This window comes from uncultured Roseibium sp. (genome assembly GCF_947494555.1).
In the GTDB taxonomy this organism is placed as follows: Bacteria; Pseudomonadota; Alphaproteobacteria; order Rhizobiales; family Stappiaceae; genus Roseibium.
Map to the genome: position 1 here is coordinate 287,328 of NZ_CANLVF010000003.1, position 115,343 is coordinate 402,670.

The window sequence follows — 115,343 nt, forward strand, 5'->3', positions numbered from 1 at the left end:
GTCCTTGACGACCTTAAGCTGGCGCGGATTGTTGACCGGACCCATGGTGGTTTCGGGTAAGAGCCCATCGCCAACGACAGCCCGCTCGCAGGCCGCAGTAAAGCCGTCAACGACCTCGTCGTAGCGGCTCTCATGAATATACATCCGTTTCAGCGCCATGCAGATCTGGCCGGACGAGCCAAAGGCGCCCCAGTACATCTTGTTGAACGCCTCGTCGTTCAACTCGGCATCTTCCAGGATCAACGCCGCATCATTGCCGCCGAGTTCGAGGGTGACCGGCGTGATGTTCTCTGCGGCGATCTTCATGACATGCCGTCCGACAGCGACCGAGCCGGTGAAATTGACCATACGCACGAGAGGATGTCCCGTCAGCGTGTCGCCAATCTGCTTAGCGTCCCCAGTGATGATGTTGACGACGCCCGGCGGCAGCATTTTTGCAATGATCTGAAGCGTGAGCACCGGTGCCATCGCGGAGTCCTCGGAAGGCTTCACAACGACGGTGTTGCCGGTCACCAGCGCCTGGGGCAACTTCGCGCCCAGGATCGAGAGAGGCCAGTTCCAGGGAACGATCAGTGCCGTGACGCCGCGTGGCTGGCGGGTGACGATGGTATCGAATTTCGGACCGACATCGGCCGGACCGAGTTCCTCGTCAATCGCCATGCGTACTCCGTATGCCGCCGCCTGCAGAAACCGGTCACCCAGACGGCTCATTTCCAGCAACGTTTCGCGGGCGATCTTGCCGTGTTCGCGGGTGAACAGACGCGAGCGGTACTTGACGTCGTCCTCATCAGCCACAAGTGCCGTGGCGATGTCACGAAGCCGGCGCGCCCGCTCCTCAAAGCCGAGCGCAGCCCAGGCCGGAAAAGCGGCATGCGCAGCCTCGACGGCGGCGTTCATGTCCTCCCGGTTCGCCGCTGCGGCATGGCCGACGAGTTCCGTCGGTCTTGCGGGGTTGTAGAGATCATAGACAGCTCCGCCGGACGCTGGGCGCCCCCTTCCGTTGATGAAAATATCTGTCGTGATGACTTGGTCCATGTTGGTCATAGTCTTGTCCTCAGAACTTGCCCTGGTTGTTCCAGTCCTCTGGTGCAAGGATTTTTTCAGTGACGTCCCAGTGCTCGACGATCCTGCCCTCCTTCAGCCGGAAGATGTCGAAGACGCAGTAGTGGCTTTGGCCCATCTGGACTTGGCTGAGCGTGACAACGAAATTGCCCTGCCCGATCAGCTTGTGAACCTTCCAGTAGCGCATCGCTTCGCCGCGCGTGGCAAGCTCGGAAGCAAAAGCTGCGAACCCATCCAGACCGTCAGCTGCATTCGGATTGTGCTGCAGATATTCGTTCGCGGAAATGAATTCCGCTGCCCGGGAAAAGTCGCCGCCAGTCAGGCACACCTCACAAAAACCCTTCACAAGAGCTTTGTTGGAGTCGGTCTTCTCCAGATCTTCAATGTCCGTCGCGCCGTCCACCATCGTCCGGCCGGATTTCGTTTCGGTTTCGAAGGCCTGGATCACATCCCAGTGCTCGATCACCCTGTCGTTCTTGTCCGTGTCGAACAGATCCCCGGTGACCCACTGGCTCTCGCCATTGTTCAGGCTCTGATAGACATGAAGGAAGACATAGGGGCCGTCCTCAATCGCACGGACAACCTCGATATGACGTATCGGATTGCGCTCAAGGAAAGGACCGAAGAAGTCGGCAAACCCCTGCTGCCCGTCACCGACGCCTGTCGAATGTTGCGTATAGCGCTCACCTGTGTGGGCGTTCAGTGCTTCCCAGACGTTTCCATCCCTTATGCCTTCCATGTAAAGACCTGTCGCGTGATGGATTTTCTGCGTGCCTGTAATCGACTTCATGACGGCTGCCTCAAAGCTGGTGGACTTTGCTCAGGATGTGACCGGACATACCGCCATCGACCGTCAGATTGGATCCACGGAACCATTTTGCGTGATCGCTGAGCGCGAATGCGACGACCGGCGCAACGTCCTTTGGTGTTCCCGGGCGGTCCATATGTTTGCGGTCCTCTTCAGCGCGCTCGCCGAGTGTCTTGAGGAAGTCACCAAGAATCGGCGTATCGACGGGTCCCGGGCTGATGCAGTTCATGGTGATGCCCCGCTCCCGCCACGTCCAGCGGTTCTGCAGCGTCCAAACAATCAACGCCTCCTTTGACAGGAAATAGGACCGCCCCCCTTCTACCTCGTTCAAGCCTTCGGCCTCGCAAAAGCCCTCGACATCGTCTTCAAGCGAGAGTTCCAGTGTGCGCTTGACCTGATCGACGGCGTTGGGCCAGCCGAAGCCTGCCAACGAAGCCAAATTGGCAATGGAAGCTCCATCGGCGAGCTTTGGAACAAGACCGAGCGTCAGGCGCTGCAAACCATAGAGATTGACTTTCAGGACGGTCTCAGCGTTGAGCGTGGGCGGAACGCCCGCAATATTGGCAAGACCATCCGCGCCATCGGGCAAATCCGCAACAAGTGCGTCAATCGACGCCGGGTCACTCAGGTCCGCCTGGAAAAAACGGTCTGCATTTTCCGTTTCATTGAGGTCGACACCGATGACGGTCGCACCCTGTTCTTTGAGCAGCCGGCAGGTTTCGGCTCCGATCCCGGATGCCGCTCCGGTCACGATGATTGTTTTGCCATTGTTCATGAGAACCTCCCAAGGTCAGCCCACCATCGTTTGAGGCAGGAAAATCGCGATTTGCGGAAAGAATGCGAGCAGCAACAGCATGAAGGCCATCGCGAACCAGAACGGCCAGATGCCTCGAAAGATCTGCCCCATCGGAACGCCCGGTGCGATCGATTTGACGACGAAGACATTGAGCCCGACGGGTGGTGAGATCATGCCCATTTCAAGAACAATCACGACAACGATCCCGAACCAGATCATCTTCATGTCCGCCATGGCCGGATCAAAGCCGAATTCAAGGGCCGCGATGATCGGAAGAACGACGGGGATGGTCAAAACAAGCATGGCAATCCCCTCAAGGAACATGCCCAGGAACATGTAGATCAGGATGATGATCAACAGGATGCCGTAGTCGCCGATCGGCAGCGAGGTCATCAGGCTGACCAGCTGACCGGGCAGTTCAGTGATCGACATGAAGGGAATGAAGATAAACGCACCGATGATTATGAGGAACACGGTTGCCGACGCCTTGACCGTTTGAAGGATGACTTCGCGCAAAGCGCGCGTATTGAGGGATCGCCGCCAAAGTGCCACCAGAAGCGTCAGGAACGCCCCGACGGACGAGGCTTCCACCGGAGTGAAAAAGCCGGTGTACATGCCTCCGATCGTCAACCCGACGACAGCGACGAAGGGGAATGCCGCAACCGTCGCAGACCTGCGCTCGGGCCAGCTGGCACGCTGTCCAGGCGGTCCCGTGTCAGGCCGGCGCCAAACCGTGATGTAAATTGCACCGATGAAAAGCAGCGTCATCAGGATACCGGGAATAACGCCGGCCATGAACAAGCGGCCGATGCTCTGTTCGGTCAGGACCGCGTAGATGATCATGCCGCCCGAAGGCGGGATCAGGAACCCGAGAGTCCCGCCCGCAGCAACCGATCCCGTCGCAAGACTGTCCGAATAGCGGAATTTTTTCATTTCCGGCAGCGCGACCCGGCCCATCGTGATCGCAGCCGCGAGCGATGAGCCTGAAAGCGCTGCGAACCCTGCGCACGCTGCAATCGTCGCAGACGCAAGGCCGCCCTTCATGTGACCCATCCAGCGGTATGCTGCGGCGAACAGATCCGCCGACATCCCGGACACGCCGGCCAGGTTGCCCATCAGGACGAACATCGGAATGACGAGAAGATTGTAGTTGGAGGCAGCCTCGAATGTTTCGCCTGAAAGGTTCGACATCGCGGTCTTGAAGCCTCGCGCCCAGGCCTGGTCCGAACTCATCCCAAGCAGCAGAAATCTGTTTGCGGTCGCAACAACGGTCCCGATGACACCGACAAGGATCATGGCAAGCGCCACGGGGAAGCGCAGTGCAAGCAGCACGAACAGGATCAAGAGGCCGATCACGCCGAGCGCGGTCATGCCGATCACAGTTCTTCTCCCAGCCGGATCTGGCGAATTTTCCCGCGAAGAACCAATTGAACGGCGTCGCTTGCGAGCACAAGAGCATAGACCGCGACGCAGGCAGCGAGCAGGTAATAAAAAGGCTCATAGGAAATAAGCAGTTGCTGGGTCGTTTCGCCGAATTTCGTCGCCTTCTGACCGGCCTCGACCAGTTCAAGGGCCATCACCAGCATCAGAGCACCACCCACCAGACGCAGGACGAATAAAGACCAGCGCGCGAAAGCCTTCGACATGCGGCTTTCCAGGACTTCGATTTCGATATGTGCGCCGCAGCGTCCCCCGAAGGGAATTGCAATTGCAACAAGGATCACAAGGGAAAGGATCATCAGGTCCTCGGCACCGCGTACCGGCGCATTCATCCCCTTGCGCATGATAAGCACATTCCAGGTCCCGAACAGCGTCATGAAGGCCAGCATCGCACCCCCCACTCCAAGCGCCACCCAGACCAGCAGCTTGTCCAGCACCTTGATCCAAACCAGATCGGACACGGCGAACCTCCCAGAGAAACGGGCGGTCAGAGACCGCCCGCGCCATCACTTGTTGATTGCGTTGTAGATTTCCTCAGCATTGCCGATGCCGCGGTCCGCGTAGTCCGCAAAGATCGCCTTCATGCCTTCGGCGACTGCGGCATCCATCTTGGCTCGCTCTTCGCCGGAAACCTTTACCCAGCTAACTTTTTCCATTTGCGTTGCCGTTTGCATTGCCTTGAGCGAGCGTTCATCCGCGCCATGGAAGCTTTGTGCCCCCATCATGGAGAATGTCTCGCCGGCAAGGTCATCGATGATGGCCCTGTGTTCATCGGAGAGCTCCAGATACCGCTCCTTGTTCATCGCGACGAAGAACACGGCGAACTGGACCGGCACATTCTCGATGAAGTGGCTCGAGACGTCCCAGAAGTTCCAGGGCGGGGTCATGTTGTTATAGGTGGCGGTGGTGCTGTCGATGGTTCCGGTGCTCAGTCCGGTATACATCTCCGTGACAGGCATCTGGACCGGTACAGCGCCCAATGCCTCGACCAGCGGCGTGGTCATCGCCGCATAGGGGACCATCTTCGTACCGGCCAGGGATTCGAGGGTCGAATAGTCTCCAGTCGCAGCCCAGGCATTGCCCGCGACGGTGAAGACGCCGAGCAGCTTCACATCCTCGTATTCGTCTGCAAGGTGTTCATCGTAAACCGACAGCAAGCGCTCCGTTGCTTCCAGCGCGGTCGTCGCCTTGCCCGGCGGGATGATCAGCATCGTTTTGGGAAAGATCGCCGGCGTATAGGCCTGCAGTCCGAAAGTAATGTCGGCGACACCTTCGACAGCGCGCTTGTATTGCTGGACAGGGCCTGCGCCGAGCTGACCGGCCGGAAAGACCTTGATGGTCAGGGTTCCGTTCGACCGTTTGGCAACTTCCTCACCGAACCATTTGAACAGAACGGAATTGGTGTGATGTTGCGGTGGAACGAAGTTCGCAACGGAAAGTTCTTCCGCCGAAACGGCGAGCGTCATCATTGACGCGAACGCAAACGCGGCCGCGCCAAGCAGCGATTTCGATTTCATGGCTTCCTCCCAAATTCGGCTTCACCCTAGGGGAGATTGGACATCGAAACCATTCATGACTATTCATAATGGATATGAGCAAAATCGATTTTCATAATCTGGATGGCCAGATACTGCGCACATTCCTCGTCATCCTGGAGGAATCCTCCGTGTCGCGTGCAGCGGAGCGTCTTGAAGTGACTCAGTCTGCTGTGAGCCACACGCTTGCAAAGCTCCGGCAGATCCTGGGAGACCCGCTTTTCGTGAGGTCAGGGCAGGGCCTGACGCCAACAGAAACTGCGCTTTCGCTGAAGGGACCGGTACTTGACGTTCTGGATGGTCTCAAGTCCCTGACGGAACAGCGTCCGTTCGACCCGAAATCTGAAAAGATGTATTTTGTCGTAGCGGCAAACGACATGCAGCGCGACCTCATCTTTCCGCCATTGGTTCGAAGGTTTCAGGAAAATGGGGTCTCGCTCTCGCTGGAGTTCAAGCCGTCAGGCGTGCCGAGCGTCTCGCTGCTGCGTGACGCGCGCTGCGACATGATCCTGACACCGATCCCGCCGGATGCGCCCGACATGATCCAGCACAAGCTCTTTTCGGGCGAGATGAAGTGTTTTTTCGACGGCGCGTGTAGGGAGGCACCAATTTCTATTGAAGACTATCTGGCGGCACAGCATGTCACCGTCCAGTTCGTCCTGGGCGGCGGATCGAACGATGTGCTGAGGGCCCCGGATCTGCCCTACGTTCCCAAACCGACCATTACGGTCTCGAATTTTTCGGGTATCACGCCCTTTGTCCGCGGAACATCCATGCTGGCAACCGAACTGGAATTCATGCATCTCGCCTCGCTCAAGGAGCTGGACATGGCACCGCTGCCCTTTTCCGCCGAGCCCTTGAACATCTACATGGTCTGGCACGAGCGCTCGACAAACGACCCGGCTCACAAGTGGCTGCGCAGCGCGGTGATCGACAGCGCCAGCGAGCTGGTGCTCTGAGTAAGCTGAACGATGCTAGGCCCATTTCCCTGCGATTTTTTTCTCGTGCCGTAAGGAAATTCCCCAATATTCTTGGGCCGCAAAGAACTAATGCATGCGTTGATTGCGTGCACTCAAAAGCTACGCTTCTTTTGCGCGAAACAACGTTAAGGCAAGTGTTAATTTTCGGTTAAAAAACATTGCGGTAGCCTGTCCAATGTGTATTGTCCGGCCGTCATGATTTTATGGCAGATGAAGCTTTATCTGATTTGGAATTTTGAATTTGAAATCTGGCCTTTTCGGGTAAAGTTTTAACAAGGGGTTAATACATGAAACGATTGATTAAGTCGGTCGCGTTCGCATGCGGTCTTTTCGCCGCTGCGACAACCGGATCGAATGCGGGTGTATATCTGGTTGGTGACTCGAATGTTATCGACACACGGGCGAACAACGCCGCTGACAATGAAATCTTCTTCCAGAACCTGTTCAACGGCACGTCCATCCTGAACAACTCCAGCGTCAATCTTGGCATTACGGGAACGACGGCAACCGTGACAACGAATATAGGCACGGTCACTGCTGGCGGACTGGCTGGGAAGGACTTCCTGGTTACAGGCTTCCGCCAAACAAGTTACTCAGGCTCTGAGCTTGCCGACATCACAAACTTTGTAAACGGTGGTGGTTCGCTCTTTCTGATCGGTGAAGGAAACACCGCGTTTGATGACACAAACATCGCTGTCAATTCCATTCTGGCCGCCATCGGCAGCACGATGCGTTTGAGCACCACGGAAAATTTTGACCGCTCCAATTTCACAAATATCAGCTCTCTGACAACTTCTGGTCCGCTGACGGCAGGGGTGAACAGCTGGTCAACCGCATTTGCATCAGAAATCAGTCTCGGTGCAAACGGCGAGTCGATCATCGCGGGCATTGCAGATCTGAACAAGTTTGGAACTGCGGTTGGTTTTGATGGTCTCGGCAACAGCGCAGTGGTTCCGCTGCCGGCAGCTCTGCCGCTGCTGGCTGGCGGCCTCGGCTTCCTTGCCATGGTTCGCGTCCGCAGACGCAACCACGCCTGATAGCGACGTTACTATCACTAAACAAACAGTTGAGCGGCCCCACGGGCCGCTTTTTCGTGGCCAAATGGCTGGTGTGTGCACAGCACGCAGCTTTGAAATCACGTGCCGCCACGCCTCGCAGCGTGCGTCAGGCAGCGTCCGTTGCCTCTTCAAGATCGACAATCGCCGCGCGGTTGCCTTCCTCAATGTTCTGCAGAACGATTTCCATGGCAGTTTCAGGCGACATGCGCGTTTCATCCTGAAGCGCTATCAGATTGCCGACGAGCTGACTTGATACCGCCAGCAATTCCGCCGGACAAAGGGTATCCTGGTATCGACCAAGGACACCGACCAACTCCTGACGCAGAGTAAAATGAGTGTTCGACGGAGCAGTGTATCTCACGGCCTAACCTCCTCTAAACGAACTATAAAAACTTGCACAACCAACAAACTCCAGATGAGGTCGCAGGCGAACGATGTTGCAAACAATTGAAAGAAAACAGAGCTTCGAGTCGCTTCTACCTTCCGCTATCAGTCACCTTTCAACAAATACTAAGCACGATTAAATTATTTTGCACCGAGCGAAAAAATCACCTCAATCAACGGAAACGACATACTTTTCCTCAATGCCTATCAAGGTAGTTTACTTAAAAATATACTTGATTTCAATTTGGCTATATTACGGACCAATCCAGCCTGAATACGTCCTCGCACAAACGCGGGTGCAAGGTGGCATCAACCTGCAAATTCAGTCGTGCCAGCGCGCCTTAGAATAATGATCTTGCGTGTCGCTCGGGGCCCGGTCATGTCCTTGGCCGGAGACCGGTAAGAGGAACTCACTTTCATGACGCATACCGGCAAGACCGCGGCTGCCTGGGCCTTGCCGGTTTTGCGTCCCTGGAGGCGGAAGACCGCCTCCAGGGACAGAGGTTAACTAGCGTCCGCCGACGACGATCCGGTCGAGTATGAGCGCACAGAACAGGATCGCGAGGCCAGCCAGGATACCCTGACCCGCAGCTGCATATTGCAAGGCCTCAAGGACGTCTTCGCCCAACCCCTTTGCACCGATCAGCGAGGCTACGACAACCATCGCGAGGGACAAGAGGATGGTCTGGTTGACGCCCGCCATTATGGTTCTTCGGGCAAGCGGAAGGTCGACGCGCCACAGCAGATACCGGGGTGTCGCACCGAACGCGAGCGCAGCTTCACGCACGGTCTCCGGCACTTGCTGCAGCCCGAGAACCGTGAAGCGGATAACGGGTGGGCTCCCGAAGATCATCGTTGCGACCACACCTGCCGGTTTACCGGATCCAATGAAGGCGACAACCGGGATGAGGTAGACGAAGGACGGCATCGACTGCATGAAGTCGAGGATCGGACGAACCACCGCAAAGACCCTCGGCCGGCGCGCGCAATAGATCCCGAGCGGAATGCCGAGGCTGATTGAGATGAGCGCAGCAGCGCCCAGGAGGGCAATGGTCGTCATTGCCTTTTCCCAGAAATCAAGCAGACCCAGATAAGCCAGTGCCGCCCCGGTGAAAATCGCAACACGAGGTCCCGCCGACAGGTACCCCAGCATGATGATCACCAGCGCAACCACCGGCCACGGCGTTCCAACCAGAACGACCTCAATGCCATCAAGAAGCGTCCTCATGCCGAAAGTCAAACTGTCGAAAAACCCCCGTCCGACCGTCTTCGTCCAGTCGAAGACCGCCTGAACGCCATCGCCGACCACCAGACGCCAGTTTCGATCTGTTGGAAAGTTGGCAAGGGCCGCAATGGCATCGGGCCGTGCGAAGCGTATCGTCGACAGCACGACTACCGCCACCGTCAACGCTGCGGCGACAGCAAGACGTTGTTGCGACCATCCACTCGCAACACTCTGGTCGGAGCGCCAACGCGTGAATTGCTCCTCAAGTGTCCAGTTCGCGACCGAGGCTATCAGGAATTTGATCGCCAACAGAACAATCAGGCCGAAGCCGAGATAAATGAGGCCGCTGGAGTCAGCTGCAGCGGCCGCTGCCTGCGCGTCCGCATACGCCGTTTCCAGGGAACTCGCGGCGCGTTTGAGACTGTCCAGAGATGAGGCTCCGGACTGCTCGGCGGCCGTGATTTGCTGTCGGCGCAGCTCCAGCGTTTGCGCGATCTGATCCGCCCGTTCCCGCAAAGATCTGCCCAGATCGCCGAAAAGGCCAAGGCCTATCTGGATGTAGGCGAAGGTTTCGAGAACCAGAAACCCAAGGAACCACGACCAGAGTCCCCGTGCCCCGAACCAGATGGGACCGAGAAGACCCGCCGAAAGGTTCAGCGTGAAACAATAGCCGGGCGCCTTCATCATGACGGCGAAAGTGCGCTGATAATATTCCTGCTGGGTGCCGACGAAAGAGGCGATCAGCGTGTTCAGCCGGTCCGCGGTTTCGGGCTTAATGTCGTTTTCATCAACAGTGCTCATGACCGTATCCCTCATGCCTGGCTGCTCTGGATGGCGCGCAGAAGCCCTGCCTGATCAATCACGCCCACATCATGTCCGTTTTCCCGAACACGAACGACGCCGTTGCCCTCCGTGCAAATCGAGATCAGGTCATTCAGATCCATGTCCGGATGGGCCGAGGCCGCCTCATCGGGGATAGGACCATGCTTTGCTTCAAACTCCGCCACAGGCTTCATGACTGAGTGCGCGAAAATCATATTGAGCTTGGAAATGCCGGCCACGAAATCCGCGACATAGTCGTCGGCGGGATTGAGTATGATGTCTTCCGGCGTCCCGATCTGAACGATCTGACCATCCTTCATGATCGCAATCCTGTTGCCGATGCGGATCGCCTCATCAAGGTCGTGCGTGATGAACATGGTCGTTTTGTTCAGCTTGGCACTCAATTCCATGAACTGATCCTGAAGCTGCTTGCGAATAAGCGGATCCAGGGCTGAGAACGGTTCATCCATCAGGAGGATGTCCGGATCGGATGCGATCGCACGTGCCAGTCCGACGCGCTGCTGCATGCCGCCGGACAGCTCATGAGCATATTTGTCTTCCCAACCGCTCAATTCGACGAGTTCAAGAACCCGGTCGGCTTCTTCCCAGCGGCGGGCCTTGCCGGTACCGCGTATCTCAAGTGGCATCGCCACATTGTCGCGCACGGTCCGGTGCGGCATCAGACCGAAGTTCTGGAACACCATTGCAACCCGGTGATTGCGCAAGCGGCGCAATTCGGTGGCGTTCATCTGAACGACATCCTGATCGTTCACCAGGATATGTCCTGCGGTCGGCTCCAGGAGACGGTTGACGTGACGGACGAGAGTCGATTTTCCAGACCCCGAAAGGCCCATGATGCAAAAGAGCTCTCCACGATTGATCTGGAATGTCGCGTCGGCAACGCCCACGACACAGTTATATTTTTCAAGGACTTCAGCTTTTGAAAGACCTTCGGCGTGAATGGCGTTCAGTGCTTCTTCGGAGCGGGCTCCAAACACCTTCCAGACAGACCGGGCATCGATTGCGATATCAGCAGACACACCTATCCCCTTTGCTGAAAAGGAGGTACAGCCCCAGGCCGGGCGGCCTGGGGCATGACCTGCTGGAGTGTTAGTTCAGGCCGAGCCAGCCATCGACAACTTCCCCGTTTCCTTCGATCCAGGCCGCGACGACTTCGTCGATCTCGCCGCCTTTGACCACCACTTCATAGGTCAGCTGGGACAGGTGATCGGCATCCATGCTGATATTGGCAAGGAACTGCGCCGCTGCCGGATTTCTCTCATCGAGGGACTTGGAATAGGCAACCTTCACGGTCTTGACGAGATCACCGGTCGTGATCTTGGACTTGTTGTACCAGTCGGCATCCTGGTCCGGCTGGATGATCTTGAATTGTGCCGGATCGTGCTCAGGCTCCTCAAGCATGACGACGTCATAGAGCGCGTGCACGTAATGCGGCTTGTAGCAGTAGAACACCACGCCCTTCTTCTGGTCCACGGCATCCTTCAGCCGTGCATAGAAAACGGTTTCGTCTTCAGTTGTCGGCGCCAGGAATGTTTCAATTCCATAATCGCGCACCTTGACCTTGTGAACATTCGTAGAGGCCCATCCGGAGGCACCAACCCAGATTTCGCCCGTGCCGTCCCCATCGCCATCGTAGAGACCCTGTGCGTCAGGTGTGGCAAGATCGAATACGGATTTGATGTTGTGCTCTTCGGCCATGTAAGTCGGAGTGCAGAAACCGGTTTGACCCGAGTAGCTGCCGGCAGAAAGTGCAACTGTGCCTTTCTGATCGACATACTCATCGGTAAACGACGACTGGTTCGGCAACCAGACATCCGGATGAACGTCGATATCGCCGCGCCCGCCGTCCATGGCTGCGAAAATGACCGCGTTGGCGCCCGGAGCATATCCGACTTCGCCTCCAAGACGGCTTTCAATGACCTGGCCGATCAGGTTGGCCATGATTTTCGCCCCGGGCCAGCTCGGTTCACCGACCATAACTTTTTCCTGTGCAATGGCACCGGTCGTACCCAGACCCAGGACCAGGGCGGCAGCTATCAGGGGTTGCTTTGCATATTTCATTTTTTCGTTCCTCTGGCAGGTTGTGTGAACGCTCTCAGGCGCGCGCCCGCTTTCGTTGCGGGTCTATGAAAGGAGTGTTGGAAACCGTCGAACCGAGGCGCTTCATGCGTCCGTCAAGCTGACCGATTTCAAGTCTTGTTCCGTTTTCGGCGTGTTCGACCGCGATGCGCGCCATTGCAATCGCATGCTCCAGTGTCGGCGAGCGCGTTGCAGACGTCACAGTCCCGATCTGCCGCTCGCCGGCATAAACCGGTGCGCCATGCGCTGGCACATCGTCGCTGTCGACGAGCAAGCCCTTCAACAGACGGCGCGGTTCACGCGCGTTTCTTTCCAAAGCCGCCTTGCCGACGAAATCCTCTTTGCCGAGATCGACGGCAAATCCCAGACCCGCCTCAAAGGCATCGACATCCGGTGCGAACTCGGCGTTCCGCGCTGCAAGACCCGCTTCTATACGTATGATCTCCAGCGCGGCGGTCCCCATCGGAGTAACGCCGAATTCGGTTCCGGCGGACATGATCGCGTCCCAGATCTCGATCGCGTCAGACGCGGTGCAGAAGATCTCGTAACCCAGCTCGCCCGTGTACCCGGTTCTGGACAACAGGAATGGAGCGCCTTCGCGGTCCTTGAGCCGGGCAACCGTCACGCCGAACCACTTCAACTGGTCCAGCGCGGGAACATGTGGTTGCGTGAACACGATCTTCCGCAAAAGATCCCGGGATTTCGGCCCCTGAAGCGCAAGGTTCGGCAGCGCGTCGCGATTGTCCTGAATACGCACCTGAAGGTTCCGTTCACGCGCCAGCGTTTCAAGAGAACGGGCGCTTTCCTCCGAGCCGCAGCACCAGCGGAACAGTTCGGGGCCCAATCGCAGCAACGTGCCATCGTCGATGACGGTGCCGCTCTCGTCGCACATCAGTGTGTAGGACGCTCGCCAGACGGCGAGCTTTTCGACATTGCGCGTTGTGGCCAGCTGCATCAGTTTCGAAGCGTCCGGGCCGATAATGTCGTATTTACGCAGCCCGCTCATGTCCTGGATCGTGACAGCTTCGCGGCAGGCCCAATATTCGCCTAACGTTCCGTAGGATGGAAAACTGACCGGCGCCCAAAGATTTCGGGCGGGTGCAAACTGCTGTGTCAGACGCGTCAAACGTTCGTGGAACGCGGAGTTCTGACTGATTGTCATCGGGGCATCTTCCTTTTCGCGATAGGCTACAGCCCGTCGAACCGGTTGATCGGCCCGATAAATGCGCACGTGAATATCCGTCGGATTCCAGCCGTTGATCGGATCGATATCGTCCGGGCACGCCGTGGACACGCACACCGTGTCGGTCATGGCCCGCATGGCCACATAGTCGCCGGGACGCGAATAAGATTCCTCGGTCTGGATCGTGTGGTGATGGGGATCGATCCAGGTGTTCCAGAAGAAATTGATCGCCGGCCAGGCAGACCTTCGGCCAACGCCATAAGGATCAAGCGCACGGGACATGTTGTCAGAGCAGTTTACGTGCCCCGGAAAGCCGCGTTCCTCATAGCCTCTTGCCGTGCAGGCCAGGCCAAATGTGTCGTGACGGCCGCAAGTGTCCTGCACCACGTTCAGCATGGGGCGCATCTCACGATCGTAAAACTTGTCGAACAGACCCGGCTCCGGGTAGGCGCGCCGCACCATGGACCGCGTCGCGGTGCTGTCGATCATCCATTCCTGTCCGGCGTCGAGGCCATCTGAACGAAACGCCATGAAGTCCGAACACTGTTGTCCTTCGACATCAATAATCTGGACGATTTCACCTTGCTTAAGCTCGTAGGCAACGCCGGTCCCGGCCCGTACCGTGAATTCCTCGCGCATGTCCGCCAAGGGGGCCGGGAGCAATGGAGACATAGCGGAGGACGGCGCGTGGCTGACCGCCACCGTACCGCCGGCAGTGCCGGAAATGAGTTCCTGAGCACCTGCCGGCCGGACCAGCCACGCATCTGTGTCACGGCGGGCCTTCAGGACCAGCGTCTCGCCGGGCTCTGCCATGAGGTGGCTTTTGAAGGTCCACTGGTCGTCAGCGCCTCGGGTGCGCGTCCAACCGATGAATTCTGCACTATCGAAGCTTGCCGGATCCAGCTCTGATCCGGCAGTCAGGCCGAGCGCATCCAGATCATCTTGACCATCTGCCGAGAGAGCGACCAGTTCCAACTGTCCTGGCCCACTGAGCCCGTCCACTGACAGAAGATCTCCTGCTTTCAACTTCAGATGCAGGGCCTGCCGAGGGGAGAGCAGATAGGTCAGGGCCTGCGAGGGTTTCCTGAATCCGGGGAACTTTCGGGCCAGCGTTTCATGGCCGACATTGTTAAACGCATAAAGAACTGTCTGGCTGCGCATTTCTAGCATTTCCGCCAAATGTAACTAGTTACATAGGTTGTTAAAACCAGTTACATATGTCAAGTCTCATCGACGATCGATTTTTGAATTCGTGCGATTTTGGAGGCGTATGACCAGCACCAGATACCGCAAACGTGCCAATCTCAGGGATGTTGCGAAACTGGCGAATGTTTCGGTAGCGACCGTTTCGCGTGTTTTGAATTCACCGGACAGCGTGGCCAAAAACACAAAGGCGGTTGTCGATGCTGCGATCGCCGAATTGCGCTTTGTCCCAAGCGCTGCCGCCCGCGCCATAAACTCCGGGCGATCCCGCTTTGTCGGGGCGCTGGTTCCGACCCTGGACCATGCGATTTTTGCGCGTTATCTGGCAGCACTTGAACAGACGCTGTCCGACTATCGCCTGTCCCTCGTCGTTGCCACGACAAATGGCGATGCTGCGGTTGAAGCACAAAAGGCGCAGACGCTGGTCGACATCGGCGCAGAAGGGCTCGTCATTTCGGGAATCACGCACGAACGCGAGCTTTACGAGTTGATCGAACGGTGCCAGTTGCCGTCTGTGGCGACCTCTTACTACGATCCGGACTTCCTGCTGCCTACGATCGGCTATGACAACGTCGATGCCGGGCGGATCGCGCTTGAGCATCTTTTGTCGCTCGGTCACAGCGCGATCGCAGTGGTGCATGGCTCGCTGACCAGCAACGACCGTACGCTGGCCCGTATCAAGGGTCTGGAAGGCCATGACGATGCGCAAATGAGCTTTCTGGAAGCGGATCTTTCAGTCGAGGCAGGTTGTGCAGCCGCGCGTCAGATCCTATCCGGGAAACAACGCGCCACTGCGGTCTTGTGCCTGTCCGACGTGCTCGCGACCGGCGTGCTTTATGAATTGAACCGGCAGGGCGTTTCGGTTCCGCAGGACATTTCCATCGTCGGGATTGATGACCTGCCTGGGTCTGCACATACAACACCCGGACTGACGACCGTTCACTTGCCTGTTGTGCGGATGGGACATGCTACAGCGGTGGCGATTTCCGAGTGGATCGAAAATGGCGTCGTACCCGCTGAAAAACTATTCGATACCGATCTGATCATTCGAGGATCAACCAGTCCGCTACACGCGGACTGAAGGTTTTTCGGGCGCGGTCTTGCCGCGCCCGAGATTGGCTGTATTCGCGGAAATCAGGCCCGCCCTTTCCAGGGGACCAGTATCCGTTCTGCCATCCGCATGAGAATATCGATGCTGTAGCCGACTATACCGATGAGGATGATCCCCATGATCACGATATCGGTAAGCTGGAACTTGGAAGCAGCGATAATCATCATCCCGGCGCCCTTTTGGGCAGCAACCAGTTCGGCGGCAACAACCGTTCCCCAGCACACACCCATGGCAACACGAGCGCCAGTGAAGATTTCAGGCAGTGAATTGGGAACGATGACATAACGCAGGATCTGGCGCTTGTTTGCCCCCAGCGAGAAGGCCGCGTGCACCTTGGAGATGTTCACGCCGGACACACCGGCTCTTGCGGCGATCGTCATGATCCAGAGCGCTGCCAGGAACAGGAGCACGATCTTTCCTGTCTCCCAAATGCCGAACCAGATGATCACGAGCGGAATGAGCGCAAGTGGGGGAACCGGACGCATGAATTCCACGATCGGATCGAACCAGCCCCGGACCCAACTGGACAGGCCCATTGCATAGCCAAGCGGTATGCCGATCAGCGCGCCTGCGACGAACCCACCGACCACACGCATCAGGGACCAGCCCAAATGCTCCCAAAGGGTGAAGTTCTGGTAACCCTGCGAGGCGATTTCCGTGAAACGGCTGGCAACGGCTTCCGGAGACGGCATCCAGATGGGTTCCATCTGCAAACCCTTGCTGGGTTCGAAATTCAACGACCCTTTCGGCGTCATGCTGATGGTCCCGTTGGAAACGTTCACTGTTTCTCCCGGTGCAATAGGCTGCCCATCGACCTCCGTGACCTTAGCGCCGTCACCGTCGTTTCGCGTGACACGCAGCAGCACGGAACGCCATGCGCCCACGGTGCCTGAGTCATTTTGTGCAAATCCGTCGTTCGGAGCGACTTCAGGTGCATCAATCTTCTTGCCGGGCTCATGCACGATCACATCAACCGTGGCGTTGCTTGTCTCCCCCGCATCGTTGGTCACGGTATAGGTGAAGTTCGTTTCGCCGACGAAGGGCCCGGGAACGTGAAACGGAACCAGTTTGGATCCGGTGAAGGCGCCCCAGATGAAGAAGATCACAACAACGGAAATCACCGACGCAGCCCTGTTGGGCCTAATGGCGCTTTCATCACCGAATGTCACGGTCTTCAGGCTGGTGAAATCCTGCCCACTCTGCATCATCCTGCTGAGATAGGTGACCAGAAAATAGCTGGCGAGAAACAGCGCTGCATAAACGAGAAAGACGACAGATCCGGTCATGCGGCAGTCTCCGATCGGCCCATGATTTCTTCTTCCATTTCCCAGATCATCGAGAGGATTTCTTCACGCGTCTCCGCAAATCCCTCGCTTTTCTTGACGTCGCGCAGGTCTGCCTGCACGCCTCGTTCGGCAAATGGCAGCCGGTATTCCTTGTGAATGCGTCCGGGTCTTGGTGCCATGACCAACAGGCGCTCACCAAGAAGCAGGGCTTCTTCCACCGAGTGCGTGATCAGGATGACGGTCTTGCCCGTTTCCTTCCAGAGTTTGAGAACCAGCCCCTGCATCTTTTCACGGGTCAGCGCATCCAGGGCGCCCAACGGCTCATCCATCAGGATCACATCGGGATCGTTTGCAAGACAGCGTGCCAGAGCGACACGTTGCTGCATCCCGCCGGAAAGTTCGTAGACCGCCTTTTCCTTGAAATCTCCCAAACCCACCGTGTCCAGCAGATGGTCGACGATCTGGTCGCGTTCGTTTTTCGGCATCGATTTCATGCGCGGACCGAACTCAACGTTCTTGCGCACATTCATCCATTCAAACAGCGCGCCCTTCTGAAACACCATGCCACGCTCTGCGTTGGGTCCGGTCACCACATGACCGTTCATACGGACCTGACCGCCTGTGGGCGCCAGGAAGCCTGCTACGATATTCAAAAGGGTGGTTTTTCCGCAGCCTGATGGGCCCAGGACCGACATGATTTCGCCGGTCTTCAGCTCAATGGACACGTCCTTGAGCGCTTGCACGTGCGACCCGTTGGGCAGATCGAAACGCATTGAAACATCTTCGATATGGAGGCCGTCCATAGTCAGTCATCTCCTGCAGTCATAGGAAAAGGAAAATGGGGCGGCGCGAGTTGCCGCCCCATGTCGTGCAGGGATGCGGTCTTATTCGGTACCGGTAGCCGCCAGGTAGCTGGAATCTACAGTGTCGACATAGCTGTCGAGCGCCTGCGGAATGGACCCGGCACCCTGGAAGACATCCGCAACACCAAGCATGAAGGTCTGAACGTTTCCGCCCATCCACTTGTCGCTCAGCTTGTCTTCAACATTCGGGAACGTGAAGGTTGCGAGCGTGGCTTCCGTGGCATCCACATCCATACCGGCGTCCTTGGCGATGACCTCGATCATTTCCGCCTTGTTCTCACCGGAGTTCCACATGGCATTCGCTTCTGCGGTAACCTTCAGGAACTTTGTCAGCATTTCGGACTCTTCAGCAGCAAAATCAGCCGGAACGCTGATGCCGTCAAAGACGAGAATGCCGAGTTCTTCCTTCTCTGCACCCGTCAGAAGCACGTTACCGTGTTCCAGCATACGCCGCAGGGCACCGCCCCAACCGCAGACCATGTCAAGGCTTCCCTGCGCGAATGCGGCCGCGCCGTCAGCTGGCGCCATGTCGACGATTTCCATCGTGGAGATATCGACATCAAAATGCTTCATCTGCGACAGGAAGCCATAGTGAGCCGCCGTTCCGATCGGCACACCCACCTGCTTGCCTTCCAGTTCCTTGGCATTGTTCTTGTCGATTTCCAGCGTTTCCGCGACCACGCAGTTGTCGTTTTCAGAGTAGCTGACGGCAATATCGGTCAGGATCAGGTCCTGGCCTGCGGATGCTGCCACGACGAAAGGCGGTACGCCCTGGCTGACGGCAATCTGAACGTCGCCTGACGCCATCGCGGCGGACATCGCTGTGCCGGTATCAAACGAAACCCAGTTGATCGGCACACCAAGCGCTTCATCGTAAAGGCCTTTTTCCTTCGCATACTGGAAGGGCATCGGCCACTCCAGGAAGTAAGCAACCGTCAATTCCTGAGCCGCGGAAGTTGCCGGCATACCGGCCACCATACCCAGTGCTGCAAGAGTGCCGAATAGTTTAGATCTGTAGGTCATTGAATTTTTCTCACTGTTCCCTCGGTGCTGTACAGACGCGCAGATTTTCCTGTCTCGTGCCGCTCTCCTCGAACATCGGCTTGCCTGCATATGAAAATGGTTACGGCAGAATGCCGCGGTTACAACAGAAACACTCAACTGGATCTAATCTATCTCTAAATCTGGCCCTATATGTCACCGCCGGGCCGTGTTGACTGAGAACAATTGGTGCAACGGACTGCTTGATTTGTGAGCAAGCGCACAAATTTCCGCTCACACAGTCCCGTTTTGAATTCACCGAGAACTCGTCCAAGACCCCGAGACATGAGAGGACATTGCCATGAACGTTGCCGCCTCCCCGAATGATCTGAGCGAAATCATTGAAGCAGACCGCAACCATGTCTGGCATCATCTGCTGCAGCACAAGGCTCTGGAGACGATCGATCCGAAGATCATGGTCGAAGGCAAGGGCATGCGCCTCTGGGATGCGACCGGCAAGGAACATCTCGACGCTGTGTCCGGAGGCGTCTGGACCGTGAATGTCGGTTATGGCCGCGAGTCTATCGCCGACGCGATCCGCGACCAGCTCGTCAAACTGAATTATTTCGCGCATTCTGCCGGCTCTATCCCCGGTTCGCTCTTCTCGGAAAAGCTGATCTCGAAAATGCCGGGCATGAGCAGGGTATATTTCACCAACTCGGGAACTGAGGCGAACGAGAAGGCGTTCAAGATGGTCCGCCAGATCGCGCACAAGCGCTATGGTGGCAAAAAGCACAAAATCCTCTACCGCGAGCGCGATTACCACGGTTCTTCCATCACGGCGATTTCCGCCGGTGGACAGCAGGAGCGCAACGCGCAGTACGGCCCCTATACGCCGGGCTTCGTCGAGGTTCCGCATTGCTGCGAGTACCGGGCTCAGTGGGACGTCGAGAACTATGGCGAGCGCGCCGCCGACGCGATTGAGGAAGTTATCCTGCGCGAAGGACCCGAGACGGTCGGCGCCCTGTGCCTTGAACCGGTAACAGCCGGTGGCGGCGTGATCACACCGCCAAAAGGATACTGGGAACGCGTCCAGGAGATTTGCAAAAAGTACGATGTCCTTTTGCATATCGACGAAGTTGTCTGCGGTGTCGGACGTACAGGCACCTGGTTCGGGTACCAGCACTTCGGCATCAAGCCGGACTTCGTCACCATGGCGAAAGGCGTTGCGTCGGGCTATGCCGCAATCGCCTGCCTGGTTACGACCGAAGAAGTGTTCGACATGTTCAAGGACGATGCCAGCGACCCGATGAGCTTCTTCCGTGACATATCCACGTTCGGCGGATGCACCGCCGGTCCTGCCGCCGCGCTCGAAAACATGCGGATCATTGAGGACGAGGGTCTGCTCGACAACACGACAAAAATGGGTGACCGGCTGATTGCAAATCTCAACGGTCTCATGGAAAAACATCGTGTCGTTGGCGACGTCCGCGGCAAGGGCCTTTTCTGCGGCGCCGAACTGGTGGCGGATCGTGCAACACGCGAGCCCGTTGCCGAAAAGCAAATGCAAGCTGTCGCAGCCGACTGCATGTCTCAAGGCGTCATCATTGGCGTCAGCAACAGGGCAGTCCCTGGCCTCAACAACGTCATTTGCCTGTCTCCTGCCCTGATCGCCTCCAGTGACGACATCGATCACATTACGGATGCGATCGACGGAGCCCTGACGCGGGTGTTTGGCTGAGACATCTGACAATTGGAAGCCAAATCTGACAGGGGCACGGCGCTGTTGCATCGCCGTGCCCCTGTCAGAGAGACCTTGCCTACTTTCGTTTCCAAAGAATTTGCCAAATCGGCGCGACGTCTATTTAATAAGTCCAGTCAGATACTGAATTAGGGCCAGATATGGCGATTCCGGCCGAGACTTTCTTTCTCCGCCCCAACAATGAGGCGTCGCTGCAGCAACAGATCCAAGGGCTGGTTGTTGAATCCATCCTGTCCGGCCGCTGCCTGCCCGGTGAAAAGATGCCATCCAGCCGAAAGCTGGCCGAACATCTCGGCGTGGCCAGGATCACGGTGACGATTGCCTATACGGAACTTGTATCCAACGAATATCTCGTATCGAAGGGGCGCTCCGGCTATTTCGTCGCTCACACGGCGCCAAGCAGACCCAAGTTCAATCTTCCCGATCAGTCCGAAAAGATGCAGGTCGACTGGAACCGGACAATCGGGCAACGATTTTCAGAACACGTCCCCCTCGTACGGCCTGATAACTGGCGCGACTACACCTATCCCTTTATCTACGGACAGTCGGATTCCAGACTGTTCGACCATCACAATTGGCGGAATTGCGCCTTGAAGGCGGTCGGCCGCAAGGATTTCGACACGCTGGCAACAGACTACTATGAGCGCGACGATCCCATGCTCGTGGAGTTCATACTCAAGCATATCCTGCCACGTCGCGGGATTAAGGCGCGACCTGAAGAAATCCTCATCACGATGGGGGCACAGCACGCGCTTTGGATTACGGCGCAGATCCTTTTAACCCAGCGGCGCACCGCCGCGATTGAGAATCCCTGTTATCCGGGACTGCGCCAGATCCTCAGCCAAACGCGCTGCAATACCATCTCCATCGATGTCGACGCCGCGGGGCTGCCCCCGGAGGACCTGCCGGAAACGCTCGATGTGGTCTTCACGACACCAAGCCACCATTGCCCGACAAATGCGACCATGCCGGTAGCACGCCGCCAGCGCCTTCTGGACCTTGCGGCCGATCGCGGCTTCATCATCGTCGAGGATGATTATGAATTCGAGATCTCGTTCCTGAAGTCTCCTTCACCGGCCCTGAAGTCACTCGACCCTGCCGGGTCGGTGATCTATGTCGGATCGTTTTCGAAGTCGCTCTTTCCGGGATTGCGGCTCGGCTATCTGGTCGCGTCCGAACCCTTCATTCGAGAAGCACGCGCGTTGCGCTCTCTCGTCCTGCGCCACCCGCCGGGTCTGATCCAACGCACTGCGGCCTATTTTCTGTCGCTGGGGTACTACGACTCGCAAATCGCGCGCATGGGACGCATCTACCGAAAGCGCAGGTCGATCATGGAACAGAGCCTGAAGGAGAACGGACTGACGCAAAACGGCCAGGGAACGTTCGGCGGGTCGTCCTTCTGGATGCGGGCGCAGGAAGGCATCGACAGTTCCAGCCTCGCGATGAAACTCCGCCAGGACGGCGTGCTGATCGAAGCCGGCCGCGCTTTCTTCAAGAGCGGTGAAGAACAGCCCGGGTACTACAGACTGGCCTATTCGTCCATCGCGTCTGCGCGGATCCCCGACGGCATAGCGCACATCGCCCAGAGGATTGAGGAAGCAAGCCGTTAGGGCGATTTCCGGCCTCAAACCAAGCCAGGAAAAGGCGGTCACGAAAACGCGACAGAAAAAGTTCATCTGCGCGTGAAAATTTTGTTGATTTTTTCATTTTTGCGCGTGAAATTATGCGTGAAATTTTCACGCATGGATTATCGGAATGGAAATGAGCAGCCTGGGTGAAGACCTCAGGGCCCTTCGCAGTACCAGAAAAATGACGCTTGAAGAGCTCGCTCAGAAACTTGGGCGTTCGGTTGGCTGGCTGTCTCAAATTGAACGCGATATTTCCACGCCACGCCTGTCCGATCTGAGGCAGATCGCCGATATCTTCGATGTACCGCTGTCGATTTTTTTTGGAAGCGCCGACGCTCCCGAAATCGAAAAGGGCCGCATCGTACGCTCGCCTGCCCGGCGCATCATCGGCGAGCGCGATGCCGGTCTTGTCGAAACGCTCGTATCGCCGGACCTAACCGACAATTTCGAAATGATCCACTCGACTTTCCAGCCCGGGTCGCGGCGCACATCGCCCATTTCGCGGCCAACGCAGGAAGTTGCCTACATGATCTCCGGCAAACTGGACATCTGGCTGGATGAGGACGCCTTCACCGTTGAAACCGGTGACAGCTTCCGGATCCGCGATGCCTCCTACCGCTGGGCCAACCCCTATTCAGAACCCGCAGTTGCCGTCTGGGTGATTTCCCCACCGGTCTACTGAACCTTTTCGAGAAGGAAAGCCGAACCATGTCCGTTCCCTCAACAGCCCGCGTCGTCATCATCGGTGGTGGCGTTGTCGGCGTGTCCACCCTCTATCACCTTGCCAAGAATGGCTGGTCAGACTGCGTCCTCCTGGAAAAGAACGAACTGACCGCCGGATCGACCTGGCACGCCGCCGGCAACTGCCCGAATTTTGCCGGCAGCTACGGCATCATGAACATGCAGCGGTATGCCCTGGAACTCTACAGAGGCCTCGCGGATGAGGTCGATTACCCGCTGAACTATCACGTAAGCGGCGCGGTGCGTCTCGCCCACAGCCATGAACGGATGATGGAATTCGAGTATGTCGCCGGTATGGCCCGTCACATGGCTCTGGAGATGGAGATGTGCACGCCGCAGCAGCTGCAGGAGCACCATCCCTTCATGGAACTGCACGACCTGGAAGGCGGCCTTTGGGATCCGCTGGACGGGGACATCGATCCGGCCCAGGTCACGCAGGCGCTCGCGAAGGGTGCACGTACACACGGTGGCAAGATTTTACGGTTCACACCGGCGACCGGCGTCAGCCGCCAGAACGGCGAGTGGATCGTGCACACGGAACAGGGCGACATTCGCTGCGAATATGTCGTGAACGCTGCCGGCTACTATGCCGAGCGTGTGGGTGAGTGGTTCATTCCGTTTGGCGGCCGACAGGTTCCCATGGCTGTCATGAGCCACCAGTATTTCCTGACAGAACCGGTGCCGGAAGTTGCCGAATGGTCCGAGAAAAATGGCCGTAAACTGCCGCTGATACGCGATGTCGACACGTCCTATTACCTGCGCCAGGAAACCACCGGTTTCAATCTCGGCCCTTACGAGCGGAACTGCCAGACCGCCTGGACGCGGCCCGACGATCCGATGCCTGACGATTTCAGCTTCCAGCTCTATCCCGATGATCTCGACCGGCTGGAATGGTACATCGAGGACGCCATGGCGCGCGTTCCACTGCTGGGCACACAAGGGGTGAGCCGGAACATAAACGGGCCGATCCCGTACGCGCCGGACGGATTGCCGATGATCGGCCCGATGCCCGGCGTTCCGAACGCCTTTGAAGCACACACATTCACCTTCGGCATTGCGCAGGGCGGCGGCGCCGGCAAGGTCGCGGCCGAGTGGATCATGCACGGTGCGACCGAGTGGGATATGTGGTGTGTCGACCCGCGCCGCTACACCGACTACACGGACAAACAGTACTGCATCGACAAGGCCAAGGAAGTTTATGGCTACGAATATGCAATGCACTTTCCGCATCACGCATGGCCTACAGGCCGTGACCGGAAAAAGTCGCCCAACCATGAGAAAATTCTGGAACTTGGCGGCCAGATGGGATCGTTCAACGGTTGGGAGCGTGCCAACTGGTTTGCGAAACCGGGTGATGACACCTCCGAAGACGCGACGCAGACGTGGTCGAGATCAGGCCCGTGGGAACCGCGGGTGCGTGAAGAATGTGAATCGGTCCGTGATGCCGTCGGCGTGCTCGACCTGTGCGGCTTCTCGCGCTTCAGCCTCCGCGGCGAAGGCGCTGCGGAATGGCTGCGCGGCAAAATCGCCGGCGGGTTGCCAAAGGCCGGCCGCCTGAATCTCGGATACTTCCCCGACCATCGTGGCCGGGTGCTGACCGAAATGTCGCTTGTCCGTCATGGCGAGGATGACTTCACACTGATCACGGCCGCGGTTGCGCAATGGCACGACTTCGAGGTTCTCAAGTCGGATCTGCCGGAAGGTGTGACGCTCACCGATCGCACCAGGGAGATGACAACGCTGATTGTGGCGGGTCCGAAATCCCGCGACCTCTTTGAAAAGATCACGGATGCCGACCTTTCCATCGGCTGGCTGACGCACCAGCAGACAACCGTTGCCGGCAAGCCTGCGATGCTCGTTCGTGTGTCCTTTGCAGGTGAACTCGGCTGGGAAGTCCATGCTGCCATGGACGACATGTCGGCGATCTACGACGCCATCCTGGAGTGTGGTGCAAAACCGTTCGGCATGTTTGCCCTGAACGCCTTGCGCATCGAGAAAGGCTACCGCACCTGGAAGACCGATCTATCCACCGACTATTCCCTTTTCGAAAGCGGTCTGGGCCGTTTCGTGAAACTCGACAAGCCGCAGGACTTCCCCGGCAAGCAGGCACTTCAGATCGAAAAGCAGCACGGTTCGGCCAAGGGTTTCGTTACGCTGACGATCGAGGCAGGTGACTACGACGCGCCTTACATGTCGAACATCTGGCAAGGCGACGAGATGGTCGGAGAAGTCACCTCGTCCGCGTGGGGTTACCGCGTCAATTCCTGCATTGCTCTCGGCGTTGTCCGCAAAGGACTCGATGCCGCGGGCACTGAGCTTGAGGTCGAAATCTACGGACGCAGATACAAGGCAACCGTTCAGCCGGATCAACCATTGTGGGATCCGGAAAACGAACGCCTGCGAGCCTGATCCTAAACAGAAAACGCAGCCTTTGCGCATGATTTTGGAGGAGTGTGCATGACCGGGAGTGAAGTGAAACAACGCCGCCGTTCCGGTGGCCGCTCGGCCCGAACGGCTGCGCGCGCCCGCCCTCTGGACGATGCAGTCCGCCCGGTCTGGCCGGGCATGCCCGGGGGGCGCTACCGGCCACTGAAGGAAGCAGACGTCAAGCGCATCCACGAGGCTGCTCTACAGGCGCTGGAGGTCATTGGCTTCGGATCAGCCCCGGCCTCCGGACGGGCCTATCTCAAGGCTGCCGGAGCGATCGAGGGAGAGGACGGTCGCATCCGGTTTCCGCGCGCGCTTGTGGAGGACATGCTCGCCAAGGCTGCCCGCGACATCACGCTGAATGGCAGAGACCCGAAATTCGATCTGCATCTGACAGGGACGAACGTTCACTTTGGAACGGCCGGTGCGGCCGTTCACATCGTCGACCCGACAACGGGGGATTATCGCAACCCCAACGTCCAGGATCTCTACAACACGGCTCGGCTTGTTCAACAACTCGACAACGTGCATTTCTTTCAACGGCCGCTCGTCTGCCGTGAATTCGAGTCCCCGCGAGACCTCGACATCAACACAGCCTATGCGGCCTGTGCCGGCACCACCAAACACATCGGCCTCTCGTTCACCGAAGCTGCGAACGTCGCACCGGCGTTGGAGTTGCTGCACCTGATGGTGGGCGGCGAAGACGCCTGGCGGCAACGGCCTTTCGTTTCCAACACCAATTGTTTCGTGGTGCCGCCCCTCACCTTCGCTGAAGAAAGCTGCGAAGTGATGGAAGCATGCATTCTGGCCGGAATGCCGGTTCTTCTGCTATCGGCTGGACAGGCCGGAGCCACCGCCCCAGCACCCATCGCGACCGCCGTCGTGCAGGCGGTCGCCGAGTGCCTTGCCGGCGTCGTTTATGTCAATGCCGTGAAACCCGGACACCCGGCCGTGTTCGGCACCTGGCCGTTTGTGAGCGATCTGCGCACAGGCGCCATGTCGGGTGGCAGTGGTGAGCAGGCACTGTTGAGTGCGGCCTGCGCGCAGATGCACCAGTTCTATGGCTTGCCAGGTGGGGCTGCGGCCGGTATCGCCGACAGCAAGCTCCCTGACATGCAGGCTGGCTGGGAACAGGGGATCAGCAACGTCATGGCGGGCCTTTCTGGCCTCAACATGGTGTATGAGGCCGCCGGTATGCACGCCTCTCTGCTCGGCTTCTGCCTGGAGTCGCTCGTTCTTGGAAACGACATGCTGGGTCAGGTTCTGCGCTGCGTGCGCGGCGTCGAGGTCAAAGACGAATTTGTCGACATCGAGGTCATTCGCTCGGTCGTACTCGACGGTCCCGGCCACTATCTCGGTCACGACCAGACGCTGAAGCTGATGCAGAGCGAGTACATCTATCCGGACCTTGCCGACCGGACCAGCCCGAAGGAATGGGAAGAACGCGGCAGGCCAAGATTGCTCGACAGTGCGCAAGAAAAAATGCGCAGCATCCTGTCCCAGGACGGGCACACATTCGATCAAGCAACTGAGGACGCCCTGCGCGCAGCCCAGCCGCTCGCTGAGCTGGTCAGGCCCTGACGTCCTCCATTTTCAGTCAATCACCAACGGAAAGAGTTTAACGTGACACCTCCATCCAAAGCCCGCGTCGTCATTATTGGCGGTGGTGTTGTCGGTTGTTCGGTCGCCTATCACCTGACCAAAAAAGGTTGGACCGATGTCGTGCTATTGGAACGCAAACAGCTGACGTCAGGAACAACCTGGCATGCCGCGGGCCTGATTGCGCAATTGCGCGCAACAGAAAACATGACGCGGCTGGCAAAATACAGCCAGGAGCTTTATGGCAATCTCGAAGCGGAAACGGAAGTTGCCACCGGTTTCCGGCGCTGCGGCTCCATTACGGTTGCATTGACGGAAGAACGTAAGGAAGAGATTTTCCGCCAGGCGTCCATGGCGCGTTCCTTCGGGGTGCAAGTCGAAGAAATCACCCCTCAGGAAGTGAAAGCGCGCTACGAGCACCTGAATACGGATGGCGTTGTTGCCGGCGTTTATCTGCCGCTTGACGGTCAGGGCGACCCGGCCAACATCGCGCTCGCACTCGCCAAGGGTGCGCGTATGGGTGGTGCAAAGGTGATGGAACGGGTCAAGGTCACCAACCTGCAGAAGACAGGCCGGCGCATCACCGGTGTCGAATGGAGTTCCGCAGAAGGCACCGGCGTTATTGAATGCGACCACGTGGTCAATTGCGGCGGCATGTGGGGCCACGAACTCGGACGTATGGCCGGTGTCAATGTTCCCCTGCATGCCTGCGAACATTTTTACATCGTCACGGACAGCGTTCCAGGTCTCACACATATGCCGGTCCTGCGCGTTCCCGACGAATGCGCCTACTACAAGGAAGATGCCGGCAAGATGCTGTTGGGGGCCTTCGAGCCTAACGCGAAGCCCTGGGGCATGAACGGAATTCCGGATGATTTCGAATTCGACCAGTTGCCGGAAGATTTCGATCACTTCGAACCGATCCTGGAAGCCGCGGTCAACAGGCTGCCTCTTCTCGCGGAAGTCGGCATTCACACCTTCTTCAACGGGCCGGAGAGCTTCACGCCCGACGATGCCTACCATCTTGGCCTCGCTCCGGAAATGGACAATGTCTGGGTTGCGGCGGGCTTCAATTCCATCGGCATTCAGTCCGCCGGCGGTGCCGGCATGGCACTTTCGGAGTGGATGGACACGGGCGAAAAGCCATTCGATCTCGGCGATGTCGACATTTCCCGCATGCAGCCCTTCCAGGGCAATCGCCAATACCTGTTCGAACGTTCGAAAGAAACGCTCGGACTGCTTTATGCCGATCACTTTCCCTATCGCCAGAAGGCGACGGCAAGAGGTATTCGAAGAACGCCGCTGCATGAGCATCTGAAGTCGCATGGAGCCGTCTTTGGAGAATTCGCCGGTTGGGAACGTGCGAACTGGTTTGCGGATGAAGGTCAGGAACGCGAATACCGCTATACCTGGAAACGGCAGAACTGGTTCGAAAACGCGGCGCGCGAACATGCGGCAATTCGCGAAAATGTCGGCATTTACGACATGTCGTCTTTCGGCAAGATCCGCATTGAAGGGCCCGATGCCGAAGCCTTCCTGAACTATGTCGCAGGCGGTGACTACTCCGTACCGACGGGCAAGATCGTCTATACGCAGCTCTTGAACAATCGCGGCGGCATTGAAGCCGATGTCACCGTTACCCGGCTGTCGGAAACCGCCTATCTGGTGGTCACGCCGGCCGCGACCCGTCTCGCCGATGAAACGTGGCTGCGCCGCCATGTCGGCGACTATCGGGTCGTGATTACGGATGTCACGGCGGGCGAAGCCGTCCTGGCCGTGATGGGTCCGAATTCTCGCGCACTGCTGCAGAAAGTGTCGCCGAACGACTTTACCAACGCAACAAATCCGTTCGGAACCGCACAGGACATCGAAATCGGCATGGGCCTCGCGCGCGCGCACCGTGTCACCTATGTCGGTGAACTCGGATGGGAGCTCTACGTGTCCTCGGACATGGCCGGTCATGTGTTTGAAACGCTTCATGAAGCGGGACAGCAAATGGGAGCAAAACTGTGCGGCATGCACATGATGGATTCCTGCCGTATCGAAAAAGGCTTCCGCCACTTCGGACACGACATCACCTGTGAGGACCATGTTCTGGAGGCGGGCCTCGGATTTGCAGTCAAACGCGACAAGCCGGACTTCATCGGACGCGAGGCTGTCTTGAAGAAGCGAGAAGCCGGGCTCGACAGGAGGCTGGTGCAGTTTCGCCTGAAAGATCCGGAGCCGCTGCTCTACCACGCCGAGCCGATCATTCGAGATGGCGAGGTCGTCGGGTTCCTGAGCAGCGGCAACTATGGCCACACCCTGGGTGGTGCGATGGGCCTTGGATACGTCCCGTGCAAAGGCGAAAAGGCAGATGAGGTTCTGGGCTCGTCCTATGAAATCGAAGTTGCCGGTGTTCGTGTGTCTGCGGAAGCCTCGCTCAAGCCTCTTTACGACCCGAAATCTGAAAGAGTGAAGGTCTGATCGCGCCGGTTTATCTGTCTACGCCGATTAGACAAGGCAAAAAAACGGACGCAAGATGCATCAGGATTTTATTTTTTGAGACCTATTGTCTCAATTTTTTAAATCCTTTAACACTAGTGCCGTGGTGATGTTGAACCGGAAACGACCCGATCTGGCTTTATGCTGCACCATAAACTGGCCCTAAGAGCGCGGTGGCAAGTCGAGTTAAATCTCGCCTCAACGCAGCATTTGCGGGAAGAGATTTCCTTGAATTCACGGGAGTATTCGCTATGAAAATGACGACCGAGGAAGCCTTTGTAAAAGTGCTTCAGGCGCACGGAATTGAACACGCATTTGGTATTATCGGCTCTGCCTTCATGCCAATTTCTGATCTGTTCCCGCGTGCAGGCATTAAGTTCTGGGACTGTGCGCATGAGGGCTCCGGCGGCATGATGGCGGACGGGTACACCCGTGCGACCGGAAAAGTCAGCATGATGATCGCGCAGAACGGACCGGGTATCACCAACTTCGTGACTGCCGTCAAAACCGCTTACTGGAACCATACGCCGCTTCTTCTGGTCACTCCTCAGGCTGCGAACAAGACCTTGGGCCAGGGCGGCTTCCAGGAAGTCGAACAGATGGCTCTGTTCGAGGATATGGTCGCTTACCAGGAAGAAGTCCGCGATCCGTCACGCGTCGCTGAAGTTCTGAACCGGGTCATCCTGCAGGCAAAACGCGCCAGCGCTCCGGCACAGATCAACATGCCGCGCGATTTCTGGACCCAGGTCATCGACATCAATCTGCCGCCGATCGTCGACTTCGAACGTCCGGGCGGCGGCGATGCCGCGCTTCAAGAAGCTGCGGAACTCCTGAGCACTGCCAAGTTCCCGGTTATTCTGAACGGCGCAGGTGTGGTTATCGGCGGCGCGATCGAATCTTCCATGGCACTTGCCGAACGTCTCGATGCACCGGTTTGCTGCGGCTATCAGCACAACGACGCCTTTCCGGGATCGCACCGCCTGTTTGCCGGTCCGCTCGGCTATAACGGCTCCAAGGCCGGGATGGAACTGATCTCGAAAGCCGATGTGGTGCTTGCGCTCGGAACACGGCTCAACCCGTTCTCGACCCTGCCGGGCTACGGCATCGATTACTGGCCGAAGGATGCCAAGATAATCCAGGTAGATATCAATCCGGACCGCATCGGCCTCACCAAGCCCGTCTCAGTCGGAATTGTCGGCGATGCCCGCAAGGTGGCCGATTCTCTCCTTGAAAAGCTGTCGCCGACCGCTGGCAACACAGGCCGCGACGACCGGACCCACACGATTGCGCAGACCAAATCACGTTGGGCTCAGCAGCTGTCCTCCATGGATCACGAAAACGACGATCCAGGCACGACCTGGAACGAGCGTGCACGTGCTGCCAAGCCGGACTGGCTCAGCCCGCGCATGGCATGGCGCGCCATTCAGGCCGCGCTGCCGAAAGAAGCAATCATCAGCTCGGACATCGGCAACAACTGCGCCATCGGCAACGCCTATCCGAGTTTCGAAACCGGGCGGAAGTATCTCGCCCCCGGCCTGTTCGGACCTTGCGGATACGGTCTGCCTGCAATTATCGGCGCGAAGATCGGCTGCCCGGACACACCGGTCGTCGGCTTTGCAGGTGACGGTGCCTTCGGCATCGCTGTGACCGAACTGACCGCCATCGGACGCAAAGAATGGCCGGCAATCACGATGATCGTCTTCCGCAACTATCAGTGGGGCGCTGAGAAGCGCAATTCCACTCTCTGGTATGAAGACAACTTCGTCGGCACGGAGCTGGACGAGCAGGTGAGCTATGCGGGTATCGCGAAGGCCTGCGGATTGGAAGGCGTTCAGGCTCGGACAATGGACGAACTGACCCAGGCTCTCGACAAGGCCATCGACGACCAGATGAAGCATGGCAAAACGACCCTGATCGAAGCCTTGCTCAATCAGGAGCTCGGGGACCCGTTCAGACGTGATGCGATGAAGAAGCCTGTCGAAGTTGCCGGCATTTCCGTATCCGACATGCGTCCGCAGGCAGGCGTCTAAGACCCTGCGCTGATGCGCCATTTGCCTCCAAAGACGTCTTCTCCAGGGTGAACAGTTCTCTCCGGGGAAGACGATCAGTAGACGGGATAACGGCGCACTTCAAATACCGGCACCGCCGCTGACAAGGTCAACCGTGATCCTCCAGCGGCGGCGCCAGCCCACCGGTTCGCTGCCATGCCCGAATGCCGGCACAAAGGGAACAACCAGCGGTCAGACCGGTCAGCCAATGCCAGGAGAGCAAGGTCGCATGAAACCTTTGGAAAACATCCTGCAGAATGCCGCCAGCGCGCAAAAGACAATCGTGCTGAGCGAAGGTACGGACCCAAGGGTAATCCAGGCGGCAATCGATGCGCGCAAACTGGATGTCGCCAGGATCATTCTCGTTCTGGACAAGGGATCTGAAGGCACGCGGCCTGCCGCTCTCGACGAAGAGATTGAAGGCCTGGAGGTACACGATCCCTCCAGCTCGCCTGTGACCCAGGAACTTGCCGACCTTTACTATTCCATGCGCAAGCACAAAGGCATTTCGCCTGAGCAGGCTCTGGAGCAGGCAAAAATTGCGCATGTCTACGCAGCGCTGCTCGTCAAGGCAGGGCACGCGGACGGCTGCATCGGCGGCGCGGTGCTGTCCTCTGCCGAAGTCATCAAGACGGCGATACAGGTGATCGGAGTTGCAGAAGGCACAAAGCTCGTTTCGAGTTTCTTCCTGTTTCTCTTTTGTGAAGACCACCACACGCGCAAAGGCGCCTGCATATTTTCAGACGCGGGCCTTGTCGTTGATCCCTCAGCGGAAGAGCTGTGTGAAATCGCGATAGCATCGGCGCACTCGTTTCAGGACCTCACGAACGAGACGGCCCGCATCGCGATGCTGTCATTTTCAACGCGGGGCAGCGCGAAACACCACGCCGTTTCGAAAGTTCAAAAGGCGACAGATCTCGCGCGTGAGGCAGCGCCCGATCTCCTGATCGACGGTGAGTTGCAATTCGATGCGGCATTCGTACCTGAAGTTGCTCAATCGAAGGCGGCGGATTCGCCGATCGCAGGCAACGCGAACGTTTTCATATTTCCAAATCTTGACGCAGGGAATATCGGTTACAAGATCGCACAAAGAATCGGCGGCGCAACAGCGATCGGTCCGATCCTGCAAGGTCTATCGCATCCGGCAAACGACTTGTCGCGCGGGTGCAGCTCGGAGGATATTCTTCACATGATCGCAGTCACTACCGCGCAGTCGCTTCACAAGGACAAGACGACCTCCAGCGTGGAGCAGCAGGTATGACCGATCCCGTCCTCGATACCTCGCCGAAAGTGTCGGACGAAGTCCGTAAAACCACCTGCTACATGTGCGCTTGCCGGTGCGGCATCAACGTCCATATGAAGGATGGAAAGGTCGCCTATATCGAAGGCAATCGCGATCATCCCGTGAACAAGGGTGTGCTGTGTGCCAAGGGATCGTCCGGCATCATGCAGGTCAACGCTCCGTCTCGTCTGAGGGCGCCGCTCAAGCGCACCGGGCCGCGCGGATCGGGCGAGTTTGAAGAAATCTCCTGGGACGAAGCCCTGGAACTCGCCCGCTCGTGGCTGGATCCGATCCGCAAGTCCAGTCCCGAAAAATTGGCCTTCTTTACCGGACGCGATCAATCCCAGAGCTTCACGAGCTTCTGGGCCCAGAATTTCGGAACACCGAACTACGCCGCTCATGGCGGGTTCTGTTCCGTCAACATGGCAACCGCCGGTATCTACACGATGGGCGGCGCTTTCTGGGAATTCGGTCAGCCGGACTGGGACCATACCAAACTCTTCATGATCTTCGGCGTTGCGGAAGATCACGATTCCAACCCTATCAAAATGGGGCTTGGCAAGCTGAAGGCGCGCGGAGGCAAGGTGATCGGCGTCAATCCGATCCGTTCCGGCTACAACGCCATTGCCGACGAATGGGTCGGCATCACGCCGGGCACGGATGGGTTGTTTATTTCCGCCTTGATCCACGTTCTGCTGAAAGCGGGCAGGATCGACCTCTCCTACCTCTCCCAGTTCACCAACGCGCCCTGCCTTTTGAACGCAACATCGGGTTCGCCGGAAGAAGGCCTTCTTCTGCGCGACGGCGACGGCAAGCCGCTCGTCGTTGACCGGGCCAACGGTACGCTTCAACCCTTCGACAAACAAGGGGTAAACCCGGATCTGGCTGCCAGTGTCGACATGGACGGCGTAACCCACAAGACCGTGTTCCAACATCTGGCGGATCGTTTTCTGTCAAACGAATACAGCCCGGAAGCCGTATCGGAGCGCTGCGGTGTCAGTGCGGGACGGATCAAGGCTATTGCCGGCGAACTTGCGCGCGTTGCTTTTGAAGAAGCCTTTGAACTCGACCAGCCCTGGACGGATTTTCGCGGCAACAAGCACGAAAAGATGCTCGGCCGGCCGGTCAGCTTCCATGCCATGCGCGGCATCTCGGCCCATTCCAACGGGTTCCAGACGTGCCGCACGCTCCATATCCTTCAGATCCTGCTCGGAACAGTGGAGGTCCCCGGCGGTTTCCGCTTCAAGCCGCCCTATCCGAAACCGGTCGAGGCCCACCCGACGCCGCACTGCCACTCCAAGCCGGATTGTCCGCTCGACGGCCCCCATCTCGGGTTCGTGCGCGGACCGGACGATCTCGCCCTGAAGGAAGACGGCACGCCGGCGCGCATCGACAAGGCGTTTACCTGGGAAAATCCGCTGTCGGCCCACGGGTTGATGCACATGGTCATTTCCAATGCCCATGCCGGTGATCCCTACAAGATCGACACGTTGTTCTTCTACATGGCCAACATGGCCTGGAACTCGTCCATGAACACGCGCGGCGTCATGGACATGCTCACCGACAAGGACGAGAACGGCGATTATGTCATTCCGCGCATCATCTATTCCGATGCATATTCCTCGGAAATGGTTGCCTATGCCGACCTGATCCTTCCCGATGCGACCTATCTGGAACGGCATGACTGTATTTCACTGCTTGACCGGCCGATCTGTGAGGCCGATGCAGCCGCCGATGCCATCCGCTGGCCGGTGATTGAACCGGATCGAGACGTTCGTGGTTTTCAATCGGTCCTGATCGACCTCGGCGCGCGTCTCAAACTGCCCGGCTTTGTCGACGAAAACGGCGAGGCGCTTTATGCCGACTATGCCGACTACATGGTCAACCACCAGCGGCGGCCCGGTATCGGCCCGCTCGCAGGCTTCCGTGGAAACGGCACCGAGACCGGCCGGGGCGGCGTGAACCCGAACCAGCTCGAGCGTTACATCGAAAACGGCAGCTTCTTCGTCGAGCACGTTCCAGCGGAAGCGTCCTACTACAAGCCCTGGAACACCGCCTACCAGGACTGGGCGGTCAAGCTCGGGTTCTACGACAAACCGCAGCCCTACCTGTTTCAGCTCTATGCCGAACCGCTGCGCCGGATGCAGCTTGCCGCAGAGGGTCACGGAGATCGTCAGCCGCCGGATCATCTCAGGCAACAGATCATCGATCACCTTGATCCGATACCGGCCTGGTATGCACCTCTTGAGGAGGCATCCGTCGATACGGACAGCTACCCGATCCACGCGCTTACCCAGCGGCCAATGGCCATGTACCACTCCTGGGGCAGCCAAAATGCCTGGCTCCGGCAGATACACGGACACAACCCGCTCTACGTGCCGACAAAACTCTGGAAGGAACACGGGTTCAAGGACGGCGACTGGGCGAAGGTCACGTCGGTTCATGGCGAGATTACCGTTCCGGTCGCGCACATGGCGGGTCTCAACGAGAACACTGTCTGGACCTGGAATGCGATCGGTAAGCGCAAGGGTGCCTGGGCACTGGACGAGGATGCACCCGAAGCAACGCGCGGGTTCCTTTTGAACCACCTCATTCACGAGCTCCTGCCACCAAAGGGCGACGGGCTCAGGTGGTCGAATTCAGATCCGGTAACCGGTCAGGCGGCCTGGTTCGATCTGAGGGTGCGCATTGAAAAAGCTGCTCCCGTTGAAGAAAGCCTGCCTGTTTTCGGCGCATTGAAATCGCCGGTCGGCAAGGGCCCAGCCATCGTTCGACAGAAAGTGACGTCATGACCCTGTTGCCGGAAACGACTGAAAAGAAGCTTGGCCTGGTCATTGACCTGGATACCTGCGTCGGTTGCCATGCATGTGTAACCGCTTGCAAGGGCTGGAACACCGAAAACTACGGCGCTCCGCTCAGTGATACGGACGCTTACGGTGGCGATCCTGTCGGAACCTTCCTGAACCGGATCCACAGCTACGAAGTCGAGCCGAAAGGCGGCGGCTGTAGCCAGACCGTGCACTTCCCGAAATCATGCCTGCATTGTGAAGATGCGCCCTGCGTGACCGTATGCCCGACCGGCGCCAGCTACAAACGGACCGAAGACGGCATTGTGCTTGTCAACGAGGACGCCTGTATCGGCTGCGGATTGTGCGCCTGGGCCTGCCCTTATGGCGCGCGCGAAATGGATCCGACGGCCGGCGTCATGAAGAAATGTACGCTGTGCGTTGACCGGATCTACAATGACAATCTTCCGGAAGAGGATCGCGTACCTGCATGCGTCCGGACCTGCCCGGCGGGTGCACGCCATTTCGGGGACTTCGCCGACCCGGACAGCAATGTTTCCAAGCTGGTCGCAGAGCGCGGCGGCATCGACCTGATGCCGGAACAGGGAACCAAGCCGGTCAACAAGTATTTGCCTCCCCGGCCCAAGGACCAGTTGCAGGACATGGACGTCCTCACGCCTCTCCTTGAGCCCGTTGCCGAAGAACCGAAGGGTTTTCTCGCCTGGCTCGACAAAAGACTGGAGGCGCTCTGATGCATCCGGCTCCCTCAGTCATCATCTTTACCGTTCTGTCCGGCCTCGGCTTCGGGCTTCTGACGTTTCTCGGCCTTGGCATGCCGAAGGTCACCGGCTGGGAAGCGTTCTTCTATTTTGCGATTGCCTACGCGCTGGCTGTCGGCGGACTGGTGTCCTCCACATTCCACCTCGGTAATCCGCAAAGGGCGCTCAAGGCTTTTACCCAGTGGAGGTCCAGCTGGCTGTCCAGAGAAGCCTGGCTTTCAACCTTTGCGCTTATCGTTCTTGCGGTTTTCGGTGCTGCGGCCGTATTTGTCGGGGTCACGATTGCACCGCTCGGTCTGCTCGGAACGCTTCTGTCTCTTGCCACCGTGCTGGCAACGGCGATGATCTATGCCCAGTTGAAGACAGTTCCGCGCTGGAACCACTGGCTGACGCCCCTGCATATGCTGACCGTCTCCCTTGCGGGCGGTGCCATTATTGCTCAGCAGACCACTGCTGCAATCGTGCTGCTCCTCGCCGCAGGCGGTGTACAGATACTGCACTGGGTCCTTGGCGATCGGCGCTTTGGCGAACGCGGTCACACAATCGAAACGGCGACAGGTCTCGGCGATCGCGGCAAGGCCCGGCTGTTCGAACCTCCGCATACCGGATCGAACTATCTCCTGAAGGAAATGGCGCATGTCGTGGGCCGCAAGCACGCGCAGAAACTCAGGATCATTTCATTCGTCGCAATGATTTTGATCCCGCTGATCATTGTCGCGCTCCTGCCGGTCAACCCGTTCACCGCTGCACTTGCCACCCTGTTCTACCTCGTCGGTGCATTTGCATCCCGGTGGCTGTTTTTTGCCGAAGCCGAACATGTTGTCAGGCTTTACTATGGAGCTTCCGGCTCAGAGCCGCCCTATCAGCCTAGCTTCTCAAGCTGAGTTTGCTTCGAGCTTGAGACGAGCAATCCGGTCAAAAGGTTCATGTTGCACGCATCATGCTCTAAGGTATTGGAATGAAAAGCGAGACCAGACGCCGCAAAATAGGATTTCTGTTAATCGACGGATACGCATTGATGTCGGTCGCCTCCGCGATCGAACCGCTGCGTGCGGCCAATCTGCTGGGTGAATCGAAACATTTCACCCTGTCTTACTATTCGCAAAATGCCGGCAAGGTGCGTGCTTCGTGCGGCGCATATTTCGAAACGGAACCTCTCGGGATCCTGAGCAACCAGGTCGATCTTCTTTTTGTCGTCGCGGGAAGCAATCTCGGCGACGCCGAAAATGCCGCCTTCTACGCCCAACTGCGGCGACTGGCAGCCCATGGCGTAGAGCTTGGCGGGATTTCGGGGGGCGGATCGCTGCTGGCAAAAGCCGGTCTCATGGACGACCGCAGGCTCACCGTCCACTGGGAGCATTTTGAAGAGCTGAACGCCCTCTCAGATGCCTATTTTCTGGAACGCCGCATCTTCGTGATCGACCGCAACCGCTACACCTGCGCCGGCGGTGTCGCTTCGCTCGACATGATGCTCGCGCTGGTAAAGTCGGAGCTTGGCGCCGAGCTTGCGACAACGGTCAGCGACTGGCTCGTGCACAGCGGCATGCGCAGCGCGGACGAACCGCTGCGCTCGCGCTATCTTGGCAGCAACACCAGTTTGAACAGCTGTGTCACTGCGGCGGTGGAACTCATGGAAAGCCATGTCACGGATCTATTGACACTCGACCAGATCGCGATGCTGGCCGGTGTAAGTTCGCGCAAGCTGCAACGAAACTTCAAATCCGATCTCGGTATCAGCGTCATGCGCTGCTACATGGATATCCGCCTTCACAAGGCTGACGAACTGCTGCGCAAGACCAGAATGGCCGTTGCCCAGGTCGCCTTTTCGACCGGCTTTGTCGACCAGGCACATTTTGCAAGCGTCTACCGGGAGAAATTCGGATTTTCGCCGACAGAACGGCGGAAGAAAACGCGCGTGGCACCATCTGCAGTTCGCGCGCATACACCGAGCGACGTCATGGAACCAAACGGCGTACTGGAACACCATTAAGGGTGCCTGTTTCAGGGTTGCGGGTTCCAGATTTTTGGCGTCCGGGCTTGCCTTTTCCAGCGTTTGACCGTATTCAGCCCGCCCACTCCAGACTATAAACGCGAACCGCCAGCAAGATCAGCATCCTTCGGGTTGCACCTGCCGTGCACCTTTGACCTGATCGATACGACGTGGCCGGATCTTCCGGTCGCTCGCGTGCTGTTTCCTGCGGACTGTGGTTGGCGTGCTGCAAACGAGGTCGGCTGAGATGATTGAGACAATCGGACTTGATTTCGGAACGTCCAACACAGTGGCTGTCACTGCCGCCGGGCAAGGAGGGACGCAGCCGGTCACTTTCAGCGATGATGCGGCGGATTTCACGTCGCTTCCGACGGTTCTGAGCTTTCTCGACCGCGGTGCCGCGCGCGCACTTCATCCGGAAGTCGGGCCCTGGGCGATCCGGCAATTCCTGGAAAGCTTCGGCGATGTCCGATTTATCCAGTCACTGAAGACCTTCGCGGCAAGCCGTGTGTTCAAAGGAACGGGTGTTTATGGCGTGCGCTTCGAATTCGAAGACCTGATGGCCACGTTCCTACGCTGCGCCTTCGAGCGCGCGGGCACAGCGTTCGATCCGGCGAGAACACGGCTTGTCGTTGGACGGCCGGTCGAGTTCGCCGGTCACAATCCGGATGAGACACTTGCCATGGAGCGCTACAGAAGGGCGTTTCGCAAGGTCGGCTTTGAAGACATCTTGTTTGTGATGGAACCGGTTGGCGCTGCGTTTTCCTATGCGCAATCGCTCGAAAGGGATACGACCATTCTTGTCGCGGACCTTGGCGGCGGCACCACGGACTATTCCATCATGCGGTTCGAGACCCGGTCGGGGCACCTTGCGGCAACTCCGCTCGGGCGCGGAGGCATTGGTATTGCCGGGGATACGTTCGACTACCGCATCATCGACAATGTCGTCCTGCCGAAACTCGGCAAGGGATCGTCCTATAAGAGCATGGGCAAGATCCTCGAAATCCCGCCGAACCTTTTTTCCAATTTCGCCCGCTGGCACATGCTTTCAATCTTCAAGACGTCAGACGATTTCAAGGAGATGAAGAAACTGCTGCGCTGGTGCCTTGAGCCGGACAAGATCGAGCTATTCATCGAACTGGTCGAAGAGGATCAGGGATATCCGCTCTACAAGTCTGTTTCCGAAACCAAAGCACGCCTGTCCTCGGAAGACGACGCGGAGTTTTCTTTCTCGCCTCTCGGTTCGGATTTCCGCGCATCGGTCTCCCGCCGCGACTTCGAAGGCTGGATCGCCTCTGACCTTGCCAAAATGGACAAGGCTCTCGATGCCACCCTGCAGAAGGCGGGGCTATCGGAAACCGACATCGATCGTGTGTTCATGACGGGGGGAACGTCCTTCGTGCCCGCTGTACGCCGCCAGTTTGCGAACCGATTCGGCGCGGAGAAAATCTCCGGCGGGAACGAATTGACCTCCGTCGCCAACGGCCTCGCCCTCATCGGTGCGCGCGAAGATGCCGGAGACTGGGCGATCGCGGCTTAAAACGAGCAAATAGATTTCTTACGTCCCGTGTTCCATTCCACCTTCGTATCGCCACCTTCACCCAATAACCGATCGTTCATAACAGCATTGAAATTTTCCCGCGGGGATGTAGCAAGGGCTGCAATCGGATACCATAATGGAGACAACGTGAGGGTAATCCAGTATGGCGCCCCACAACCTATAGGTTTGTCCGACAGCAAGTCGATTCAGGAAAAATAATGCAGCAAATCGAACATCGCCGCGTCGACAGGTTCTGGCTCAAGCTGATTGAACGCCCGCTTGTGTTTCTGATGCTTATTTTGCTCGGGCTTGCCTTGTTGCCCGTCGCGGTCTGGTTGGATCTGAGATCGATCTCGGACACGTCGCTGAAATCCCAGGCGATCGATCTGGACGACGCAATCAGCGAGATCAGGACATATTATGCGCAGAACGTTGTAGGGCGCGTTCTGGGGGCGACCGGGGATATCGTCCCGACACACGAATATCACGAAACATCAGGCGGAATTCCGATCCCCGCCACGCTGTCTATCGAACTCGGGCAGGTCATCGGCGGTGACGGGCGCAATCTGAAATACCGGTTCGTATCCGACTTGCCGTTTGAAGACAGGCCCTCTCACGAACTCAACGACTTTGAAAAGAAAGCGCTCGCCGATTTCCGCGCAAACCGCGATCCCGCGGATCTGGAAATCGGCTATGAAGGGTCGATCTTCAATCGCAGCATACAGATCGCCTCGCCTGTTTTTCTCGCCGAGTCCTGTGTTCCCTGCCACAACTCGCATCCTGAAAGCCCCAAGACCGACTGGGAAGTGGGCGATGTACGCGGCATCCAGGCGATTACCATCAGCCAGCCGATTGCCGCGAACCTTTGGTCCTTCAAGTTTTTGCTGATCTATTTTGCCGGAGCCGGTGCGATTGGCGCAGCCGTTACCGGGCTTCAGTGGCATCAGGCGACCCGGTTCCACCGGATGAACGGCGATTTGGAGCATGCCAATTCCGAAATTGCGCAACTGAACGATCAGCTCACGTCCGAGAACCTTCGGCTCGGCGCTGAGATTGAGGTCGCGCGCCAGATCCAGATGATGGTTTTGCCGACCAAGGACGAGCTCGGCGGCATTCGCGAACTGGAAATTGCCGCCTTCATGGAGCCGGCAGACGAAGTCGGCGGCGACTATTACGACGTGTTGCAACTCGACGGCCGCGTCAAGATCGGTATCGGCGACGTGACGGGGCACGGCCTTGAAAGCGGTGTGCTCATGCTGATGGTGCAATCGGTCGCCGTCGCGCTTCAGGAACGCGGTCCCTCGGACCCGCGGCAATTCCTCGTGTCATTGAACAGCGCGATCTGCCGGAATATCAGGCGTACCAAGACGGACAAGCACCTGACGCTTTCCTTCCTCGACTTCCATCATGACAAGGTGACGCTTTCCGGCCAGCATGAAGAGCTGATCATTTTGCGCGAGGATGGCCGCTGCGACGTCATCGATACGGTGGACCTCGGCTTCCCGATCGGCCTCGATGAGGACATCGCCTCCTATATCGAAACCAAGGACGTGCCCTTCGGCACCGGGGATATGATTGTGCTTTACACAGATGGGGTGACCGAAGCGGAAAGCCCGGAAGGCGAACTCTTCGGCATGGAGCGGCTGCTGGAAAGCGCGCAGAGGCATGCGGCACCGCAGGCGTCCCAGGTCCTCAAGGGCATCATTGGTGACGTCAAGGCGCATATCGGGACCCAGACCGTCTTTGACGACATCACCTTGCTGGTCATCCGGCACACCTGAACACCAATGAAACCGGGCGCTGAAGCGATCAACGCCCGGCTTGGAACTAGCCGAACGCCCTTCGAAGCACAGGCACACGCTTGACGATCAGATAGTCAAGCGCGAGCACGCTGAGCAACGTTACGCCCGCCAGCGGAAAGGCGAGTGACAAGGCAAGCATCAGGATCATGGCGCCGCGCCAATGCGGCAGATCTTCGGGTGTTTTGGGCGCGAAGACCCGCAAAGCCAGTCCCTTGGGCCGCCGCAGCCACCACATGACGGCACCGCTGATGCTCAAGAAGATCACGGACAGGCACACAGCCGTGTTCAGGATCAGGTTCCATAGCCCCATCAGACCCATGTGGAACGGGATACCGACCGCCATTGCCTTGCCGGCTGCCGAGTAATCGGCAAACGAGACATTCGCCAGAACCCTGCCTGTGTACTGATCCACGTGCACGGTCCTGTCAGCGAACGGATCTTCCGCGTCCGAACTCATAGTGTCCTGGTTGATCGTCCAGACACCGGTCTCGCTGCGCGGAAAGGCAACACGGTATCTGGCGCTGAACCCGGTCTTCTCGGCGAGCGCCGCGACGCTGTCGATATCGACGGGGACACCCGGCGCCGTGCCTTCTACACCTTCTGTCGAACCGGATGCCGGCATGGGAGTTTGCTCCAACGCCCAGGGAACATCGGATACCGCGCCGTGGTTCATGGACGCGTGCGTTTCATCCGACAGGGGAACGTTGTCCCACTTTTCTGCGGGAAATGTGCTCCAGGCCTGAACAATCTTGCCGCCCCAGATGCCTGTCCACGACATGCCGGTCACAAGAAAAAGCAGCAGCAGCACTGAGACATAGATCCCCACATTCACGTGCAGCGTTTTCCAGAGCGCCCGGCCTTTCTGACGCAGATCGGGAACAAGTGCGCGAGCGAGAGAGACATCCCGCGGCCACCAGAGATAAATTCCGGTCACGACCAGAACGATGGCAAGACCTGCCGCGATCTCGAGAAGCCGGTCACCCGGAGTACCAAGAAGGAGATCGCTGTGAATGCCGTCGGCGAAATCATACCAGCCCTGGCGGCGGTTCCAGCTGTCCACGATGTCGCCGGTATAAGGATTAACGGCGACCATCATCTGCTCGTCGTCTTTCGCGATCCGGAAGACCGAAACGCTATTGTCCGACCGGCCTTTCAACCATTCGGCAAGCGTACTTCCGGGCAAGGACGCCAATGCCGCCTCGGCTTGCGTGGATACGTTGAGAGCCACGCTGTTCTCCGGAACCGGAACCGTGATTTTCTCGCCGTCCCGGCCATCGAAATAACCGATATACATCATCATCATGCCGGTGACCGCGAGGATCGTCAGGAAGGGTAGTACGAATAGACCGGCATAAAAGTGCCAGCGCCAGGCCGCCAGGTAGAAGCGGCTGGGTGTGGACGCGCCTGCGGCGTCCAGGGAAATGTTGCTCATGGGTGCTCCATTGCGGGACCACTGCCCGATCAGGCGATCGGCAGGGTTCACATCTCAATCGGGGTCTAGAGGTTTATGCTGGGTTCAGACCTGGCGCGGTGGAGCCCGCGCACCCAGAGTGCCGGCAATGGCTGCCTTGACCAGAGCAATGTCGCGGAGCGGGAGGGCCGTCTTGTGTTCATCGGGATGAGGCCCGACCCCATACGCTTGCTGAGAAGCCAGAAAGACGCCAACTCCGGCAAAGACGCAATGGTCGAAGGCAGCCGGTTCATCGTCGTCAGACGGTGCGGGAATTTCGACACCGTTGGCATCAAGCGTGACGGTTCTGAACCCTTCGGGCGTACAGATCGTGACCGTGAAACTGCCGTCGGCCTGAACGGCCGGCATGTACCCCTGCGGAACCAGCGCAGACATGAAAAACGGAAGCATCAGCAGCATCAAAGCTGCCGCTCTCAAGGCCGGAAATTGTTGCCGGAAGTGCTTCACGCTCAGGTATCCATGGTGGCGACGTTTCGATCATTAGGCGAAACAACGGTGAAAGACAAACCCGTTTTGCATCGGTTCCTGTTTCGACCAAATGATGTCGCTTTCGCGCTTGATCCTCCTTCTTCACTCCCCTAGATTGCCGCGACCTGACGGCGTCCTATCAGGGACTGAAAGCGATTCTGGATGCGGTTGACCCAATCAGGGGACCAACGCCGGAGCTGTCACTGCCAATTGCATTCCGGCCAACCCGTGCCGGACCGCTTGGCGTGCTTGCTTTCATCTTCCATTGCCGCCGCCATTCATCAGCCTGCCCGGGCGCCTGTCATTGGGAGAGAAACATGATCCGCCGGCTTTCGCTTACCCTTGTTGTTGCGTGTCTTGCGCCGACAACCGCCTTTGCCCATGGCGGCCATCTGGGCGAACTTGCCGGCCACGCCCATTGGATCGGCGTTGCCGCGCTTGCCGGTGCTGCTCTCGTTGCGGGCGTGGTCGCGCTGAAAGACAGAAAGAAAAAAGACGCCGACGAAGCGCCCGAAGTAGAAAGCCAGGACGACGAGACTGCCGGCGAGGCTGCTCAATGAGTGAGAAACTCGGTCTGATGATCTGCGGCCATGGCAGCCGCAACAAGGGCGCTGTCAAACAATTCGCGCAGCTGGCCGAAGGCCTGACGGCGCGGTTTCCGGACTGGCCGGTCGAATACGGATATCTGGAATTTGCCAATCCGGTCATTCATGACGGCCTGAACAAGCTGCGCGAAAAGGGCTGTACGCGCGTTTTGGCCGTCCCCGGGATGCTGTTTGCTGCCGGTCATGCCAAAAACGACATTCCCTCCGTCCTGAACACATATCAGGCCATGCATCCGGAGATGAAAATCTCCTACGGGCGCGAGCTGGCCGTCGATACACGAATGGTGAAGGCCGCCGCCGCGCGCATTCAAACGGCGATTGACGAGGCTGAGAGCGACGTCCCCCTGCACGAGACGCTGCTTATGGTGGTCGGCCGGGGCGCTTCGGATCCCGATGCCAATTCGAATGTTACCAAAATCACGCGTCTTCTTTGGGAAGGCTTCGGTTTCGGATGGGCCGAGACCTGCTATTCCGGCGTCACCTTTCCGTTGGTTGGCCCAGGCCTGGAGCACGCCGCCAAGCTTGGCTACAAGCGCGTCATCGTCTTCCCTTATTTCCTTTTCACCGGCGTATTGGTGCAGCGGATCTACAACACGACAGACGAGATTGCGGCCAATCACCCGGATATTGAGTTCCTGAAGGCCGGCTACCTCAACGATCATCCCCAGGTGATCGATACGATGGCCGACCGGGTCCAGGAAATTCTTCAGGGTGCCAACCTGATGAACTGCCAGATGTGCAAGTACCGCGAACAGGTGCTCGGGTTCGAAGCCGAGGTTGGGCTCGCGCAGGAAAGCCACCACCACCATGTGGAAGGGCTGGGAGCGGAAGCCGAGTGCCAGCTGTGCGACGAGATCTGCACCGGCGCCTGCGAAAAACAGGTGCAAGCGGCCGGGCATCATCACCACCATGACCACGATCATGGTCACGGGCATTCGCATGGTCACGGGCATTCGCACGAGCATAGCCATGATCATGATCACGGGCATGACCATCATCATCACCCTTATCCGCATGCCGACCATCCGCATGGTCCGAAGTCGTTGAACCGAGACGGATAAGACGCAGGTGACACGGCCTTCCATCCCGGCTTACAGCTATGAAAAGGACCCGGCGGAAATCTACCGGCAGTCCTTTTCCATCGTGCGTGCGGAAGCTGATCTTGCGCACGTGCCGGAAGACTTGCGGCCGGTCGCAATACGCCTCATCCATGCCTGCGGCATGACAGACCTGCCTCGGGATCTGGCCTGGTCCGGCAATGCAAGCGAAGCCGCCCAGGCAGCTTTCATGAACAACGCCCCAGTTCTTTGCGATGTCGAGATGGTTGTTCACGGCATCATTCGTTCGCGCCTGCCGTCGGGATGCGATGTCATCTGTACGCTGAATGATGCCGGTGTCCCGGATCTTTCCAAGCGCCTGAAGACAACGCGATCCGCAGCTGCAGTCGACTTGTGGCACGACCGTCTTCAGGGGGCAATCGTCGCAGTTGGAAACGCTCCCACGACGCTGTTCCGTCTTCTGGAAATCATCGCAAACGGTGGGCCCCGACCCGCACTTGTGCTTGGGTTTCCGGTCGGTTTTGTTGGAGCTTCCGAATCCAAGGACGCTCTGATTTCCAACCCGTTCGATCTGCCGTTTCTTGCCCTCAAGGGACGCAGGGGCGGTTCGGCGATGGCCGCAGCCGCCGTAAACGCACTCGCCGCAGGCCTGCCGGAGGAAGCGTGACATGGCGGATCATAAAGAGGGTAAAAAACTGAGATCGCGCGGTGCCGGCAAACCTTTGCGTTCACGCGGGTTCTTGTCGCATTCCGGCGCTCAATCCACCGGCGCGGATATTGGAGAAGGCTCCAAAGACGAACCCGCACAAAGATCGCGTGGCATGCGGCAAGCATCCGTGCATGCCAACGGAAAGCCGAAGGACCTGTCTCCGAAAGCCACCGTCAAACCGTATCGGCTGGAGGAAGAATGAAATCTCCTTGGCTGACGCTGATCGGTATTGGCGAAGATGGCGGTCTTGCTAAAGGAGGCCGGGATGCACTGGCAGATGCGGACGTGGTTTATGGCGGCCAGCGGCATCTGGCTCTGGCCGGCGAAATCCGGGCTGAAAAGCGGACATGGCCGTCACCCTTTGACACGGTCTTCGCTGAACTGGCGCAGTTGAAAGACCGGAAGGTAGCGGTCATTGCCACCGGCGACCCGATGTGGTTCGGCATGGGATCGTCGCTTGCAAGGCGCTTCGATGACGCCGAGATGACCGTTCTTCCAGCGCTGTCTGCGTTTCAGCTCGCCGCGAGCCGCATGGGTTGGCCTGTGCAGGATTGCGAATGCCTGTCGGTCCATGGCCGCCCAGTCGATCTGTTGCGGTGCGCGCTTTATCCAGGTGCACGGCTTTTGGTCCTGACAAGCGGCGCGCAGACCCCGCGCATGGTGGCGGACCTATTGGCCGATGAAGGGTTCGGGCGAACCAGAATGACCGTCCTTGAGCACCTTGGCGGCGAAAAAGAGCGCGCCGTGAGCGGGACGGCGGAGGACTGGTCTGCCGACGTGGCGGCGTTCCATACGCTGGCACTGGAAGTTGTTGCTGATCCTGCAACCCGCTTTCGCTCGCGCGTGCCGGGCCTTTCGGACGACGCATTCAGGCACGACGGCAAAATGACCAAACAGGACATACGCGCGATAACACTTGCTGAGTTGAAACCCTATCCGGGCGCTCTCCTTTGGGACATCGGTTCCGGGTGCGGGTCTGTTGCCATTGAATGGCTGCGCGCCGCCGACAGGACACGGGCAATCGGGCTGGAACCGGAGGCGGAACGCCGGAAAATGGCAGCAGAAAACGCAGTCGCACTCGGCGTTCCGCACCTGGAATTACGCGATGCGCTTGCGCCGGAGGGTCTAGAGGACTTGCCGGCACCCGATGCGATCTTCATTGGCGGCGGAGTGACGACGCCGGGCGTTGTCGACAAGGCATTGGCAGCGCTTGCCTCCGGTGGTCGGCTTGTCGCCAATGCCGTGACGCTTGAGAGTGAGGCCATCTTGCTCGCCAACTATCAGCATCACGGAGGCAGTTTGAAGAAACTCTCGGTGCATCGCGCCAGTGCAGTCGGCGGGCTCACCGGTTGGCGTCCGCTCATGCCTGTGACCCAGTGGAGCCTGACAAAGTCATGACTGGAAAGCTCTATGGCATCGGTCTCGGCCCCGGCGATCCGGAGCTGATGACCCTGAAAGCGCACCGGCTGATTTCCTCGGCGAAGGTTGTCGCTTACCCGGCTCCTGACACCGGCGAGAGTTTCGCCCGCTCGATCGCATCCGGCGTCATTCCAGCTGAAGCAAGAGAAATTCCGATCATCGTGCCCATGCGGGTCGAGAGATTTCCGGCAAAGGAAATCTACGACAAGGCAGCCGAAGAGATTGCCTCAGTACTGTCCTCCGGCGAAGACGTGGTGACACTGTGCGAGGGCGACCCCTTCTTCTACGGCTCGTTCATGTATCTCTTTGAGCGGCTGTCTGAACGTTTTTCGATCGAGATCGTGCCGGGCGTCACGTCACTCACCGCCTGTGCCGCGCAGCTGCAACGTCCGCTGACGTCCAGAAACGATGTCCTGACCGTCATTCCCGGTCCCATCCCCGATGCTGAAATCGAACACAAAGTCGCAAACGCGCAGGCCGTTGCAATCATGAAAGTCGGCCGGCATCTGGCGCGTCTCAAGGCCTTGCTCGCACGCATGGGTCTTCTGGAGAAAGCCGGTTACGTGGAGCGCGCCAGTCTGGCTGAGCAGAAGGTCCACAGGCTTGTTGACCTTGACGCGGATTCAGCCCCCTATTTTTCAATGATCCTCATCTACAAGGGAGACGAAGCGTGGACGCTTCCCCCATCCTTTTCGTCCTGAACCAGGCCGGCCTCGACACGGCTGAAGATGTCGCCAAACGCTTTTCGACCGCGCGTATCCACGGACTGGCAGGGCGCGTGCCGACGGCGGACACCCAGTTCAACGAGACCGTCGAACATCTGCAACTGCTCTTCAAGGCTGGACACCCGATCGTCGGCTTTTGCGCAAGCGGCATCCTGATCCGCGCACTCGCACCGATCCTTGAAGACAAGCGCACCGAGCCACCGGTCATCGCCGTGTCCGAAGACGGCTCAAGCATTGTACCGCTCCTTGGCGGGCATCGCGGTGCAAATGAGCTTGCCAGAATTCTGGCCAAATCCCTGCGCGGACACGCTGCGATCACCACTGCGGGAGACACAAAACTCGGGCTTGCCCTCGATGTACCGCCCAAGGGCTGGCATCTGGCCAATCCGGAAGATGCAAAGCCCGTCATGGCGGAACTCCTGTCCGGCGCAACGGTCAAGATCGAGGGGCATGCGGAGTGGCTCGCGCAAGCGAATCTCAATCAGTCCGACGATGCCGCCATATCACTCACCGCAACCGAAAAGCCTGTTGAGGGCAGCCCCACCAGGCTGGTCTACCATCCCCAAAAATATGCAGTCGGCGTCGGGTGCGCCCGTTATTGCGAACCGAAAGAGCTGATTGATCTCGTCGAGAGCCAGCTCGCCGAAGGAGGAATTGCCAAGGGCGCCGTCGCCTGTGTCACGACGATCGACCTGAAGGCGGACGAAACAGCCGTTGGCGACCTTGCAGCCCACCTTGGCGTTCCGCTTCGCGTCTTCTCCGCCGTCGAATTGCAGCGTGAGACACCAAGGCTCAAGAACCCCTCCAACGTAGTCTTCAAGGAAGTCGGTTGTCACGGCGTATCGGAAGGCGCGTCGCTGGCCGCGTCCGGGTCGTTCGGATCGCTCGTTGTGGAGAAACAGAAAACCGAGAACGCGACCTGTGCGATTGCGCGCGCGCCGCAACCGATTGAGCCGGACAGTGTTGGCCGAGCCCGCGGCCACCTTTCGGTGATCGGGATCGGCCCGGGCAAGGATGACTGGCGCACGCCCGAGGCAACCAGGCTTCTATCCGAGGCGAGCGATGTAGTCGGTTACTCGCTCTATCTCGATATTGTCGAACAGCATATTACCGGCAAAAAGCATCACAACTTTCCCCTCGGCGCGGAGGAAGACCGCGTGCGGTTTGCGCTTGAAGAAGCCGGCAAAGGCAAGAATGTCGCCCTGATTTCATCCGGCGATGCCGGGATCTACGCCATGGGCGCGCTGGTCTATGAACTGCTTCACCGGAACGAGGAATTCGGCGGTGTGTCGGACTCGGCAAAGCGCGTCAGTGTTACCAACGCGCCGGGCATATCAGCGCTGCAGGCCTGCTCCGCGCGGATCGGAGCACCGCTCGGTCATGACTTTTGCGCGATTTCACTCTCCGACCTGCTGACGCCCTGGGAAGCGATCGAAGCAAGGTTGAAGGCCGCAGCCGAAGGCGATTTTGTCATCGCCTTTTACAATCCCGTTTCAAAGCGGCGCAGGACGCAACTGGCCGCTGCCCGTGACATCCTCCTGGAGCACAGACCGCCAACAACCCCGGTCGTTCTGGGTGTGAACCTCGGACGACCGGAAGAAACCCTGCGGGTAACAACACTCGAAGCGCTGACGGTCGATGAAGTCGACATGCTTACGACCGTCTTAGTGGGCTCTTCAAATACGCGCGCGATCATGAAGGGCGATGGCAGCATTTTCGTCTATACGCCGCGTGGCTATGCCAAACGCATCGATGCACCGAAACAAGCCGATACTGAAGAATTACCGGAACCCGAAGAGGCGGAAGAAAATCAATGACCGTTCATTTCATCGGTGCTGGGCCCGGCGATCCCGACCTGATCACTGTTCGTGGATTGCGGCTGATCCAGTCCTCTCCCGTGTGCCTTTATGCCGGGTCCCTAGTGCCGGAACAGATTGTTGCCGCCGCACCGGAAGGCGCGCGCGTCATCGATACGGCACCCATGACGCTTGATGAAATCATCGCCGAGATCCAGGACGCCCACGACAAGGGTCTGAATGTCGCTCGGGTTCATTCAGGCGACCCTTCGATCTACGGCGCAACGGCTGAACAGATGCGCCGTTTGGAAGCGCTCGGGATCGACTATGACGTCACGCCAGGCGTGCCGGCTTTTGCAGCTGCGGCCGCTGCACTCAAAACCGAGTTGACGATCCCCGAGGTGGCCCAGACGGTTATCGTGACCCGCACGGCCATGCAGTCGTCCGCAATGCCGAACAACGAGGATCTCGACACGCTCGGCAAGAGCGGCGCGACACTCGCCATTCACCTTTCCATCCGGAACCTTCGTGAAATCGAGCGTCAACTCGCCCCTCACTACGGTCCGGATTGCCCGGTCATCGTCGCCTACCGCGTCGGCTGGCCGGACGAGACCTTCCTCCACGGCACGCTTTCGACCATCGCCAAAAAGGTGCGCGCTTCCAAGATCACCCGGACCGCGCTGATCTTCGTCGGTCACGCTCTCAATCCGGGGGAAGACTTCCGTGACAGCGCGCTCTACGACGCGGACCATGTGCATGTCCTGCGGCCCAAGAAGAAATCGAAGGCCTCCTGAACCTCTGCTTGTGTCCGGCGCAGTTCTAAGCCTACGCTTAAACCGGCAGCGGAGCGTTGATCGTCCGCATACCGGTCGAGGGGGACGTCATGGCTGTGATTACGGAAGACAATCGCAAGTGGTGGCTGCTGGTTGCCGTGAGCTGCGTACTCGGGCTGGTGCTTCTCGATGAGACGGTCGTCGGGGTTGCTTTGCCTACCATCGAGGAAGAGCTCGGTCTCAGCGTCAACCAGTCCCATTGGGTGGTGAATTCCTACCTCCTGGTCTTTGCCTGTTTTGTCGCCGTTGGCGGAAAACTGGGCGATCAGTTCGGCATGCTGCCGATGTTCCTGATCGGTCTTCTGGTTTTCGGCCTGTGTTCGGTCATCGGCGGCTTTGCGCCATCCGGACACGTTCTGATCACCGCGCGCTCGGTACAGGGTATTGGCGCCGCGATCATTTTTCCGCTCTTCGTTGCCATGATAACGATGACGTTTCCGAAAGAACAACGCGGATTTGCGCTTGGTGTCGGCGGTGCCATCGGAACGATCTTCCTGTCGCTCGGCCCACTTGCCGGAGGTCTCTTGACCGATCTCCTGTCCTGGCGCTGGATCTTCTGGATCAACCCGCCGATCGTGGTCCTGATCGGCCTGATCGCGTTCCTGACCTGGCGCGATGTCGACCGGCCCAAGGCTCCACCGATTGACTGGACCGGCCTTGCCCTGATCGCGTCGGGCATGTTCTGCACAATTTTTTCCCTGATGCAGTCTGAGGTGTGGGGATGGACGTCCCCGCTTGTTTACGGTCTCTTCGCGGCCGGGATCGGGCTGCTCATGGTCTTCGTCTGGTACGAGTTGCGCGTCGCGGCGCCCCTGATCGAGGTCGATCTTTTCGTCAATCCGGCGTTCCTTGCTTCCAACCTGACGATCTTCATGGCGCAATATTCCAAGATGCCGATCTTCATCTTCGCGGCCATGTACGCCCAGGAAGTGCTTGGGCTGTCACCGCTCGGCGCCGGGCTGCTGGTCATGCTCGCGGCCATCACCCAGCCTTTTGTCGCCCCCTATTGCGGTAAGCTTACGGACAGCCATGAGCCGGGCCTTCTGGCGACAGGCGGCATGGTCGGCCTCGGCATTGCCATGGCACTGATGGCGATCACGGCACCACTCGACACCATATGGCTGTTTGCCATCGGAGTTATCATTACAGGCCTCGCGATGCCGTTTGTCTTCGTGCCCACGCAAACCGCGATCATGGCCTCGCTTCCCGAACACAAACACGGTCAGGGCGGCGGCATTTCCATGACGTCGCAAATGATCGGCGGCACGGTCGGGCTTGCGATTTCCGGTACGCTGTTCGCATTCCACAAGGATTACGCGCTTGTCTTTGCTTCGACGGCTGTTCTTCTGTTTGTCCTTGCGGTCATCTGCTTCATTTTGTTCCGCAAATCGGTTACGCAATCGGCCTGAGATGCGAACCCTATCCAAGTGAGGCAATCATGATCGAGACCGAATACGTGATCCTGAAGGAAGCCTATTCGCTTGGAACCGATGTTCAGGCGATCAAGGATTTCTACACCGAGTGGGCAGACACCTATGACACCGATCTCCTTCTTGCGATCGGTTATGCAGGCGCGGAAATTGCCGCAGAAGCGCTTTGCAAACATGTCTCCGACACGGCACTGATCCTGGATGCCGGATGCGGAACCGGTCTCGTCGGCATCGAGCTGATCAAGCGGAAATTCGACCTCACGATCGACGGCATCGACCTCACGCCGGTCATGCTCGAACACTCCCGGAAAAAAGGCGCTTACAGAAAGCTGAACGAAGCCGACCTCTTCGAGCCCTTGAGGGAACATGAGGACGATATTTATGAAGGCATCGCCTGTGTCGGTGTCTTTTCCAAAGGCCACGTGGGTCCGCATGGGCTGGACGAGCTTGTCCGCATTGCCAAGCCGGGCGCGCCAATTGTTCTGACGGTTCTCGAAACCGCCTTTGAGGACGGTGGCTTCAAGGAAAAAATCGAGCAGCTGGAGGCCGAAGGCATGGCCAAACTGCTCGAGGTCACCTTGAGCCCCTACTATCCCAAGCAGGAAATCTCGTGTCAGCTCGTGGTGCTGGAAGTGGCCTGAAGCAACGGCGCCGCTGCCGCATGCGTCTTCGACGCTGAATTTTGAACCGTACCGACCGCCAAAAGTTCCGTTTACGAGGCTCTACGCCATCCAGCGAACCCGAGGAGTGCCAGACCAGCCATCAGGAGCGGCAGCGCAGCCGGAACGGGCACAACGGCCATAACTTCTTCAAATTCGATCTGTCCCCCTAGCGTCTGGACAGGACCACAACAATTGACTTCAGTACCGAACTTGAATTCCAGGTTCAGCAAACCGTCCGCAATCAGACCTGCCATCACCGCTTGCGCAATTGTTGCAGAACCTGAAAACACCCCTCCATCAGCGCCTTGGTCGTTGGTAAAGTTAAACGCATCATTGGTTGGATCGTTATCAAACACCCGGCCGAGGCTAAAGCCATCAATAGAAACATCAATATGTTCAGTGGCAGCGCTTAAGTCACCACCCACCGAGAATGTAAAAATGGCATCGCCGGTTATGCTTGTCGGTGTCGCAAGATTTAGGAAACTAATGGTCGGGTTATCGATGTTGGAGGACGTTGGCCCGAAGGAAATACTTGCAGCGTTTGCAGACGTTGCAACCATAAGCATTGCCGCTGCCAGTACAGAACGAAACATGATAGCCTCCCAAGTGCCCCCTGAAGAACACTGCCTTTATTCACAATGTAATTTTAACCATAAATTAATACGAAGTACCAGCCAAAACCGCAACTCTCAATTGATCGCGTACTTGGTCTAACACCCTCACAGCTCATGCGGTGCACACTTGAGCATAAAAGCATCTCGCCGATTACTTTATTTCCTTTGTTCCATCCGTACCCGTCCGGCACATTTCAGCTGACCTCAGTTCAAATTCAGAGTTTGCGCATCAGAGGATACTCGAGTGTCCCCGCGGTGATTTCGTGATGGTTGACTTTGAATAGGCCGGTTAGCTTTTTGCACACCGCCAACGGCCATGGAATTCTCACTTTCAAGACTGTCGCCCCAGAATTCGGCAACCGTCGGGCCGTTCTTGATCCTCCTGTCGCGGAACAGAAAGCCGAAGACTTCGTGAAACCAGACACGCTTGCCCATCTGGTAATACCATTTCTGGGCATGCCGCAACTTGGGGTTCGGAAGGGTCAGGAGCCGCAATAGAGCCTTCGGCCGTGACTGGACGATGAATTCGATCACCTTGACCCACAAGAAAACCCGCCATGGCGGCACGTGCCGCGTTGCCAGGACCTGGTGTTTGTAATCCCATTTGCGCTGGTCGAGCTGGATAACCTTCCTGTGGCTGATATCGCGAAAGAGCGGCGTCCAGCGATGGGGCGTCACATAGAGCGATTGGATCTGATCCGGATCATAGGAGAGCAGAAGACGCAGGACGCGCCAGTAGTCGCGGTCCCGTTCTTCCTCGAACCCGACCACCCATGTTGCCATCGACAGCATGCCGTGCTGGCGCATCAGCTGGATTGCCTGCCGGTCGATACTCGTCGAACCGCCTTTCCTGACCTTTTTGAGAATGTCTTCGTCGGTGTGTTCCATGCCCATCAAAAAACGTTCAACACCGGCCTGCCGGTAAAGATGAAGATGGTCGCGGTCGCGCACGATGTCGTCCGCCCGTGTCGATCCGACCAGCGTCACATCTATGTCTTCGGCAATGATTGCTTCCAGAAACCGCTTCCACATCTTCTTTGACGAGGTCGGATTCTCATCGGCGAAATTGAACACCTCCACCCCGTGAACGCGGTGAAGCCAGGCGATTTCGGCGGCGAATTTTTCCGGATTGCGATGCCGCCACTTTGTCCAGAAACCACGTTGGCCGCAATAAGTACAAGGGTGCGGACATCCTCTGGAGAACTGCACCACGACAGCGCGCTTGCGCCCCCAGTAGGAGTAGTTTCTGAAGTCGATCAGCTCCCACGCAATGCGATAGGCGTCCAAGTCCCGGATCACCGGCTGCGGTGAAGTCGAAACCACCTCTCCACGTCGTCTGAAAGCCAGACCGTTTACCCTGTCGAGCGGCGTTCCGACGGTCATTGCGTGGACGAGTTGCCGGCAGGTTTCTTCGCCTTCGCCGCGCACGATGACGTCGAACTGCGGCGCGTCGCGCATAACCTCGCACCAGTGATAGGTCGGAAAAACACCACCATAGACGATCCGGATTTCCGGCTTCGCATTCCTGACCAGTCTTGCAATCTCGGCGGCGGTCGGATGCGCAGAGGTCGAGCCCGAATGACCAATCAGAAGCAGGTCGCAGTCTGACGCGATGACCGACGCTGAAATCTCCTGCGGCGTCATCGGCCCGAATTCTCCGTCCAGTAGTTCCACCCGGTGGCCGTCGTCGATCAGAGGGCCAGCGATGGACAAAAGACCCAAGGGCGGCAGATGGTCATCCGGGATCCGGCTGCCGATTGCCGTGTGCGGCGGGTTCACGATCAGGATATCCATGGGGCTCTCTTTGCTGCCGTTTCCATGCGGCAAAAAAGCACCGGGTAGCTTGCAGAATGTGAGGAGGCGTTGTGCGGAATTGCCTCAAATGTGCGGCTTGAGCAGGATCACATTGCCTATGTCTGAACGGCAATCACGTGGGCGAACGAGCCCATGACATTTTGAACTCGCAAACCCATGTCCGGCAGTTTGTTCTCATCAGCATCGCTTGTAGAAAAGAGCCGCTCCGCGTTTCCTTCAGCAACAATGGAAGCGTAGTGAAACTCATGCGCCGACAGGGACATTGTCCAGGGCAAGCCGCCGAGTGCGTTGATGCTGCGATAGCCGAGATGGCGTTTGCGGTCCTTGAACGACGTTTCCAGCGGCAAAAGCCCCAGCATCCCGTGCGCTGTTCCCGCCCCATCGACGAGCCCCTCGCCCAGAACCATGTATCCACCGCATTCGCCGTAGATCAGCGCGCCTGACACAGCCGCCTGACGCATGCCGGCCTTGAAATTTTCGGCTGCGAACAGACTGGCCGCATGGAGTTCCGGATAGCCGCCGGGCAAAAAGACAGCATCAGCATTGATCGCAGGACTTTCGTCGGCAAGGGGAGAAAAAAAACTGATTTCCGCACCCTGCCGCTGCCAGAAATCCAACAGATGCGGATAGGAGAACGCGAAAGCCACGTCCCGAGCAACGGCTATCCGTTGACCCAAGGGCGCTGGAAGTCTGGCAGTGTGTGCGCCTGCCGGTGCCAACACAGCTGACGCAGCTTCAATGGCTGTAAGATCGACGTTTTCCCGGCAGATTTCCGACGCCCGAGCCAGAAACTCCTCCAGATCGGCATGCTCCCCTGCCTGGACAAGACCAAGATGCCTTTCTGGAAGACTGAGATCCCCGGATCGTGGGATCGAGCCGAAAACCGCAACGTCCTGAGTGCATAGTGCCGTGCGCAGCATTTTCTCGTGCCGCGCGCTGCCCACACGATTAAGAATCACACCGGCAATGCGAATATCCGACCTGTAGCTCCGGAATCCGTGCACAAGCGCTGCAACGGACTGCGCCTGCTTTGCGCAATCAATGACGAGAATGACCGGCAAGCCAAGGGTCGCAGCAAGATCGGCTGCAGATCCGCGTCCATTCGCAGCGCCGTCAAACAGACCCATCGCCCCCTCAAGCAGCAACAGCTCGTGCCCGGCAAGATGCGCCCCGGCCATCGACCGCAGCGTGCCCGGGTCCATCGCCCAGGCATCGAGATTGATGCAAATTTTCCCGCTGGCTGCTTCGTGAAATTTCGGATCGATGTAGTCGGGACCGGATTTTGCCGAAACGACAGAGCGGCCGAGGTCTCTGAAAGCTCTCAGCATTGCGAGCGTGAGTGTCGTTTTGCCGGCGCCCGACGAAGGCGCGGCAATCAGAATGCCGCCGGCACCGGATCTGTTATTGCTATCCGGCATCTGCCGCGCGGCTTTCGGCGCGAAGACCCAGCGGGTCGGACGTCAGCACCTTGCCGGACATGGCCCCCAGCCAGTCGAGACCATTGCGCAGGCGTACGACTTCGCCGACGCACACAATTGCCGGAGGCTGGATCCCGGCTGCCTTGGCATCGACCGCGCACCGGCCGAGCGTCGTCTCGAGAACTTCTTGTCCGGCTAACGAAGCGTTGCACACGATGCCCACAGGTTCGTCCACCGACCGTCCACCGCTTATGAGTTTGCCGGCTATCGTTTCCAGATGCTTTATCGCCATGTACATGACGATGACGGGAGACCCCTTTGCAATGCCGTCCCAATTGATCGCGTCCGGCGTCAGACCGGTCTGATCATGGCCGGTCAAAAATGTGACGGCCTGGTTGCAGTCGCGATGTGTTGCCGGGATGCCCGCATAGGCAAGCCCACCGATACCGGCCGTGACGCCCGGGATGATGCGAAACGGAACACGTGCCTCGACCAGGCCAAGCGCTTCCTCACCGCCGCGGCCAAAGACAAACGGATCCCCGCCCTTCAGGCGCAGAACCCGTTTTCCTGCACGTGCGTAGTCGATGAGTTTCAGCGTGATGTCCCGCTGTTTCGGGCTGGGCTTGCCGCCACGCTTGCCCGCATAGTCGGTGATTGCGCCCGGTTTGACCCAATCCAGAATGCTCTTGTCGACAAGCGCGTCATAGACCACCACATCCGCCTGGCGCAGGCCGTTGACCGCGTGAAGCGTCAACAGTCCCGGATCGCCCGGGCCCGCACCGGCCAGCCACACCCAGCCCGCATCGAAATCGGGCAGGCCTTGCGGGAAAGTATCTTTATGTTCAGCGCCTTTCATGAGTCCTGTTTATCCGGCAAACACAAGAACGCCAAGCGCTTCCGCGATGGAAAACGACAGGAATGCGACATTTCGGATCTTTGATGTCCCAGAGCAAAACATCGGCTATAGAGGGTCGATGTCTGAAAACGAGCGGAAAGAACTGAGACGCGGCTGGACGACGGGCGCCTGTGCGACAGCGGCGGCCAAGGCGTCCTATGCTGCGCTCTTGTCCGGCGCGTTTCCAGATCCTGTGGAAATTTCCCTGCCCAGGGGCGGAACCACCGATTTTGTTCTGACGAGCCACGGTGTTTCAAATGGAATGGCCCATGCCACGATCACCAAGGACGCGGGCGATGACCCTGACGTGACCCACGGTGCGCTCATCACGTCGCGCGTTCGTGTTCTGGCACCAGGTGAAGGCGTCTGTTTCAAAGCAGGCGACGGCGTCGGCACAGTTACTCGCCCAGGATTGCCGATCCCCCCGGGCGAACCGGCCATCAATCCGGTTCCCAGAGAAATGATGCGAACAGCGATTAAAGAGATCGCCGAACTGCATGGCGGCTCTGGAGACGTGGAAATCGAGGTTTCCATTGACGGTGGGGCGGAGCTGGCGCTCAAGACTATGAACCCGCGCCTTGGCATTGTCGGTGGCCTGTCCGTTCTGGGAACAACAGGCATTGTCCGTCCGTTTTCCTGTGCGGCCTGGATCGCCTCCATTCATCGGGGTGTCGATGTCGCGCGCGCCATCGGCCTAACTCATGTTGTCGGTGCAACCGGGTCCTCGTCTGAAGATGCCGTGCGTGCGCGCTACGAGCTCGACGAAACCGCTTATCTGGACATGGGCGACTTTGCCGGTGGCCTGCTCAAGTACCTGCGCCACCATCCTGTTGACAGGCTGACGCTTGCGGGCGGCTTCGCCAAGTTTTCAAAGCTCGCACAGGGCGCGCTCGACCTGCATTCGGCGCGAAGTTCCGTAAATTTCGGCTTCCTGCAGGACCTTCTTGCCGAGACGGGTGCATCGCCTTCTCTTATCGCGCATGCCGTCGAAGCGAATACCGCCAAGGAAGTGCTCGACCGGTCGCTGGAAGAAAACCTTGATCTGAGCGTTGTGCTGGCTAAGCGCACAAAGAAGCAGGTGCGGCACATCCTCAAGGATGCGCCGGTTGCGTTGGAGGTGCTGATTACCGACCGTCAGGGAAAGATCCTGGGAGAGAGCGGATTTGAAGACGAGTGACCATATCCTTCTCCTTGGAGGAACTTACGAAGCGCGCCTGATCGCAGAGAAACTCACCGCCTCCATTCCAGGCGCCAGGCTGACAGTCTCGTTTGCAGGTGTCGTCAAGGACTTGCCGGACCTCGGCGTCCCCACACGGGTTGGTGGTTTTGGCGGTGCCGACGGTCTCGCCGATTTTCTGAAATCCGAACAGGTCACGCATGTCGTTGACGCGACCCATCCGTTCGCTGCGCAGATCAGTGGCCATGCCGCAATGGTTTGCACTGCATTGCAGGTGCCCCTGATCCGACTGGAGCGACCGGCCTGGGATGCCGTTGCCGGCGACGACTGGGTCCGTGTCGGCTCCATAGAGGCGGCGGAACGCGCATTGCCCGTCGCTTCCAGGGTCTTTCTCGCCCTTGGCCGCAAAGAGATTTCAAAGTTCTACGGCCGCGAAGACATTTACGGCCTGGCGCGCATGATAGAGCCGCCTGAGCGGCCACTGCCGGCACACTGGGATCTGGTGCTGTCGCATCCGGCACAGTCAGCGGACGAAGAAATCGCTCTGTTTCGAGCGCACGGAATTTCGCATGTCGTGTCAAAAAACAGTGGCGGCGAACGAGCTTACGCGAAGATCGAGGCAGCGCGCCGTTTGCACTTGCCCGTTATCATGATCGATCGTCCCGAATTGCCGAAATCCGAGACTTCGGCAGATGTCACAGAATTGATCGAAAAACTTAAGGCCTATTCAGCGTAACCGCGTTCATGATCTGCCTCTTCAGGCGTCTCTCCCGGCACGCTTAAGTTTCACCAGAGCGGCGAAAAACCGAGGGATTCCGACCACATAGCGATGGAACAGGCGGCGCGGTTCCTGTAACAGGCGGAACAACCACTCCAGTCCAACGGCCTGAACCGCCTTTGGAGCGCGGATCACCGAGCCGGACATGAAATCAAACAAAGCGCCAACTCCGATTGCCACTGTGGCGTCGAGTTCCGGCCTGTTTTGAACGATAAAGTCTTCCTGCCGGGGATTGCCCATGCCAACGAGAAGAAGGTCCGGCCGCGTTCTGTTGATTTCATCGCAAATCGCTGCGCTCTGATCCATGTCGAAGTAGCCGTTTCGGTATCCGACAACCTCATGCAGCGGGTAGGTGGCTTCGATATGTTCACTTGCTAGCTTTACACGATGCTCGGTCGCGCCCAAGAGAAATATCCGGAGCGGAATTCCGACATTCGCGAGGATATCAGGGATCAGATCAGTCCCGTTCAGATTGTCCGGAAAGTCCTTGCCGTTCAAAAAACGGCTCGCGAGGTCAATCCCGATACCGTCGTTTAGCAATGTCATCTGCTGCAAGGTCTTGGCAAACGCCGGATCATCAATAGCTGTCAGCGTCGTATGTGCATTGCAAATGGCAATCTCAAGCGGATAGCGCAACTGAACGGAAGTACGAACAAGCTGCACCGCCTCTTCGCTCTTCATCCGTAAAATCGATAAGGGTCCGATTACCGTCGTGCCGGCCCTGATCGGAAGATTCAGATCAACCTTATTCATCAAAGGAGCGCCACATTGAACAGATTGCACTTTGTTTGTCTTGCCTGTGATTAAGCTTGAATTGTTCTATCTCGAATACAATTAAAATAACTTAATTCGATCATCACTGCGGTGTTTATTATTAATACTTGGTTTCTGGAAAATCTAAATTTAGAAACAAACCAATACTGCAGCAAAATACGCACCGACCGCATCCCTTGAGACGTCGCGATATTTGCGATGCGTTAATCATGTTTGTTTACCAATGAAGCTGATGACCCGTCTCCAGGCCAACAGGTCCTGACGGATTGCGGTCTGGGACAAAGTGTGCAGCAGAGACGGCCAAACTGAAGACCAATGGCTCAATGATTGATCTGTCCGAGATACCGGCGATACTTCGACGCCATGTCGTCTGGCTTATCTTGTGCCCGATTATGTTCGCGGCTCTTGCGCTCACCTATGCCTATCTCAAGACCCCGATCTACCAGACCAGCGCAGAGTTGCTGATCCAGCCGGAAGGCGTCCAGATAATCAGTTCAGAACCCGCCGGCGGGCGCGGCAGTCAGGCTTTCCAGGGCATGGATCTGGACAGCCAGGCCTTCGTGATACTCTCCGCAGTCGTCCTCAACGAGGTCGCCAACAACCTCAAGCTCGACAGCGATCCGGACTTCCATCAGCCAGGGCTGAAGAGAAAACTTTTCACGATGCTTTTTGGCGGCATCACGGGTGGTTCGCGCTCCTCTGCCACGGTCCGTAGTTCGACACTAGACGTTTTGAGGGACGTCATTCGCGTTTACCGGCTGGATCAGAGCTTCGTGTTCTCCATCACGGTCAGTCATCCCGATCCGGAGCTTGCGGCTGCGATCGCGAACGAGACGGCCGCAGCCTATATCCGCCAGACGCGCAGCAGCCGGACCGAGGCGCTCGCCCGGGCGGGTACGACACTGGGCAATCAGGCGAAACAACTTCGCGCCCGCGTCGAACAGGCGGAAGCTGCCGTTGAAACCTACAAGGCCCGGCAGGGGTTGATCAGCACATCCGGCGGTTCCGTCGTTGACCAGCAGATCGAAGCGCTCAATACGCAAATTACGGATGCGCGCGTCGACCTTGAACGCAGCAAGTCGCTCTACGATCAGATGGCGCCCCTGACGCTTTCCGATGTGGAAGCCGGAGTCGTGCCGGCAGGAACCGAAAATTCCGTCTTGAATTCGCTGCGCGTGCAATATGCCGGCATTACGCAGCAGGTTGCCGAGGCATCAACAACGCTCGGTGCCAACCATCCGACGCTGCTTGAGCTTCGTTCGCAGCTGTCGAACATCAAGCGCGAAATTCAGAGCGAGCTGCAACGCATCAAACGGTCGGTTCGCAGTCAGTTCGAACAGGCGCAATCGACGGTAAATGCCCTTGAGCTGCAATCAAAAAACCTCCAGTCACAGAACTCGGTTCAAGGCAAGGCGCTGATCGAACTCAGGCAGCTGCAGAGCGAAGCCGATGCAAGCCGCGCCGTCTATGAAGCCTTCCTGAAGCGGTCCCGAGAGCTTGAGGAACTGCCTGACGTCGACACGAACACGACACGGATACTCTCAGAAGCAACCATTCCTACCGACGCGAACGGTCCGCGAAAAATCATCGTCCTTGGCGCCGCCCTGGTATTTGGCTTTGCCGTCGCAGCATCAGGAGCAATCGGGTTTACCGTCTTGAGGGGACCCATGATCTCCGAACGGCAGCTCGTGTTGCAGACCGGCGCACCGATCCTGGCCAATCTGGGCCGTTCGGCAAGGAATGGGAGACTTTTGGCCGGCGTGGCCGGCTCACAGCAGGAAAACATGGCCGACATCGCGCGTGTCAGAGTGGCATATGCCCTTCGGCACGCCATTGCTCATAACCGTCCTGCAAATGTTCTCGCCGTATCGGTCGGGGGAACCGGAGACACCTCGAACTTTGTCCGGAGCGTTGCGGAGGAACTCTACGAAATGGGAGAGGAGATCCTGTTCGCACACACAACCGCCGGACATGCGAGAGGCAGCCTGGTCAACAGACCCCAGCGATCGGACAATCCGCGTATCGGAACCATCGGCCAGATCGCGGCAAACCTTTCGGCAGCACGCGGCGTGCGGAACGCGGTACCACAGACATATTCAACGGGGCTTGCCAGCTATCTGAGTGTTGAACATATCGATCCGCGCAAGAAATACGCCTCCGGCGGCGACCTCGGGTCCTCCGACGAAGACATTCTCCTCGTCGATGCCGGAAACATCGACGAGAGCCCGATGCTGCCGGTTCTCCTGCGTCATTGCGACGGGATCATCCTGATCACGGCGGTTGGAAAAACCAACTCGGCCGAGTTCGACCACGCCGCTGCCTTCCTGGAACCCTGGTGCGACCGGATCATCGGAAATGTCGTACTCAACGCTGTCTGACCGTCAGGTACCGCTTCGAACCGCTCTGGACCACGATCAGGCCCAGTACCGGCTCTGGCTCATGTGCGTTTATGCCGTTGTGGTCGGTACGCTCACGTTCAACTTCGCACTTGCATTCGCAAACACCAATGCTTTTCGCATTTCAGAGAGCTACGTCATTCTATCGGAAATGGGGCTGCTTTCAGCGGCGTTGTTCCTGATTATCCTCAGCCGGAACAGCATGTTGTTCCTGCTTCTGTTTCTCTATTTCAGCTACGTGGCCCTCGTTCTCGCCCTACGGCCCGAACTCGATCTCAAGGCCATTCGCGATTTTCTGATCCCGATCGTCTTCTACTTCATCGGCAAGCGGTTCAAACGGATCGAAGATGCGGACAGGCTTGTCTGGATCTCGACAGTGATCGTGCTCTCCGTCGCCTTTTTCGAGTATTTCTTTCTCGATCTCTATACGAGGATGGTGAGTATTTTCGACTACTACGTTGCCCGGGGAACGCTGACCGCCGATGCCAATTTTGTCGAGGGGTCGAACCTGTTCGTTTCCAGTACGCGTATCGGCGGCCGGAATTTCCTGGCCTTCCTCGGCGACGTGCGCGCGTCCTCGGTCTTTCTCGAGCCCGTAACCATGGGCAACTTCGGTGCGTTCTTGTGTCTTTGGGCCCTTTTCCGGTCCGGTATGAAGCACCGCGCCCTGATGTTCCTTGCCGCCTTTACCGCTGTGATCCTGCCTGACGCGCGCTTTGGCATGTTCGTATGCATTGCATTGATCGCGGCAGCTGCCGCCGGACTTTTCCTGCCGAGAATAACCTGGTGGAGCCTGCCGGTGCTTATTCTGTTTGCGCTCGGCATCTATGGAGGCTGGAACACAGAACTCAACTGGACGGACGATCTCGGAGGGCGCCTGCTGCACGCAAGCCAGCTGTTGCAGGAGGTTACGCCTGAGATTTTGTTTGGCGTCGCAGCCAACGTACCATTCCTGGCGGACAACGGTTTTGCCTATTCGCTTGCACAGATCGGCGTTGTCGGTCTGCTGGGCCTTTGGACATGCTATGTGTTCGCGCCCTACGAGGACCAGCGCGCAATCCAGTTCAAGGCGCTGGCAGCGACTTACATTGCGCTTTTGATGACGATCTCGAATTCCTTCTACTCGATCAAACTTGCCGCCCTGTTCTGGATCGCTGCGGGCGCCGCAGACGCGATGAGGTCGCGGCGACCGGCTAGCCGCGGTCTAAACCAGATCTATCGCGGCAAAAGTCCCGCCTGAAGCGCCGCATCACAAGATCACGATCGGCCCGGAAGAATATCCCGGTAAAAAGTCTCATACTGGCGCGCTTTGGCTGCCCAGCCATATTCCTGCGCTGAATTGATTGCTTCAGCGCGCAATCCGGGGTTCCGTTCCAGGTCTTCAAAACTTGCCTGAACTCTTTCCGCCGCCAAACGACTGTCCGAAAAATCCACCGTATGAACTAATGGGTGCTTCCACGCTATGGCCCTGAAAGCGTCATTTGCCTCAACGACGGGCACAAGACCAGCACTCATGGCTTCGATCAGAACCAGCCCGAAACCTTCATATTCCGATGCACTGACAAAGAGGCTGCATTGTCCGATCAGCTTGCGCAACTCGTCATTTGACAAACCAACGTGAACGTCAATGTGATCGGCAAGACCGCGCGCGGTAGCCTCCCCGATCAGCTGATCGGCCGTCAATTCTGATTCCATGCCCGCAATGTCCAGATGCCACGCGGGATCCTTTTTTGTGAGCACGCTCATCAGGTCAACAAGGCGATCGATCCGTTTGTTGGAGGAAAACCGGCCAAGTGTTAGAAGCCTTTTGCGAGGCCGGAGCGCGCTGGCCGCCATGAATTTTTCAACATCGGCTCCGTTTTCTATAAGGACGGTGTTGCGAGACGCAATTTTTTGAAAAAGGTCCAGATCGCTGGTGCTGCAGCATACGAGCCCGGCATACCGGCTTGCCGAAAAACGGGTCAGCGTATTGAACCATACGGACTTTAAGCGCGCGAACTTGCGTGTGTGAAAGAACCCGCCATGCGTGGTGGCCACGAGCTTGCGGCGATGGACGAGCCTGGTAAGTGCGAGAAAATCGAAAAAGAAATCTATCGCATGGACGTGAACCAGATCGGCTTCCGATATCTTCGAGAGGACAGATGGCGCGATCGGGTAGCGCGAACTGCCCGAATAAGGGATGCGCAACACCTCGATCCCGTCGATGGTCTCCCGCTTGGAAAGAGGCTTGTCCGGATCGGTGAACAGCCGGTCGAGCGTAACAACCTTTACGTCTTCGAACCGATCGCGCTGCTGACTGGCCAGGTTCCGGACAACGTCCTCCAGTCCTCCGATGCTGGGCGCATACTGACGGACGACGTGAACAATCCGCCTCGTTGCAAAAGGCGAGATGGCTTCTTCCTTACTGCCGGGCTGATTGGTTGCGTCCATTTAGGATATCCGAGGATACTCGTTGAATGCTGTGCTTCGGGATGAGACTATCACCCGCCCATCAACAAGACCTTTATCTGAAGGCCCATCAGAACAGATCCGGCTGATACGTGCACACACACAAGTTTCCCAGGCATTGCCAAACGTTCCAACGCCCGACTTTTCGCGGAAAGCGCCTCGCATCCGCAGTCTTCCTGATGCTCGCGGTCACGTCTATGACCGTACCGGTTCACGCGACAAGTTGCCTGCGAGGTGTCAACATCGCCGGCGCTGAATTCGGCGGTCCGAATGCGGTTTACGGTCAGGGCTACACCTATCCCTCAGACGAAACCCTGGATTGGGCGCGCGCACAGAACATGACCGCAATACGGCTCCCGTTCCGCTGGGAACGCCTTCAGCCGGAGCTTTATGGGGATTTCGATCCGGCCGAACTCGCGCGTCTTCAGGTCACTGTGCAAGCGGCGAACAGCCGCGGCCTGACTGTCATACTGGACCTTCACAATTATGCGGAATACAGGGGCGACAGGATCGGCGCGGGCAGGGTCACAGCGGATGCACTCGGGGATTTCTGGCGGCGGCTCACGCCCTATTTCCTCGGGAATGACAAGATTGTGCTTGGCCTGATGAATGAGCCTGCTGACATCACTGCCAAGGTCTGGTTCGATGCCGCGCAAGCCGGACTGAACGCGATCCGCGAAGCCGGGTCAGATCAGCTTGTTCTTGTGCCCGGGACAATTTGGACAGGTGCCTCTCACTGGTTCGACCCACAGGACGGAGGCTCGAACGCTGACCTCTTTCAACATATCGAAGATCCTGTCGACAACTTTGCATTCGAGGTACACCAGTATCTCGACGAGGACTATTCAGGGACGCACCGCACATGTCCGCGCGCAGACGATGCCGTCGACGCCCTTAAGGCCATGGCGGACTGGCTGAAGACACACGGCTTCACCGGCTTTGTGGGGGAATTTGGCGGAACGGCTTCCGCCGACTGCCTTGAGGGCCTCGATTACATGACGGGCTATCTCAACGAAAACAGTGACGTCTGGATCGGCTGGACGGCCTGGGCTGCAGGGGACTGGTGGGGGAACTACCCACTATCGCTGCAACCGGTTGATGGTGAAGACCGCCCGCAGATGAGGGTTCTCGCGCCGTATTTTTCTACGGCCGGCGGTGCCGGGCAATGTGGGCCGGCACCTGGCTGAGGCATCTATCGGGCTGCGCCGCTGTCAGGCAGACGCAGCCTTTCTTGCCCCTGTGCCATCCAAAGCAAATTGCCCGTCCAACACTTCACAGACGTCTGTGAGGATCTCGAATCCGCGATCGATTTCCTTCAGCGAGCTGGTGAGAGGTGCCAGGAACTTCAAAACCTGATCGCCGCGTCCGCATGTTTCAATGATCAAACCGCGTTCGAAACTCATCTTCTGTATCATACCCGCAATCGCGGGTTCACGTCTGCTTTCCAGTCCCCAGACGAAGCCCTTGCCGCGATACGACAGGTCAAGCGCGCGGTGGTCAGACGCAAGACCTTGCAGTCGCTCTTCAATGTGTTCTGCTTTCGCCCTGATCTCATCGGCGAAATCGGAGTCTTGCCAGTACTGGGTCAAAGCTTTTGTTGCGGCAACAAAGGCAAGGTTGTTGCCGCGGAAGGTACCGTTGTGCTGACCGGGCTTCCAGACGTCGTGCTGCGGCTTCAGAAGAACCAGCGCCATGGGCAGGCCGTAGCCGCCGATGGATTTCGACAACGTGATAATGTCCGGGTCAATACCGGCTTTTTCGAAGCTGAAAAAGTCGCCAGTCCGGCCGCATCCCATCTGGATATCGTCGATGATCAGCAGCACGCCAAACTGCTTGCACAGGCTGTCCAACGCCCGGAGCCAGGTCATGGGAGCGATGTTGATGCCACCTTCGCCCTGGATGGGCTCAACGATTATTGCAGCCGGAAGGGTGTCGCTCTGTGCCCGCCTTTGCAGAATATCGGCGATGGACGAAATCGATTGCTCGAGCGTGCTTTCATCCGAACAGAACGGCAGCGGTCCCTGGACGCGCTGGTCGAAGCCCGGAAGTCCCTCCTTGTAGTAGGGATTGTCCGTCAGCTCCAGCGAACCGGTCGTCATACCGTGAAAGCCCTGCGTAAAGCTGAAAACGTCTCGGTTGCCTGTCACCTTGCGTGCGATCTTGATAGCCGCTTCAACAGCGTTCGTTCCTGTCGGACCGCAAAACTGAAAACGGTAGTCCATCCCTCTTGGCTTCAGGACCACTGTGTCGAAGGTCTCGATAAAGTCATCTTTTGCGATCGTCGCAAAATCAAGGCTGTGCGCGATGCCGTCACCGGATACATACTCAAGCAGCGCCTGTTGGATGGCCGGGTTGTTATGGCCGTAGTTCAGCGCTCCGGCGCCGGCGAGAAAATCGATGTATTCGACCCCATCTGCGGATGTGATCGTGCTGCCGGATGCGGTTTTGGCAACAAACGGAAAACTGCGAACGTAACTTCTTACATTCGATTCCAGTCTGTGTGCCGGATCTTTTGCCTTGAGTTCCTGCATGTCGTTCCCTGTCATCGCCACCGGTCAAGCATTGACGTTGCACTTGACTCTCAAGCATTCAGGGCACTATGCCGCGCCGAACCTTAAAATTCGAACAAACTTCAAAGTAAAGAAACTCAAAATCCTACAACTTGATTTTCAAGTAACCCGATTACTTTGGGTTCATATTTGGACCCGGGAAGTCACTGCTGAACAACGAACTCTTTCCAGTATTTCGCCAGCTGGAAATCATAGCTGTCAGGGACAAACGTTTCGAAACCTCCGCTTGGATAGAGCGTGATTTCGCCAACAAAAATTCCCTGCGAGGTGTTGTAGAGATCAATCCTCGCAAAACCCAGCCCGGGACCGAGCGTTCGCGCTATTTCCAGCATCTTGTCATAGCCGTCAGGACGTGGAAGTTGTTTTTCGAGCAACGGATAATAATCCATATGGATTGGCAGCAGTTCCCAATCCGGAGAATAAACGCTCTCATGCATGACGCCCTCGAGCGGCGACCTGACTTCAATATGCACAAGATTGCCGTTGAAACTGTAAAAGCGGTAATCGCTCAAGATCTCGTCGCGCTCTCCGATCAGCTTCTCAATGATGATGCGTGGCGGAACATTCGAATAAGCCCATTCCCTGTTGACGCGCGAATGGTCGGAAGCGAGCCACTCGGCTTCCGGACTCTGTCGCATCAGTTCGTCGATATCCGTCTTCTCCCAAAGGAAAAAACCGGCGCCGCTGGCGTGGGTCGGCTTGACCACGGCCGGGAGCGGAATTGAGTGCCAGTCAACCTCGGAAAGGTCGGTCCCCACCCAATAGGTCGGGATCAGACAGTCATCGCCGATGCGTTCGCGGATGAAGTCTTTCGCCGCGGCCTTGTCGACAACAGTCGCATAGAGGGGGTTTTGATCCTGCAGTTTCCGGATCTGTTGATACTCGGAAAACCGGGTTGGTGTTTTCCAGTTCGGGAATCTGCCGAAGATCGAGAAATACTTCAGGGTAAGGTAGATCTTGTCTGGAAATATAGAAATCAGACGCCAGAAAATACGACGCACTCTATGCTCGATAGTCGCATGTTTTTCTGTACCTGCTGCAATACTATCCATTTTTCTACCTGAAGCCTCTTTTCTTAAGCCATTTTCAACGTGAACAGAGGAAAAGGTTTCACCTAGAGCGCTCACATCAGAAGAACGACCGCATGTTTCTAGCGGAAAAACCGTTAAAATCTGGCTTACTGCGGAAGGACCGTTGCGCGACTTCGAGGCGGTCGCTTCGTATGTCACACGGTCAAGGAGCCGGTCACTGGAGATCGAGGTGAGCAGTAAGAAAATCCTTCTTGTTTCAAGACACGACTACAGGACCGGTTGGCGCGCCGGGCGGCACTTCCTTGCTGACGCGTTTCGCGACCGGGGCCAATCGGTCCAGTTTTTCTCGGTCGGTTTCAGTCCGCTTTCGCTCCTGAGCAACGACCATCGTAAAAATCTTTTTGGCGCGTCGAACACCTGGCAGGAGGTTGATGGCATCGGCTGCTATCTCTGGCGCTCGCCTGTTCACCCTTTTGGCAGAGGGCTTGGAAACAACACGTCTCTGACCAACGGGATGTTCCGTTGGTGGATCGCCTCGAAATGTATTGCGCTTGATGAAGCCTCCCGGCAGGCGGACCTGATAATCGTGGAGTCCGGTATTGCAGCAGCACTGATCGGCCGCATCCGAAAAACGGCCCCGAACGCGCAAATCATCTACTTCGTCGCGGATCTGCTGGAAACGATCGGCGCGCATTCCTTTATTGCGGAGCAGCTTTTCCGGGACCGGAGCGCAATCTCCGACATCGTCGTTGTTGCCCGGGCCATGGCTCCACATTTTGACGGTTTCGGGTGCCCTGTCCACTTCGTCCCGCACGGCGTATCCAAATCGGATTTTGATAATATCGGGCCCAGTCCGTATGAGACCTCCGGGAACATCGCAACAGTCGGATCCATGCTGTTTGACCCGGTCTTTTTCGATATCGCCGCGCCCGCATTTCCCGACGTGCATTTTCACCTCATCGGAACACCCGAGTTTGGCAAGAGTTTCGACAATGTGACCGAGTATGGACGCATGCCGTTCAAAGACACGCTCCCTTATCTCAAGCACGCCGAAGCAGGCGTAGCGCCCTACGCAGACCGGGACGGTGCCGGCTATCTCGCGGATTCCAGCCTGAAGCTGATGCAGTATGAATTTCTACGGCTTCCCGCTGTCTGTCCACAATACGCCGTCGGTGACAAAGTGAACCGGCATGGCTACCAGCCAGGCGATCCGGCCTCGATCAAAAACGCCGTCACGCGCGCATTGGAAACACCATTTGCTGACGAAGCCAGCGAGGTACTCGACTGGAAGGACGTAGCCGACCGATTGATGACGCTCGACCGGGCGGCGGCACTCATTAAATCTTAAAGCGTTTCAGCTATTAGAACCGGGGAGATAACAGTGCCGGGTGCTCGGTGCTGTGCTACCTGCCGACGCGGTCTGGATGACATTGTTTTGGCGGGGCATGTCCAATTCGACCGCGGTAGAGGAACGGCAGGCGTAATCCGATGGCATCGATGGTGCGAATGTCTGTGATCAACACGTCAGCCGGCGTGCTGTCCATGTTCATGGGCTTCGTCTGCAGCGTCATTGTCGCCAGAACACTCGGTGTCGAGGGCACTGGGGTTGTTGCCTATGCTCTCTGGTTCATGTCGGTGGCAACGGTCGTCTCAGATTTCGGCATGCCGCAGGCAACCTTGCGCTTCATTGCCCGCGACACCGGTTCGGACACCGGGCCCGACGCGCTGTTCCGCATATTGTTGCGCCGTTTTGTCATTACGACCGGACTGATGGCAGGCGCCATAGGCATCTATGCGCTCTGGCAACATGGTCAGGACAACACGCAAGGCGCGCTGGTCTGGTCCGCGACGATCCTCCTGTTTCTGGCCTATGCCTATGCCACAATGGTTATCGGTGCCGCCCAGGGGCTCGGTCAATTCGACAGGACGGCTTCCATGACGCTGATCGGCTGCTTGCTTCAGCCCTTCTGCGTCCTTGCAGGTGCACTAATGCTCGGCCCCGTCGGGGCGATCGTGGGTCACGCGACACGGCACCTGCCACAGGCTCTTGACCTGAAGCGCTACCTGGGCAAGGCGGCCGCCAAAACGGCCAAGATCCCCAAAGACGTCGGTCTTTATGCCCGCAACAACTGGTTCTCCGGCAGCATTTTTGCGCTTTTCGGCGCTCGAATTGAACTCGCCGTCATCGGATTCTTCTTCTCGCTTTCCCAGGTCGGCTACTATTCGATCGGGTTGACCATGTCCGGGATGATCGCTCAATTCGCAGTTTTCAGTCTCGCGTTTGTTGTTCCTCAATTCGGCGTCCTGCACGATCAGAAGGACGATGCGGCTCTGTCGGTTGCCTTTGAAGGAACCATTCGATGGCTTGGGATCGTCATTGCTCCTGTTGCAATTGGAGGTGCGGCAATTGCACCGGACCTGATCCCGCTTGTGTTTGGTGAAGACTTTGAACCTGCCGTAGGACCGGCAGTCATTCTGTTGGCGTTCGCGCTCGCGCAAGCATTGTCGTCTGTCATTTCCAGAGCCATTCTGGCGAAAAACCGAAGCACTGACGAGTTGTGGATGACGATCGCCTGGTGCGCGATCACCAGTGTCTCGCTGCTGGTCATTGTTCCCTCCTTCGGACAGATGGGCGCCGCCTATGTGCGGGCAGCAGCAAGCGTTCTTCTTCTCCTGATCCTTGGCGTTTACTGCCGGCGCGTCCTTAACCTCCGGCTCCCCATGCTGGCCTTGCTGAAATGCACTGTGTCGGCGCTATTGTGTGCGGGGGTAGCCGTTTTCGTGCTTTCCAAAGCAAGTGGAATATTGGGTTTGCTGGCCGCCGTTGCAGCTGCCGGTGTCGTTTATCTGGTGGCGCTTACCTTCTTGAAAACTGTTCCGAAATCCGAACTCGAACCGGTTCTGAACGAGGTCAGAGGCAGACTGCGCGGCCTGAAGGCAACCTGAACCGTCTCCAGGGCACGCTGGAGAACCGCTGAATTCAGCGGTTAAGGCGTTATTAGCTTGATGACCTTAAGTTTAGCGGCAACAACACGGCCACAACTGGGCGGTGCAATTTGCGTTTGAAGGCACACAGACCGGCCGGGCGCTCTGGTCTGACTATTCCGCCTAGCGTCAATTGCCGCAACAAACCGGAAAGACCTATACGCACATGTCCCTTACCAACACCTTCGGTGATCGTTTAGGTACTGCTTTGCTTGCGTCGGGCAGACTGCTTTCAAAAGATGTTGTGAACGCAGTGTCCGTTGGGCTCTTTTCGCTGATCGTGCTCGGCACGCTCGCGCTGGCCTATTTCAATCCGGTCTACAACTGGGACATCCTGGCCTATGTCGGCATCGCCGCCGAAGACCAGTTGGACAGCGCGGAAGAAATTCACGCGCTTGCCTATGGCGAGGTCAAGGAAGCCGCATCCGAACTTCAGTTCTACAAGGTCACGGCGAGCATCCCCTATCGGGTCAACCAGTACGAACAACCCGATCACTTCGTCTCCCTGTTTCCGATGTTCAGGGTCAAGGTTGCCTATATCGAGACCATCAAGCATCTCGGTGCCCTTACCGGGCGCGTCCATGCGACGACCATCATTTCAACTTTGTCGGCTGCCATGATCGGGCTGTTCATCCTCTTCTGGAGTGCGCGGCAATCCTTTGTCCAGGGACTGTTGATCATCGGTCCCACGATCATTCTCATCGGCTATACGTTCTCTGCAAGGGAAGCGACGCCGGACCTGATGATGGCAGCCTTTGCGCTTCCCGCGCTCTATTTTGTTTGCCGCGAAAAACCGGTGTTTGCTGCGCCTTTCCTTTTCATGATGTTTCTCGTGAGACCTGACGGGCTGCTGTTCTTCTTCGCGCTGCTGCTTGCCGCGATTGCGGTGGGAAGAGACCGGTTGATCTATCTCGCTCTCTTTGCCGGGGCCCTTTTCCTGTATTTTCCGATCGTCGGTTCAGCCGACCACCCCGGCTGGTGGCCGCATTTCTATTTCTCGAACGTTGAATACCAGGACGATATGCGCGGCTTCGACCCGGCCTTCGATGTTCTTCTTTATGTCAAGGCACTGGTCGTAAACGTCGCCAGGACAGTTCAGGACTTCAACTGGCTTATGCTTCTCGCCATTTTCCTGCTCGGCTTCGCCCTGCTCGTTCGCAGCGGAAAGGACATTTCACAAGGACAATGGATTGCAGTCGTCGCACTCACGCTGTGTATCGGCGGCAAGTTCGTCACGTTCCCGCTGCCGGACGACCGGATCTACCTGCCCTATCTGCTGCCGTTGCTGATTGTGCTGCTTGAGATCTGGAAGCCGATGTTTTCCTTGCCGGTCGACGACTAACGCGCCAACCCTAAAACGCGGTAAGGCACCTTTCCCGCAAGGATCAGAATGAAAAAGCCCGCGCAATTCGCGCGGGCTTTCTTAGTGTCTCGATGAACGATGCGGGTCGCTCCGCATCTTTGGAGAAGCTAAGCTTCCCTCAATTTGCCTGCGATTTGATGAAGCCGTTCACGATGCTGACGATGCCCTTGGACAACAGATCGTCCAACGCGTCGCAGAAGGTGTCGACATTCTCCATCGTGCACACAAGCGGTGGCTCAAGGCGGATGACGTTGCGGTTGTATTCGGTGAATGCCACAAGAATGTCGTAGTCTCTGAGAAGCTGCGCCCCGATGAAGCCGGACAGCGATCCCTTCAGCTTGTCGTCAAGCAGAGACAGCATCGGGCGCAATACCACCGGCATCGTCTTAGAAAAATCCTGGAACTCCAGACCGACCATGAGACCCTGGCCGCGCACGTCCTTGATGATTTTCGGATACTTTTCCTGAAGCGTATTTAACCGCGAAATCAGATGCGCGCCGACACGCGCGGCATTTTCCATCAGGTCTTCGTCGTAAAGGACGTTCAGACCTTCAATCGCCGTGATGCTCGCCTCGCCGATACCGCCGAAGGTTGCCTGTGCGTGGATCATAGCGGTTTTTGGGGAGCCATAGGCCTTCATGTAAACATCGCGCTTTGCGATCATCGCACCGACAGCGGCCTTGCCTGCCCCTAGGGATTTGGCAAGCGCCGTCACGTCCGGAACAACCCCATAGTGTTCGAACGCATAGAACTTGCCTGTCCGGCCATAACCGCACTGTACTTCGTCTGCGACCCACAGAACGTCGTGCTTGTCGCACAGAGCCCGCACGCCCTTCCAGTAGCTTTCCGGCGCAGAAATGATCCCGCCGCCGCCCTGGATCGTTTCCAGAACCACAACGCCGATCTCGGGATCCGATTCAATCGCGTGAGTGAGGGCTTCCAGATCGCCGAATGGAACCTTTACATGATTGTCGACGAGCTTGAAGCTGCCCTGGTAGAGATCAGAGTCAGTCAGCGAAAGAACACCCTTGGTCTTGCCATGGAACGAGTTCCCCGCGTGTACGATCTTGCAGTTTTTGCGCCCGGATGCGCGCTCGGCAACCTTGACCGCCGCTTCCATCGCCTCCGAACCGGAAGACCCGAGGAACACCATGTCGAGGTCGCCCGGCGAACATGCCGCGAGGTTCTTCGCAAGGGCCGATGCGTATTGCGACAGGAAGGCGATCGCAATCTCGTGCCGGCCTTCCTCCTGAAATTTCTGGCGTGCAGCGATTACGCGCGGATGGTTATGGCCATGTGCCAGCGATCCGAAGCCACCGAAAAAGTCCAGGATCCGCCGGCCGTTCTGGTCGACATAGTACATGCCGTCTGCGGTCTCGATCTTGACCTTGTGAAACCCGAGCAGCTTCATGAAATGGAACTGTCCCGGATTGATGTGCTCCTTGAACAGATCGGCCATGGACTGAGGGTCAAGCGCTTTCGCGTCTTCGACCGTCAGGAGATCCGGCTTCGAGCTGTTCTCAGGAGCGGCTTCCAGCTCGGTCTCGGAGAAGTCGGCTTTTACTGCGGTGTTCTGCAACATCAAAATTCCTATTCTGCCGGCTGTGCCGAGCCTTGATCGACGCGGGTGCCGTCATTCTTTTGTGCGCGGTATTCGTCGTAAGCGGCGATCAGCATGTCTTCATCGCGATATGCGGGGACCCAACCAAGATCGCGTTCGCCTTTTGAAACATCCAGAACGCACATTTCATCAGCGATCAGATATTGCTCCGGATCCATGATCGGCATGTTGAGCGCATCGAACAGGTCGAGCGTGCGTTTGACCGCGAAGCCCCAGGTCGGGATCAGGATCGATTTCGAATGAGCGTGCTTGACCAAATCGCCAAGCAGCTTCCTGACGGGCGGCGGATTGATGGATCCCAGATTGTAGGCCTCGTTCGGAACACCGGCCTTCCAGGCCTTGTAAGCCGCATCCGCGCAGTCATAGACGGAAATGAACTGATACGGGTTCTTGCCCGACCCGATCATGGGAACAGGCAGGTTCAAGTCGATCAGCTTGAACAGCTTGGTCAGGATGCCCAGACGGCCCGGCCCGATGATCAGCCGCGGGCGGAACAGCGTGATGTCCATGCCGCGTGCGCGCCACTCGGCTGCCAGGATTTCCGTATCGAGTTTCGACTGCCCGTATTCCCCAAGGGGTGAAACAGGATGGTCTTCGGTCATCGGGTAGGTAACCGTGTGGCCGTACACCATATCGGTCGTGTAGTGGACCAATTTGCTCGCACCTGCGCGGTCCATCGCCTCGATGATGTTCTTCGTTCCGTCGTAATTGACGGGATAGAAAAAATCATGCCGCTTTGCCCTCACCTGGATCGGCGAAAGCATTTTTGCAGACAGATTGTAGACCATATCCCCACTGGTCACCGGCACGGCGGCAACAGCTTCGGGATCGGTCACGTCACAGTCAAGGATCGTCGCCTTTGCGTAAAGATGGCGATGAGTTTGCGCGATATCAGCAACGACGACGTCCTCGCCGTCTTCCAAAAGACGCTTGGCGAGCTGCCGTCCGACAAATCCGTCCCCACCGAAAAGGATGTGTTTCACTTCGAGGTCTCCTTGAGAGCAACTTGTTGGACCTTGGCGTCCGTGTCAGCGCGATCCTGGTTCGAACCGCCTTGCGCAATAAAGGCGGTGCCAACACAAATCAGGGCGATGCCAAAAACCCGCATCGCGTTCAGATCTTCGTGGAAGATGAAGAAGGCGTAGACGGCAACCACCACATAGGCGAGCGACAGGAATGGATAGGCGTAGGACAATTCCACCTTGGACAGCACGTAGAGGTGTGACGCCATTGAAATCACGAAAGTGCACAGGCCGAGAAAGACGAAGGGTGTGAACACCACCTGCAGCAATTTTACGATCAGATTGCTGTGCAGTGTGCTGAAGTCGCCAATCTGCGTCATTCCGTATTTCAACATGATCTGTGCCGCTGCGTTTGTCAGGACGGTAAACAGAATGAAGGGAAGGTAAGTACTCATACAGGCCGTCTCCGCACGGGCTTGATGCAACACCGGCAATATCCTTCGAATTCAATTAAATTATATTAATTTGAAATTCACTCGAGTTACCGTTTTTGCTATGAATAACAAAACATTACTTGATTTCGATAATTTTTCTTTACACAAAAATATATCGTTTACTTATGCGATTCAGCTTAGAGCTGTTCTGCGCCAGAAGTCTGACAACAGCACGGGATCCCGTAACTCTTCGAGCCGTTGCCAGTGCGGGAACGAAGCCTTGAACGTGAACGAAGACATCCGCCGGTCCTTGTACGGGTTCACGGCACCGCCGGCGGCCAGGGTGATCTCGTCGAGTTGCTGCAGAAGCGCGAGGGTTGGCCCGCCTTTGTCAGGGAAGTCGAGCGTGAGTGTGTAGCCGGGGCGCGGAAAACTCATGAATCCAGGGCTTTTCATGGATCCGAAACGCTTCAGAACCGTCAGAAACGATCCATGCCTGCTCGCCTGCGTGCATTCCAGGAGCGACTTCACTGTCTCAAAGCCCTCGCTTTCCGGAATGACACTCTGATGCTGATGCAGCCCCCGCGGACCGTAGAGACGGTTCCAGCGCCCGATCCGGTCGAGCGGAAAGAAGAACTTGTCGGAGGCAACGTCCTTTATCGAACACCCCGCCGGCGCACTGCGAAAATAGGTTTCGTTGAAGAGACTGAGGAAGGGGCCCTGAAGCGGTGTGATGGGAGGCGTGAAGGGGATGGTCAGGCGCGGTCCGGAGGCTTTTTCCTGATATTCACCACTGGCCGCATGATCTCCCGCGATCAGATGACCGCGCCCGAAACGCTTTCCGATGCTGAGAGAGTCGATCCATGCGACCGCGTATTCGTGCTTTTCGTCGGCCGCTTCCGCGAGATCAAAATAGTCCTCGAGGCAATCGAAGCGCGTTGTTTCCTGCCGGATTGACGGCGAAGTTACCTGCATTAACCGAATGGTCGCCGAACGGATCAATCCGGTAAGGCCCAGTCCGCCGATCGTTGCCGCAAAGAGACCGGTTTCATCGCCCGGCCTGATCGAGAGGCTGCCTTTGTCGGTACGGTCAAGGCGGATCTCCTCGACATGGCAGCCGAAGGTGCCCTTGCGATGATGGTTCTTGCCGTGAATATCGTTTGCAATCGCTCCGCCGAGCGTGACGAACTGCGTTCCGGGCAGGACTGCCGGAAACCAGCCATGAAGCGCAACGGCACTGATGATTTCCGACAGAAGAACACCGGCTTCCGCTTCCAGGAGACCTGTCGACTTGTCGAATGTCAGAATTCTGCCTGACGAACGTGTCGCTACGGCGGTTCCAGACGCATTCAGACAGCTGTCCCCGTAACTGCGCCCGTTGCCGTATGGTAGCAGACTCCCCGGTTTACGCGAGGCCGCCAAATAGGCATCGGGCTGCACCTGATCGGTTGCTTCGACCTTCAGACCGCCCCAGCTTTGAACATGCTTTGTCACGCCGGATCACCAGACCGCAGCAATGAGAAACAAAAACGCGCCACACCCGATCATAAACTGACTGCGCCAGTCCTTCAGGATGAACACGATCGGGTCCTCATGCATTTCGTCCCTGCGCGCCAGGATCCAGATACGCATGATGATGTAGAGGATCAGCGGACACAGGAGCCAGATCATCTGCGGAACCGCATAGGCCCGCTCGATTGCCGGACTTTGAATATAAAGCGCGAGAACCAACACCGCCGCGAAGCCCGATGTCATCCCGGCCTGCGAAATCGTCTCAAGGTCCACATGCCGGTACCCGCGCCCGGTGACTGCGCGCGAAGCCGTCTCGCCGACCTGCTGCAGCTCGGTGAAGCGTTTCACGAGCGCGAGGGACAGGAAGAAAAAGACGGAGAACGCCAGCAACCAGAAGGAATATTCGATACTTGCGGCCACACCGCCCGCAAGAACACGGATCGTATAAAGGCCGGCCAGAACAAAGACATCCAATAGCAGCATCCGTTTGACGGAGACGGAATAGGCGGTGGTGATGAAGAGATAGAGCAGCAGGATGCCCGCAAACTCGATCGGCAGAAGCGTTGAAATCGCGAAGGCCACCGCGATGGAAACAAATGCCAGTCCCAGACCGTTCGGAACACTCAATCGTCCGCTGGCAAAGGGGCGCTTCCGCTTTGTCTTGTGATTGCGGTCTGACTCAAGGTCCATCAGGTCATTCAGGATATAGATTGCCGAGGCAGAGAGAGAAAACGCGACAAAGGCCAGGATTGCGCTCAGGAGCACGGAGCCGACGAAGATTTCATGCGCCATGACGGCCGGCACGAAGATCAGCGTGTTTTTGAGCCATTGATGCGGGCGCATTGCCTGAACGGCGGCCTTTACCTGGCTTTCCGAGGCTTCGATCCGGTTGGCACCGGATTGCTTCTGCCAACGATTGGCGGCGCGGTCCGGTGCGACGACTGTCGCCTCCGAGGCTGCCTCGAACAAGCAAACGTCCTGATGCGAGTTGCCGTAATACTCAAAACCGAGGTCACCGGCTTCCGCTTCGATACGCTCAAGCTTGCGCCCTGATGTGAGATTGGTTTCCTCGTCCGAGGCGAGCACGCGATCAAAGAGAGCAAGATGGTCGGCAACGGCGTGGGCGAGTTTCTCGTTCGAGCCCGTTGCCAGGACAAGCTGCCGTCCCAGCGCTTTTTGTGCGCCCAATTGCTCCACGACCTCGGCCCGGTAAGGCAGAACCGTCACATCGATCCCGGCTGCTTCCGCCAGCCGCGCCTTCGTATAGGCGATGCCTCTCAAGACCCATCCGAACAGCGCGAACACGATCAGGGGATTACGACGCAAGGACTGAAACAGGCTCTCCCAGAGCAGATCGGTCCGGAGCAACGTTCCGTCCAGGTCCACATAGATTGTCCTGTTTGAAGTCTCTAGGCGCTGATCCATCAAGCAGACGTCCCGAGCTCAAGCGCTGCCACAGCCCCCACTGGAGCTTCACGGCGCCAAACTCTTTCCCTGTTGGTCACTATCGATGCACACTATTCGTGCTTAATTTTCACCAGAACTAGCGCGAATTTCTTATCATGCGCTTTAGAGCGAAGTGAAAGAACACGATTTCGGCCGCATTTTACGCAAATTATGCAAATTTTTGACAAGCCGATGCCAATATACTTATCGAATGATGAATCCTAAAAAGAGAGTTTTACTTAGAAGCCGATTTGAAAATTAATATTTGGACTTTGGAAAAGCTGCAAAGTCGATGTGACCGATCGTGACGCGAATATCACCGGACCGCATTTGCGTCAGATGTTGCGACCGCCACTCTTCCAGAACCTCGTGCGACGTTCCGTTTTTCAGGCCGACTCCGGACCAGCCCGACAGGAACTCGTCCAAAAATGCCTCGTCGGCGGGCCCGACAACCCAGTCGGATGTTCCCTTGACGACTTCGTAGCCCCTTGCCTTGAACAATTCGATTGCCCGCTCGGCTGCCAGAGGCCCTAGGGCGGGACCAAAGCCCTTGTCCAACCGCTGGTCGCTGTTCAGAGCATCCAGCATCGTTTGATCCAGCGATGCCGGCGGAGCAAAGGTTATGCGCCCGTCATAGGTCAAACTGGCCAGAAACGGCTTTTGCACCCGGACGACACAGTCGACAAGGCGTACCAGAAAATCATCCGAAACGAGATCCAGGAAAGCCGAAGTCGTGATGGCATCCACATCTGGAAATGGAAGATCTTCGAATTTGGCGGCCAGATCGACCTGACGAAGCGAAAGCTCCCCCTGGAGTTGCTGCTGCCAACGTTCGTGCGCAACCGCAATAAGATCAGAATCATGATCGGTCAGCGTCCACGTAGTGTCAGCCGGCAACTGGTCTTTCAGGGCAGCTACCGTCGACCCTGCGCCGCTGGCAAGATCCAGGAGACGCGGAGAGCTTGCAGGCAATTGTTTCAGGAAGGCCGTTTCGACGTCCTGGTTCCTGGCGGCAAGATCCAGCGGCTCTCTCAAGGCCAGCCATTTAGAGGAAAATCCGCTCATTTCTCCGCACCCTCCAATGCCCCGGCAAACCTTGTCGCTGCGTCCCGCCAGTCAGGCAATGCAGCGGCAGCCATCTCGGCAGCCTGCGCCATGTCGCGCCTTGCATTTGGATCGCTCAAAAGCAGTTTGAGAGCGCTTCCAAGCCTTTCTGTATCCTCTATGCCGCAGTAAATCGCGGCGTCTTCCGGCAGCGTGTCTTCAACCGCACCGCCGCCACTGCCGATCACCGGCAACCCGTGCGCCAACGCTTCGGTATAGGCCATTCCGTATCCTTCATAACGACTGGCAAGAACGAACACGTCGGCACTGCGATAGAAGCCCGGAAGGTCGCAAGGGGCAACCGCGCCGTGAAACGTTACGCGTTCGGTCAGGCGGTGTTCCGGCAGGCTCGAAACCAATGCTGCATGGCACGCCGGATCCGCGTCAAGGCCGCCGACAATGTCGAGATGCCAATCGTATTCCTGCAGATTTGCCAGCGCAGAAAAAAGCAGATCGTACCCTTTTCGCGGCACCACGGTGCCAACGGAAAGCAGCCGCACTTGCTCCGACGCGCTTCTTTGGATCCGGCCGTGTTTTTCCGTTCCGGGCAGAATGACCGAAATGGATGCCTGCGCAATCCCGAACAGGTCCATGACCTGGTCGGCGGTCGCATGACTGGTCACGATGACATGGTTTGCATGGGACAGGGCCTTGCGCTCGCTATCGAGCAAAGCCTCCGACTGCTCAGGCGAAAGGCCGGTTTCCCGGCAGAGTGGATGATGCACCAGCGCCACGAGCTGCAAGCGGCCGGTCAAGGCAGACGCTATGTCCGCCATGGTACCGAATGCCAACCCGTCCACCACCAGCAGCGCCTCCTCAGGTAGCCGGGCAAGCATGTCGCGGCTTTTGGCAAGGGTCGATTGCGACGGGAAGGGAAACCCGTCTCCAAGCGAAATCAGTTCAACGGACCAGCCCAGATCACGAAGCCCGGCAATGATCTGGCGGTCGTACCCATACCCGCCCGTCGGCGTGTCCAGGTTGCCCGGATAGGCGAAAAACAGCTTTTTCATTGCCGATCAGATTTTGGCTTCGTACCAGGCACGCGCAACGTGAGATTCCGAAATGGTCACCCGGATCGCATCGAGTTCACTGCCGGACCTGCCGAGGCGATTGTCGCGGGCGGCCTTTGCGAGATGATCGTGGATGTGCTTGGTCAGGAATTCGGTGGTCGTATTCACGCCGGCAAACTCGGGCACGTCGTCGAGATTTTTGTAATTCAGGGGCCCCAGGACCTCCTTCAATGCTTCGTGCGCGCGGCCGATGTCGATCACCACGCCGTTGTCATCCAGTTTTTCGGACAGAAATGCAGCATCTATGACAAATGTCGCCCCGTGCAGGGCCTGCGCGGGACCGAACAGCTCCCCCTTGAAGGAATGGGCAATCATGACATGGTCGCGAACTTCAACAGCAAACATATTTCGAGGTTCCTGAGACTTCTGGTCGAACTGGTTGGACGGGGCGGGGAGCACCTTCTAGCAGATCTGCTCCTCATAAACGACAAGAGCGGCCAGGACATCTGACGCCTTGTTCAACACTTCGGGAAGTTGCTCCGGCAGATTTTGAAATGCAATCCTGTGCGTGATCAGATGATCAAGTACCGGGTCCGCGAGGAGCGACATTGCCGTTTCCAGACGCCGCCGGTAGGTCCATCTGGGCTGGCGCTCAAACGGGATCGTTCCGACCTGACTGGAGATAAGCTTAAGGCGCCGGCTGTGGAAGTCGGCGCCCAGGGAAACAGCAACGTTTCCAGCACCATACCAACTCATTTCAACGATGGACGTCCCATCTCCGGCGCATTCCAGTGCCGTCGCCAAGCCTGCCGCGCTGGCGCTTGTGTGAAACACGATGTCCTGATCTCGCGGCGCATTTTGCGGCAGTGCAAAATAAAGTCCGAGTGCGTTCGCAGATTCTGCACGCTCAGGGTTTGTATCAATGACGGTGACGGTTGATCCGGGCAGTTTGCCTGCGACGTATGCGGTCAGGAGGCCGACAACGCCGCCTCCAACCACGCAGATGTGATCCCCAGGTGATGGTTTTCCGTCCCATATAGCGTTAAGCGCTGTTTCCATATTGGCTGCAAGAACAGCACGTTCTGGCGAAACACCATCAGGAACCGGCACGCAAGAGTTGGCAGGGAGAGTGTAGACGTTTTGATGTGGGTAGAGGGAAAAGACGGTTCGGCCGACCAGAGCTGTGTCTCCTTCCAGAACCGTGCCGACGCTGGAATATCCGTATTTAACCGGAAACGGGAAGTCTCCTTTCTGAAACGGCGCACGCATTCGCTGCCATTCGCTTTGCGGAACCTGCCCACGAAAAACGAGGCCTTCCGTGCCGCGACTTACGCCGCTATAGAGTGCTTTCACGAAAACCTCTCCAGGTTGCGGCCGTTGAAGCGGAACCCGTTCAAGGCTGCATCGCTCACTTTCCTGATACCACAAAGCGCATGGCTCGGGTGTGCCGCGCGTCACCACCTCTTTTTCCGTCATTCCCGTACCGTTCCACTCACTCAATTAGCTCCTGTCAATTTTAGGACATTTTGACATGTGCACTATCGCCACGATTGCCCGGATTGGAAGTCAAAAAAATGTTTCGAGTCTCTGACATCTCCCATTCAGACAAATCTGCGACACGCATGACTGTCAGGCGAGTGATCTTCGCGTCGCTGCTGGCAATCAGTTTCATCGGACTTACGGCATTGATGGCGGTGACGCTGTCACCGGGTGGTCTTCAGCCACTTGATCTGTTCATCCTGGTCTGTTTCATGGTGACCCTGCCATGGACAATAATCGGGTTTTGGAACGCCGTTATCGGCTTGCTGATCATGAGGCTGTCCCGCGATCCTGTGACGGCGGTATGCCCCATAAAACCAGGTGTTCCGGATGCGCAGCTTACAAGTTCGACAGCGCTTTTGTCCTGCGTGCGCGACGAGGACGTGGATAGCCTAGAAACAAATCTGAGCGCGATGGTAACCAACCTTATCCGGTCCGGATATGCGCCGCATTTCACGCTCTACGTACTCAGTGACACGTCAATCGATGCCATTGCACTGCAAGAGCAGGAAATGAGCGCCCGCATGTCGGAACGCTTTCAGGGGCAAATGGACGTCATCTATCGGCGCCGCTCTCTGAATACGGGCTTCAAGGCCGGCAACATCGAAGATTTCTGCGACCGTTGGGGCGATGAGCACGATTTCGCGCTGGTCCTTGATGCCGACAGCTACATGTCAGCCAATGCGATTGCCACGCTTGTTCGCCGCATGGAAGCAAATCCAAATCTGGGTATCCTGCAAAGCCTCGTTGTCGGCCTTCCTACCGACAGTGCCTTCGCACGGGTGTTCCAGTTCGGAATGCGGCTTGGTATGCGCTCCTATACGATCGGCAGTGCCTGGTGGCAGGGCGACTGCGGTCCCTATTGGGGACATAACGCCCTTCTGCGCCTGAAACCCTTCAAGGAGCATTGCCGGCTGCCGGTGCTGCCCGGCAAGGGACCGCTTGCGGGCACGATCCTGTCTCACGACCAGGTTGAAGCGGTTCTCATGCGCCGCGCAGGCTACCAGTGCCGCGTTTTGCCGCTTGAAACAGGCAGCTATGAAGACAATCCGCCCCATCTTCTGGAATTTATCCGAAGGGATCTGCGCTGGTGTCAGGGGAACCTTCAGTATCGCCGCCTGATCGGCATGAAAGGCCTCAAGCCGGTCAGCCGCGTGCAATTGTTCCTGGCAATCTTGATGTTCCTCGGCTCGCCGGCCTGGATCGGCTTCATGGTCGCAGCGGCGGTTCTGGGCATGACCACCGATTATGCACCCTATCGTGCAGACACCGGCGTGGTGATTTTCTTCACCGTCCTCGGAATGGTTTTTGCGCCGAAGATCGCGACGGTTGCCGACGTCCTGGCCCGCCGCGATCTGAGAAAAGCTTTCGGCGGTCCCGTCAGGGTGCTGATCAGTTTCGGTTCGGAAATCGTTTACTCGGCGATGCTGGCGCCAATTATGGCTGTCGCCCATACCCTGTTCATGGGTGGCCTCGCGGTCGGCAAAACCATCGGCTGGGGTGCACAGGCGCGCGGCGTCGCACGGCTTCCGATCCCGCTGGCAGCCGCCAAGCTCTGGCCGCAAACGCTTTTCGGTCTCGCAGGCCTTGTCTGGATTTCGTCACAGCCGATCGAACTTGTGTGGCCGATAATTCCGGTGGCCATCGGGCCGCTGCTGGCAATCGGGATTGCCGTATCGACGTCTACGAAGTTTCTTGGAAAGCTTGGCATCCGTTCGACACTCTGGCGCATCCCGGAAGAAACACGCCCACCAGCCGAACTGTCTGATCTGCACTTGCCTGCGCTCGCACAGCACACGGCACCAGCCGACGCACAGACCGGTCTGGTTCAGGGCGATCCGAAACCGGCAGAAATCTAAAAGAAAAGACCGGCGAGAGCCGGTCTTTTTCATGCCTGACCAGATAGATCGATCAAGCTGCGTTTGAAGACGCCAGAGGCTGAATCAGAAAATCGTAGATTTCTTCTGCGTCGGCAGAACCACGAAGGCCCTGTGTCACGGTTGCATCCCGAAGCTGGCGTGCGATCCGGGCCAGTGCCTTCAAATGGTCCGCGCCAGCCCCTTCAGGCGCTAGCAAAAGGAACACAAGGTCGACGGGCTGATCGTCCAGAGCATCAAAATCAACCGGCTTTTCCAACTTGGCAAAAAGGCCAACCAGACGGTCCAATCGCGTCAGTTTGCCGTGCGGGATCGCAATCCCATGGCCGACACCGGTGGAGCCCAATCGCTCGCGCTGAAGCAGTGTGTCGAAAATTTCGCGTTCCGAAAGACCGGTCAGGCCCGCAGCGTGCGCGGACAGTTCCTGAATTGCCTGTTTCTTGCTTTTGGCCTTCAAGCCGGCAATCACCGCGTCTTTACCCAGAAGATCGCTAAGATCCATTAGTAAGCCTACAAGTTTCGGAAGCCGGCCCCGGCATGGAAGCCGGCTTCTTCCGCATCATCTATTCAGCAGCTTCACCAGCAACCAACGCTGGGTCTATCCACCCTATATTGCCATCCGGCCTGCGGTAGACAACATTAACACCGCCATTTGCCGCATTTTTGAACATAACAACCGGCGCTTCGGTTAGATCCAGCTCCATTACAGCCATGCCGACTGTCATGGTTTTCACCTTGGCCGAGGTCTCCGCAATGACGAGCGGATTGAAATCCACGGGGACTTCCTCGTCATCCTCCGGCGAGGCCAGCACGTAAGAAGCCGCTTCAAACGCCTCGCGGCCATTACCGTTGTGGCTATGATGGTCCTTCAGCTTGCGCTTATACCGCCGCAACCGTTTTTCGATCTTGTCCGCTGCAGAATCAAAACTGTTGCGCGGATCCTGATCCTGAGCCGACACCTGTAACACGATTCCCGTGTCGAGGTGCAGGCTGCATTCAGACTTAAAGCCTGTGCCCTCCCTGCTGAGCGTAACGTGGCCAGTGAATCCGCCCGTGAAGTATTTCGACAGGGCATCTTCGATCCGGTCTGTGATGTGCTCGCGCAGTGCATCGCCCACATCCACATTTTTACCCGAAATCCGCAAAGCCATGGGGACCTCTTCTTTTTCTATTGGCCGATAAATCATCAGCTTGCGCCGATGTCGAGACGCGAAACGTCTCAAGTCCACAGAATGGACCAGTCAGCGCTCAAGCGCCATCCCCTCATTACGTCATGAGGGCGGTGCTATAATTGCGCTAACGCAAAGTGTCAATTCTAAATAAATAGGTCGCCGCACCCTCGGTGAAAATGGTGTGTTCCCGACAATTTGTTCGGGAAAACAATCCGGAAATCCGCTGGAAATTGCCGTCGTTTTATCCGGCGACCGGACCTGACGGCATTCGGGCTGACAGTAGAAACCTGCGGGCTAGATTTTGGTGTTCTTTTCACGTCTGCGCTGTACCGACGACCCGATTTTCATGGCCTCTCGGTATTTTGCCACAGTCCTGCGCGCAATATCGATGCCGTCGTCCTTGAGAATTTTGACGATCGTGTCATCGGACAGGATAGCCTTTGGATCTTCGGCGTCGATCATCTGCTTAATGCGATGCCTTACAGCTTCTGCCGAATGCGAATCCCCGTCGGCGGTTCCGGAGATGGCCGAAGAGAAAAAATACTTGAGTTCGAAGATCCCGCGCGGTGTCGACATGAACTTGTTGGATGTCACGCGGCTGACGGTTGATTCATGCATGCTGATCGCTTCGGCAATCGTCTTCAAATTGAGTGGCCTGAGATGCGCAATGCCGTATGTCAGGAAACCGTCCTGCTGGCGCACAATTTCAGTGGATACCTTGAGGATGGTCTTGGCGCGCTGGTCAAGGCTCTTTGCAAGCCAGTTCGCGGTCTGAAGGGAGTCGGTTAGATATTCCTTCTCGGTTTCGTTGCGCGCCGTCTTGATGACTTTGGCAAAGTAGGTCTGGTTCACCAGTACCTTCGGCAGCGTGTCGGAATTCAGCTCTATCGCCCATGTCCCGTCATTTGCAGGGCGCACGAACACGTCAGGAACTACGGGCTGGACGAGCGACGACCCGAAAACGCTGCCCGGCTTGGGATCCAGCGCCCGGATCTCGGCGATCATCTCCACAAGATCCTCATCGTCGACGCCGCAAATTTTCTTCAGCGCGGCAAGTTCGCGCTTAGCGAGCAGCTCGATATTGTCGATCAGCGCTTCCATCGCCGGGTCGAACCGGTTCTTGTCGACCAGCTGAAGTTTCAGGCACTCCGCCAGATTTCGTGCAAAAACACCTGCTGGTTCAAAGGATTGAAGGACCGTGAGTACCGTCTCGACGCGTTCGGCTTCGACGCCAAGCTGTTCCGCCGTGTCTTCAAGATCCTGGTAGAGATAACCGTTTTCATCAAGTGAGTTGATCAGATGACCGGCAATCAACCGGTCAGCCTCGTCGCTTAACGCCAGATGCATCTGCTCTTCGAGCGATGTTCCAAGGGAGGTTTCTTCTGCTACGAAAGCTTCAAGATTATAGTCCTCAGACGCCGCGCCGCTCGAAGCGTTCTTGTAGCTGTCACCCGATTTCAAAAGCGCCGGGTCCGGTGATGCCGGGACGCCGGGTTCGTCCGGGAACACGTTGCCAAGATCCGTATCCATACGCGATGCAATGGCTTCCGATCCCGTTTCAAGATCGTTTTGCATCCAATCGCCGGAATTTGGTTCGTCGCCAGACCCGGCTCCCGCATCGTGCGGCTCTGTCGATTGTTCGGTTGCGCCGGACGCCTCGCCGCTGTTTGGCTCTGCCGGCTCGCCGTCGCTCTTTTCGAGCAGCGGATTGCGCTCCAGCTCTGCCTCGACATACGAAACCAGGTCAAGGTTGGACATCTGCAGGAGCTTGATTGCCTGCATCAGTTGCGGCGTCATCACCAGTGACTGGCTTTGCCGCATTTCCAACTTGGTTGAAATGGCCATCGAGTTCCCGGGCGCCTATCAGCTACGTGTGGTCTGCTTTTTGCTTATATCTTGCAGAACCGAACTATACCCTAGCTCGACACTCGTCATCAAAGCGTAAATTGCTCGCCAAGATAAAGCCTGCGCACATCCGGGTTCGTGACAATCTCCTGTGGCAGGCCTTCGGTCAGAACTTCCCCTGCCGCAATGATATAGGCCCTGTCGATCAGTCCAAGGGTCTCGCGCACATTGTGGTCCGTGATCAGGACGCCAATGCCACGCTGCGTCAGGTGTCGGACCAATTGCTGGATATCGCCAACTGCAATCGGGTCGATCCCGGCAAATGGCTCGTCAAGCAGCATGAAGGATGGGCGGCTGGCGAGCGCTCGCGCAATTTCGACACGCCGTCTTTCGCCGCCGGACAAGGCGATACTCGGCGACTTGCGCAAGTGGGTCAGCCCAAACTCCGCCAGAAGCGAATCGAGTTCCTCACGGCGTTTTTGACGGCTGGGCTCAATCACTTCAAGGACCGCTCGAATGTTCTCTTCGACGGTCAGGCCACGGAAAATCGACGCTTCCTGCGGCAGGTATCCAATACCGAGACGCGCCCGGCGGTACATGGGCATCCGCGTGATGTTGAAGCCTTCCAACAAGATCTGTCCCTGATCCGGCCGGATGAGGCCAGTGATCATGTAGAAAGTCGTGGTCTTGCCGGCACCGTTCGGCCCAAGCAACCCGACCGCCTCGCCCGGCTTAACCGACAGGCTGACATACTTGACCACCTGACGGCGGCCATAGGTTTTTCCAATCCCTTCGACCACCAGCGCCTGTGACAGATCGTCTTCAGACAAATCAGGTTCCGGCATTTGTCCGTGCAGTCCGTTGAAATCCGAAGACGTTCTTTTCACCTATCAAAAATCCAATCAATCTTAACCTGCGCATCAACTTAACGGTCCGCCGATAAAATGCCGGCGCTCCTTAACGGGTTCAGTTCTCTTCGACGCTGTTCGGCAAGATGCGCACCTTGACCCGTCCGCCGCCACCTTCGGAGTCGGACAGTTTCCCCTTTGCAGCCGTCAGGTTTGCCTGACCGGTTTTGAGGTTCACAGTCAGCTTGTTGCCGACAACCACGTTCGGGCCCTGGCTCAACACGACCTCACGGCCCGTCATAACCATGATTTCCTTTGTCATGTCGAAGCTTGCGGCATCGCCCTTTGCGGTTTGGTCTTTCGACGTCACAAAGACACCGCCTTCAGCCTCAAGGCGGGAAATACGCTGCTGGACCGCACCCTCGTCGGCCGAAGCACCGGAACCGGCATAGAAAACCTTGAGACGTTCGGTTTTGAGGCTGGTCTCGCCCTGGATGACGACAACGTCACCGACGAATGTCGCCGTGTTGTTGTTGTCTTCCACTCTCAGCTCGCTCGCTTCGATCTCGATCGGCTCACCATCATTCGATCCGAACCCGGCAAAAGAGTCGGTAAATGTCTGCGCTTGCGCGGCGGCGGCAAAAACAGCTGCTGCGGCGGCAATTGTAAAGCGCTTCAAAAAAGTCATCTGCTACTGTCCTTCCGATGCCGGATTAATGGTCATCCTGACGCCATCTGAAAACCGGACGAGACCCTTCGCCTTATCATATGAAAGATTGCCGGATTGAATATGGCCCTGATCGGAGCGGATGGAAACAGGCTCCGAGGTGCTCATCGCGCCATCCTTCAAATCAACTTCGACTTCCGACATGTCAACCGTATAGCCCTCGCTCCACTCGATCTGAATCCCTTCATACAGGCGCAAGGTTTCCGCCGCGTTATTGTAAATTCCCTTCAATGCGACGATCTCCGCGCTCTCGTCTTCACTCAGGACGATGTCGGCGCGTATTGTCTCCAGATCGATAATCCGCGGGTCGCTCAGTCTTTGGATCGCCCGGCGGGCGGTCACCTTGTATGACCTTTCCCCATCGTGACCGGAGAGCTCGGGGTGGTCCATGACCAGTCCGTCACTGGTCAGCATCATGTTTGCCGCGCCAAACCCACTCAACAGATTGAACAGAACGACCATTCCGATCATCACGGCCAGTATCAACAGACCAATGCCCGGGAACAACCAGCGCAAAACGCGCACCAGCACGCTGTGGCGGCGGGCTGCCCGCTGCGCACGGTTGAACTGATGTCTGGGGGCTACCTCCCCAATTTGATCACTGATGACGCTCAACACTGTCTCCAATCACGACACCCTGGCTGCGGTACCGTTACCCGTCCGCCCGATCAGGAATGCGCGAATATGTCGTTCTCTTCCCAGCCCTTCAGGTCGAGTTCTGCACGGGTCGGCAAAAACGCGAAACAGGCTTTTGCGATATGCGACCTTTCTTCCCGAGCGAGCATGAACTCCAGTTTCTCTTTCAAGGCATGCAGATGCAGGACATCTGATGCCGCATAGGCCAATTGGGCATCAGACAGTTTTTCCGCCGCCCAATCAGAACTTTGCTGCTGCTTCGACAACTCAACGCCCAGGAGTTCACGTGTGATGTCCTTCAAACCGTGCCGGTCCGTATAGGTCCGCACGAGCTTGGAAGCGATCTTGGTGCACCAGACAGGCTCGACTTCGATGCCTAGATAGTGCCGCAACACGGCAACATCAAACCGCGCGAAATGAAAAATCTTCGGTTTGGACGCATCGGTGAACAGGCGTGCAAGGTTTGGCGCCTCGGTTTGACCGCGCGCAATCTGGACGACATCCGCAGTTCCGTCACCCGGCGACAACTGCACGACGCAAAGGCGGTCCCGGTGCGGATTGAGGCCAAGGGTCTCTGAATCTACCGCGACGGCGCTTGCGGTTTCGTATGTTTTCAGATCAGGAAGGTCACCCTTGTGGTACCGGATGGTCATGCTGCGTCGTCTCCTGTTGCATGGCTGGCTTTGCTTTATAACGCCCCATGATTGACCGTCAGGTAAAACATGCTGGCGGTTGTGGCAAGCAGATTGCTGCAGCGAAACATTGAACAGGGTGCGTGAAAATGCGCGAGAACTTATTTCTTGACGCGGAAGACCTCGTGACAGGATTTGCACGTTCCCGCCATTTCAGCAAAATCGGACATAATCGAATTCCGGTCCGCATCTGTCCTGGCGCCGTCGCCAAGCTTGAGAGCGGACGCCTTCAAACGTTCCGCCAATTGCGAAAAGTCCTTCCAGTCCGTCCAGATCGCCGGGCTCGCCTCCGTTGGAGATTGCAGGCTGCCTTTCGGAAACAATCGTGTCATCGCCTCCCCTGCATGATCGGCAATAACTTCGCCAGCATTCGCGATAGCTTCGCCATCGTACGGAATTTCTTCTTTCAGCATTCGGCCGACCGTTTTCACGTTCCGGCTGATTTCCGTCATGGCATCCATGCGCTCCTTCACGACACCCATGGCGCCGCTGTGGGCCCAGGCCGTTACCAGGCTCAAGAAGCAAACCGAAACCGAGAGCAGCGCGCCAATCAGTTTTCTGTTCATCAACTCTTCCCGTCCTTCCCTGAAGTGTCCCGTGGACCGGTTTCGCCCGCCAGGTCATCAATGATCGGGCATTCCGGACGGTTATCACCGTGGCAGGCGTCCGACAGTGTTGCCAACACCCGTTTGAGCGATCTCAATTCCTCGATTTTCCGCTCAACTTCCCGGATCTTTGCACGGGTCAGAGCCTTGACATCCGCACTCGCCCGGTTCCGGTCCTCGTAAAGCGAAAGCAGGTCACGGCACTCGTCAATCGAAAAGCCCAGATTTCTTGCCCGTTGCAGAAAGGTCAATCTCTGGACATCCGTTTCTGAAAAATCCCGATAGCCATTGCCGCTGCGCGTCGGTTCGACAAGACCGATTTCCTCGTAGTAACGGATCGTCTTGGCGGGCAAACGGCTCAATTCGGAAGCGGTGCCGATGTTCATGTTACGGGTCTCACAGTTTCAAACTGCGCAATCGCAGCGCATTGCCAATAACGGAAACAGATGAAAGGCTCATCGCTGCCGCCGCAAGCATGGGAGACAACAATACCCCGAAGACGGGATAAAGCACGCCGGCGGCAATCGGAACACCGACAGAGTTGTAGGCGAATGCAAAAAAGAGATTTTGCCTAATGTTCCGCACGGTCTCGCGGGCCAGGGTGCGGGCACGCAAAATTCCCTCAAGGTCGCCCTTCAGAAGTGTCAGCCCTGCACTTTCGACGGCGACATCGGCACCGGTGCCCATCGCCAGTCCAACATCTGCGGCAGCAAGCGCGGGTGCATCATTGACCCCGTCACCAGCCATCGCCACTACGTGACCTTTGGATTTCAGATCCTCGACCAGCTGTTGCTTGCCTTCCGGCAATACGCCCGCCCTCACATCATCAATCGCGAGCGTAGCTGCGACGGCGTCTGCGGTCGGCTTTGCATCGCCTGTCGCCATGACGATCTTCACACCGTCGAGGTGTAAGGCGTCTATCGCCGCCTTGGCATTTTTCTTCACCGGGTCCGCGACCGCTATGACGCCCTGCAGAAAGACCTGCCCGCCAAACTCCTGGACAAGAAACATCGCGGTCTTGCCGAGCGCCGACAGCTCCTCGGCGCGCTCAGACATGCCGCTGATATCAGCTCCAGATTCCGCCGCAAATTGACTGTTGCCAAGGAACACACGGCTGCCACCGATCCGTGCGGTTACCCCCTTGCCGGTCATCGACTGGAAATCCTCGACCTCCGGCAGACTGATCTGCCGCGCGTTTGCGCTGCTGAGAATAGCCTCGGCAAGCGGATGTTCCGATCCCTTTTCGAGCGCACCCGCGAGCTCCAGCACCTGTTCTTCAGTCATGCCGGAAGCCGGCAGAATGTCGCTGACAACCGGCCGTCCCTCCGTCAGCGTGCCGGTCTTGTCGACGACGATCGTATCAACAGCGGCAAGGCGCTCCAGACTTTCCGCCGACTTGACGAGAACGCCGGCCTGCGCTCCCCTGCCGGTCGCGGTCATAATCGACATCGGGGTGGCCAGTCCAAGCGCACAGGGACATGCAATGATCAGGACGGATACAGCCGCAATCACGGCATGTACCAGGGAGGGGCTGGGGCCAAAAATGAGCCAGACACAAAATGCCAATACCGCGATGGCAACGACTGTGGGCACGAAGTAACCTGCAACGCGATCCGCAAGGCCCTGAATTGGCGCGCGCGAGCGCTGCGCCGACGCGACCATATCGACGATTTTGGCAAGCATCGTATCAGTACCGACATGCTGCGCCGCCATGACGAATGTGCCGGATTTGTTGATCGTTCCACCGGTCACGTGGTCTCCCACGCCCTTTTCCACCGGAAGCGGTTCACCGGTCACAAGGCTCTCATCGATCGAAGACGCTCCATCCAGCACAACGCCATCCACCGGAACCGAGTCGCCCGGACGAACACGCAACCTGTCTCCTGCAAGGATATTTTCGAGCGGGGCGTCATATTCCTCGTTGTCGCCGATAATGCGCCGGGCCGTCTTGGGGGCAAGATCAAGCAAGGCGCGAATGGCATCACCCGTTCTTTCACGCGCGTTCAACTCGAGCACCTGACCGACGAAGACCAGCGCGACAATCACGACGGCAGCTTCAAAGTAAACCGGGAGGTGGCCGCTTGCCCCTTTAAGCGTTTCAGGAAAGAGAAACGGCATGAATGCCGCGGTCATGGAATAAAGATATGCAGCACCCACCCCGATCATGATCAGGGTCCACATGTTGAAGTGGCGGGTAACGAGTGAGGTCCAGCCCCGCTGGAAAAACGGTAGGGCAGCCCAAAGAACCACAGGCGTTGCCAGAATCGCTTCCAGATAGATCGCAACGCCTTCACCGATCCAGTCGCGTATCGGCACACCAACCATCGGTCCCATCGTCAGAATGAGCAGGGGAATGGCGGCAAAGACGCTTACCCATAAGCGCCGGGTAAAGTCGATGAGTTCATGATTGGGTTCGTCGGACACCCCGCTCATCGGCTCCAGGGCCATGCCGCAGATAGGACAGGTGCCTGGACCTTCCTGCACGATTTCCGGGTCCATCGGGCAGGTGAACAGCGTCGCGGATCCCGATTGTTCCGCTTCCAGCCGTTTCTTTTTTTCGTTGTTGCCGGAGAGGTAAAAGTGTGGGTCGGTCTCGAACTTGTCGTGGCATTTGGGATTGCAGAAATGATAGTCGTGGCCCTTGTAACGCAGGGTCGGCTTGCCTTTCCCAAGCGTCACCGACATCCCGCATACGGGGTCTTTCGCGTGGCCTGCGTGGTTCGCTTCATCCGGGGCGACGGCGGTTTCCTGCATGACTTTGCTATTCTTTCGCTGTTTGCTCTCCTGTCAGTTAGGGCTTCCAGTCACTGGAAGGTCAATCGGAAAAACCGCGCATGTGCCTTGCGCGGACCGTTTTCCGAAACCGCGAGCAGAATCGTCAGTCTGACTGGCTCTTCAGACTGGCCATCAGATTGTGGAATTTTTCACCCTGCACCGCGACATGGTTGCGCAACGCGTTGGCTGCTTCCTCCGGCTCCCCGCGCGCCAGAGCGTCGACGATTGCCTCGTGCTCAGCCATTGACTGGGCCATGCGCCCTCTGAACTTCAGCTGTTGACGCCGAAAAGGTTTCAGGCGCTTGTGTAGTTTTGCCGCTTCCTGTTCCAGAAAGCTGTTGCCGGATTGGCGGTAGATCGTTTTGTGAAAACGCTCGTTTTCGATGTAGTAGCCATCGGTATCCTTCGCTTCCACAGCCATCTGGCACCGGGCGTTCGCGTCCCGAAGCTCCTCAATTGCCACGTCGGAAATCCTGCGTGCAGCCAGACGGCCGCATACGGCTTCCAACTCGGCCATGACCTCGAACATTTCCATCAACTCGATCGGCCCCGGCTGGCGCACGAACGCCCCCCGGCGCGGGACCAGCTCGACCAGGCCTGACAACGCCAGGCGTTGAAATGCCTCGCGCAAGGGTGTGCGGGAGACGCCGAACTTTTCGGCAAGGCGCACTTCGTCAAGACGATCACCGTCCTGAAAAACGCCGCCAAAGATATGTTCTTCCAGCGTTTCAGCAATGTTGTCGGCGCGGCGTTGTTCCATAGCTTTCTTGTAATTCGATCACGCTTAAAACGCAAACTTGAGTTTTTTGTATACAAGATTGTTGACTAAAAATACAGAACGAACGTAAGCTGGAGGCGTCCACTCAGGCAAATGCCCGCTGGACACTTCGGGAGGAAACTATGAAATCAATTATGAAAGGCGCAGTGGCAGCCCTTGCCATCATGAGCTCTGCAACGCTGGTTCAGGCGACAGAACTGCGATTGTCGCACCAGTGGTCCAACAAGGACGTCCGCCACCAGGTGGCGCAGATCGTTGCCGATGAAGTCGCGGCAGCCGATGTCGATCTGGAAATCAAGATCTTCGGCTCAAAGTCCCTGTTCAAGCCGCGCGAGCAATACAAGCCCCTCAGCCGCGGTCAGCTCGACATGACCGTGTTTCCCTTGAGCTATGCCGGTGGTCAGCAGCCAGCGTATAACCTCACGCTGATGCCGGGCCTGGTAAAGAACCACGACCACGCAGCGCGGCTCAGCGACTCACCGTTTATGGAAGCCCTTGAAGCAAAAATGGCTGATGATGACGTCATGGTTCTGGTTCACGGCTACCTGGCCGGCGGATTTGCAGGGACCGACAAGTGCATCACCAGCCCCGATGACGTCAAAGGTCTGCAGACCCGCGCCGCAGGCAAATCCTTCGAACAAATGCTCGCAGGAGCAGGTGCGTCGATCGCCTCCATGGCGTCTTCTGAAATCTACAACGCGATGCAGACCGGCGTTCTTCAGGCAGCAAACACGTCCTCTTCATCGTTCGTGTCCTACCGGATCTACGAACAGGTCAAATGCTACACACCCGCGGGTGAAGTTGCCCTCTGGTTCATGTATCAGCCACTTCTGATGAATAAATCGGCCTTCGAAGGCCTGAATGAAGCGCAGCAGCAGGCGCTTCTCGCAGGCGCTGAAAAGGCCGAAGCATTCTACCTTGCAGAGGCGAAAAAACAGGATGCGGCGTCCGTGCAGGTCTTTGAAGAAGCAGGCGTTGAAATAGCGGAAATGAGCCCGGAAGACTTCGACGCCTGGCGCAAACTGGCAATGGAAACGTCCTACCAGAAGTTCGTTGAGGAAGTGCCGGACGGGCAGGACCTGCTCGACAAGGCTCTCGCCGTAGAATGACACCATAGCTGGCGGCCATTGGCCGCCACGCTTTCTTTCAATTCCGGACCTTGAGGGAGTCGGTAATGGCCGGCCAAAGCTCCGCTGTTGTCGCGCGCACAGGAAACAACCCTTTCCTGCGTGCCGTCGCAGCCCTCTCAACCCTGGCAGGCTGGTGTTCGTCGGCTATGATCGTCGCAGCGGTCGCAATTACCTGTCAGATGATCTTCGTGCGGTTCGTCCTCAACGGCTCGACGGTCTGGCAGACAGAGGCGGTTATCTACCTCGTGATCGCGGCGACCCTGGTAGGGCTGCCCTATGTCCAGCGCCTGCGCGGTCATGTGAATGTGGATCTCATTCCACTTTCTCTCGCCCCCCGCCCGCGGTTCGCGCTCGCCATGCTCACCTCCGTCCTGTCGATCGTCATCGTGTCGATCATGCTGTGGTACGGCTTTGAATACTGGCATTTCGCCTGGGACCGGGGCTGGCGCTCCGACACTGTCTGGGGCGTCAGGCTTTGGATCCCTTACCTCTCCATCCCGATCGGCTTCGGCCTGCTCCTGCTTCAGCTGATCGCTGACCTTGTGGCCGTTCTGACCGGAACCGACAAACCGTTTGGACTGGAGTAGCGGCGATGGATCCTCTTCTTCTCGGCGCAATCGTCGCCATCGCAACGATCCTGGTGCTCTTTTCCGGCGTCTCGGTCGCCATCGGGCTGCTGATCGTTTCTGCGGGCTTCCTGATCATCTTCGACGGTCCCCGCTCCTTGGAGCTCATGCCTGAAATCCTGTTCGGCAAGCTCGACAACTTCGCCCTCCTCTCGATCCCCATGTTCATCATCATGGGCGCATCGATCGCATCGACACGCGCAGGCGCTGATCTCTACGAGGCGCTTGAAAGATGGCTGACCCGGGTTCCGGGCGGGCTGGTCGTCTCGAACCTCGGCGCATGTGCCCTGTTCGCGGCCATGTCAGGCTCTTCGCCGGCAACCTGCGCCGCCATCGGCAAGATGGGCATTCCGGAAATGCGCAAACGCGGCTATCCGGACGGCGTTGCTGCAGGGTCCATCGCCGCAGGCGGCACGCTCGGCATTCTGATCCCGCCCTCCGTCACGATGATCGTCTATGGCATCGCGACAGAAACGTCGATCGGCCGTCTGTTTCTCGCAGGTGTCATCCCAGGCTTGCTTTTGGTCGGCCTGTTCATGGCCTGGTCGCTTTACTCGACGTGGCGTTCGGGCGAAGGCAGACGATTGAGTTCCGGCAGCTACAGCTGGGGTGAGCGGCTTGAAATCCTGCCGCGCGTCCTGCCGTTCATCGCCATTATCCTGGGTGTGCTCTATGCCATGTATGGCGGTGTCGCGACACCGTCGGAAACGGCAGCGGTCGGCGCGTTGCTGTGCCTGTTGATTGCCATGATCATCTACAAGCTCTGGCAACCGCAGGCACTTTGGGTGGTCCTGCGCGACAGCACCAAGGAATCGGTGATGATCCTGTTCATCATCGCCGCCGCCGGCGTGTTCTCCTACATGCTCAGCTCGCTGTTCATCACACAATCGATCGCAGAATGGATCGGTACGCTCGATGTCAACCGCTGGGTCCTGATGGGTGCCGTCAACATCTTCCTGCTGATCGCCGGTTTCTTCCTGCCTCCGGTCGCCGTCATCCTCATGGCAGCCCCGATCTTGCTGCCAATCATCACGACAGCCGGTTTCGACCCCATATGGTTTGCGGTCGTTTTGACGATCAACATGGAAATCGGTCTGATTTCTCCGCCCGTGGGCCTGAACCTTTATGTGATCAACGGCATTGCCCCCGACATCTCCCTGAAAACGATCCTGACGGGTTCTCTGCCTTTTGTCGGATGCATGGTGCTTGCGATCATTCTCCTGTGCATCTTTCCAGAGCTGGCGACCTGGCTTCCAGACGTTGTCATGGGGAAAGCGGTATGACGCTGCTCGCCGACCTTCTGTCCACCGTCTTCGAACGCCGGTACCGGCTCCCCGGACGGCACTTGAGGGATGAGCGGCCCCTTGAAGACCTGGCCGACGAGCTGGTCGGCTCAGCGGGCGAAACATCGGGCCTTGCACTTGCACAGGACATCTTGTCCGGGTTCGAAAACCTGGACGACGACGAAAAGCTCAGATTCTTCCAAATGATTGCCGGCAGGCTCAACATCACGCCGGAAAAGGTCCGAACCGCTCTCGACGCCTATGAGCAGTTACCGTCCAAAGCGACCTACAAGGCATTCATGACGGCAGCCGAACCGCGCAGGCAGGAGCTTTTCCGGCGACTCAACAGAGTGCCGGGTGCGACGGGGACCCTCGTTGACATGCGCGCGAACCTGCTGCGGCTCGGCAAGCAGGACCCCGAACTCGATGCACTGGATCTCGATCTGCGGCATCTGTTCGCGTCCTGGTTCAATCGCGGTTTCCTGGTTCTCAGACCGATCAACTGGGAAAGTCCGGCCCATATCCTTGAAAAAATCATCGCCTATGAAGCCGTTCACGCGATACACAGTTGGGAGGACCTGCGCCGCCGCCTGGAACCGGCGGACCGGCGCTGCTTCGCCTTCTTTCATCCATCCATGCCGGACGAACCACTGATCTTCGTCGAGGTTGCCCTGACCAAAGGCATCGCCAACTCCATTCAGTCCCTTCTGGCGGAAGATCGGGAAGCGCACCCGGCCGAACAAGCCGATACGGCCGTATTCTATTCAATTTCGAATTGCCAGGCCGGTCTGGCGAACATCTCGTTCGGGAACTCGCTGATCAAGCAGGTGGCCTCCGATTTGTCAGCTGAACTCAATGGGCTGAAGACCTTCGTGACCCTGTCTCCGATTCCAGGGCTGACACGCTGGCTAGACCGCGAGGGCCATGACTGGGACGACGCCACACCGGAAGAGATGAAATCTGCGGCTGCACACTACCTCCTTGATGCGAAAGCAAGGGGCGGCCGGCCGTTTGACCCCGTTGCCCGGTTTCATCTCGGCAACGGTGCCATCGTCCATGCGGTCCACGCAAATGCCGACGTTTCGGACAAGGGGCGCATGCAATCCGGTGGAATGATGGTCAACTATCTTTACGATCTCGCAAAAGTCGCTCAAAACCACGAAAAGTTTGCGACGACACAAGAAGTGGTGGCCACGGACGCGGTCAGGTCCCTTGCCAGGTCAGCTGTGCTCAACCAGAACAATAAAGGTAACGTCAATGCCGAATCCACTCTTTGACAGCCTGTTTGGCATTCATGCCGGCAAGACGACATCGTTTTTGCGACTGCCGGACGGCAGCGCTCTTACGCACCGGGACTTTCTGGAAAAGGCGGCTAAATTCGCGAACTTTCTGACGCAGGCGGGATTGAAGGCCGGCGACCGGGTTGCGGTGCAGGTGCAAAAGTCCCCGGAAGCGCTGGCCCTTTATGCCGCCTGCGCACAGGCCGGTCTTGTGTTCTTGCCGCTCAACACGGCCTACACGGTCGACGAACTGTCCTACTTCATCGAAAACAGTGGGGCTTCGCTGGTGGTCTGCGACGGCAAAAGCATTCAAGAGCTTGCCCCGATCGCGGAACGCCTGGGCGCAAATATCGAAACGCTGAACGCCGACGGCAGCGGCTCCTTGAGCGAAGGCGCGGGCGGCCTGTCACCGACATTTGCAACCGTCGACAGGACCGGCAGCGACCTTGCTGCGTTTCTTTATACGTCGGGCACGACCGGCCGATCCAAGGGCGCCATGCTGACGCAAGACAACCTGTTGTCGAATGCAGAAACCCTTGTCAAGGAATGGCGTTTCACAGAAAAGGACGTCCTTCTGCACGCGCTGCCCGTCTTCCATACCCACGGCCTCTTCGTCGCCACCAATGTTACGCTGGCCGCCGGCGGAAGCATGATCTTCATGCCGAAGTTCGATCTGGACGAGATCATTGCGCATTTGCCGGAAGCCACCTCGATGATGGGCGTCCCGACGTTCTATACACGCCTTCTCCATGATCAGAGATTCACGAAAGAACTTACGTCGCACATGCGTCTTTTCGTCTCCGGATCTGCGCCCCTTTTGGCGGAAACGCATGTTTTGTTCGAGCAACGTACCGGTCACCGGATTCTGGAACGCTACGGCATGACCGAAACCAACATGAACACGTCCAATCCCTATGACGGCGAGCGGCGTGCCGGGACGGTCGGATTCCCCTTGCCCGGAGTTGATCTCAAGATTACAGATCCGGAAAGCGGCGCAACATTGCCTCAGGGCGATATCGGCCAGATCGAAGTGCGCGGTCCCAATGTCTTCAAGGGATATTGGCAGATGCCTGAGAAAACCGCCGCGGAACTGCGCGAAGACGGATTCTTCATTACCGGAGACCTGGGCCGGTTTGATGATGACGGCTATATCCACATTGTCGGACGCAACAAGGATCTCATTATCTCCGGCGGTTATAACATTTATCCGAAAGAGATCGAGATTGTCCTCGATGACCAGCCATACGTCCTGGAAAGCGCCGTGATCGGCGTGCCGCATCCCGATTTCGGTGAGACCGTCGTCGGCGTTCTGGTGCCGGAAAAAGACGCAACCCCGGACCTGGATGCGATACAGGAGGCCGTGACGGCCCATCTTGCCCGGTTCAAGCATCCAAGAAAGCTGATCGTTCTTGATGAATTGCCACGCAACACTATGGGCAAGGTGCAGAAAAATGTTCTGCGTGATGCCTACAAGGACATGTTCGCTCCGGCTTGACCCTTGTCACTTCGCTCCGCGAGATCCGACGTAGATTGTCCGCCAAACACTTACCGGCACGATTGACTCGGCAAAACAGGCGGACTAACTTTCGGCATCAATTCCACACGAGCCGGGGGAGGATCAAATGACATTTTTCAGATATCACGATCGTACCCGCGGTCCCGTCCAGGCCCTGCAAACGCGTTTGTAGGGCCGATCGTAGGACAGCAAACAAGTCACGACGATCTGCCCAGAAAGCAGCCCGAAAGGCTGCATCTCCCGGTTTGAAAGTTGTGATCCATGTCCCTGATCAATCTCCGCAATCTCAGCGTCGTTCTTTCTGAAAATCTGTTTGAAAACCTGAACCTCACCCTTGGCAAGACCGACCGGATTGGTCTCGTTGCCGCTAACGGGACCGGCAAGTCCACATTGTTGCGTGTTCTTGCCGGTGAGGCCGAGCCAACCAACGGCGACATCACCATGGCACGGGGCCTCAAGACAGGGCTCGTCAGTCAGGATGTTCCAGATCACCTGACGCCGCTCACGCTTTATGAGGCAGTCCTTTCCGGACTGGACCGCGAGCAAGCCGAAAGTGAAAGCTGGCGGGTCGACGTTGTGCTTCATGAGCTCCAGGTTCCCGAGGCTCTCTGGCAACGGCGCCTGTGCGATCTTTCCGGCGGCTGGCAAAGAGTTGCGTTGCTTTCGCGGGTTTGGGTCGGCGAACCGGATGTTCTCTTGATGGACGAGCCGACGAACCATCTCGACCTCAGCCGCATCGGCATCTTTCAGCACTGGCTCACGAGCGTTGCGCGCGGGACACCGATGATTGTCGCCAGCCATGATCGGGCGTTTCTCGATACTGTTTCAACCCGAACGCTTTTTCTACGCCGCGAACAGCCGGTTGTCTTCGACCTGCCCTACTCCAAAGCGCGGCAATCCCTTGAAGAGCTGGACAGAGCCGCCGAACGCCGTTTTGAGAACGATCTTGCCAAGGCAAATCAGCTCCGCCGGAAGGCCGCAAAGCTGAAGAATATCGGCACCAACTCCGGTTCCGATCTGCTTTTGAGCAAGACCAAACAGCTCACGCAACGTGCTCAGAAGATCGAAAATGCCGCCAGGCCGGTTGAAGCCCAGCGCCCTGCCGGAAAAATCAAGTTGGAGACATCCACAGCGCACGCCAAGGCGCTGGTAACCCTTGCCGAAAGCGGTGTCGACATTCCAAACGGACGAACGCTTTTCCGCCTCCCCAGGCTGTGGATCAATCCGGGAGATCGTGTCGTTGTTCTGGGCGCGAATGGTGCCGGAAAATCCAGACTGCTGTCCAAGGTCATCACCGCGCTCGATGAGGACATGACCAACATTCGCGTTGCGCCGTCGGCAGTGCCGGGGGTTTCCGATCAGTCGCTTTCTCAGCTGGACAGGTTCAGGACCCCAATGCTCGCGGTGACACAGTCTTCAAGCGTTGGAGACCACAGGGCGCGCGCCCTGCTGGCCGAGGCCGGCCTTCATATCGACCTGCAGAACCGCCCGGTATCCATCCTCTCGGGAGGCCAGCGCAGCCGGCTCGCCATGTTGTTGCTGCGGCTCTTAAAACCCAATCTCTATATCCTTGACGAGCCCACCAATCATCTCGACATCGGCGGCCAGGAAGCCCTTGAGCGCGAACTGTTGCGCGAAGAGACAACCGCGCTGCTGGTCAGTCACGACCGGACATTCGTGCGCAACGTTGGTTCGCGTTTCTGGCTCATCGAAGACAAAAAACTGCGCGAGGTCGAAACGCCTGAGGCGTTCTTTGAAAAGCAAATCGGATAGGCTGTCATGCCGTCAGCTCAGCACGACCACGGTTGTGCCGAGCGGCACGCGATCATAGAGATCGATGATGTCCTGATGCCACATGCGGATACACCCGCTTGAGGCATTGGTCCCGATGCTGCTCGGCTGGTTTGTGCTGTGAATACGGTAGAGCGTATCCTTGTTGCCCTGCCACAGATAGAGGCCACGGGCCCCGATCGGGTTGCGCGGTCCGCCCTCCTGGCCGTCCCGGTATTTTTCAAGGCTCGGATCGCGCTCGATCATTTCATCGGGCGGAAACCATTTCGGCCATTCGCGCTTGAAGCGGATGACCGCTTCTCCGTTCCAGGCAAAGCCGGCCCTGCCAACACCAATCCCGTAACGGATTGCCCGCCCACCGGGCTGGACCAGGTAGAGAAACTTTTTCTTCGGATCGACAACAATCGTTCCAGCGGGATAGCGGGTGGGGTAAAACACAGTCTGACGCAGATACTTCGGGTCGAACGCCTGAAAGTCGATCCCGGGAAGCGAGAACCCGCCATCACGAACGGGCGCATAGGCGGATGCATAATTCGGAGTTCCATCTGAAAGCGGCGTCAGTCCTGCCTGAACCGTCGATTTCTGCTGACCCTGACAGGCGGCCAGAAGCAGTGGTGCTCCGAAAACCAGCCACCGCCGGCTCAGTCCTGTCTTCATGTCCCGATCCCCTTGCAAGTTGCGCACCCAATCATCCGTTTCAAAATGTTCCCAAGGCCGCGCTGAAACCAATTCCGGATACGCTCCGAAAGCACGGTTTGCATCGCATATAGCCCGACTCAAGCCAACATCATTATGGTAAACGGCAAATTAATGACTTCTTCAAGTGGTCGAGACTTCAACTTCACGTTCTTGAACCGCGTCCGTTTCGGGCAGTCCCCGCGAATCCGGTTCGAACACGTTTGACACAGGCTGCAAATCAGTCCCCTCTGGAGCACAATCGCGAGCATCTGAACGCGCACGTGTCGAACCGCAAAGAGCTGGCTATGACAACGAGCCCGATGGCCACCTATTTTTTCCTGGGCGCTGCAATTGTCGCTGAAGTCGTTGCGACATCAGCGCTTGCAAAGACTGAGAACTTCACCCGTCTTGTGCCATCTCTGATCACTGTGGTCGGGTATGCTGTCTCGTTCTGACTGCTGTCCTTTCCGATCCGGGTCCTGCCGACCGGTATCGTCTATGCCATCTGGTCAGGCGCAGGCATCGTGCTGATCACAATGGTCGCCTGGTTGGCTTTCGACCAGAAACTCGATCTGCCGGCCATCCTCGGTCTCGGCCTGATCATTACAGGTGTTGTGATCATCAATGTTTTCTCGAAATCGGTGGCTCATTAGCGGGCTTCGCGCTTCATGGCTGCCGGCTCCTCCGGGGCAAAAACAGCAGCCTTGCTCGTACGGGCGGTGTTGAGTACGCTCCCCTGGCAGTGTTTGTTCGCGCGCGCTGCTTTGCAAGCTACCGCGCACAAGAGAGGGCGAGCTTGGATGTACAGACACTTCCTGCTTTTCGCTTTCGCTTTTTTCCTGATATTTGGCATGCAGCAGCGTCTTTACGCACAGACAGAGCCCGGCTATGCCGGCTCTCAGACCTGCAAAGCCTGCCACAGTCAAGAATTCTCGAACTGGCAGTCAAGCCATCATGCAAAAGCCTGGACGCTGCCCACTGAGAGCACAGTCGCAGGTGATTTCGAGAATGCCGAGTTTGTGCACAAAGGCAAAAAAACACGGTTCTTTCGAGACGGTGACGGCTTTTTCATCGAAACGACCGACATTTCCGATGGAACGAAGATTTTGGAAGTCGTCGGTGTCGCCGGCATCGAACCCCTGCAACAGTATCTGATTGAAACCGGCAACGGTCACGTTCAAGCGTTCGACGTTGTTTGGGACCGGCAAAAAGAACGCTGGTATCACCTTTATCCCGAACAGGACCTCCCTCCAGGAGACGGTTTCCACTGGACCGGTCCCTACAAGAGCTGGAATGCGCGCTGCGCAGAGTGCCATGCCACCGGATTTCAGAAGAATTACGATCCTCGCGCACGGGCCTATAGCAGCGTGCATGCCGAAATAGGCGTTGGATGCGAAGCGTGCCATGGCCCGGCGGAAGCCCATGTCAGCAAATACAGTGCTCCAGAGACATTCGGGCCAGACACCTATGCCGGAACGGATGAGAGCGGATTTCTGTTTCGTTTTTCCGATGCGAACGCACAGACGGAAATCCAGCAATGCGCCGGATGCCACGCGCGGCGCGAGCCCTTCCAGGATGGAAACCCAGTTCCAGGAACCGCTTTTCATGATGCCTATCGCCTCGCACTGCTGCGCGACGGGCTTTACCATGCTGACGGTCAGATCCTGGATGAAGTCTATGTGTATGGTTCGTTTCTGCAGTCCAAGATGCACGAAATGGGTGTTCGGTGTTCCGATTGCCACAAACCGCACAGCGGCAATCTGATTTCCGAAGGCAATGCCGTTTGCACGCAATGCCACTCCGAGGCCGGAAACCCGCGTTTTCCCTCCCTCGCACGCAAAGCCTATGACGATCCGGCACATCACTTTCATGAAGCGGGTTCGGAAGGAGCATCATGCGTGGCCTGCCACATGATTGAACGCACCTACATGGGGGTCGACGGCAGGCGGGACCATTCCTTTCGCGTTCCGAGACCAGATCTTTCTGCCCGAATTCAAACACCAAACGCCTGTAACGATTGCCATATCGACAAGTCTCCTGAATGGGCCGCAGGCGCGTTGGAAAGCGCATTCCCGCAGAGTGCGCACCGCAAGCCGCATTTTTCCGAGGTGTTTGAAAGGACGAGAGCCGGCGCTCGCGGTTTTGGCGCTGATCTGACGAAGATTGCGCTCCACGCGGGCTTTCCGGGAATTGTCAGAGCTTCGGCGCTCGACCTGTTGAGAAGCCGCGCCTCGACGGAAGACATTGACCGGATTACACCTTTGCTGGACGATTCGGATCCGCTTGTCCGTGCCGCCGCCGTGCGGCTGCAAGCAGGTCGTCCGGCCGCTGATCGCATAAGTTTCCTGGAAAAAAGTCTCACGGATCCGGTGAAGTCTGTCCGGCTTTCGGCTGCCCGAGCGATGCTTGGGATTCCCGTAACGGACGACACACTCAGGCAAGACGTGCAACAGGGGATGCAGGAGTGGCAACAGTCGCTGTCCGCAAAGCTTGATTTTCCTGAAACTCATATGGTCATCGGCGGTACTGCGCTTACGCTCAGAAATCCACGTGCAGCCGTGAACGCGTTCGCGGAAGCAACCAATCTTGATCCCCAACTCGCCGAAGCCTGGGTCATGCAGGTGCGTCTGCATCTGGCTGCAAATGATTACGCATCGGCTGAATTCACACTGCAAAAAGCGCTTAACAATATTCCCGACAATCCGGAATTACTTCAATTAAAACGCCAGTTTAATCAGTAGTAATTACAATGAGTTTTTATTCACATTTGGCTTAATACGAACGCACTGTCATTTTCTGCAAACAAAAAACTCACCCCCTGACAAAAAAGCCAGTTAGAGCTGTTGACGCTGCGGTAAATTCGTCCTCTGATTGAGGCGCCTCTAACCAAACTATTGGGATGCTTTACCTTTTGTAATGCGCCTAAATAATCTGGGACGAACAAAGACATGACATTTGGATTAAGAATCTCTGTGCGAAAGCTCGCCGCCGGCGCAATCGGAGCGCTTGCACTGGCAAGCGCAATTCCAGCTTTTGCGCAAACCGACGAAAAACCCAATATCCTTGTGATTTGGGGAGATGACGTCGGACAATCGAACATCTCCGCGTACACGATGGGCCTGATGGGATACCGCACGCCGAACATCGACCGCGTCGCCAACGAGGGCATGATTTTCACCGACTACTACGGCGAGCAATCGTGCACCGCAGGCCGTTCGTCCTACATCATGGGCCAGAGCGTGTTCCGGACAGGATTGTCCAAGGTCGGGCTGCCTGGTGCTGATCTGGGCATGCAGGAGGAAGACCCGACAATCGCCGGATTGCTGAAGGCCCAGGGATACGTCACGGGCCAGTTCGGCAAGAACCATCTTGGCGACAAGGACGAACACCTGCCGACCAACCACGGTTTCGATGAATTTTTCGGAAATCTCTACCACCTCAACGCGGAAGAAGAGCCGGAAAACGCAGATTATCCAGGCGATACCGTGATGCCGGACGGCAGGACGTTCCGTGAGACGTTCGGCCCGCGCGGTGTCATCAAATCCTCCGCAGACGGTTCCATCGAAGATACGGGACCATTGACCAAAAAGCGCATGGAGACGGTCGACGAGGAAACGGTTGCAGCCGCGATCGACTTCATTCGCCGCGCACATGACCAGAACCAGCCATTTTATGTCTGGTGGAACGGAACTCGCATGCATTTCAGGACCCACGTAAAACCTGAAATGATGAACCAGGCCAAGGAGATCGCCGGACACAACGTCGATGAATACACCGCAGGCATGATCGAACATGACCTGCATGTCGGCCAGCTTCTTGATCTTCTTGATGAACTCGGGATCGCCGACAACACCATCGTTCACTACTCGACCGACAATGGCCCGCATTACAATACGTGGCCGGATGCCGCCGCAACGCCATTCTTCGGCGAAAAGAACACCAACTGGGAAGGCGGCTGGCGGGTTCCTTCCATGGTGCGCTGGCCCGGACAGATCGAGGCAGGTGCTGTTTCCAACGAAATCATGCACCACATGGACTGGTTGCCGACCTATCTTGCCGCAGCGGGCGTTCCGGACATCAAGGAGCAGCTGATAGAAGGCGGCGTCCAGGCGATCGGACGCGACTACAAGGTTCACCTGGACGGCTATAACTTTCTTCCTCACCTGCTCGGTGAAACAGATGCAGGTCCGCGCCGCGAAATCTTCTATTTCTCGGACGATGGCGACCTGACAGCGCTACGCTATAACGACTGGAAGATGATTTTCATGGAACAGAAGGCCTACCAGACCTTCCGCGCCTGGATCGAACCTTTCACACCGCTGCGCGTGCCGTTGATCTTCAATCTGCGCCGGGACCCATACGAGCGGTCCTACAGAACGTCGAACACCTACTACGATTGGCTGATCGACCGCGCTTACCTGCTGGTTCCTGCGCAGCAATATGTGGGGCAGTTCCTGGCAACATTCCAGGAGTTCCCGCCGCGGCAGAAAGCGGCAAGTTTCTCGCTGGACCAGGTAATGGAGAAGCTCTCGACGCCCGGCGGGGCGCAGTAAAAGCCCGCTTCCATGCGGCGGCGGAGTTTCTTCGCCGCCGTTTTGCGCCCGTTCCATAACCACCTGCTTTCCGTCGAGTGTCCCCAATGCGTAATGTTCTTTTCCTGGTCCTGTCTGTTGTCTGGATCGGGAACGTCCTGGCAGATCCGCTTCCGTCCTGGAATGAGGGTGAGACAAAAACCAGACTTCTTGAATTCGTCAACAGGGTGACTGAACCCGGGTCCCCGGATTTCGTACCCACCCCTGCCCGGGTCGCTGTCTTCGACAACGACGGAACCCTCTGGGCGGAGCAACCGGTCTACTTTCAGTTTCTTTATGCACTGGACCGGCTGAAGGAAATCGCCGCCGCGGACCCTTCAGTGCTTAACAGCGATGTTTTGAAGGCAGCCGCGCAAGGCGACCTGGAAACAGTTGCCAAGGCCGGCGAGGAAGGACTTCTGGAAGTCGTCATGGTGTCCCACTCCGGGATCAGCGTCGAAGACTTTCAGGCCGACGTCGCCAAGTGGATGGCAACCGCTGTCCACCCGACCAAGGACTTGCCGCTGAAACACATGACCTATCAGCCGATGCTGGAGCTGTTGCGGTACCTGCGCGACGAGGGTTTCACGACATATATCGTTTCGGGTGGCGGTATCCATTTCATGCGCGCCTTCGCCGAAGAAGCCTATGGCATTCCACCAGAGCAGATCATCGGCAGCGCCGGAAAAACGCGCTATGAAATTGTCGACGGAGAGCCGACCATTTTGAAAGATCCCGGCATTGCGTTTATCGACGACAAGGCGGGAAAGCCAGTCGGCATCGATTCCAAGATCGGGCGCAAACCGATCCTCGTCGGCGGCAATTCCGATGGCGACTTTGAAATGCTCGAGTGGGCGACATCGGGCGATGGTGCCCGGCTTGGCCTCATCGTTCACCACACCGATGCAACGCGCGAATGGGCCTATGACCGGGACAGTCATATCGGCAGGCTTGACAGAGGCCTTGACGAAGGTCCGGCAATGAATTGGCTTTTCGTGGACATGGCAAAGGACTGGAGCCGGGTCTGGAGCGGGTCCGGAAATTGACACCGGAAAAGATATTTGGCCCTGCCCCGCTTCGACGGGAATGAATTCGGAACGCTCAATGCCAGGCTCACTTCAGCAAATTCAGGATCTCAAATCCCGCATCCAGCAGTCGATAATCGGTCAGGAGGATGTCGTTGACAGGTTGATCATAGGTTTGCTGGCCAACGGCAACCTTCTGGTGGAGGGATTACCGGGCCTTGCGAAAACACGCGCGATCAAGGCGCTGGCCAGGAACCTGGAAGCTGATTTCAGCCGAATCCAGTTCACGCCCGACCTTTTACCGTCGGATGTGACCGGGACGGAAGTCTATCACCAGTCCGGCGGGACAGGTACGTTCCGGTTCGAAAAGGGACCGATTTTCGCCAATATTGTCTTGGCGGATGAGATCAACAGGGCACCTGCGAAAGTACAGGCCGCCTTGCTTGAAGCCATGGAAGAGCGGCAGGTCACCGTATCCGGCACGACGCACGTGATGGACCCGCTTTTCATGGTGATGGCAACGCAAAATCCCGTTGAACAGGAAGGAACCTATCCTCTGCCCGAAGCACAGATGGACCGCTTCCTCATGCATGTCTTGATCACTTATCCCCCTGTGGCGGACGAAGTGAAGGTGGTGGAACTTGTCAGGGCGGAAGAGCAGGCTGCACTGGCGTCCGGCTCAGAAGAGCGCAAAGAGACTTCAGCCAACCCGCCGGTCCCCCAGTCCGCTGTTTTCGAAGCGCGGACTGATATCGCCGCCGTTCACGTTTCCGAAGCGCTGGTTCGATATATGGCCGATCTGGTTCAGGCCACCCGCACGCCTGCGCTCTACACAGACGAGCTCGGACGCTGGATCGAAATCGGCGCAAGTCCGCGCGCGTCAATTGCGCTTGATAAATGCGGCAGGACACATGCCTGGCTCGCCGGCCGCGATTACGTGGATCCACTCGATGTCCAGGCAATCGTTCACGATGTCCTGAGGCACAGGCTCACGCTCAGCTTCGAGGCGGAAGGAGACGGTGTGACCCCCGATGACATGATCGATGAAATCGTCAAGAATGTCGCCTTGACTTGACCAGGCACGCACTGGCCCGGAGACCTGAATGCGAGATCGTGCTGCAAGAACACGAACCGGCCTGTCGGTAAAGACGGCTGAACCGGATCGGCCCACCGATCCGCGTGTGCACGTGACGGTTTCTCAATTGCGGGCCCTGGAAAACAGCGTAAGGTCACTGCGGTTTCTTCCACGCCAACCTGTCTCGAGCGTCTTCAATGGACGTCATGCCTCGCGATTGCGAGGCCGCGGCCTGAATTTCGAAGAACTGCGCGGATATCTGCCGGGTGACGATCCCAGAACAATTGACTGGAAGGTCACCGCGCGCACCGGCGAACCCCACATTCGCGTCTTCAGCGAAGAGCGGGACCGTCCGGCTCTCCTGGTTGTCGACCAGCGCATGTCGATGTTCTTCGGTACGCGTCACGCCATGAAATCGGTAACGGCGGCAGAGGCCGCCGCGCTCGCTGCTTTCCGCATTCTCGATCAGGGTGACCGGGTCGGCGGCCTGATTTTTGGCGATGCTCTGGTAGCGGAGATCAAGCCGAAAGCGAGCCGCAGCGCGCGCGACCAGCTGATCGCCGCACTGGTGCGCGCCAATCAGATGCTGCACGCCGACGCCGCTTTTTCCGATAATCCGACCCCGCTCAATCTTCCTCTTTCAAAGGTCGCAAAGATTGCGCGGCGCGGATTTCTGATTGTCGTGATCTCCGATTTCGATGGGATTGACGCGAAGACCACCCGGCTCATTGGCGACCTGTCGCGCAACAACGACCTAGTCCTGTGTCCCGTGACAGATCCCGTTTCCGGGGACATCCCGCGAAATACAAAACTGGTGGTTTCGAACGGGGATCTTCAGGCCGAATTGGACACCGGCTCGGGCGACGTGCGCAAACGTCTGACAGAGTTTGCCTCCGGGCGCCTCAACGAGGTCTTGAGCTGGCAGAAACGGTTCGGCCTTCCCGTATTACCGCTCACCGCAGGCGAGGACACAGTTCCGCAAATTCAGCGCCTCACCGGCATCGGCCCGAGATCCAGCGGGCGCGGCCGATGAATGAAGACTGGAGCGGCCTCAATCTCTCCGAGCTGATCGATCTGCTGGAGCCCATGCCGCAACCGGCGCAAGTTTCGCTTGTTCCGCAAACAGCTGGTTGGATCTGGCTCGGTGCAGCCGTTTTGGCCGGTATCGCCATGCTTTGCTGGTGGCTCTATCGCCTGCGGAAAAGAAACGCTTATCGCCGGCAAGCGCTCACAGAACTTGAAGCATGCCAGAACGACCCCGGCGAACTGGCGCGGATCCTGCGGCGCACTGCCCTTGCTGCCTATCCCAGGGCCGAGATTGCCTCCTTGCACGGACGGGACTGGCTCGCATTTCTCGATCGAACCTATCCCGGCAATGCCTTTCTGGAAGGGGCCGGGAAGGACCTTGCCGACGCGCCTTACCGCCAAAGCGGATCTTTTAAACACCTGAAGCCCGTTGTTTCTGACTGGATCCGAAAACACAAAAGCGAGGCCGCATGATCGAATTCGGCCATCCTTTTGTCTTTCTGATGCTACCGCTGCCTCTGTTGATCTATTTTCTGCTTCCGGCACACAGGCAGCGCGTCGCTGCGTTCCGGTTTCCCTTTTTCAGAGAACTCGCACGATCCGCCGGTCGGGAACCGCATGCCGGGGCTATCGTTTTCAGCCGGACCAGACTGCAGAACGGGGCGGCGATCCTCGTCTGGGGGCTGCTTGTCTGCGCTCTCGCAAATCCCGAGCGCGTGGGCGAACCGATCACACAGGAAAAGGCCGCCCGTGACGTCATGCTGGCCATAGACATCTCCGGATCGATGGACCAGCGGGACTTTCCGGCAGCAGACGGGCAACGCGTGCAACGGCTGGACGCCGTCAAGCGCGTGGTGGGTGACTTTATCGACGCCCGCGATGGCGAACGCGTCGCGCTCATCGTCTTCGGCGCGAAGGCCTTCGTGCAGGCCCCCTTCACGGAAGACCTGGCAACCGTGCGCGCGCTGCTGGATCAGACGGAGGTAGGCATGGCCGGACCGCACACGGTCCTTGGAGATGCCATCGGACTTGCCATCAAGACCTTTCAAACCAGTGAGATTGAGGATCGCCTGCTGATCGTCTTGAGCGACGGTGCGGACACCGGCAGCCGCATGACGCCGATCAATGCCGCTGCCATCGCGGCACGCGAAGGCGTCGAGCTGATCACGATCGGTGTGGGCGACCCGAAGGGAACGGGGGAGCAGCGGTTGGACGAACGCACGCTCACCGACATCGCCACCACGGCTGGAGGCCGCTACTATTTTGCCGGGGACGAAACGGCCCTCGGTGACATCTATGACCGGATCGATGCCCAGACACCCAAAAAGATAGACGTCTCGGTTTACCGGCCCAAGAAACCTCTCGCGCATATCCTGATTGCGATTTCGGCAGCGATCGGTCTCGCCACACTGGGGCTTTTATACGCTTTCAAAACCCGGAGGCGTCTTGCATGAGCGCTGCAGAGCTTTATGAGGGATTGTCTGCGTTTCATTTCATCCGCCCGCTCTGGCTGTTGCTATTGCCTGTGACCGCATATCTTTGGTGGCGGATCCGGCGCGAGGCCACGCGCGGACCCGATCTTCCGGAAACAATCGCGCCGCATCTGGCCACTGCGCTCACGGTCGGAAAACGCGCGGATGCCCGGTTTTTGCCGATTGACGTGGTTGCAGTGTTTCTCGGTCTCCTGTTGATCGCGGCCGCAGGACCTGCCTGGTCACGACTTTCCAATCCTCTCGTCTCTGATACAGCGCCGCTGGTGGTGACGCTGAAGGTCAGCAAGTCCATGCTGAATTCCGACATCCCGCCGAGCCGGATGGAGCGGTCCAAACACAAGATTCTCGACCTCTTGAGCGAACGCGCCGGCGCAAAAACAGCACTTGTCGCCTATTCCGGCACAGCCCATCAGGTTGTCCCGCCAACCGAAGATCCCGAGGTCCTCAAGCCATTCCTTGAAGGGTTGGAACCGGATGTGATGCCGCGCGACGGCAATTCGGCGCGGGCTGCTCTCCTGCTCTCCCAGGGCATCATCGGAGCCCTTGAGAGCCCGGGGGCCATCGTCATTCTGGCCGATCAGATCACGGATGCGGACCCTCCGGCATTTCGAGACCATGCCGACAAGGGTGGCACGCCGGTCATTTTCTGGTTTTTCGGACGTGAAGACGACATGCGGCGCAAGATTGCTGCTCTACCAGGAACGACCGTCGTCGACGTGACGGCGGATGCAAGTGACGTTTCAACGGTTCTGCGTTTGATTGATACGGCCTATCGGGAGGGGCTTCGAGGCGATGAACGCCAGGAGTGGAAGGACCAGGGGTGGTTACTCGCCTGGCCGGCTGCTCTCCTGCTTTTGTTTTGGTTCAGACGGGGCTGGACCATGCAGTGGGCCGCGCTCGTATTTGTGGCAGGATTGACCGCGTTCGGGCCTGAGGCACGTGCGAACGGTTGGCGTGACTGGTTCTTGACACCAGACCAGCAGGGCCGTCTCGCCTTCGAAAACAAGGATTATCAGCGCGCGGCCAACCTGTTCGAAGATCCCATGTGGAAGGCTTATGCCCTGGACCGGATCGGCAGATACGAAGACTCTGCCGAAATTTATGCCTGGCAAAACAGCGCAGATGCGGCCATTGGCGAGGGCGTTGCTCTCATAAAATCAAGGTCTTACCGCGCAGCAATTGACGCATTTGCAAAGGCGGTTGAGCGTGATCCGGATAATGCCGCCGCACAGCACAATCTGAAGCTGGCGCAATACATCCTGAACTATATCGAAACCACCCGCGAGCAGTCAGATACCGGTGAAGACAGCGGCATCGGGGCCGACGATGTCGTCTACGACAACGAAGCCGGACGCGGGGCCGATAGCGAACAGTCCGCCGCTACAGCCGCGGAAACTGCGCCGGAAAGCGCAGAACAATGGATGCGGACGGTCGACACCCAGACGGGCGCCTTCCTGAAAACGCGGTTCGCTCTGGAAGCAGCGAGAGGCCCCCAATGATCCGTGTCTTTTGCCTGCTGCTTTTCGCCCTTCAGGCAGGTGCAGTTTTCGCGGCATCTTCAACGGCCCCGATCGTCAAGACGTCGTTGTCGGAGGAAACGGCGATCCCAGGCCAGGCGATTATCTTCAGGGTCAGTGTCCTGGTGCCGACCTGGATGTTGTCGCCTCCGGTCTTTCCGAGCTTTGAAGTCCCGAACGTTGCCGTCAGGTTGCCGTCCCGATCCGCCCAGCCCGTCAGCGAAACCGTGGACGGCGAGACCTGGTCCGGTGTCAGCCGTGCCTACAGGCTTTATCCGATGGTGCCCGGACGGTTTTCCATTCCAGCGGACGAGATCCAGGTGACCTATGCCGATCCACAAACCCGCGAGCCCATTGTCGTAAAGGTGCCGATTGACACGTTCGAAATTGTTGGCGAAGTCCCGGAGGCAGCGAAAACGCTCGATCCGTTCTTGGCTGCCAATTCGCTTTCGATAGACAGGAAGATAGAAGGCGACGCGGAGGCTCTGAACCCGGGCGACGCGCTGACGCTCACAACCACTATCAAGGTAGGCGGCGTGTCGCCGATGTTCGTCCCGCCGCTTCCACCGATCCCATCCGATCAGGGCTACTCCACCTACGCCAAGGAACCGGTGGTGACAGAAAAAGAAGATCGCGGCGTCCTGTCGGGAGAGCGTACCCAGTCCGTGACAGTGATTGCCGAGAACCAGGGGACCTACGACATCCCTGAACTCGCGTTGTCCTGGTTCAATCTTGAAACCGGCAAGATCGAAACGGCAACCGCCCCCGGATTGTCGCTCACGATCACAGGAGCTGCCGCGACACCGACGTCTGAAGAATCGCCACTTGACTGGAAGCCTTTTGCGTATTCGGGCCTGGCGTCGGCGCTCGTGATTTTTGCGCTCTACAGGCTTTCGAACCTGTTCTTGCCGCAGCTGCGTCGCGCACTCCGGCAGCATCGCGCGAGATACCAGGCTTCTGAAACCTATGCTTACAAACTGCTGATGAAGGAGATTTCCCAGCGAAATCTCGCTGGAGTTGAGCATGCCGGTCTTCGCTGGAAAAGTCTTGCAGGCGCCCAAGATCCGACGATCAACTGGAAACCGTTCGAGGACGCTCTTCTCACCGTTCGGGCGCCAGCTTACATTTCAGTACCACCAGGTGGCAAATCAGGCGATTTTGGCAACTGGCAGTCTCTTGAAGAAGCGGTGCGCGACACTAGGGTCAACACAAAGAAAAACCGGAAGAGCGCGTCGAGACAACCTCTCCGGCCGCTCAATCCCGGCGCTTGATCCCGAAACAGTGTTGATGCGCCCGAGCTGTCATTGACGGTTCGATGCGTCCTCAAACGTTTCGTTCTGCCTCCAGTCCAGGTCCAGATAATAGCTGCTCGCGGTCACCAGCAGGACAGCAAGTGCAAAGCAGCCGGCTGCGAGCAATACGATGCCTCTTTCAAACGTCTTCCGATCCATTCAGCCCCCTCTAACCAAACGAGATACCAGGACTGAAGCACTCCCCCTTGAAACTTACTTAACGGAAAGCGTTAACTTGACATTTTGCGACACTGCGCCCGGGCAATGCCAAGAGAAAGTTCTGCAAGCGGCGCTACGACCACCCCTCGCGCG

Annotated in this window: 96 protein-coding genes and 3 pseudogenes (1 of these 99 only partly in view); 53 read left to right on the forward strand and 46 right to left on the reverse strand. The window is 57.6% G+C overall.

Annotated elements, in window-relative coordinates; genetic code table 11:
* The 6 genes in view from Q0915_RS16085 to Q0915_RS16110 are tightly spaced (at most 45 nt apart) and all read right to left on the reverse strand, a layout consistent with a single transcriptional unit that may run on beyond the window.
* Window positions 1–1,044 carry the 5' portion of an aldehyde dehydrogenase family protein gene (locus Q0915_RS16085; RefSeq protein ID WP_299475502.1) on the reverse strand. The gene continues 468 nt to the left of window position 1, outside the view, so the window shows 1,044 of its 1,512 coding nt (coding positions 1–1,044); it begins with the start codon at window positions 1,042–1,044; its stop codon lies off the left edge, out of view.
* A 10-nt stretch (window positions 1,045–1,054) separates the two neighbouring features.
* Window positions 1,055–1,852, reverse strand: a complete 798-nt coding sequence (locus Q0915_RS16090) for a nuclear transport factor 2 family protein (RefSeq protein WP_299475505.1) — start codon at window positions 1,850–1,852, stop codon at window positions 1,055–1,057.
* A gap of 10 nt (window positions 1,853–1,862) precedes the next feature.
* On the reverse strand, window positions 1,863–2,645 hold the full coding sequence (locus tag Q0915_RS16095) for a coniferyl-alcohol dehydrogenase (RefSeq protein ID WP_299475508.1): 783 nt from the start codon (window positions 2,643–2,645) through the stop codon (window positions 1,863–1,865).
* 15 nt (window positions 2,646–2,660) lie between these two features.
* Complete coding sequence (locus Q0915_RS16100) at window positions 2,661–4,037, reverse strand: TRAP transporter large permease (RefSeq protein ID WP_299477047.1); 1,377 nt, start codon at window positions 4,035–4,037, stop codon at window positions 2,661–2,663.
* A gap of 5 nt (window positions 4,038–4,042) precedes the next feature.
* Window positions 4,043–4,567, reverse strand: a complete 525-nt coding sequence (locus Q0915_RS16105; protein ID WP_299475510.1) for a TRAP transporter small permease subunit — start codon at window positions 4,565–4,567, stop codon at window positions 4,043–4,045.
* 45 nt (window positions 4,568–4,612) lie between these two features.
* Window positions 4,613–5,623, reverse strand: coding sequence for a TRAP transporter substrate-binding protein (locus Q0915_RS16110; protein WP_299475513.1), 1,011 nt, complete (start codon window positions 5,621–5,623; stop codon window positions 4,613–4,615).
* Between the two features lie 68 nt (window positions 5,624–5,691).
* Between Q0915_RS16110 and Q0915_RS16115 the strand changes: the two genes are divergently transcribed.
* Both Q0915_RS16115 and Q0915_RS16120 read left to right on the forward strand, forming a co-directional pair.
* Window positions 5,692–6,600 (forward strand): LysR family transcriptional regulator, encoded by a 909-nt coding sequence (locus Q0915_RS16115; protein WP_299475515.1) that lies wholly within the window; start codon window positions 5,692–5,694, stop codon window positions 6,598–6,600.
* Window positions 6,601–6,908: 308 nt separating this feature from the next.
* Window positions 6,909–7,658, forward strand: coding sequence for a hypothetical protein (locus Q0915_RS16120; RefSeq protein WP_299475517.1), 750 nt, complete (start codon window positions 6,909–6,911; stop codon window positions 7,656–7,658).
* 127 nt (window positions 7,659–7,785) lie between these two features.
* On the opposite strand, the gene Q0915_RS16125 is transcribed toward Q0915_RS16120, so the two are convergent.
* From Q0915_RS16125 to Q0915_RS16145, 5 genes are all read right to left on the reverse strand, one after another.
* Complete coding sequence (locus Q0915_RS16125; protein ID WP_299475520.1) at window positions 7,786–8,040, reverse strand: hypothetical protein; 255 nt, start codon at window positions 8,038–8,040, stop codon at window positions 7,786–7,788.
* Between the two features lie 531 nt (window positions 8,041–8,571).
* Window positions 8,572–10,089, reverse strand: coding sequence for an ABC transporter permease subunit (locus Q0915_RS16130; protein ID WP_299475523.1), 1,518 nt, complete (start codon window positions 10,087–10,089; stop codon window positions 8,572–8,574).
* 11 nt (window positions 10,090–10,100) lie between these two features.
* On the reverse strand, window positions 10,101–11,150 hold the full coding sequence (locus tag Q0915_RS16135) for a glycine betaine/L-proline ABC transporter ATP-binding protein (protein WP_299475526.1): 1,050 nt from the start codon (window positions 11,148–11,150) through the stop codon (window positions 10,101–10,103).
* Between the two features lie 70 nt (window positions 11,151–11,220).
* Window positions 11,221–12,192, reverse strand: coding sequence for a glycine betaine ABC transporter substrate-binding protein (locus Q0915_RS16140; protein WP_299475529.1), 972 nt, complete (start codon window positions 12,190–12,192; stop codon window positions 11,221–11,223).
* Window positions 12,193–12,226: 34 nt separating this feature from the next.
* Entirely contained in the window at window positions 12,227–14,554 is a 2,328-nt protein-coding gene (locus Q0915_RS16145) for an aminomethyltransferase family protein (RefSeq protein ID WP_299475532.1), read from the reverse strand.
* Between the two features lie 109 nt (window positions 14,555–14,663).
* On the opposite strand from Q0915_RS16145, the gene Q0915_RS16150 reads away from it, so the two are divergent.
* Complete coding sequence (locus Q0915_RS16150; RefSeq protein ID WP_299475535.1) at window positions 14,664–15,677, forward strand: LacI family DNA-binding transcriptional regulator; 1,014 nt, start codon at window positions 14,664–14,666, stop codon at window positions 15,675–15,677.
* A gap of 53 nt (window positions 15,678–15,730) precedes the next feature.
* Here the strand turns inward: Q0915_RS16150 and Q0915_RS16155 are convergent, their stop codons facing one another.
* The 3 genes from Q0915_RS16155 to Q0915_RS16165 form a co-directional block, all read right to left on the reverse strand.
* Window positions 15,731–16,993 (reverse strand): ABC transporter permease subunit, encoded by a 1,263-nt coding sequence (locus Q0915_RS16155; RefSeq protein ID WP_299475538.1) that lies wholly within the window; start codon window positions 16,991–16,993, stop codon window positions 15,731–15,733.
* Complete coding sequence (locus Q0915_RS16160) at window positions 16,990–17,796, reverse strand: ABC transporter ATP-binding protein (RefSeq protein WP_299475541.1); 807 nt, start codon at window positions 17,794–17,796, stop codon at window positions 16,990–16,992. The genes Q0915_RS16155 and Q0915_RS16160 overlap by 4 nt, the downstream gene beginning before the upstream one ends.
* Before the next feature lie 81 nt (window positions 17,797–17,877).
* Window positions 17,878–18,879 (reverse strand): ABC transporter substrate-binding protein, encoded by a 1,002-nt coding sequence (locus Q0915_RS16165; protein ID WP_299475544.1) that lies wholly within the window; start codon window positions 18,877–18,879, stop codon window positions 17,878–17,880.
* Between the two features lie 319 nt (window positions 18,880–19,198).
* Here Q0915_RS16165 and Q0915_RS16170 point away from each other — a divergent pair, with 319 nt between their 5' ends.
* From Q0915_RS16170 to Q0915_RS16240, 15 genes and pseudogenes are all read left to right on the forward strand, one after another.
* A complete protein-coding gene (locus tag Q0915_RS16170) occupies window positions 19,199–20,578 on the forward strand; it encodes an aminotransferase class III-fold pyridoxal phosphate-dependent enzyme (protein WP_299475547.1) in 1,380 nt (459 codons plus the stop codon).
* A 161-nt stretch (window positions 20,579–20,739) separates the two neighbouring features.
* The gene (locus Q0915_RS16175) at window positions 20,740–22,209 is read left to right on the forward strand and encodes a PLP-dependent aminotransferase family protein (protein WP_299475550.1); all 1,470 of its coding nucleotides are present in this window, start codon (window positions 20,740–20,742) and stop codon (window positions 22,207–22,209) included.
* A 145-nt stretch (window positions 22,210–22,354) separates the two neighbouring features.
* Window positions 22,355–22,909, forward strand: a complete 555-nt coding sequence (locus Q0915_RS16180) for an XRE family transcriptional regulator (RefSeq protein WP_299475553.1) — start codon at window positions 22,355–22,357, stop codon at window positions 22,907–22,909.
* A gap of 26 nt (window positions 22,910–22,935) precedes the next feature.
* Window positions 22,936–25,377 carry an FAD-dependent oxidoreductase gene (locus Q0915_RS16185; RefSeq protein ID WP_299475556.1) on the forward strand — a complete coding sequence of 814 codons (2,442 nt, stop codon included), beginning with the start codon at window positions 22,936–22,938 and terminating at the stop codon, window positions 25,375–25,377.
* A 48-nt stretch (window positions 25,378–25,425) separates the two neighbouring features.
* The gene (locus Q0915_RS16190; RefSeq protein ID WP_299475559.1) at window positions 25,426–26,976 is read left to right on the forward strand and encodes a trimethylamine methyltransferase family protein; all 1,551 of its coding nucleotides are present in this window, start codon (window positions 25,426–25,428) and stop codon (window positions 26,974–26,976) included.
* Between the two features lie 42 nt (window positions 26,977–27,018).
* Entirely contained in the window at window positions 27,019–29,460 is a 2,442-nt protein-coding gene (locus tag Q0915_RS16195; protein WP_299475562.1) for an FAD-dependent oxidoreductase, read from the forward strand.
* A 269-nt stretch (window positions 29,461–29,729) separates the two neighbouring features.
* Window positions 29,730–31,508 carry a sulfoacetaldehyde acetyltransferase gene (gene xsc, locus Q0915_RS16200; RefSeq protein ID WP_299475565.1) on the forward strand — a complete coding sequence of 593 codons (1,779 nt, stop codon included), beginning with the start codon at window positions 29,730–29,732 and terminating at the stop codon, window positions 31,506–31,508.
* Window positions 31,509–31,755: 247 nt separating this feature from the next.
* The gene (pta, locus tag Q0915_RS16205) at window positions 31,756–32,787 is read left to right on the forward strand and encodes a phosphate acetyltransferase (RefSeq protein WP_299475568.1); all 1,032 of its coding nucleotides are present in this window, start codon (window positions 31,756–31,758) and stop codon (window positions 32,785–32,787) included.
* Window positions 32,784–35,600: a molybdopterin oxidoreductase family protein gene (locus Q0915_RS16210; RefSeq protein ID WP_299475571.1), complete on the forward strand. Its 2,817-nt coding sequence runs from the start codon at window positions 32,784–32,786 to the stop codon at window positions 35,598–35,600. The genes pta and Q0915_RS16210 overlap by 4 nt, the downstream gene beginning before the upstream one ends.
* A complete protein-coding gene (locus Q0915_RS16215) occupies window positions 35,597–36,346 on the forward strand; it encodes a 4Fe-4S dicluster domain-containing protein (RefSeq protein ID WP_299475574.1) in 750 nt (249 codons plus the stop codon). The genes Q0915_RS16210 and Q0915_RS16215 overlap by 4 nt, the downstream gene beginning before the upstream one ends.
* Window positions 36,346–37,257, forward strand: coding sequence for a DmsC/YnfH family molybdoenzyme membrane anchor subunit (locus Q0915_RS16220; protein ID WP_299475576.1), 912 nt, complete (start codon window positions 36,346–36,348; stop codon window positions 37,255–37,257). The genes Q0915_RS16215 and Q0915_RS16220 overlap by 1 nt, the downstream gene beginning before the upstream one ends.
* A gap of 74 nt (window positions 37,258–37,331) precedes the next feature.
* Entirely contained in the window at window positions 37,332–38,363 is a 1,032-nt protein-coding gene (locus tag Q0915_RS16225; RefSeq protein WP_299475579.1) for a GlxA family transcriptional regulator, read from the forward strand.
* A gap of 247 nt (window positions 38,364–38,610) precedes the next feature.
* Window positions 38,611–39,903: an Hsp70 family protein gene (locus tag Q0915_RS16230; protein ID WP_299475582.1), complete on the forward strand. Its 1,293-nt coding sequence runs from the start codon at window positions 38,611–38,613 to the stop codon at window positions 39,901–39,903.
* 290 nt (window positions 39,904–40,193) lie between these two features.
* Window positions 40,194–40,736, forward strand: a pseudogene (locus Q0915_RS16235) (DUF3365 domain-containing protein); the annotation flags it as partial.
* Between the two features lie 141 nt (window positions 40,737–40,877).
* Window positions 40,878–41,684: pseudogene (locus Q0915_RS16240) on the forward strand (PP2C family protein-serine/threonine phosphatase); the annotation flags it as partial.
* 46 nt (window positions 41,685–41,730) lie between these two features.
* Here Q0915_RS16240 and Q0915_RS16245 read toward each other — a convergent pair.
* Both Q0915_RS16245 and Q0915_RS16250 read right to left on the reverse strand, forming a co-directional pair.
* Window positions 41,731–43,137, reverse strand: coding sequence for a PepSY domain-containing protein (locus Q0915_RS16245; RefSeq protein ID WP_299475585.1), 1,407 nt, complete (start codon window positions 43,135–43,137; stop codon window positions 41,731–41,733).
* An 84-nt stretch (window positions 43,138–43,221) separates the two neighbouring features.
* Window positions 43,222–43,575 carry a hypothetical protein gene (locus Q0915_RS16250; RefSeq protein ID WP_299475588.1) on the reverse strand — a complete coding sequence of 118 codons (354 nt, stop codon included), beginning with the start codon at window positions 43,573–43,575 and terminating at the stop codon, window positions 43,222–43,224.
* A 386-nt stretch (window positions 43,576–43,961) separates the two neighbouring features.
* Between Q0915_RS16250 and Q0915_RS16255 the strand changes: the two genes are divergently transcribed.
* The 10 genes from Q0915_RS16255 to Q0915_RS16300 all read left to right on the forward strand — a co-directional run bounded on the left by Q0915_RS16255 (window position 43,962) and on the right by Q0915_RS16300 (window position 52,860).
* A complete protein-coding gene (locus tag Q0915_RS16255) occupies window positions 43,962–44,204 on the forward strand; it encodes a DUF6732 family protein (protein ID WP_299475591.1) in 243 nt (80 codons plus the stop codon).
* Window positions 44,201–45,310 carry a sirohydrochlorin chelatase gene (locus Q0915_RS16260; protein WP_299475594.1) on the forward strand — a complete coding sequence of 370 codons (1,110 nt, stop codon included), beginning with the start codon at window positions 44,201–44,203 and terminating at the stop codon, window positions 45,308–45,310. Before Q0915_RS16255 ends, Q0915_RS16260 begins: the two co-directional genes overlap by 4 nt.
* 7 nt (window positions 45,311–45,317) lie before the next feature.
* Window positions 45,318–45,974 carry a precorrin-8X methylmutase gene (locus tag Q0915_RS16265; protein ID WP_299475597.1) on the forward strand — a complete coding sequence of 219 codons (657 nt, stop codon included), beginning with the start codon at window positions 45,318–45,320 and terminating at the stop codon, window positions 45,972–45,974.
* A gap of 1 nt (window position 45,975) precedes the next feature.
* A complete protein-coding gene (locus Q0915_RS16270; protein ID WP_299475600.1) occupies window positions 45,976–46,218 on the forward strand; it encodes a hypothetical protein in 243 nt (80 codons plus the stop codon).
* Window positions 46,215–47,414, forward strand: coding sequence for a precorrin-6y C5,15-methyltransferase (decarboxylating) subunit CbiE (gene cbiE, locus Q0915_RS16275; protein WP_299475603.1), 1,200 nt, complete (start codon window positions 46,215–46,217; stop codon window positions 47,412–47,414). Before Q0915_RS16270 ends, cbiE begins: the two co-directional genes overlap by 4 nt.
* Window positions 47,411–48,136 (forward strand): precorrin-2 C(20)-methyltransferase, encoded by a 726-nt coding sequence (gene cobI / locus Q0915_RS16280; RefSeq protein WP_299475605.1) that lies wholly within the window; start codon window positions 47,411–47,413, stop codon window positions 48,134–48,136. The genes cbiE and cobI overlap by 4 nt, the downstream gene beginning before the upstream one ends.
* A complete protein-coding gene (gene cobJ / locus Q0915_RS16285) occupies window positions 48,106–49,977 on the forward strand; it encodes a precorrin-3B C(17)-methyltransferase (RefSeq protein ID WP_299475608.1) in 1,872 nt (623 codons plus the stop codon). Before cobI ends, cobJ begins: the two co-directional genes overlap by 31 nt.
* A complete protein-coding gene (gene cobM, locus Q0915_RS16290; protein ID WP_299475611.1) occupies window positions 49,974–50,750 on the forward strand; it encodes a precorrin-4 C(11)-methyltransferase in 777 nt (258 codons plus the stop codon). Before cobJ ends, cobM begins: the two co-directional genes overlap by 4 nt.
* 89 nt (window positions 50,751–50,839) lie before the next feature.
* Window positions 50,840–52,198: an MFS transporter gene (locus Q0915_RS16295; protein ID WP_299475613.1), complete on the forward strand. Its 1,359-nt coding sequence runs from the start codon at window positions 50,840–50,842 to the stop codon at window positions 52,196–52,198.
* 29 nt (window positions 52,199–52,227) lie between these two features.
* A complete protein-coding gene (locus Q0915_RS16300) occupies window positions 52,228–52,860 on the forward strand; it encodes a class I SAM-dependent methyltransferase (protein ID WP_299475616.1) in 633 nt (210 codons plus the stop codon).
* Window positions 52,861–52,931: 71 nt separating this feature from the next.
* Here the strand turns inward: Q0915_RS16300 and Q0915_RS16305 are convergent, their stop codons facing one another.
* The 4 genes from Q0915_RS16305 to cobA form a co-directional block, all read right to left on the reverse strand.
* On the reverse strand, window positions 52,932–53,474 hold the full coding sequence (locus tag Q0915_RS16305) for a PEP-CTERM sorting domain-containing protein (RefSeq protein WP_299475618.1): 543 nt from the start codon (window positions 53,472–53,474) through the stop codon (window positions 52,932–52,934).
* 225 nt (window positions 53,475–53,699) lie between these two features.
* Window positions 53,700–55,289, reverse strand: coding sequence for a magnesium-protoporphyrin IX monomethyl ester anaerobic oxidative cyclase (gene bchE / locus Q0915_RS16310; RefSeq protein ID WP_299475621.1), 1,590 nt, complete (start codon window positions 55,287–55,289; stop codon window positions 53,700–53,702).
* 116 nt (window positions 55,290–55,405) lie between these two features.
* Window positions 55,406–56,728, reverse strand: coding sequence for a cobyrinate a,c-diamide synthase (locus Q0915_RS16315; RefSeq protein WP_299475624.1), 1,323 nt, complete (start codon window positions 56,726–56,728; stop codon window positions 55,406–55,408).
* Window positions 56,718–57,584 carry a uroporphyrinogen-III C-methyltransferase gene (gene cobA, locus Q0915_RS16320; RefSeq protein ID WP_299475626.1) on the reverse strand — a complete coding sequence of 289 codons (867 nt, stop codon included), beginning with the start codon at window positions 57,582–57,584 and terminating at the stop codon, window positions 56,718–56,720. Before cobA ends, Q0915_RS16315 begins: the two co-directional genes overlap by 11 nt.
* 118 nt (window positions 57,585–57,702) lie before the next feature.
* Between cobA and Q0915_RS16325 the strand changes: the two genes are divergently transcribed.
* Both Q0915_RS16325 and Q0915_RS16330 read left to right on the forward strand, forming a co-directional pair.
* Window positions 57,703–58,800 carry a cobalt-precorrin-5B (C(1))-methyltransferase gene (locus Q0915_RS16325; RefSeq protein ID WP_299475628.1) on the forward strand — a complete coding sequence of 366 codons (1,098 nt, stop codon included), beginning with the start codon at window positions 57,703–57,705 and terminating at the stop codon, window positions 58,798–58,800.
* Window positions 58,787–59,536 carry a cobalt-precorrin-6A reductase gene (locus tag Q0915_RS16330; RefSeq protein ID WP_299475631.1) on the forward strand — a complete coding sequence of 250 codons (750 nt, stop codon included), beginning with the start codon at window positions 58,787–58,789 and terminating at the stop codon, window positions 59,534–59,536. The genes Q0915_RS16325 and Q0915_RS16330 overlap by 14 nt, the downstream gene beginning before the upstream one ends.
* 21 nt (window positions 59,537–59,557) lie before the next feature.
* On the opposite strand, the gene Q0915_RS16335 is transcribed toward Q0915_RS16330, so the two are convergent.
* The gene (locus Q0915_RS16335; RefSeq protein ID WP_299475634.1) at window positions 59,558–60,331 is read right to left on the reverse strand and encodes a WecB/TagA/CpsF family glycosyltransferase; all 774 of its coding nucleotides are present in this window, start codon (window positions 60,329–60,331) and stop codon (window positions 59,558–59,560) included.
* Between the two features lie 344 nt (window positions 60,332–60,675).
* Between Q0915_RS16335 and Q0915_RS16340 the strand changes: the two genes are divergently transcribed.
* Entirely contained in the window at window positions 60,676–62,730 is a 2,055-nt protein-coding gene (locus tag Q0915_RS16340) for a GumC family protein (RefSeq protein WP_299475637.1), read from the forward strand.
* On the forward strand, window positions 62,708–63,988 hold the full coding sequence (locus Q0915_RS16345; RefSeq protein WP_299475640.1) for a UDP-phosphate alpha N-acetylglucosaminyltransferase: 1,281 nt from the start codon (window positions 62,708–62,710) through the stop codon (window positions 63,986–63,988). The genes Q0915_RS16340 and Q0915_RS16345 overlap by 23 nt, the downstream gene beginning before the upstream one ends.
* A gap of 17 nt (window positions 63,989–64,005) precedes the next feature.
* Here Q0915_RS16345 and Q0915_RS16350 read toward each other — a convergent pair whose 3' ends face one another.
* Window positions 64,006–65,178 (reverse strand): glycosyltransferase family 4 protein, encoded by a 1,173-nt coding sequence (locus Q0915_RS16350; RefSeq protein WP_299475642.1) that lies wholly within the window; start codon window positions 65,176–65,178, stop codon window positions 64,006–64,008.
* Window positions 65,179–65,393: 215 nt separating this feature from the next.
* Here Q0915_RS16350 and Q0915_RS16355 point away from each other — a divergent pair, with 215 nt between their 5' ends.
* Window positions 65,394–66,383 carry a glycoside hydrolase family 5 protein gene (locus Q0915_RS16355; RefSeq protein WP_299475645.1) on the forward strand — a complete coding sequence of 330 codons (990 nt, stop codon included), beginning with the start codon at window positions 65,394–65,396 and terminating at the stop codon, window positions 66,381–66,383.
* 24 nt (window positions 66,384–66,407) lie between these two features.
* On the opposite strand, the gene Q0915_RS16360 is transcribed toward Q0915_RS16355, so the two are convergent.
* Window positions 66,408–67,742, reverse strand: coding sequence for an aspartate aminotransferase family protein (locus Q0915_RS16360; protein ID WP_299544345.1), 1,335 nt, complete (start codon window positions 67,740–67,742; stop codon window positions 66,408–66,410).
* 167 nt (window positions 67,743–67,909) lie between these two features.
* The gene (locus Q0915_RS16365; protein ID WP_299475652.1) at window positions 67,910–68,818 is read right to left on the reverse strand and encodes an ATP-grasp fold amidoligase family protein; all 909 of its coding nucleotides are present in this window, start codon (window positions 68,816–68,818) and stop codon (window positions 67,910–67,912) included.
* Between the two features lie 208 nt (window positions 68,819–69,026).
* Here Q0915_RS16365 and Q0915_RS16370 point away from each other — a divergent pair, with 208 nt between their 5' ends.
* From Q0915_RS16370 to Q0915_RS16380, 3 genes are all read left to right on the forward strand, one after another.
* Window positions 69,027–70,145, forward strand: a complete 1,119-nt coding sequence (locus Q0915_RS16370; protein ID WP_299475655.1) for a hypothetical protein — start codon at window positions 69,027–69,029, stop codon at window positions 70,143–70,145.
* 158 nt (window positions 70,146–70,303) lie between these two features.
* Entirely contained in the window at window positions 70,304–71,743 is a 1,440-nt protein-coding gene (locus tag Q0915_RS16375; protein ID WP_299475658.1) for an oligosaccharide flippase family protein, read from the forward strand.
* A 205-nt stretch (window positions 71,744–71,948) separates the two neighbouring features.
* Window positions 71,949–73,124, forward strand: a complete 1,176-nt coding sequence (locus tag Q0915_RS16380) for a hypothetical protein (protein WP_299475661.1) — start codon at window positions 71,949–71,951, stop codon at window positions 73,122–73,124.
* Window positions 73,125–73,263: 139 nt separating this feature from the next.
* On the opposite strand, the gene Q0915_RS16385 is transcribed toward Q0915_RS16380, so the two are convergent.
* From Q0915_RS16385 to Q0915_RS16425, 9 genes are all read right to left on the reverse strand, one after another.
* The gene (locus Q0915_RS16385) at window positions 73,264–74,727 is read right to left on the reverse strand and encodes an aspartate aminotransferase family protein (protein WP_299475664.1); all 1,464 of its coding nucleotides are present in this window, start codon (window positions 74,725–74,727) and stop codon (window positions 73,264–73,266) included.
* An 8-nt stretch (window positions 74,728–74,735) separates the two neighbouring features.
* Window positions 74,736–75,749, reverse strand: a complete 1,014-nt coding sequence (locus Q0915_RS16390; RefSeq protein WP_299475667.1) for an NAD(P)-dependent oxidoreductase — start codon at window positions 75,747–75,749, stop codon at window positions 74,736–74,738.
* On the reverse strand, window positions 75,746–76,183 hold the full coding sequence (locus Q0915_RS16395; RefSeq protein WP_299475670.1) for an EamA family transporter: 438 nt from the start codon (window positions 76,181–76,183) through the stop codon (window positions 75,746–75,748). The genes Q0915_RS16390 and Q0915_RS16395 overlap by 4 nt, the downstream gene beginning before the upstream one ends.
* 171 nt (window positions 76,184–76,354) lie before the next feature.
* Window positions 76,355–77,656: an FAD-binding oxidoreductase gene (locus tag Q0915_RS16400; RefSeq protein ID WP_299475672.1), complete on the reverse strand. Its 1,302-nt coding sequence runs from the start codon at window positions 77,654–77,656 to the stop codon at window positions 76,355–76,357.
* Between the two features lie 6 nt (window positions 77,657–77,662).
* A complete protein-coding gene (locus tag Q0915_RS16405; RefSeq protein ID WP_299475675.1) occupies window positions 77,663–79,099 on the reverse strand; it encodes a UbiA family prenyltransferase in 1,437 nt (478 codons plus the stop codon).
* Window positions 79,100–79,378: 279 nt separating this feature from the next.
* A complete protein-coding gene (locus tag Q0915_RS16410; RefSeq protein ID WP_299475678.1) occupies window positions 79,379–80,185 on the reverse strand; it encodes a class I SAM-dependent methyltransferase in 807 nt (268 codons plus the stop codon).
* Window positions 80,182–81,234, reverse strand: coding sequence for a glycosyltransferase family 4 protein (locus Q0915_RS16415; RefSeq protein WP_299475681.1), 1,053 nt, complete (start codon window positions 81,232–81,234; stop codon window positions 80,182–80,184). The genes Q0915_RS16410 and Q0915_RS16415 overlap by 4 nt, the downstream gene beginning before the upstream one ends.
* A 6-nt stretch (window positions 81,235–81,240) precedes the next feature.
* Window positions 81,241–81,639: a 6-carboxytetrahydropterin synthase gene (locus tag Q0915_RS16420; RefSeq protein WP_299475684.1), complete on the reverse strand. Its 399-nt coding sequence runs from the start codon at window positions 81,637–81,639 to the stop codon at window positions 81,241–81,243.
* 57 nt (window positions 81,640–81,696) lie between these two features.
* A complete protein-coding gene (locus Q0915_RS16425) occupies window positions 81,697–82,587 on the reverse strand; it encodes a zinc-binding alcohol dehydrogenase (protein WP_299475687.1) in 891 nt (296 codons plus the stop codon).
* Between the two features lie 221 nt (window positions 82,588–82,808).
* Here Q0915_RS16425 and mdoH point away from each other — a divergent pair, with 221 nt between their 5' ends.
* A complete protein-coding gene (gene mdoH / locus Q0915_RS16430; RefSeq protein ID WP_299475691.1) occupies window positions 82,809–84,632 on the forward strand; it encodes a glucans biosynthesis glucosyltransferase MdoH in 1,824 nt (607 codons plus the stop codon).
* A 52-nt stretch (window positions 84,633–84,684) separates the two neighbouring features.
* Here the strand turns inward: mdoH and ptsN are convergent, their stop codons facing one another.
* The 11 genes from ptsN to Q0915_RS16485 form a co-directional block, all read right to left on the reverse strand.
* Window positions 84,685–85,152 (reverse strand): PTS IIA-like nitrogen regulatory protein PtsN, encoded by a 468-nt coding sequence (gene ptsN / locus Q0915_RS16435; RefSeq protein ID WP_299475693.1) that lies wholly within the window; start codon window positions 85,150–85,152, stop codon window positions 84,685–84,687.
* Between the two features lie 61 nt (window positions 85,153–85,213).
* Window positions 85,214–85,801 carry a ribosome-associated translation inhibitor RaiA gene (gene raiA / locus Q0915_RS16440; RefSeq protein ID WP_299475696.1) on the reverse strand — a complete coding sequence of 196 codons (588 nt, stop codon included), beginning with the start codon at window positions 85,799–85,801 and terminating at the stop codon, window positions 85,214–85,216.
* Window positions 85,802–86,116: 315 nt separating this feature from the next.
* Window positions 86,117–87,667 (reverse strand): RNA polymerase factor sigma-54, encoded by a 1,551-nt coding sequence (rpoN, locus tag Q0915_RS16445; RefSeq protein WP_299475698.1) that lies wholly within the window; start codon window positions 87,665–87,667, stop codon window positions 86,117–86,119.
* A gap of 89 nt (window positions 87,668–87,756) precedes the next feature.
* A complete protein-coding gene (gene lptB / locus Q0915_RS16450; RefSeq protein ID WP_299475701.1) occupies window positions 87,757–88,512 on the reverse strand; it encodes an LPS export ABC transporter ATP-binding protein in 756 nt (251 codons plus the stop codon).
* Between the two features lie 121 nt (window positions 88,513–88,633).
* Entirely contained in the window at window positions 88,634–89,203 is a 570-nt protein-coding gene (locus Q0915_RS16455; RefSeq protein WP_299475704.1) for an LptA/OstA family protein, read from the reverse strand.
* A gap of 3 nt (window positions 89,204–89,206) precedes the next feature.
* Entirely contained in the window at window positions 89,207–89,857 is a 651-nt protein-coding gene (lptC, locus tag Q0915_RS16460) for an LPS export ABC transporter periplasmic protein LptC (RefSeq protein WP_299475707.1), read from the reverse strand.
* Window positions 89,858–89,910: 53 nt separating this feature from the next.
* A complete protein-coding gene (locus Q0915_RS16465; RefSeq protein WP_299475710.1) occupies window positions 89,911–90,531 on the reverse strand; it encodes a ribonuclease H-like domain-containing protein in 621 nt (206 codons plus the stop codon).
* A 140-nt stretch (window positions 90,532–90,671) separates the two neighbouring features.
* A complete protein-coding gene (locus Q0915_RS16470; protein ID WP_299475713.1) occupies window positions 90,672–91,136 on the reverse strand; it encodes a cytochrome c in 465 nt (154 codons plus the stop codon).
* Entirely contained in the window at window positions 91,136–91,561 is a 426-nt protein-coding gene (gene cueR, locus Q0915_RS16475; protein WP_299475716.1) for a Cu(I)-responsive transcriptional regulator, read from the reverse strand. The genes Q0915_RS16470 and cueR overlap by 1 nt, the downstream gene beginning before the upstream one ends.
* A 10-nt stretch (window positions 91,562–91,571) precedes the next feature.
* Window positions 91,572–93,929 carry a heavy metal translocating P-type ATPase gene (locus Q0915_RS16480; protein WP_299475719.1) on the reverse strand — a complete coding sequence of 786 codons (2,358 nt, stop codon included), beginning with the start codon at window positions 93,927–93,929 and terminating at the stop codon, window positions 91,572–91,574.
* Window positions 93,930–94,053: 124 nt separating this feature from the next.
* On the reverse strand, window positions 94,054–94,710 hold the full coding sequence (locus Q0915_RS16485) for a GntR family transcriptional regulator (RefSeq protein WP_299475722.1): 657 nt from the start codon (window positions 94,708–94,710) through the stop codon (window positions 94,054–94,056).
* 140 nt (window positions 94,711–94,850) lie between these two features.
* Between Q0915_RS16485 and dctP the strand changes: the two genes are divergently transcribed.
* The 6 genes from dctP to Q0915_RS16515 all read left to right on the forward strand — a co-directional run bounded on the left by dctP (window position 94,851) and on the right by Q0915_RS16515 (window position 102,336).
* Window positions 94,851–95,837 (forward strand): TRAP transporter substrate-binding protein DctP, encoded by a 987-nt coding sequence (dctP, locus tag Q0915_RS16490; protein ID WP_299475725.1) that lies wholly within the window; start codon window positions 94,851–94,853, stop codon window positions 95,835–95,837.
* Window positions 95,838–95,902: 65 nt separating this feature from the next.
* Entirely contained in the window at window positions 95,903–96,445 is a 543-nt protein-coding gene (locus Q0915_RS16495) for a TRAP transporter small permease (protein ID WP_299475728.1), read from the forward strand.
* A gap of 5 nt (window positions 96,446–96,450) precedes the next feature.
* Window positions 96,451–97,767, forward strand: coding sequence for a TRAP transporter large permease (locus tag Q0915_RS16500; protein WP_299475731.1), 1,317 nt, complete (start codon window positions 96,451–96,453; stop codon window positions 97,765–97,767).
* Window positions 97,764–99,044, forward strand: coding sequence for a malonyl-CoA decarboxylase (locus Q0915_RS16505; protein ID WP_299475734.1), 1,281 nt, complete (start codon window positions 97,764–97,766; stop codon window positions 99,042–99,044). Before Q0915_RS16500 ends, Q0915_RS16505 begins: the two co-directional genes overlap by 4 nt.
* Window positions 99,025–100,542: a malonyl-CoA synthase gene (locus Q0915_RS16510; RefSeq protein ID WP_299475736.1), complete on the forward strand. Its 1,518-nt coding sequence runs from the start codon at window positions 99,025–99,027 to the stop codon at window positions 100,540–100,542. Before Q0915_RS16505 ends, Q0915_RS16510 begins: the two co-directional genes overlap by 20 nt.
* A 282-nt stretch (window positions 100,543–100,824) precedes the next feature.
* On the forward strand, window positions 100,825–102,336 hold the full coding sequence (locus Q0915_RS16515) for an ABC-F family ATP-binding cassette domain-containing protein (RefSeq protein ID WP_299475739.1): 1,512 nt from the start codon (window positions 100,825–100,827) through the stop codon (window positions 102,334–102,336).
* 12 nt (window positions 102,337–102,348) lie between these two features.
* Here Q0915_RS16515 and Q0915_RS16520 read toward each other — a convergent pair whose 3' ends face one another.
* Window positions 102,349–103,011 carry a L,D-transpeptidase gene (locus Q0915_RS16520; RefSeq protein ID WP_299475742.1) on the reverse strand — a complete coding sequence of 221 codons (663 nt, stop codon included), beginning with the start codon at window positions 103,009–103,011 and terminating at the stop codon, window positions 102,349–102,351.
* Window positions 103,012–103,352: 341 nt separating this feature from the next.
* Between Q0915_RS16520 and Q0915_RS16525 the strand changes: the two are divergent.
* The 10 genes and pseudogenes from Q0915_RS16525 to Q0915_RS16570 all read left to right on the forward strand — a co-directional run bounded on the left by Q0915_RS16525 (window position 103,353) and on the right by Q0915_RS16570 (window position 115,010).
* Window positions 103,353–103,685 (forward strand): annotated as a pseudogene (locus Q0915_RS16525) (SMR family transporter).
* A gap of 147 nt (window positions 103,686–103,832) precedes the next feature.
* Window positions 103,833–105,773 carry a multiheme c-type cytochrome gene (locus Q0915_RS16530; RefSeq protein ID WP_299475744.1) on the forward strand — a complete coding sequence of 647 codons (1,941 nt, stop codon included), beginning with the start codon at window positions 103,833–103,835 and terminating at the stop codon, window positions 105,771–105,773.
* A 207-nt stretch (window positions 105,774–105,980) separates the two neighbouring features.
* The gene (locus tag Q0915_RS16535) at window positions 105,981–107,585 is read left to right on the forward strand and encodes an arylsulfatase (RefSeq protein ID WP_299475747.1); all 1,605 of its coding nucleotides are present in this window, start codon (window positions 105,981–105,983) and stop codon (window positions 107,583–107,585) included.
* Between the two features lie 86 nt (window positions 107,586–107,671).
* Window positions 107,672–108,649 carry an HAD family hydrolase gene (locus Q0915_RS16540; RefSeq protein WP_299475750.1) on the forward strand — a complete coding sequence of 326 codons (978 nt, stop codon included), beginning with the start codon at window positions 107,672–107,674 and terminating at the stop codon, window positions 108,647–108,649.
* A 58-nt stretch (window positions 108,650–108,707) separates the two neighbouring features.
* Window positions 108,708–109,703, forward strand: coding sequence for a MoxR family ATPase (locus Q0915_RS16545; RefSeq protein WP_299475753.1), 996 nt, complete (start codon window positions 108,708–108,710; stop codon window positions 109,701–109,703).
* A gap of 28 nt (window positions 109,704–109,731) precedes the next feature.
* Window positions 109,732–110,736 carry a DUF58 domain-containing protein gene (locus Q0915_RS16550; RefSeq protein ID WP_299475755.1) on the forward strand — a complete coding sequence of 335 codons (1,005 nt, stop codon included), beginning with the start codon at window positions 109,732–109,734 and terminating at the stop codon, window positions 110,734–110,736.
* A complete protein-coding gene (locus tag Q0915_RS16555; protein ID WP_299475758.1) occupies window positions 110,733–111,203 on the forward strand; it encodes a DUF4381 domain-containing protein in 471 nt (156 codons plus the stop codon). The genes Q0915_RS16550 and Q0915_RS16555 overlap by 4 nt, the downstream gene beginning before the upstream one ends.
* Window positions 111,200–112,183 carry a VWA domain-containing protein gene (locus tag Q0915_RS16560; RefSeq protein ID WP_299475761.1) on the forward strand — a complete coding sequence of 328 codons (984 nt, stop codon included), beginning with the start codon at window positions 111,200–111,202 and terminating at the stop codon, window positions 112,181–112,183. The genes Q0915_RS16555 and Q0915_RS16560 overlap by 4 nt, the downstream gene beginning before the upstream one ends.
* A complete protein-coding gene (locus Q0915_RS16565; RefSeq protein WP_299475764.1) occupies window positions 112,180–113,721 on the forward strand; it encodes a VWA domain-containing protein in 1,542 nt (513 codons plus the stop codon). The genes Q0915_RS16560 and Q0915_RS16565 overlap by 4 nt, the downstream gene beginning before the upstream one ends.
* Window positions 113,718–115,010: a hypothetical protein gene (locus tag Q0915_RS16570; RefSeq protein ID WP_299475767.1), complete on the forward strand. Its 1,293-nt coding sequence runs from the start codon at window positions 113,718–113,720 to the stop codon at window positions 115,008–115,010. The genes Q0915_RS16565 and Q0915_RS16570 overlap by 4 nt, the downstream gene beginning before the upstream one ends.
* Before the next feature lie 30 nt (window positions 115,011–115,040).
* Here the strand turns inward: Q0915_RS16570 and Q0915_RS16575 are convergent, their stop codons facing one another.
* Window positions 115,041–115,190 carry a hypothetical protein gene (locus Q0915_RS16575; RefSeq protein WP_299475769.1) on the reverse strand — a complete coding sequence of 50 codons (150 nt, stop codon included), beginning with the start codon at window positions 115,188–115,190 and terminating at the stop codon, window positions 115,041–115,043.
* Between the last annotated feature and the right edge of the window lie 153 nt (window positions 115,191–115,343).

What these genes read in the sequence shown, in the direction of transcription:
- Q0915_RS16090 (WP_299475505.1), bottom strand. Translation starts at nt 1,852, where the DNA reads ATGAAGTCGATTACAGGCACGCAGAAAATCCATCACGCGACAGGTCTT.
- Q0915_RS16095 (WP_299475508.1), bottom strand. Translation starts at nt 2,645, where the DNA reads ATGAACAATGGCAAAACAATCATCGTGACCGGAGCGGCATCCGGGATC.
- Q0915_RS16100 (WP_299477047.1), bottom strand. Translation starts at nt 4,037, where the DNA reads ATGACCGCGCTCGGCGTGATCGGCCTCTTGATCCTGTTCGTGCTGCTT.
- Q0915_RS16110 (WP_299475513.1), bottom strand. Translation starts at nt 5,623, where the DNA reads ATGAAATCGAAATCGCTGCTTGGCGCGGCCGCGTTTGCGTTCGCGTCA.
- Q0915_RS16115 (WP_299475515.1), top strand. Translation starts at nt 5,692, where the DNA reads ATGGATATGAGCAAAATCGATTTTCATAATCTGGATGGCCAGATACTG.
- Q0915_RS16120 (WP_299475517.1), top strand. Translation starts at nt 6,909, where the DNA reads ATGAAACGATTGATTAAGTCGGTCGCGTTCGCATGCGGTCTTTTCGCC.
- Q0915_RS16130 (WP_299475523.1), bottom strand. Translation starts at nt 10,089, where the DNA reads ATGAGCACTGTTGATGAAAACGACATTAAGCCCGAAACCGCGGACCGG.
- Q0915_RS16140 (WP_299475529.1), bottom strand. Translation starts at nt 12,192, where the DNA reads ATGAAATATGCAAAGCAACCCCTGATAGCTGCCGCCCTGGTCCTGGGT.
- Q0915_RS16145 (WP_299475532.1), bottom strand. Translation starts at nt 14,554, where the DNA reads ATGCGCAGCCAGACAGTTCTTTATGCGTTTAACAATGTCGGCCATGAA.
- Q0915_RS16150 (WP_299475535.1), top strand. Translation starts at nt 14,664, where the DNA reads ATGACCAGCACCAGATACCGCAAACGTGCCAATCTCAGGGATGTTGCG.
- Q0915_RS16155 (WP_299475538.1), bottom strand. Translation starts at nt 16,993, where the DNA reads ATGACCGGATCTGTCGTCTTTCTCGTTTATGCAGCGCTGTTTCTCGCC.
- Q0915_RS16160 (WP_299475541.1), bottom strand. Translation starts at nt 17,796, where the DNA reads ATGGACGGCCTCCATATCGAAGATGTTTCAATGCGTTTCGATCTGCCC.
- Q0915_RS16165 (WP_299475544.1), bottom strand. Translation starts at nt 18,879, where the DNA reads ATGACCTACAGATCTAAACTATTCGGCACTCTTGCAGCACTGGGTATG.
- Q0915_RS16170 (WP_299475547.1), top strand. Translation starts at nt 19,199, where the DNA reads ATGAACGTTGCCGCCTCCCCGAATGATCTGAGCGAAATCATTGAAGCA.
- Q0915_RS16175 (WP_299475550.1), top strand. Translation starts at nt 20,740, where the DNA reads ATGGCGATTCCGGCCGAGACTTTCTTTCTCCGCCCCAACAATGAGGCG.
- Q0915_RS16180 (WP_299475553.1), top strand. Translation starts at nt 22,355, where the DNA reads ATGGAAATGAGCAGCCTGGGTGAAGACCTCAGGGCCCTTCGCAGTACC.
- Q0915_RS16185 (WP_299475556.1), top strand. Translation starts at nt 22,936, where the DNA reads ATGTCCGTTCCCTCAACAGCCCGCGTCGTCATCATCGGTGGTGGCGTT.
- Q0915_RS16190 (WP_299475559.1), top strand. Translation starts at nt 25,426, where the DNA reads ATGACCGGGAGTGAAGTGAAACAACGCCGCCGTTCCGGTGGCCGCTCG.
- xsc (WP_299475565.1), top strand. Translation starts at nt 29,730, where the DNA reads ATGAAAATGACGACCGAGGAAGCCTTTGTAAAAGTGCTTCAGGCGCAC.
- pta (WP_299475568.1), top strand. Translation starts at nt 31,756, where the DNA reads ATGAAACCTTTGGAAAACATCCTGCAGAATGCCGCCAGCGCGCAAAAG.
- Q0915_RS16210 (WP_299475571.1), top strand. Translation starts at nt 32,784, where the DNA reads ATGACCGATCCCGTCCTCGATACCTCGCCGAAAGTGTCGGACGAAGTC.
- Q0915_RS16215 (WP_299475574.1), top strand. Translation starts at nt 35,597, where the DNA reads ATGACCCTGTTGCCGGAAACGACTGAAAAGAAGCTTGGCCTGGTCATT.
- Q0915_RS16220 (WP_299475576.1), top strand. Translation starts at nt 36,346, where the DNA reads ATGCATCCGGCTCCCTCAGTCATCATCTTTACCGTTCTGTCCGGCCTC.
- Q0915_RS16225 (WP_299475579.1), top strand. Translation starts at nt 37,332, where the DNA reads ATGAAAAGCGAGACCAGACGCCGCAAAATAGGATTTCTGTTAATCGAC.
- Q0915_RS16230 (WP_299475582.1), top strand. Translation starts at nt 38,611, where the DNA reads ATGATTGAGACAATCGGACTTGATTTCGGAACGTCCAACACAGTGGCT.
- Q0915_RS16245 (WP_299475585.1), bottom strand. Translation starts at nt 43,137, where the DNA reads ATGAGCAACATTTCCCTGGACGCCGCAGGCGCGTCCACACCCAGCCGC.
- Q0915_RS16250 (WP_299475588.1), bottom strand. Translation starts at nt 43,575, where the DNA reads ATGCTGCTGATGCTTCCGTTTTTCATGTCTGCGCTGGTTCCGCAGGGG.
- Q0915_RS16255 (WP_299475591.1), top strand. Translation starts at nt 43,962, where the DNA reads ATGATCCGCCGGCTTTCGCTTACCCTTGTTGTTGCGTGTCTTGCGCCG.
- Q0915_RS16260 (WP_299475594.1), top strand. Translation starts at nt 44,201, where the DNA reads ATGAGTGAGAAACTCGGTCTGATGATCTGCGGCCATGGCAGCCGCAAC.
- Q0915_RS16270 (WP_299475600.1), top strand. Translation starts at nt 45,976, where the DNA reads ATGGCGGATCATAAAGAGGGTAAAAAACTGAGATCGCGCGGTGCCGGC.
- cbiE (WP_299475603.1), top strand. Translation starts at nt 46,215, where the DNA reads ATGAAATCTCCTTGGCTGACGCTGATCGGTATTGGCGAAGATGGCGGT.
- cobI (WP_299475605.1), top strand. Translation starts at nt 47,411, where the DNA reads ATGACTGGAAAGCTCTATGGCATCGGTCTCGGCCCCGGCGATCCGGAG.
- cobM (WP_299475611.1), top strand. Translation starts at nt 49,974, where the DNA reads ATGACCGTTCATTTCATCGGTGCTGGGCCCGGCGATCCCGACCTGATC.
- Q0915_RS16295 (WP_299475613.1), top strand. Translation starts at nt 50,840, where the DNA reads ATGGCTGTGATTACGGAAGACAATCGCAAGTGGTGGCTGCTGGTTGCC.
- Q0915_RS16300 (WP_299475616.1), top strand. Translation starts at nt 52,228, where the DNA reads ATGATCGAGACCGAATACGTGATCCTGAAGGAAGCCTATTCGCTTGGA.
- Q0915_RS16305 (WP_299475618.1), bottom strand. Translation starts at nt 53,474, where the DNA reads ATGTTTCGTTCTGTACTGGCAGCGGCAATGCTTATGGTTGCAACGTCT.
- bchE (WP_299475621.1), bottom strand. Translation starts at nt 55,289, where the DNA reads ATGGATATCCTGATCGTGAACCCGCCGCACACGGCAATCGGCAGCCGG.
- Q0915_RS16315 (WP_299475624.1), bottom strand. Translation starts at nt 56,728, where the DNA reads ATGCCGGATAGCAATAACAGATCCGGTGCCGGCGGCATTCTGATTGCC.
- cobA (WP_299475626.1), bottom strand. Translation starts at nt 57,584, where the DNA reads ATGAAAGGCGCTGAACATAAAGATACTTTCCCGCAAGGCCTGCCCGAT.
- Q0915_RS16325 (WP_299475628.1), top strand. Translation starts at nt 57,703, where the DNA reads ATGTCTGAAAACGAGCGGAAAGAACTGAGACGCGGCTGGACGACGGGC.
- Q0915_RS16335 (WP_299475634.1), bottom strand. Translation starts at nt 60,331, where the DNA reads ATGAATAAGGTTGATCTGAATCTTCCGATCAGGGCCGGCACGACGGTA.
- Q0915_RS16340 (WP_299475637.1), top strand. Translation starts at nt 60,676, where the DNA reads ATGATTGATCTGTCCGAGATACCGGCGATACTTCGACGCCATGTCGTC.
- Q0915_RS16345 (WP_299475640.1), top strand. Translation starts at nt 62,708, where the DNA reads ATGTCGTACTCAACGCTGTCTGACCGTCAGGTACCGCTTCGAACCGCT.
- Q0915_RS16350 (WP_299475642.1), bottom strand. Translation starts at nt 65,178, where the DNA reads ATGGACGCAACCAATCAGCCCGGCAGTAAGGAAGAAGCCATCTCGCCT.
- Q0915_RS16355 (WP_299475645.1), top strand. Translation starts at nt 65,394, where the DNA reads ATGACCGTACCGGTTCACGCGACAAGTTGCCTGCGAGGTGTCAACATC.
- Q0915_RS16360 (WP_299544345.1), bottom strand. Translation starts at nt 67,742, where the DNA reads ATGACAGGGAACGACATGCAGGAACTCAAGGCAAAAGATCCGGCACAC.
- Q0915_RS16365 (WP_299475652.1), bottom strand. Translation starts at nt 68,818, where the DNA reads ATGGATAGTATTGCAGCAGGTACAGAAAAACATGCGACTATCGAGCAT.
- Q0915_RS16375 (WP_299475658.1), top strand. Translation starts at nt 70,304, where the DNA reads ATGTCTGTGATCAACACGTCAGCCGGCGTGCTGTCCATGTTCATGGGC.
- Q0915_RS16380 (WP_299475661.1), top strand. Translation starts at nt 71,949, where the DNA reads ATGTCCCTTACCAACACCTTCGGTGATCGTTTAGGTACTGCTTTGCTT.
- Q0915_RS16385 (WP_299475664.1), bottom strand. Translation starts at nt 74,727, where the DNA reads ATGTTGCAGAACACCGCAGTAAAAGCCGACTTCTCCGAGACCGAGCTG.
- Q0915_RS16395 (WP_299475670.1), bottom strand. Translation starts at nt 76,183, where the DNA reads ATGAGTACTTACCTTCCCTTCATTCTGTTTACCGTCCTGACAAACGCA.
- Q0915_RS16405 (WP_299475675.1), bottom strand. Translation starts at nt 79,099, where the DNA reads ATGGATCAGCGCCTAGAGACTTCAAACAGGACAATCTATGTGGACCTG.
- Q0915_RS16410 (WP_299475678.1), bottom strand. Translation starts at nt 80,185, where the DNA reads ATGAGCGGATTTTCCTCTAAATGGCTGGCCTTGAGAGAGCCGCTGGAT.
- Q0915_RS16415 (WP_299475681.1), bottom strand. Translation starts at nt 81,234, where the DNA reads ATGAAAAAGCTGTTTTTCGCCTATCCGGGCAACCTGGACACGCCGACG.
- Q0915_RS16420 (WP_299475684.1), bottom strand. Translation starts at nt 81,639, where the DNA reads ATGTTTGCTGTTGAAGTTCGCGACCATGTCATGATTGCCCATTCCTTC.
- mdoH (WP_299475691.1), top strand. Translation starts at nt 82,809, where the DNA reads ATGTTTCGAGTCTCTGACATCTCCCATTCAGACAAATCTGCGACACGC.
- ptsN (WP_299475693.1), bottom strand. Translation starts at nt 85,152, where the DNA reads ATGGATCTTAGCGATCTTCTGGGTAAAGACGCGGTGATTGCCGGCTTG.
- raiA (WP_299475696.1), bottom strand. Translation starts at nt 85,801, where the DNA reads ATGGCTTTGCGGATTTCGGGTAAAAATGTGGATGTGGGCGATGCACTG.
- rpoN (WP_299475698.1), bottom strand. Translation starts at nt 87,667, where the DNA reads ATGGCCATTTCAACCAAGTTGGAAATGCGGCAAAGCCAGTCACTGGTG.
- lptB (WP_299475701.1), bottom strand. Translation starts at nt 88,512, where the DNA reads ATGCCGGAACCTGATTTGTCTGAAGACGATCTGTCACAGGCGCTGGTG.
- Q0915_RS16455 (WP_299475704.1), bottom strand. Translation starts at nt 89,203, where the DNA reads ATGACTTTTTTGAAGCGCTTTACAATTGCCGCCGCAGCAGCTGTTTTT.
- Q0915_RS16465 (WP_299475710.1), bottom strand. Translation starts at nt 90,531, where the DNA reads ATGACCATCCGGTACCACAAGGGTGACCTTCCTGATCTGAAAACATAC.
- Q0915_RS16470 (WP_299475713.1), bottom strand. Translation starts at nt 91,136, where the DNA reads ATGAACAGAAAACTGATTGGCGCGCTGCTCTCGGTTTCGGTTTGCTTC.
- cueR (WP_299475716.1), bottom strand. Translation starts at nt 91,561, where the DNA reads ATGAACATCGGCACCGCTTCCGAATTGAGCCGTTTGCCCGCCAAGACG.
- Q0915_RS16480 (WP_299475719.1), bottom strand. Translation starts at nt 93,929, where the DNA reads ATGCAGGAAACCGCCGTCGCCCCGGATGAAGCGAACCACGCAGGCCAC.
- Q0915_RS16485 (WP_299475722.1), bottom strand. Translation starts at nt 94,710, where the DNA reads ATGGAACAACGCCGCGCCGACAACATTGCTGAAACGCTGGAAGAACAT.
- dctP (WP_299475725.1), top strand. Translation starts at nt 94,851, where the DNA reads ATGAAATCAATTATGAAAGGCGCAGTGGCAGCCCTTGCCATCATGAGC.
- Q0915_RS16495 (WP_299475728.1), top strand. Translation starts at nt 95,903, where the DNA reads ATGGCCGGCCAAAGCTCCGCTGTTGTCGCGCGCACAGGAAACAACCCT.
- Q0915_RS16500 (WP_299475731.1), top strand. Translation starts at nt 96,451, where the DNA reads ATGGATCCTCTTCTTCTCGGCGCAATCGTCGCCATCGCAACGATCCTG.
- Q0915_RS16505 (WP_299475734.1), top strand. Translation starts at nt 97,764, where the DNA reads ATGACGCTGCTCGCCGACCTTCTGTCCACCGTCTTCGAACGCCGGTAC.
- Q0915_RS16510 (WP_299475736.1), top strand. Translation starts at nt 99,025, where the DNA reads ATGCCGAATCCACTCTTTGACAGCCTGTTTGGCATTCATGCCGGCAAG.
- Q0915_RS16515 (WP_299475739.1), top strand. Translation starts at nt 100,825, where the DNA reads ATGTCCCTGATCAATCTCCGCAATCTCAGCGTCGTTCTTTCTGAAAAT.
- Q0915_RS16520 (WP_299475742.1), bottom strand. Translation starts at nt 103,011, where the DNA reads ATGAAGACAGGACTGAGCCGGCGGTGGCTGGTTTTCGGAGCACCACTG.
- Q0915_RS16530 (WP_299475744.1), top strand. Translation starts at nt 103,833, where the DNA reads ATGTACAGACACTTCCTGCTTTTCGCTTTCGCTTTTTTCCTGATATTT.
- Q0915_RS16535 (WP_299475747.1), top strand. Translation starts at nt 105,981, where the DNA reads ATGACATTTGGATTAAGAATCTCTGTGCGAAAGCTCGCCGCCGGCGCA.
- Q0915_RS16540 (WP_299475750.1), top strand. Translation starts at nt 107,672, where the DNA reads ATGCGTAATGTTCTTTTCCTGGTCCTGTCTGTTGTCTGGATCGGGAAC.
- Q0915_RS16545 (WP_299475753.1), top strand. Translation starts at nt 108,708, where the DNA reads ATGCCAGGCTCACTTCAGCAAATTCAGGATCTCAAATCCCGCATCCAG.
- Q0915_RS16550 (WP_299475755.1), top strand. Translation starts at nt 109,732, where the DNA reads ATGCGAGATCGTGCTGCAAGAACACGAACCGGCCTGTCGGTAAAGACG.
- Q0915_RS16555 (WP_299475758.1), top strand. Translation starts at nt 110,733, where the DNA reads ATGAATGAAGACTGGAGCGGCCTCAATCTCTCCGAGCTGATCGATCTG.
- Q0915_RS16560 (WP_299475761.1), top strand. Translation starts at nt 111,200, where the DNA reads ATGATCGAATTCGGCCATCCTTTTGTCTTTCTGATGCTACCGCTGCCT.
- Q0915_RS16565 (WP_299475764.1), top strand. Translation starts at nt 112,180, where the DNA reads ATGAGCGCTGCAGAGCTTTATGAGGGATTGTCTGCGTTTCATTTCATC.
- Q0915_RS16570 (WP_299475767.1), top strand. Translation starts at nt 113,718, where the DNA reads ATGATCCGTGTCTTTTGCCTGCTGCTTTTCGCCCTTCAGGCAGGTGCA.
- Q0915_RS16575 (WP_299475769.1), bottom strand. Translation starts at nt 115,190, where the DNA reads ATGGATCGGAAGACGTTTGAAAGAGGCATCGTATTGCTCGCAGCCGGC.